This window comes from Enterococcus sp. ARL09-542 (assembly GCF_005234805.1).
GTDB classification, from domain to species: domain Bacteria; phylum Bacillota; class Bacilli; order Lactobacillales; family Enterococcaceae; genus Enterococcus_D; species Enterococcus_D gallinarum.
In genome coordinates this window covers 173,014-288,356 of record NZ_QPQX01000001.1, presented here as the reverse complement: position 1 = coordinate 288,356, position 115,343 = coordinate 173,014, and the positions used below count along the sequence as shown (strand labels likewise).

The 115,343-nt window shown below is 39.8% G+C and carries 105 protein-coding genes and 1 riboswitch (1 of these 106 running past the window's edge); of the genes, 32 read left to right on the top strand and 73 right to left on the bottom strand.

Annotated features, from left to right (window positions below):
• Nucleotides 1-50, bottom strand: the start of a protein-coding gene (locus DVW06_RS01300) for a peptide ABC transporter substrate-binding protein (protein ID WP_137264323.1). Its footprint begins 1,576 nt before the window's first position; 50 of the gene's 1,626 nt are visible here — the first part of the coding sequence; it begins with the start codon at nt 48-50; its stop codon lies beyond the left edge, outside the window.
• A 490-nt stretch (nt 51-540) separates the two neighbouring features.
• Between DVW06_RS01300 and DVW06_RS01295 the strand changes: the two genes are divergently transcribed.
• The gene (locus DVW06_RS01295; RefSeq protein WP_005470685.1) at nt 541-990 is read left to right on the top strand and encodes a DIP1984 family protein; all 450 of its coding nucleotides are present in this window, start codon (nt 541-543) and stop codon (nt 988-990) included.
• Nucleotides 991-1,287: 297 nt separating this feature from the next.
• Here the strand turns inward: DVW06_RS01295 and DVW06_RS01290 are convergent, their stop codons facing one another.
• The 3 genes from DVW06_RS01290 to DVW06_RS17330 form a co-directional block, all read right to left on the bottom strand.
• The gene (locus tag DVW06_RS01290; RefSeq protein WP_081842084.1) at nt 1,288-3,888 is read right to left on the bottom strand and encodes a Spy0128 family protein; all 2,601 of its coding nucleotides are present in this window, start codon (nt 3,886-3,888) and stop codon (nt 1,288-1,290) included.
• 71 nt (nt 3,889-3,959) lie between these two features.
• On the bottom strand, nt 3,960-5,480 hold the full coding sequence (locus DVW06_RS01285; protein WP_137264322.1) for an Ig-like domain-containing protein: 1,521 nt from the start codon (nt 5,478-5,480) through the stop codon (nt 3,960-3,962).
• Between the two features lie 405 nt (nt 5,481-5,885).
• Nucleotides 5,886-6,071: a hypothetical protein gene (locus DVW06_RS17330; protein ID WP_003125778.1), complete on the bottom strand. Its 186-nt coding sequence runs from the start codon at nt 6,069-6,071 to the stop codon at nt 5,886-5,888.
• Here DVW06_RS17330 and DVW06_RS17325 point away from each other — a divergent pair.
• Nucleotides 6,054-6,287, top strand: coding sequence for a helix-turn-helix domain-containing protein (locus tag DVW06_RS17325; protein WP_003125777.1), 234 nt, complete (start codon nt 6,054-6,056; stop codon nt 6,285-6,287). The genes DVW06_RS17330 and DVW06_RS17325 overlap by 18 nt on opposite strands.
• An 11-nt stretch (nt 6,288-6,298) precedes the next feature.
• Nucleotides 6,299-7,288 (top strand): hypothetical protein, encoded by a 990-nt coding sequence (locus tag DVW06_RS01280; RefSeq protein WP_003125776.1) that lies wholly within the window; start codon nt 6,299-6,301, stop codon nt 7,286-7,288.
• A gap of 29 nt (nt 7,289-7,317) precedes the next feature.
• Here the strand turns inward: DVW06_RS01280 and DVW06_RS01275 are convergent, their stop codons facing one another.
• The 4 genes from DVW06_RS01275 to DVW06_RS01260 all read right to left on the bottom strand — a co-directional run bounded on the left by DVW06_RS01275 (nt 7,318) and on the right by DVW06_RS01260 (nt 10,563).
• Nucleotides 7,318-7,995: an NADPH-dependent F420 reductase gene (locus DVW06_RS01275; protein ID WP_081131552.1), complete on the bottom strand. Its 678-nt coding sequence runs from the start codon at nt 7,993-7,995 to the stop codon at nt 7,318-7,320.
• On the bottom strand, nt 7,995-9,047 hold the full coding sequence (locus DVW06_RS01270) for an LLM class flavin-dependent oxidoreductase (protein WP_137264321.1): 1,053 nt from the start codon (nt 9,045-9,047) through the stop codon (nt 7,995-7,997). The genes DVW06_RS01275 and DVW06_RS01270 overlap by 1 nt, the downstream gene beginning before the upstream one ends.
• A 171-nt stretch (nt 9,048-9,218) precedes the next feature.
• On the bottom strand, nt 9,219-9,581 hold the full coding sequence (locus tag DVW06_RS01265; protein WP_003125773.1) for a TIGR02328 family protein: 363 nt from the start codon (nt 9,579-9,581) through the stop codon (nt 9,219-9,221).
• 40 nt (nt 9,582-9,621) lie between these two features.
• Entirely contained in the window at nt 9,622-10,563 is a 942-nt protein-coding gene (locus tag DVW06_RS01260; RefSeq protein WP_003125772.1) for an NADP-dependent oxidoreductase, read from the bottom strand.
• A 228-nt stretch (nt 10,564-10,791) separates the two neighbouring features.
• On the opposite strand from DVW06_RS01260, the gene DVW06_RS01255 reads away from it, so the two are divergent.
• Both DVW06_RS01255 and DVW06_RS01250 read left to right on the top strand, forming a co-directional pair.
• Nucleotides 10,792-11,871: an ABC transporter substrate-binding protein gene (locus DVW06_RS01255; protein WP_005470675.1), complete on the top strand. Its 1,080-nt coding sequence runs from the start codon at nt 10,792-10,794 to the stop codon at nt 11,869-11,871.
• Nucleotide 11,872: 1 nt separating this feature from the next.
• A complete protein-coding gene (locus tag DVW06_RS01250; RefSeq protein WP_029486511.1) occupies nt 11,873-13,495 on the top strand; it encodes an amidohydrolase in 1,623 nt (540 codons plus the stop codon).
• A gap of 287 nt (nt 13,496-13,782) precedes the next feature.
• On the opposite strand, the gene DVW06_RS17795 is transcribed toward DVW06_RS01250, so the two are convergent.
• Together DVW06_RS17795 and DVW06_RS01240 are read right to left on the bottom strand one after the other, a co-directional pair.
• Nucleotides 13,783-14,079 (bottom strand): prepilin peptidase, encoded by a 297-nt coding sequence (locus DVW06_RS17795; protein WP_003125769.1) that lies wholly within the window; start codon nt 14,077-14,079, stop codon nt 13,783-13,785.
• 223 nt (nt 14,080-14,302) lie between these two features.
• A complete protein-coding gene (locus DVW06_RS01240; RefSeq protein WP_003125768.1) occupies nt 14,303-15,784 on the bottom strand; it encodes a helix-turn-helix domain-containing protein in 1,482 nt (493 codons plus the stop codon).
• Nucleotides 15,785-16,055: 271 nt separating this feature from the next.
• On the opposite strand from DVW06_RS01240, the gene DVW06_RS17150 reads away from it, so the two are divergent.
• Nucleotides 16,056-16,202: a hypothetical protein gene (locus DVW06_RS17150; RefSeq protein ID WP_086269049.1), complete on the top strand. Its 147-nt coding sequence runs from the start codon at nt 16,056-16,058 to the stop codon at nt 16,200-16,202.
• Between the two features lie 260 nt (nt 16,203-16,462).
• Here DVW06_RS17150 and DVW06_RS01235 read toward each other — a convergent pair whose 3' ends face one another.
• Genes DVW06_RS01235 through DVW06_RS01195 form a run of 10 tightly spaced genes read right to left on the bottom strand, consistent with a single transcriptional unit; the run spans nt 16,463 to nt 24,171 of the window.
• Nucleotides 16,463-17,857 (bottom strand): oxaloacetate decarboxylase subunit alpha, encoded by a 1,395-nt coding sequence (locus tag DVW06_RS01235; RefSeq protein WP_003125766.1) that lies wholly within the window; start codon nt 17,855-17,857, stop codon nt 16,463-16,465.
• Nucleotides 17,850-18,401, bottom strand: coding sequence for a citrate lyase holo-[acyl-carrier protein] synthase (gene citX / locus DVW06_RS01230; RefSeq protein ID WP_003125765.1), 552 nt, complete (start codon nt 18,399-18,401; stop codon nt 17,850-17,852). Before citX ends, DVW06_RS01235 begins: the two co-directional genes overlap by 8 nt.
• Entirely contained in the window at nt 18,394-19,926 is a 1,533-nt protein-coding gene (citF, locus tag DVW06_RS01225; RefSeq protein ID WP_003125763.1) for a citrate lyase subunit alpha, read from the bottom strand. The genes citX and citF overlap by 8 nt, the downstream gene beginning before the upstream one ends.
• A gap of 2 nt (nt 19,927-19,928) precedes the next feature.
• Complete coding sequence (gene citE, locus DVW06_RS01220) at nt 19,929-20,816, bottom strand: citrate (pro-3S)-lyase subunit beta (protein WP_003125762.1); 888 nt, start codon at nt 20,814-20,816, stop codon at nt 19,929-19,931.
• The gene (citD, locus tag DVW06_RS01215; protein ID WP_003125761.1) at nt 20,804-21,112 is read right to left on the bottom strand and encodes a citrate lyase acyl carrier protein; all 309 of its coding nucleotides are present in this window, start codon (nt 21,110-21,112) and stop codon (nt 20,804-20,806) included. The genes citE and citD overlap by 13 nt, the downstream gene beginning before the upstream one ends.
• A 6-nt stretch (nt 21,113-21,118) precedes the next feature.
• Complete coding sequence (citC, locus tag DVW06_RS01210) at nt 21,119-22,105, bottom strand: [citrate (pro-3S)-lyase] ligase (RefSeq protein WP_003125759.1); 987 nt, start codon at nt 22,103-22,105, stop codon at nt 21,119-21,121.
• Nucleotides 22,106-22,126: 21 nt separating this feature from the next.
• On the bottom strand, nt 22,127-22,252 hold the full coding sequence (locus DVW06_RS17630; RefSeq protein ID WP_005470670.1) for an OadG-related small transporter subunit: 126 nt from the start codon (nt 22,250-22,252) through the stop codon (nt 22,127-22,129).
• Nucleotides 22,253-22,267: 15 nt separating this feature from the next.
• Nucleotides 22,268-23,383 (bottom strand): sodium ion-translocating decarboxylase subunit beta, encoded by a 1,116-nt coding sequence (locus tag DVW06_RS01205; protein WP_005470669.1) that lies wholly within the window; start codon nt 23,381-23,383, stop codon nt 22,268-22,270.
• Nucleotides 23,384-23,430: 47 nt separating this feature from the next.
• A complete protein-coding gene (locus DVW06_RS01200; protein ID WP_003125756.1) occupies nt 23,431-23,826 on the bottom strand; it encodes an acetyl-CoA carboxylase biotin carboxyl carrier protein subunit in 396 nt (131 codons plus the stop codon).
• An 18-nt stretch (nt 23,827-23,844) separates the two neighbouring features.
• Nucleotides 23,845-24,171, bottom strand: coding sequence for a hypothetical protein (locus DVW06_RS01195; RefSeq protein WP_005470668.1), 327 nt, complete (start codon nt 24,169-24,171; stop codon nt 23,845-23,847).
• A 421-nt stretch (nt 24,172-24,592) separates the two neighbouring features.
• On the opposite strand from DVW06_RS01195, the gene DVW06_RS01190 reads away from it, so the two are divergent.
• The 3 genes from DVW06_RS01190 to citG all read left to right on the top strand — a co-directional run bounded on the left by DVW06_RS01190 (nt 24,593) and on the right by citG (nt 27,632).
• A complete protein-coding gene (locus DVW06_RS01190; RefSeq protein ID WP_005470665.1) occupies nt 24,593-25,939 on the top strand; it encodes a CitMHS family transporter in 1,347 nt (448 codons plus the stop codon).
• A gap of 144 nt (nt 25,940-26,083) precedes the next feature.
• Nucleotides 26,084-26,779 carry a GntR family transcriptional regulator gene (locus DVW06_RS01185; RefSeq protein ID WP_003125752.1) on the top strand — a complete coding sequence of 232 codons (696 nt, stop codon included), beginning with the start codon at nt 26,084-26,086 and terminating at the stop codon, nt 26,777-26,779.
• A complete protein-coding gene (citG, locus tag DVW06_RS01180; protein ID WP_005470664.1) occupies nt 26,772-27,632 on the top strand; it encodes a triphosphoribosyl-dephospho-CoA synthase CitG in 861 nt (286 codons plus the stop codon). Before DVW06_RS01185 ends, citG begins: the two co-directional genes overlap by 8 nt.
• On the opposite strand, the gene DVW06_RS01175 is transcribed toward citG, so the two are convergent.
• Nucleotides 27,629-28,339: a response regulator transcription factor gene (locus DVW06_RS01175; protein ID WP_003125750.1), complete on the bottom strand. Its 711-nt coding sequence runs from the start codon at nt 28,337-28,339 to the stop codon at nt 27,629-27,631. The two genes, citG and DVW06_RS01175, sit on opposite strands and share 4 nt — an antisense overlap.
• A 50-nt stretch (nt 28,340-28,389) precedes the next feature.
• Between DVW06_RS01175 and DVW06_RS01170 the strand changes: the two genes are divergently transcribed.
• The 3 genes from DVW06_RS01170 to DVW06_RS01160 all read left to right on the top strand — a co-directional run bounded on the left by DVW06_RS01170 (nt 28,390) and on the right by DVW06_RS01160 (nt 32,624).
• Entirely contained in the window at nt 28,390-30,201 is a 1,812-nt protein-coding gene (locus tag DVW06_RS01170; protein WP_021150234.1) for a sensor histidine kinase, read from the top strand.
• A gap of 380 nt (nt 30,202-30,581) precedes the next feature.
• Entirely contained in the window at nt 30,582-31,940 is a 1,359-nt protein-coding gene (locus DVW06_RS01165) for a Y-family DNA polymerase (RefSeq protein ID WP_003125747.1), read from the top strand.
• A gap of 102 nt (nt 31,941-32,042) precedes the next feature.
• Complete coding sequence (locus DVW06_RS01160; RefSeq protein ID WP_003125746.1) at nt 32,043-32,624, top strand: SOS response-associated peptidase; 582 nt, start codon at nt 32,043-32,045, stop codon at nt 32,622-32,624.
• A 60-nt stretch (nt 32,625-32,684) separates the two neighbouring features.
• Here DVW06_RS01160 and DVW06_RS01155 read toward each other — a convergent pair whose 3' ends face one another.
• Nucleotides 32,685-33,287: a short chain dehydrogenase gene (locus tag DVW06_RS01155; RefSeq protein ID WP_003125744.1), complete on the bottom strand. Its 603-nt coding sequence runs from the start codon at nt 33,285-33,287 to the stop codon at nt 32,685-32,687.
• 232 nt (nt 33,288-33,519) lie between these two features.
• Between DVW06_RS01155 and DVW06_RS17005 the strand changes: the two genes are divergently transcribed.
• Complete coding sequence (locus DVW06_RS17005; RefSeq protein ID WP_005470657.1) at nt 33,520-33,696, top strand: hypothetical protein; 177 nt, start codon at nt 33,520-33,522, stop codon at nt 33,694-33,696.
• 104 nt (nt 33,697-33,800) lie between these two features.
• On the opposite strand, the gene DVW06_RS01150 is transcribed toward DVW06_RS17005, so the two are convergent.
• The 14 genes from DVW06_RS01150 to ftcD form a co-directional block, all read right to left on the bottom strand.
• The gene (locus DVW06_RS01150; RefSeq protein WP_003125741.1) at nt 33,801-35,549 is read right to left on the bottom strand and encodes an ABC transporter ATP-binding protein; all 1,749 of its coding nucleotides are present in this window, start codon (nt 35,547-35,549) and stop codon (nt 33,801-33,803) included.
• Complete coding sequence (locus DVW06_RS01145) at nt 35,533-37,287, bottom strand: ABC transporter ATP-binding protein (protein ID WP_005470656.1); 1,755 nt, start codon at nt 37,285-37,287, stop codon at nt 35,533-35,535. The genes DVW06_RS01150 and DVW06_RS01145 overlap by 17 nt, the downstream gene beginning before the upstream one ends.
• Before the next feature lie 248 nt (nt 37,288-37,535).
• Nucleotides 37,536-37,766, bottom strand: a complete 231-nt coding sequence (locus DVW06_RS01140; RefSeq protein ID WP_029486506.1) for a hypothetical protein — start codon at nt 37,764-37,766, stop codon at nt 37,536-37,538.
• Between the two features lie 192 nt (nt 37,767-37,958).
• Entirely contained in the window at nt 37,959-38,420 is a 462-nt protein-coding gene (locus tag DVW06_RS01135) for a single-stranded DNA-binding protein (RefSeq protein ID WP_003125737.1), read from the bottom strand.
• A 154-nt stretch (nt 38,421-38,574) separates the two neighbouring features.
• Complete coding sequence (locus tag DVW06_RS01130) at nt 38,575-39,936, bottom strand: WD40/YVTN/BNR-like repeat-containing protein (RefSeq protein WP_005470649.1); 1,362 nt, start codon at nt 39,934-39,936, stop codon at nt 38,575-38,577.
• Between the two features lie 285 nt (nt 39,937-40,221).
• Nucleotides 40,222-41,571, bottom strand: a complete 1,350-nt coding sequence (locus tag DVW06_RS01125; protein ID WP_371271402.1) for a bifunctional folylpolyglutamate synthase/dihydrofolate synthase — start codon at nt 41,569-41,571, stop codon at nt 40,222-40,224.
• A gap of 23 nt (nt 41,572-41,594) precedes the next feature.
• Nucleotides 41,595-42,116 carry a folate family ECF transporter S component gene (locus DVW06_RS01120; RefSeq protein ID WP_005470644.1) on the bottom strand — a complete coding sequence of 174 codons (522 nt, stop codon included), beginning with the start codon at nt 42,114-42,116 and terminating at the stop codon, nt 41,595-41,597.
• Nucleotides 42,117-42,158: 42 nt separating this feature from the next.
• Nucleotides 42,159-42,256: riboswitch (THF riboswitch) on the bottom strand.
• Nucleotides 42,240-42,842, bottom strand: a complete 603-nt coding sequence (locus tag DVW06_RS01115) for a HutD family protein (protein ID WP_003125731.1) — start codon at nt 42,840-42,842, stop codon at nt 42,240-42,242. (Overlaps the previous riboswitch by 17 nt.)
• A gap of 9 nt (nt 42,843-42,851) precedes the next feature.
• Nucleotides 42,852-43,727 (bottom strand): YitT family protein, encoded by an 876-nt coding sequence (locus DVW06_RS01110; protein ID WP_003125730.1) that lies wholly within the window; start codon nt 43,725-43,727, stop codon nt 42,852-42,854.
• An 82-nt stretch (nt 43,728-43,809) separates the two neighbouring features.
• A complete protein-coding gene (gene hutH / locus DVW06_RS01105; protein WP_003125729.1) occupies nt 43,810-45,342 on the bottom strand; it encodes a histidine ammonia-lyase in 1,533 nt (510 codons plus the stop codon).
• Between the two features lie 109 nt (nt 45,343-45,451).
• Nucleotides 45,452-46,819, bottom strand: a complete 1,368-nt coding sequence (locus tag DVW06_RS01100) for an APC family permease (RefSeq protein WP_003125727.1) — start codon at nt 46,817-46,819, stop codon at nt 45,452-45,454.
• A gap of 128 nt (nt 46,820-46,947) precedes the next feature.
• Nucleotides 46,948-48,615 carry a formate--tetrahydrofolate ligase gene (locus DVW06_RS01095; protein ID WP_034704066.1) on the bottom strand — a complete coding sequence of 556 codons (1,668 nt, stop codon included), beginning with the start codon at nt 48,613-48,615 and terminating at the stop codon, nt 46,948-46,950.
• 37 nt (nt 48,616-48,652) lie between these two features.
• The gene (locus DVW06_RS01090) at nt 48,653-49,279 is read right to left on the bottom strand and encodes a cyclodeaminase/cyclohydrolase family protein (protein ID WP_003125724.1); all 627 of its coding nucleotides are present in this window, start codon (nt 49,277-49,279) and stop codon (nt 48,653-48,655) included.
• Between the two features lie 13 nt (nt 49,280-49,292).
• Nucleotides 49,293-50,192, bottom strand: coding sequence for a glutamate formimidoyltransferase (gene ftcD / locus DVW06_RS01085; RefSeq protein WP_003125723.1), 900 nt, complete (start codon nt 50,190-50,192; stop codon nt 49,293-49,295).
• A gap of 588 nt (nt 50,193-50,780) precedes the next feature.
• Between ftcD and glmL the strand changes: the two genes are divergently transcribed.
• Complete coding sequence (gene glmL, locus DVW06_RS01080; protein ID WP_003125722.1) at nt 50,781-52,175, top strand: methylaspartate mutase accessory protein GlmL; 1,395 nt, start codon at nt 50,781-50,783, stop codon at nt 52,173-52,175.
• 130 nt (nt 52,176-52,305) lie between these two features.
• Here the strand turns inward: glmL and DVW06_RS01075 are convergent, their stop codons facing one another.
• Together DVW06_RS01075 and hutI are read right to left on the bottom strand one after the other, a co-directional pair.
• Nucleotides 52,306-55,356 carry an AAA family ATPase gene (locus tag DVW06_RS01075; protein ID WP_003125721.1) on the bottom strand — a complete coding sequence of 1,017 codons (3,051 nt, stop codon included), beginning with the start codon at nt 55,354-55,356 and terminating at the stop codon, nt 52,306-52,308.
• Between the two features lie 168 nt (nt 55,357-55,524).
• Nucleotides 55,525-56,790 carry an imidazolonepropionase gene (gene hutI, locus DVW06_RS01070; protein ID WP_003125720.1) on the bottom strand — a complete coding sequence of 422 codons (1,266 nt, stop codon included), beginning with the start codon at nt 56,788-56,790 and terminating at the stop codon, nt 55,525-55,527.
• Between the two features lie 217 nt (nt 56,791-57,007).
• On the opposite strand from hutI, the gene DVW06_RS01065 reads away from it, so the two are divergent.
• On the top strand, nt 57,008-59,032 hold the full coding sequence (locus DVW06_RS01065) for a urocanate hydratase (protein WP_003125719.1): 2,025 nt from the start codon (nt 57,008-57,010) through the stop codon (nt 59,030-59,032).
• Nucleotides 59,033-59,248: 216 nt separating this feature from the next.
• Nucleotides 59,249-60,031: a formate/nitrite transporter family protein gene (locus DVW06_RS01060; RefSeq protein ID WP_003125717.1), complete on the top strand. Its 783-nt coding sequence runs from the start codon at nt 59,249-59,251 to the stop codon at nt 60,029-60,031.
• Between the two features lie 105 nt (nt 60,032-60,136).
• On the opposite strand, the gene allD is transcribed toward DVW06_RS01060, so the two are convergent.
• From allD to fdrA, 6 genes are all read right to left on the bottom strand, one after another.
• Nucleotides 60,137-61,198 carry an ureidoglycolate dehydrogenase gene (gene allD, locus DVW06_RS01055; RefSeq protein ID WP_086269041.1) on the bottom strand — a complete coding sequence of 354 codons (1,062 nt, stop codon included), beginning with the start codon at nt 61,196-61,198 and terminating at the stop codon, nt 60,137-60,139.
• Between the two features lie 66 nt (nt 61,199-61,264).
• On the bottom strand, nt 61,265-62,482 hold the full coding sequence (locus DVW06_RS01050; protein ID WP_003125715.1) for a dicarboxylate/amino acid:cation symporter: 1,218 nt from the start codon (nt 62,480-62,482) through the stop codon (nt 61,265-61,267).
• A 13-nt stretch (nt 62,483-62,495) separates the two neighbouring features.
• Complete coding sequence (arcC, locus tag DVW06_RS01045; RefSeq protein ID WP_003125714.1) at nt 62,496-63,428, bottom strand: carbamate kinase; 933 nt, start codon at nt 63,426-63,428, stop codon at nt 62,496-62,498.
• Entirely contained in the window at nt 63,425-64,675 is a 1,251-nt protein-coding gene (locus DVW06_RS01040; RefSeq protein WP_003125713.1) for an MFS transporter, read from the bottom strand. The genes arcC and DVW06_RS01040 overlap by 4 nt, the downstream gene beginning before the upstream one ends.
• Nucleotides 64,676-64,690: 15 nt before the next feature.
• Nucleotides 64,691-65,497, bottom strand: a complete 807-nt coding sequence (locus tag DVW06_RS01035; protein WP_003125712.1) for a DUF2877 domain-containing protein — start codon at nt 65,495-65,497, stop codon at nt 64,691-64,693.
• Nucleotides 65,490-68,498 carry a DUF1116 domain-containing protein gene (gene fdrA, locus DVW06_RS01030; RefSeq protein ID WP_034706799.1) on the bottom strand — a complete coding sequence of 1,003 codons (3,009 nt, stop codon included), beginning with the start codon at nt 68,496-68,498 and terminating at the stop codon, nt 65,490-65,492. The genes DVW06_RS01035 and fdrA overlap by 8 nt, the downstream gene beginning before the upstream one ends.
• A 116-nt stretch (nt 68,499-68,614) precedes the next feature.
• Here fdrA and DVW06_RS01025 point away from each other — a divergent pair, with 116 nt between their 5' ends.
• The 4 genes from DVW06_RS01025 (at nt 68,615) to DVW06_RS01010 (ending at nt 72,744) form a co-directional block, all read left to right on the top strand.
• Complete coding sequence (locus tag DVW06_RS01025; RefSeq protein ID WP_003125710.1) at nt 68,615-70,189, top strand: PucR family transcriptional regulator; 1,575 nt, start codon at nt 68,615-68,617, stop codon at nt 70,187-70,189.
• On the top strand, nt 70,190-71,002 hold the full coding sequence (locus DVW06_RS01020) for an alpha/beta hydrolase fold domain-containing protein (RefSeq protein ID WP_003125709.1): 813 nt from the start codon (nt 70,190-70,192) through the stop codon (nt 71,000-71,002).
• Between the two features lie 187 nt (nt 71,003-71,189).
• On the top strand, nt 71,190-72,335 hold the full coding sequence (locus tag DVW06_RS01015) for a cation:proton antiporter (protein WP_005470619.1): 1,146 nt from the start codon (nt 71,190-71,192) through the stop codon (nt 72,333-72,335).
• A 133-nt stretch (nt 72,336-72,468) separates the two neighbouring features.
• A complete protein-coding gene (locus DVW06_RS01010; protein WP_005470617.1) occupies nt 72,469-72,744 on the top strand; it encodes a hypothetical protein in 276 nt (91 codons plus the stop codon).
• Nucleotides 72,745-72,821: 77 nt separating this feature from the next.
• Here the strand turns inward: DVW06_RS01010 and DVW06_RS01005 are convergent, their stop codons facing one another.
• From DVW06_RS01005 to DVW06_RS00955, 11 genes are all read right to left on the bottom strand, one after another.
• Complete coding sequence (locus DVW06_RS01005; protein WP_005470615.1) at nt 72,822-73,223, bottom strand: NusG domain II-containing protein; 402 nt, start codon at nt 73,221-73,223, stop codon at nt 72,822-72,824.
• Nucleotides 73,224-73,449: 226 nt separating this feature from the next.
• On the bottom strand, nt 73,450-73,677 hold the full coding sequence (locus tag DVW06_RS01000; RefSeq protein WP_003125702.1) for a hypothetical protein: 228 nt from the start codon (nt 73,675-73,677) through the stop codon (nt 73,450-73,452).
• A gap of 199 nt (nt 73,678-73,876) precedes the next feature.
• Nucleotides 73,877-74,275, bottom strand: coding sequence for a hypothetical protein (locus tag DVW06_RS00995; protein WP_005470614.1), 399 nt, complete (start codon nt 74,273-74,275; stop codon nt 73,877-73,879).
• Between the two features lie 16 nt (nt 74,276-74,291).
• Nucleotides 74,292-74,471 carry a 50S ribosomal protein L32 gene (gene rpmF / locus DVW06_RS00990; RefSeq protein WP_003125700.1) on the bottom strand — a complete coding sequence of 60 codons (180 nt, stop codon included), beginning with the start codon at nt 74,469-74,471 and terminating at the stop codon, nt 74,292-74,294.
• 31 nt (nt 74,472-74,502) lie between these two features.
• The gene (locus tag DVW06_RS00985) at nt 74,503-74,622 is read right to left on the bottom strand and encodes a putative metal homeostasis protein (RefSeq protein ID WP_137264320.1); all 120 of its coding nucleotides are present in this window, start codon (nt 74,620-74,622) and stop codon (nt 74,503-74,505) included.
• 58 nt (nt 74,623-74,680) lie between these two features.
• Nucleotides 74,681-74,833, bottom strand: a complete 153-nt coding sequence (rpmG, locus tag DVW06_RS00980; RefSeq protein ID WP_003125699.1) for a 50S ribosomal protein L33 — start codon at nt 74,831-74,833, stop codon at nt 74,681-74,683.
• Nucleotides 74,834-75,151: 318 nt separating this feature from the next.
• A complete protein-coding gene (locus tag DVW06_RS00975; RefSeq protein ID WP_137264319.1) occupies nt 75,152-77,131 on the bottom strand; it encodes a S9 family peptidase in 1,980 nt (659 codons plus the stop codon).
• A 78-nt stretch (nt 77,132-77,209) separates the two neighbouring features.
• Nucleotides 77,210-78,157, bottom strand: a complete 948-nt coding sequence (locus tag DVW06_RS00970; RefSeq protein ID WP_137264318.1) for a tocopherol cyclase family protein — start codon at nt 78,155-78,157, stop codon at nt 77,210-77,212.
• A gap of 122 nt (nt 78,158-78,279) precedes the next feature.
• Nucleotides 78,280-79,119, bottom strand: coding sequence for a hypothetical protein (locus DVW06_RS00965; RefSeq protein ID WP_137264317.1), 840 nt, complete (start codon nt 79,117-79,119; stop codon nt 78,280-78,282).
• A gap of 4 nt (nt 79,120-79,123) precedes the next feature.
• A complete protein-coding gene (locus DVW06_RS00960) occupies nt 79,124-79,441 on the bottom strand; it encodes a PadR family transcriptional regulator (protein ID WP_005470611.1) in 318 nt (105 codons plus the stop codon).
• Nucleotides 79,442-79,582: 141 nt separating this feature from the next.
• The gene (locus DVW06_RS00955; protein ID WP_003125693.1) at nt 79,583-80,620 is read right to left on the bottom strand and encodes an oxidoreductase; all 1,038 of its coding nucleotides are present in this window, start codon (nt 80,618-80,620) and stop codon (nt 79,583-79,585) included.
• A 354-nt stretch (nt 80,621-80,974) separates the two neighbouring features.
• Here DVW06_RS00955 and DVW06_RS00950 point away from each other — a divergent pair, with 354 nt between their 5' ends.
• Nucleotides 80,975-83,119 (top strand): HelD family protein, encoded by a 2,145-nt coding sequence (locus DVW06_RS00950; RefSeq protein ID WP_137264316.1) that lies wholly within the window; start codon nt 80,975-80,977, stop codon nt 83,117-83,119.
• A 536-nt stretch (nt 83,120-83,655) separates the two neighbouring features.
• Here DVW06_RS00950 and DVW06_RS00945 read toward each other — a convergent pair.
• On the bottom strand, nt 83,656-84,993 hold the full coding sequence (locus DVW06_RS00945) for a CHAP domain-containing protein (RefSeq protein WP_227760635.1): 1,338 nt from the start codon (nt 84,991-84,993) through the stop codon (nt 83,656-83,658).
• Between the two features lie 136 nt (nt 84,994-85,129).
• Here DVW06_RS00945 and DVW06_RS00940 point away from each other — a divergent pair, with 136 nt between their 5' ends.
• Entirely contained in the window at nt 85,130-85,387 is a 258-nt protein-coding gene (locus DVW06_RS00940; RefSeq protein ID WP_003125689.1) for a hypothetical protein, read from the top strand.
• Nucleotides 85,388-85,510: 123 nt separating this feature from the next.
• Complete coding sequence (locus DVW06_RS00935; RefSeq protein WP_042620360.1) at nt 85,511-86,797, top strand: metallophosphoesterase; 1,287 nt, start codon at nt 85,511-85,513, stop codon at nt 86,795-86,797.
• Nucleotides 86,798-87,079: 282 nt separating this feature from the next.
• Here the strand turns inward: DVW06_RS00935 and DVW06_RS00930 are convergent, their stop codons facing one another.
• Nucleotides 87,080-87,919: a MerR family transcriptional regulator gene (locus tag DVW06_RS00930; RefSeq protein WP_137264315.1), complete on the bottom strand. Its 840-nt coding sequence runs from the start codon at nt 87,917-87,919 to the stop codon at nt 87,080-87,082.
• Between the two features lie 144 nt (nt 87,920-88,063).
• Between DVW06_RS00930 and DVW06_RS00925 the strand changes: the two genes are divergently transcribed.
• Both DVW06_RS00925 and DVW06_RS00920 read left to right on the top strand, forming a co-directional pair.
• On the top strand, nt 88,064-89,743 hold the full coding sequence (locus DVW06_RS00925) for an ABC transporter ATP-binding protein (RefSeq protein WP_202617022.1): 1,680 nt from the start codon (nt 88,064-88,066) through the stop codon (nt 89,741-89,743).
• Nucleotides 89,724-91,508, top strand: coding sequence for an ABC transporter ATP-binding protein (locus tag DVW06_RS00920; RefSeq protein WP_137264314.1), 1,785 nt, complete (start codon nt 89,724-89,726; stop codon nt 91,506-91,508). The genes DVW06_RS00925 and DVW06_RS00920 overlap by 20 nt, the downstream gene beginning before the upstream one ends.
• Before the next feature lie 225 nt (nt 91,509-91,733).
• Here DVW06_RS00920 and DVW06_RS00915 read toward each other — a convergent pair whose 3' ends face one another.
• Nucleotides 91,734-91,934 (bottom strand): cold-shock protein, encoded by a 201-nt coding sequence (locus DVW06_RS00915; protein WP_003125681.1) that lies wholly within the window; start codon nt 91,932-91,934, stop codon nt 91,734-91,736.
• 792 nt (nt 91,935-92,726) lie between these two features.
• Here DVW06_RS00915 and DVW06_RS00910 point away from each other — a divergent pair.
• Nucleotides 92,727-93,302, top strand: a complete 576-nt coding sequence (locus DVW06_RS00910) for a polymer-forming cytoskeletal protein (RefSeq protein ID WP_005470607.1) — start codon at nt 92,727-92,729, stop codon at nt 93,300-93,302.
• Nucleotides 93,303-93,566: 264 nt separating this feature from the next.
• On the opposite strand, the gene DVW06_RS00905 is transcribed toward DVW06_RS00910, so the two are convergent.
• The 6 genes from DVW06_RS00905 to DVW06_RS00880 all read right to left on the bottom strand — a co-directional run bounded on the left by DVW06_RS00905 (nt 93,567) and on the right by DVW06_RS00880 (nt 101,401).
• Nucleotides 93,567-95,228: a peptide ABC transporter substrate-binding protein gene (locus DVW06_RS00905; RefSeq protein WP_137264313.1), complete on the bottom strand. Its 1,662-nt coding sequence runs from the start codon at nt 95,226-95,228 to the stop codon at nt 93,567-93,569.
• Between the two features lie 238 nt (nt 95,229-95,466).
• Nucleotides 95,467-96,417: a hypothetical protein gene (locus DVW06_RS00900; RefSeq protein WP_137264312.1), complete on the bottom strand. Its 951-nt coding sequence runs from the start codon at nt 96,415-96,417 to the stop codon at nt 95,467-95,469.
• 149 nt (nt 96,418-96,566) lie between these two features.
• On the bottom strand, nt 96,567-97,403 hold the full coding sequence (locus tag DVW06_RS00895; protein WP_137264311.1) for a Cof-type HAD-IIB family hydrolase: 837 nt from the start codon (nt 97,401-97,403) through the stop codon (nt 96,567-96,569).
• Between the two features lie 74 nt (nt 97,404-97,477).
• The gene (locus DVW06_RS00890) at nt 97,478-98,872 is read right to left on the bottom strand and encodes a M24 family metallopeptidase (protein ID WP_117474447.1); all 1,395 of its coding nucleotides are present in this window, start codon (nt 98,870-98,872) and stop codon (nt 97,478-97,480) included.
• A 19-nt stretch (nt 98,873-98,891) separates the two neighbouring features.
• A complete protein-coding gene (locus tag DVW06_RS00885; RefSeq protein ID WP_003125675.1) occupies nt 98,892-99,650 on the bottom strand; it encodes a DeoR/GlpR family DNA-binding transcription regulator in 759 nt (252 codons plus the stop codon).
• Nucleotides 99,651-99,781: 131 nt separating this feature from the next.
• The gene (locus tag DVW06_RS00880) at nt 99,782-101,401 is read right to left on the bottom strand and encodes a C40 family peptidase (RefSeq protein WP_137264310.1); all 1,620 of its coding nucleotides are present in this window, start codon (nt 101,399-101,401) and stop codon (nt 99,782-99,784) included.
• A 425-nt stretch (nt 101,402-101,826) separates the two neighbouring features.
• On the opposite strand from DVW06_RS00880, the gene DVW06_RS17145 reads away from it, so the two are divergent.
• A complete protein-coding gene (locus DVW06_RS17145; RefSeq protein WP_005470606.1) occupies nt 101,827-101,964 on the top strand; it encodes a hypothetical protein in 138 nt (45 codons plus the stop codon).
• Between the two features lie 120 nt (nt 101,965-102,084).
• Here the strand turns inward: DVW06_RS17145 and DVW06_RS00875 are convergent, their stop codons facing one another.
• Genes DVW06_RS00875 through DVW06_RS00865 form a run of 3 tightly spaced genes read right to left on the bottom strand, consistent with a single transcriptional unit; the run spans nt 102,085 to nt 105,132 of the window.
• Entirely contained in the window at nt 102,085-102,900 is an 816-nt protein-coding gene (locus DVW06_RS00875) for a carbohydrate ABC transporter permease (RefSeq protein ID WP_003125672.1), read from the bottom strand.
• A gap of 16 nt (nt 102,901-102,916) precedes the next feature.
• Entirely contained in the window at nt 102,917-103,789 is an 873-nt protein-coding gene (locus DVW06_RS00870; RefSeq protein WP_137264309.1) for a carbohydrate ABC transporter permease, read from the bottom strand.
• 29 nt (nt 103,790-103,818) lie between these two features.
• On the bottom strand, nt 103,819-105,132 hold the full coding sequence (locus tag DVW06_RS00865) for an ABC transporter substrate-binding protein (protein WP_005470601.1): 1,314 nt from the start codon (nt 105,130-105,132) through the stop codon (nt 103,819-103,821).
• 236 nt (nt 105,133-105,368) lie between these two features.
• Between DVW06_RS00865 and DVW06_RS00860 the strand changes: the two genes are divergently transcribed.
• Together DVW06_RS00860 and DVW06_RS00855 are read left to right on the top strand one after the other, a co-directional pair.
• Nucleotides 105,369-106,037 carry a DUF421 domain-containing protein gene (locus tag DVW06_RS00860; protein ID WP_003125669.1) on the top strand — a complete coding sequence of 223 codons (669 nt, stop codon included), beginning with the start codon at nt 105,369-105,371 and terminating at the stop codon, nt 106,035-106,037.
• 220 nt (nt 106,038-106,257) lie between these two features.
• A complete protein-coding gene (locus tag DVW06_RS00855; RefSeq protein ID WP_238696154.1) occupies nt 106,258-106,527 on the top strand; it encodes a hypothetical protein in 270 nt (89 codons plus the stop codon).
• Between the two features lie 328 nt (nt 106,528-106,855).
• Here DVW06_RS00855 and DVW06_RS00850 read toward each other — a convergent pair whose 3' ends face one another.
• Both DVW06_RS00850 and DVW06_RS00845 read right to left on the bottom strand, forming a co-directional pair.
• On the bottom strand, nt 106,856-107,374 hold the full coding sequence (locus tag DVW06_RS00850) for a helix-turn-helix domain-containing protein (RefSeq protein ID WP_003125666.1): 519 nt from the start codon (nt 107,372-107,374) through the stop codon (nt 106,856-106,858).
• A gap of 21 nt (nt 107,375-107,395) precedes the next feature.
• On the bottom strand, nt 107,396-107,854 hold the full coding sequence (locus tag DVW06_RS00845; protein ID WP_003125665.1) for a DUF5626 family protein: 459 nt from the start codon (nt 107,852-107,854) through the stop codon (nt 107,396-107,398).
• 190 nt (nt 107,855-108,044) lie between these two features.
• On the opposite strand from DVW06_RS00845, the gene DVW06_RS00840 reads away from it, so the two are divergent.
• Nucleotides 108,045-108,365 (top strand): hypothetical protein, encoded by a 321-nt coding sequence (locus tag DVW06_RS00840; RefSeq protein ID WP_003125664.1) that lies wholly within the window; start codon nt 108,045-108,047, stop codon nt 108,363-108,365.
• Nucleotides 108,366-108,661: 296 nt separating this feature from the next.
• Here DVW06_RS00840 and DVW06_RS00835 read toward each other — a convergent pair whose 3' ends face one another.
• Nucleotides 108,662-108,973: a YxeA family protein gene (locus DVW06_RS00835; protein ID WP_369914311.1), complete on the bottom strand. Its 312-nt coding sequence runs from the start codon at nt 108,971-108,973 to the stop codon at nt 108,662-108,664.
• A gap of 267 nt (nt 108,974-109,240) precedes the next feature.
• Here DVW06_RS00835 and DVW06_RS00830 point away from each other — a divergent pair, with 267 nt between their 5' ends.
• Both DVW06_RS00830 and DVW06_RS00825 read left to right on the top strand, forming a co-directional pair.
• Nucleotides 109,241-109,681, top strand: coding sequence for a DUF1761 domain-containing protein (locus tag DVW06_RS00830; RefSeq protein WP_003125662.1), 441 nt, complete (start codon nt 109,241-109,243; stop codon nt 109,679-109,681).
• 131 nt (nt 109,682-109,812) lie between these two features.
• Nucleotides 109,813-110,388 carry a CDP-alcohol phosphatidyltransferase family protein gene (locus tag DVW06_RS00825; RefSeq protein ID WP_050762646.1) on the top strand — a complete coding sequence of 192 codons (576 nt, stop codon included), beginning with the start codon at nt 109,813-109,815 and terminating at the stop codon, nt 110,386-110,388.
• 91 nt (nt 110,389-110,479) lie between these two features.
• On the opposite strand, the gene DVW06_RS00820 is transcribed toward DVW06_RS00825, so the two are convergent.
• The 3 genes from DVW06_RS00820 to DVW06_RS00810 form a co-directional block, all read right to left on the bottom strand.
• The gene (locus tag DVW06_RS00820) at nt 110,480-112,000 is read right to left on the bottom strand and encodes a flavocytochrome c (protein WP_005470590.1); all 1,521 of its coding nucleotides are present in this window, start codon (nt 111,998-112,000) and stop codon (nt 110,480-110,482) included.
• A 449-nt stretch (nt 112,001-112,449) separates the two neighbouring features.
• Nucleotides 112,450-113,973 (bottom strand): helix-turn-helix domain-containing protein, encoded by a 1,524-nt coding sequence (locus tag DVW06_RS00815; protein WP_238696153.1) that lies wholly within the window; start codon nt 113,971-113,973, stop codon nt 112,450-112,452.
• Nucleotides 113,974-114,620: 647 nt separating this feature from the next.
• Nucleotides 114,621-115,322 (bottom strand): YcjF family protein, encoded by a 702-nt coding sequence (locus DVW06_RS00810; RefSeq protein ID WP_034704047.1) that lies wholly within the window; start codon nt 115,320-115,322, stop codon nt 114,621-114,623.
• Nucleotides 115,323-115,343: the final 21 nt, after the last annotated feature.

Genomic DNA, 115,343 nt, shown 5'->3' with positions numbered 1-115,343 from the left:
CCTGCTAACAAAAAACTTAAAATCCCTACAACAACCAAACCCTTTTTCATTTACTCTCCTCTTTCCTTTTCACTTGCGAGTTGCAAGCTTGATTAAATAAAAAAATCCTCGTCCCTTTGCTGATCATCATTGATCAACAAAGGGACGAAGACTTCGTGTTACCACCCTTTTTCGTGTCATTTTTACAAATAACACCTCATCAGTACGTATGCATACTCGGCAGGATAACGGCTGCGTTCCGTCTAACCAGCGTAAACCAGTTAAAAGACTCTGAGCTCATCTTCACTTAGCGTTCTGTCCCCTTTCTCACCAACCCGGGTTCTCTTTAAACAGTCATCAAAGCTACTCTTCTCATCGATGTCCTATATTCTACTGAATTGATAAAAGTATACTATTCCTCGTTTTTCAAGTCAAACAGTTTTTAGAATTTTCAATCTTTTCAATAATGGCTTCAAGACTTTTTGGAGGGCAAATACTTGCCAGCTTAGTGTTTTTTTTCTAGGATAAAGAAAAGAAACCTTGCTCGAAAGGATGAAATCAATGAAACTTGCTGAAGCATTATTACTACGAAGAGATCTTGAATCCAAACTCACTCTGTTACGAGAAGAGATTGCCAGTAGTGCCGTGATCCAAGAAGGCGATACGTTAGACCGCAGCATCGACGACTTACTGCTGGATTATGAAACAACAAACCAAGAATTTGCCCAGTTGGTCATTGCAATCAATCAGCGAAATGCGGTCGCCAAAATCGGTGGACAAGAAACGATTGCTGCTGCATTAGAGAAACGGGAAGCTTTAAGGCGTTCGCATGCGATGCTAACGGCAACATTGGAAGCAGCCAAGGTTGCTCCACGGATGGGACGTAATGAGATTCGTATGATCCGAACGATCGATACCAAGCAAATCACCGACCGTTTGAATCAAACCGCAAAAGCCTTACGTGAATTAGACGGGCAGATTCAACAAACAAATTGGCTTGTTGATTTATAAAACAGCTGGGTGGGAGTCAAAAGCGAGCACAAAGCAGGTACAGGCTTATATGTACACCAATGGGGTCTGGCAGGGACCAGTTTAATGACTGCTGTTCAGTTACAAGCGTACAACTTATATTTTTCAATTAACGACCACGTGCTGGTTTGACAAGGTGGGTGCCTCTGTTTATCTTTTGTTACGCAAAAGGTAAACAGAGGTTTTTTGTTCAGCAAGACCTCTTTCAAAAGAAAAAGACCCCCTGATCCGTTTCCAACATAGGAAACCAGATCAAGGAATCTTTGATCGTTTAGCTAGTTACTTTCTTTTCTGTCTGCGATATACCACTACTACAATGCCTACTAGTAACAAGCCTACTAACATCCAGCTGACTTGATACGTTTCACCGGTTTTTGGCAGTTCGTTTTTCTTCGTCGGTGTTTTTGTATTCTGATTTTTTGCTGGATCAGGAGCTTTTTCTGGCGTGTAGCGGTTAGTAAAGGTTGGCTCGCTACCATAATCTGCTTTCGCTTCCAATGTTCCGTTTTGATCTTTGACATTTACGGTCACTGGAATCTCTGCGTCATCATAAGTGATTGTACTGTCTTGTCCGGCTTTTTCCCGGATCGTATAGTTGTACTCACCGGCTTTGTCGTACGGAATCGCATCGAAGTAAACTTTCCCTGTGCCGTCGTTGGTTTGGCTTTGAATCACTTGTCCCTCTTGATCGACTAATTCAAAGGTGAACTCCCCTGCGACTAGTGAACGGCCAGTCAAAACTTTCTCAGCTTCCAACACTACACTGCCGGCTTTTGGTGTGTAAGTGTTCGTGAAGACGGCGTTGCCTTCATAAGTCGCTGTTGCTTCTAACTGTCCGTCGTTATTTTTCACCTCTACTGTAACATTGGTGATTGAATCATCATAGCTAATCGTAGCGTCATGTCCTTGTACTTCATAAATTTTATATCGATAGGTTCCTTCTTTTTGATAAGTAATCTCATCAAAAAGAATATTATTTGCCTTGTTCGTCTTTTCTTGAAGGATTTTATTTTCTTCATCTGCCAAAACAAAAGTGAATTCCCCGTCTTCGATCTGTCGGCCTTCCAAAGCTTTCGTAGCCGTTAAAGCTAGGCTAGTTTCGATAATTTCCCTTGTATTAGCTAGTTCAAAGACATAATCGACTTCCTCGTTCGAGATCGTAAACGTATATTCTTTTTCATCCCGCTCATATCCATCTGGTGCTTTCGTTTCTTGGATTTTATAATCTCCATATCGTAGCCCATCTAAGTGGTCAAATTCGCTAGTTCCTTGAATCAACTTATTATTTCTGACAACAAGTTCGGAGAAAACAACTTCGTAGTTTCCTTCGGCATTTTTACGACTGAGTTGGAAATGTGCCTCTTTGTTGATCCCAGCTTCCTTATCCCCTTCTCTGTCATATTTATTGATTGTCAACGAGCCATTTGTTCCCGTTGAAGTACCGCTACCGTTGGTAGATTTGACGATTACGTCTTTTGTTACTTGATGGATTTCCGTCTGACTTCCGTAAAGAGACACATCATTTGAAACAACTTCATTATTTCGAATGCCAGGATCAAGTTTCGTTTGATAAACGATGAAGTATGGACTGTCAATGACATCCTCAAAAGCAATACGTAATGTGAATGTTCCATCAATACCATTCGTTGTTACATTTGGATTGTCTTGATTATTGAAAATAACTTTCTCACCTTTTATCCATTGATCTCCGTCTTTGACGGCTTTATACACATCAACAAGGACTTTTCCTGTCTCATCGTACAAGAAAGTCTGTTGATTATAATTGATCGTATCTTCAATCACAGCATTCTTGATCGTTCGACTATCTTGGTTAACCAGCACTTCCCAATCCAACAGTCGATTATTGTCAACATTTTGAGTGCCATTTTTTGTTAACCAGTTTCCTTTTGCGGATTTCTCAACTTGCGCTTCAGCAGTTAAATCCGTTGTACCATCTGTCAAAGAGATCATATTATTGTACTTGTAAACATCTGTAGCTGCTTCGACAGCAATGAAGACAGCAATCGTTTCTGAAGTGTCTTTCAACAGTTCTACTGTCACTTGTTTTGTCACTGGATCATACGTCAAGCGATAATCAGCTGAGCTCAATTCTTCCTTCAGAGATCTTACTTGGTTTCCTGTTCCGGATACGTCAACTGTATAAACTACTGCTTCTTTAAACGTTTGACCATCTTGTAATTGATCGACAATCTTGGTTCCTTCATGAAGTGTCGCTTTATACGTATTAAATAATCCCATCCAATAGATTTGATCACTTGTAGCAACATCTTCTGAAAAGATATTTGGGAAATTACGGTTAAAAGCTGCTTGCAAGTATGCTTTTACATCTCCTCCTTTTGGAATGAAAAGCCCTGCTTTTAGCGCGTTTAAGGTCCAAGTAGTGTCCATCCATGAATTTGCTTGAGCGGCTTCCCTATAAGAGTTACCGTCAATTTCATAATCGACAAAAGCAGAATTACTAAAACGTGTTTTGGCACTTCCTAAAGCGATCTGTGTCGTCATATCAAAAGTCGTTTTGAATCTGACCGTAATTTTGTCTGCTGTCTTTGCATAGTTTCCTTTTAGTTTAATTTGAAAACCAGATTCGTACTCAATTGGATTTTCTCCAGAAGTGGTTTCACGCTGCTTCGATAAATCAAAGTCGCTTGAAGTCAATTCTTTAACTTCTCCTGACTGGCTAGTTGCAGTTAAAACAAGAGAGTCTTCAATCAATTCTAATCCACTAATATTTGTCCCGCTAATTTCTCGATAGCGATCTGTGATGACCATATTTTCCACTTCTACATATTGCTGATTTATCTCAATCTGCCATTGAATCGTTTGATCCTGATAACTTTTTGATGGTGCTGTTTTTGTCACACCAATTTTGCTTGTTGGGTCACTGTTCCCGACCCATTATGAGAAGTTGTCGTATCATCTTTGATAGTTATTTAGTTAGTAATTCTAGTATTCACCAGTACTGGATCAAAGAGTTGTGTCTCATAACGAATCACATATTGTCCAGCATGAGCAAACACAAGTTGAAATTGAACAAGCTGATTATCTTTTTTTATTTCTCCTGCTTCATCAAAGTGCCAATCTGTCACAATACTGTTATCATTTTTGTTTCTGACCACTACAGAATCGGCTACTAAATAATGCAATGCAATTTCTGAAAGTGATCCAGAATACGTTTTATCAGTGAGAATTGAACCGTCTTTGCTAAGATCTAAAGAAACCTCCCAAGAAGCACGACCAGTTGACTGATCATAACCTAAAAATCGCTTATATTCCGCAGATTCATCATAGCTGACTGTTGCTTCAACTGATTTTTCATGGAAATTATCTCCAGTGATTTGAGCAACATTTTTGAAGGAGTTAATCGTTGGATCATTGACAACACTATAAATTTCAATTTTGACTGGCTTATCGATTTTTTGATTGAATGTAAAAGTTCCAGTCGTTGAGTTATAAGTATACAAGTCGCTAGTTCTAACCCAAGCGTCTCCATCATAAAGGTAACCATAAGAATGAGAATATGCCAATCCGCTTGGTAGTTTATCTGTCACAACGACGTTTTCTAGTTCCTTGCTTTCCGTATTATATACGATCTCCCAAACAATTGAGCCACTAGTACTTACTTTCCCACTCTTCGTAATATCGATTTGATAGATTGGTAAAGTAATCAGGATCTCATTGCCATCACGGTCATAAATACCAGTTTCGATGACAACATCTTCTGTGATTGTTGACACTTTCAATTCGGTTTCAAGATTGATTGTCCCACTTCTACCTGATAGATTCTCTGCGTTTTCATTGAAAACAATCTTTAATTCTCCATTTGCATTTAGATAAAAGTCTCCTAATGATCCTCCACCTGAACGCTGTAATGTGCCTGACACCTCATTGTGAACAGCAAAATAGCTTGGTAGCTGATAAATATAATAATCACCGTTTTTGATTTCCTCCTGATCAGATAATGACCAGTCAAAGTGAATCTTAATATTGTCGTTATAATAAGGAGGATTGTTTTGATCAAAAGGTTGATCATTCATATCTGTAATTCGTACATTATCAAATAGTTGAATTCCTCGAGCATTTAAATCTGGATTAACAGCATTTGGAGTGACTGCTTGTTCGGTAGATTCAGTCTCTGAATCCTCCGTGGGTGCACTTGGCTGTATTGTATTTTGATTCAACTCTGAAGTGGACGTTTCAGTCGTAGTAGTAGTGGTCGCTTTTTCCGGTTGACTGTTTGAGGTATCTTCGACTGTTTGACTAGTACTCTCCGCGTTTTCTGAAGTTGTTGTTGATTCTTCCGTTTTTGTGTCTGTCGCAGGTGAATTCGATTGACTCGTTTGACTTTCAACTTCTATATTTGAAACCATTTCAGCTACTGCAATTGCCGGTGTACAAAAAGTCGCACCTAGCAAAACCAACAAGCTCAAATATGCACATAGTTTTTTATTCATAGTGATTCATCCTTTCTAAAAAAACAACTGTTACTTTTTAGAAAAACTTAATTTTTTTACTTTTCTAAAATATAAGTTTTTCTAAAAGAACCAACCAATATAATTATTTATGATGGCACCGTACTGTACGTTCTTCCCTCATTCTTCCGAAGACAGCATAACGATTGATATAGCTAGACCAGAACCTATTTTTCATTCAATAACATACCTTTTTTATAGAAAATCAGAGACAAGTATCAATAAAAAAGCATGTGTTATCTCACCTTTATTTTCCCAAATTTGGCATAAACTAAGTGTTCAAAAAAATCATTTTTCAAATATTTTTGACTATTTGGAAAAACGTGCTACCATCAATACATAACTGATTGGAGGAAAGCTATGTTCAGAGGTTTATTGTCAACTGCTTCACAAATAAAATTGTAGTTGATTGAAAGTTTGTTGCATGACCGTCACTGTTTTATTGCTGATTTGCTGGATGAATTTGACCTGTCTTTGTCGTTGTTCAGAAAGTATGTGACAGAGATCAATCACGATCTGTCCTTTCTTCAAATAAATATAGACAATCATTCCTAAGTGAGTCTGGAATTCCATTCTTTCGCTTCACGATCGGATGTCTATAGTTTTTTCTTGGCTGACTCTTCTGCTTTCAAACTCTTGGAACTTCTGTTTTCATCCCACTTTTCCAGTTATGAGACACTAGCGATTGAATTGAATCTAAGCAAATCCTCAATTATTCGTTTAATTAAAAAAATCAACACGGTCATACGTCCTTTTGATTTTCATATAGAAAAAAACCTATCCGCATAGCTGGGAATGAAATGACTATTCGCCAGTTTTACATGGTTTTCTTTTTGGAGAAATACCAACATGAGTTTAGAGATGCCAGTAAAAATCAGGAACAAGAATTTTTAAAAGTTGCACAACTTTTGGCTGAAGTTACTCCATTAAAGCTGTATTTTTCTGACATACGAAAAATAGCGTTTATCATTTATGTACATAGTAAACGAGAGAGGCTTTTTGCCACGGAAGTGCAATCGAATAAAATTGAATATTTTCTAGAAAAAATCGATCTCGCTGAATTCTCTCGCTACAAACGATCTTATTTAGAAAAAGTTATGGGTTATCTGACTTCTCATATCACAGCCGACCCAGCTATCTATAAACAAGTAAAAAAAATCTTCTATCGATTGACTAAACAAATTTTTCTTAAATACCATTACACCGAAACAGACTTTCAAGAAAAATTGGATGCTGTTAGTTTCAAATATTTGCTGGAAACGAATTTGAATGTTCCGTATTGTATTTTGAATGATCGCCTGGCCCGTTTTGTTGATAACTGCGATCCTGTCCAGCAAGCAATCAACAAGGATATTGTTCAGCTAGTGACTCATTCTGAATTACCGGCGATTCGCCCTGCTACGATCAACCATTTGATTTATATTTTCCATACTTCTTTTCCACTATTTACAAAACAAATCATTGATCAACATGCAGATTATCATCTCGCCTTGTTCTACGATACCAATAGCGACCATACGGAAATGATCCGAACACAAATCAAACAGTTCGTCCCCTACGACCTGAAAATCACGATTCTCAATCCGTTAGACTCTTTTTCAATCCCTGCCGTCAAAGCAACCTATGATTTGATTATCGGAAATATCGTCCCTCCTTTTCAGAAAGTTCCTTTCAAAGCAACAGACATCTTTATTACACGAAATGAGATTGGCTATATCGCAAACAGTATTCAAGAAAAAGCGATCCAGCAGATTGAGAAACAAAAAGAACCTCTTAGCCCTACTCACTGAAAAAGTGAGTTTCGCTAAAGAGGTTCTTTTTAATTTTGTCGTTCGAGTAATTGTTTGCCTTGAGCACTCTGATAAAACGTTTCAATTAAATGATTTAAATTTGTTTTTGTCTCACTGGCGCCAAAAAGTTCACCGCCAGGTTCTAGCATAAGACCATTGGCTAGACGACCGATCACTACCGGATCAAAGCCAAAGTCGTCAACGATTTTGGCCGTTTGAGACATAGATTCCGGATCATTACCAGCGATTGCCATGGCTTTTCTGGCTGGTGAACCAGCCGGCCGAGCTTCGTCTTGAACATCATGATAACCCATATGGTTGAATGCCTTGATAACTCTGCTTTGGTCAAAATATTTTTGGACCCTTTCTGAAGATGTTTCTTCAACAGTCGAATACGTTTTGCTGGTTCCATCAACTTCCCACCAATAGTTCATTGCATCGATCACAAGTTTACCAGCCAGCTGCTCCTTGGGAAGTGACGGATAGTTGCTTAAAGGGATTGCTAATAAAATGACTGGCATTTCCGTCAGGATGTCTGAGACATTCTTCACCTTTGCACCTGGAGCAAGGATTTCAACAGCTAGAGCATTCTTTTCCGCTGGCTTTCTGCTAGCGATCCAGACCTCATACCCAGCTTCTGCTCCTAATTTTGCTAATGCTAACCCCAACTTGCCGGCTCCTAAGATGCCAATTCTAGATTTTCCCATTATTTCCCACCTGATCTCAATAGTTCTTTGACCCTAGGGATTACTTTTGTACCATAAAGTTCGATAGTCCGCAGACGGTCTTTTTGTAATTGTCCACCGGTTCCATAAACAAGATCAAACCGTTCGACGCCGACTTGCGGCATCGTTCGCGCAATTTTTTGTGCCACAGTCTCAGGACTACCTACATAGTAAGAGCCATGTTCTACTTCAAAATCGAAACGTTCTTTCGACATCTCGGGCCAACCACGGTCTTCTCCGATTTTATCCATACTTTTCTTGATATAGTGCCAACCGATTTCGTACGCTTCCTCATCCGTCTCCGCAATCACCCCATGGGAATGCATCCCTACCGGAAGAATCGGTCTGCCCATTTGCTGCGTTGCTTTTTGATAAAGTTGTACATAGGGGGCAAATCGCGCAGGCTCCCCGCCAATGATGGCTAGCATAACTGGAAAGCCGTAGCGAACAGCACGAATAATCGACTCCGGTGTTCCTCCCACGCCAATATACGTATCCAGTGTTCCTTCGAGTTTTGGATAAACTTCGGCATTCTCCAAAGATTGAGTAAATTTGCCTTTCCAGGTCAGTGGCTCCCCTTTAAGGAGTTCGTAAAACATTGCTACTTTTTCTTCAAATAATTCTTCATAATCTTGCAGATCATAGCCAAACAGTGGAAAAGATTCAGTGAATGACCCTCTTCCTAACATGATCTGCGCACGACCATTTGAAAGGGCATCAACTGTCGCAAATCGTTCATAGACCCGAACTGGATCATCAGAACTTAATACAGTTACTCCCGTTCCTAATTTGATTCTTTTAGTGACCATTGCCAGCGCAGCTAATACTGTATCTGGGCTTGAGATTGCATACTCTTCGCGATGGTGTTCGCCTAATGCGAGGATATCGACACCGACTTCATCGGCCAACTTTCCTTCTGCAATAATATTTCTTAATGATTGGCTGTAACTGATTCGTTGATGGGTCTGGTCATCAAAGGCAAGATCGCCAAAGGTATCTAACCCAAATTCTATTTGTTTATTATTGATTGTCATATCATTTCCCTCTTTTCAAATACTTCCTGCATTCACTATAACAACTTCTTTTTATTAACGCGAAAGATATGCTTACTTTTTGTAAGTCAACTGTTTATGAATTGCTTCAAAAAGAAAAGCGCGTCCTTGCTTCAAACAAGGACGCGCACTTTTTTGTTTTTTTATTAGCCATCAGAGATAGATTCCTTTGCTTCTTAAATTAGCTAAACACTCCTCTAAATACATTGCAGTATGTTCAGGATAAATAGGGACTGATTGCTCAATCGGCTCTAACACCTGATAAGGAGCTGTCTTTTGCCCCCGATAAGTAGGCTCTAACCACGCTGCTGCTGGACGATAGCCGCGACGCTGCATCTCTGCCATGACAAGGAGATGGTATTGGTACAGCTTATATGGAGAATGAGCAAAAACGTAATCGACTGTCGCATGTTTCTTTCCCCAGCCAGCGCCTCTCAGCGCAGCTACTTCCCGATGCTGTCCCAGTAATTGTTGTCTTGGTAATTTAGGCAAAAGTGCTTCATGCCACAATCTCATATCCTCAGTTCCTCTGCTTCGCTTGATTTATGTCTGTAATTTATTGGTTGTCGAGCACGATTTTCCCTACCGCATGGTGTGTTTCACTTAATGCATGGGCATCATAGACACCTTGACGAGTCAATGGGAAAGTTTCGCCAATCACACTTACTAATTTGCCATCAGCCATTAGTTTAGCTAATTCGCTTAACTGTTCTCCATTTGTACGTAACCAAATTGCTTTTGCTTCAATTTGTTTCGTTGCGGCTAATGTTTCATCTTCAATACTCAGTACAGAAATCAAGCGGCCATGCTCTTTTAGAACGGAGAAGCTTTTCTTTTGGATCTCGCCACCCATTGTATCAAAAACTAAATCAATGTCAGTAAGAACTTCTTCGAAATCCGTTGTATGGTAGTCGATCACTTCATCTGCACCTAATTTTTTAACAAGTTCATGATTACGGGGACTTGCCGTCGTGATGACATAGGCGCCGGCATTTTTCGCAAGTTGAATGGCGTAGGTCCCAACTCCGCCAGCTCCGGCATGAATCAACACTTTTTCGCCAGCTTTTAACGAACCATGATCAAATAGAGCTTGTAATGCAGTCAATCCTGCTAGAGGCACAGCTGCAGCTTCCGTGAAGGCAATAGATTCTGGCACAGGCGCCAGTAAGTTGCTGTCCACAATCGTATAATCCGCATAGGTCCCAAATCGTGTCGTCTCTGGACGAGCGAAAATCCGATCGCCTACGTGATAGTCTTTAACCTTCTGACCAACTTCAACGATTTCTCCAGCAACATCCCATCCTAGAATAATCGGAAATGACCAAGGAAACATTTGCTTCAAGTATCCTTCGCGTAATTTCCAGTCAATTGGGTTGATCGAAGTTGCTGCAACTTTCACCAACACTTGATCCGCACCGAGTTCAGGTAGTGAAACTTTCGCTTCTGCTAGTTTTTCTTTACCACCATATTCATTAATAACAACTGCTCGTGTTTCCATGTAAATCACTCCTTGAGATTATGTAAATGAGCTTCCGTCATTTTTCTAAAGAAACGAAAGGTCTCTTTCATAGCTTAGGCAATGATCCCTGATTTTACAACTGATTCGACTTTCCCTTTTCTATCAGAAAAAGCAGTTTTTTCACTGACTAACTTTTTATTGCCTTTTTAAAAGGTTTCATTTATTCTACAGGAATAAGAATGTGATAAGAAAGAAGGAATTGATGAATTGAAAAGATTGCACGTATTTTTTGGCGGGATCATTGCGATCCTAGGTATTCTTTTTGTTGGCAAAGCTGTACTGTCCAATGAAACAGGAAGTGCATCAGCAAATGATGCTAACACGGTTATTATTTATAATTGGGGAGAATATATTGACCCCGATCTGATAAAAAAATTCGAAACTGAAAGTGGCTATTCAGTGATTTATAATACATTTGATTCGAATGAAGCAATGGAAACAAAGGTCAAACAAGGCGGTACCAGGTACGATTTGATTTTCCCCAGTGAATCGATGATTCCTAAAATGATTGAGGAGCAGCTGCTGATTCCTTTAGAACATGATAAACTCGTCGGCAGTGAAGATCTTTCTGATTTTCTGATGGATCAGCGCTTTGACAAAAACAATCATTACTCCATTCCTTATTTTTGGGGAACTATTGGAATCATGGTTAATAGTGACCAAATCGATCCTACCACCATTCATGGCTGGGCAGATTTATGGCGCCCGGAATTTGCCAACGATATTCTAGTTGTTGATGGCGCAAGAGAAACGTTAGGAATGGCTTTGCAGACTTTAGATCTTTCTCAAAATGAGCTAGATACAGCAAACCTTCAACAAGCCATCGAGAAATTGGAAGCATTACGCCCCAATGTCAAAGCAGTCCTCACTGATGAGATCAAGACTTTGATGGTCAACAACGATGCACCGATCGGCATTGGCTATTCAGGAGATGCAGCGTATGTCATGTCTGAGAATCCTGCTATAACCTATGTCGTCCCTAATGATGGCGGTGCTATCTGGACAGATAACTTTGCGATTCCAAAAACCGTCGGCAATCTTGAAGGAGCTTATGCGTTTATCAATTTCATGCTGCGTCCTGAAAATGCCGCTCAAAACGCTGAGTATGTCGGTTATGCGACACCGAGTGAGACCGCGAAGCAACTGCTACCGACTGAATTGACCTCCAATAAAGCTTTCTATCCAGAGCCGGAAGCAATGCAACAGATGGAACACTACGAATACTTAGGAAAAAATGCCGTTGAACAGTACAACGATCTTTTTCTCGAATGGAAGTTGGGATTATAAAATGAATATACTATTGAAGTCTTCCTACATTTTTGATACAGAAAGAAAAACGACCTTTGCTGGTTTTATTTTGATTGAAGGAACTAGGATCAAGGATGTGGGTCCTTTGGATGCCACACCTACCAACTTACCAGCTGAAACAACGATCATTGATTGTCATGACCAAATGATCATTCCTGGCTTTATCGATGCCCATATTCACTTTTATCTTTCCGCTTTGCTCCATGCAGGGCAGTTAACTCATGTCACTGGAACAACTGAAGAAGCAGTTGCCCAGCAAGTACCGCAAATTCCTGTGACCCATGGCTGGAAAATTGGGATTGGTTGGTTCAGCAGTGACTTTGGACAACAAGTCTATCCCACAAAAGCAACGATTGATCACTACTGTGACGAAGTGCCAGTCATGCTGATTTCAGGAGACGCCCACAGCATTTGGTTAAACAGTAAAGGAATGGAAACCTTAGAAATCACAACCGATTCAGTTCCTACCGGAATCAGTGGAGAAGCATTGATGAAAGATGGCGAATTGACGGGTTGTTTTCTTGAGGCAGTTGCTATTAATTACTTGGCGGAGGTGCTGCAATCTTTTCAAGCCAACAGTTACTCAACGTACCTTTCTTACATGAAGCAGCTCAATCGTTATGGCATTACTACAATCGGCGATGTTGCCCTGACTGGCGAAAGCTGGGACGACTTGATTTATCCAGAGCTTTACCAAAAAGTTGCCGAAAAAGCGACTTTACGGGCGGTTTTTTACCCTGCGATGCGAATGGAAATAGAGCATTTAACTGATATCTATCAAAACTATCGATCTGAGAAAGTCCAAATGGGTGGTGTGAAACAGTTCTTTGATGGTGTAACAAGTACCCATACTGCTTTGTTGAAATCGGAGTACGAAACGCCTTATTTTACTGGTGATATTGGTATGCCGCTGATTGCAATTGAAAAAATGCGCCAGTTGATTTTCTTAGCAAACCAGCAAAATTGGCCGATGCGCATCCATACGATCGGTGACCAAGCGATCCATCAAGCGTTGTCTTTTTTTAATGAAAGTCATGCGCGCTTCCCTCTCTCTGCCGGTAAAAATAATACACTGGAGCATTTGGAAGTCATGGATCCTGCAGATCTTTCTTTAGTGGCACAAGACAATTTAGTTCTTTCTGTTCAACCTAGTCATTTATTAGTCGGCTATGAAACGTTAGATGAAGAAGTAGGTCCGCAACGCGCTAGTCAAATGTTTCCTTTTCAATCCTTTTTGGCCCACGATGCTGTAGTAGCATTTGGAACCGACAGCCCAGTAGTGATCGATGTGTCTCCATTGGATTCGATCTATTATGCAGTGGCTAGAAAAGAAAAAAACGGCTCTCCAGTAGAAGGATTGATGCCCTCTGAAGTGATGAATGTGGCAGATGCTCTGGTTGCTCATACCGCTGATGCAGCTCGGGCACTCAGTCGACAAGACATTGGTTCGATCAAAGTCGGGCAGTTGGCTGATCTTTGTATTCTTTCGAAAAATATTCTTTCCCTTTCAGAAAAAGAGCTGCTTGAGGTAGAAGTCACTGCAACCATTTTTAACGGTGCATTTGTCTATCAAAAAGACGAAGCTTCGCAGCAAAATTCCTAATTGGATCTTTGACCATATCCCTCGAATACCCGAATAATGGCTGACTTGCTTCTCTCGTCCGAGGGCTCTCATTCATGGAAGACCCTTGACTGTGTTCACGTTCACGCTAATCAACCGTATTATTCGGGATTTTTTGTCAACACCACCCTAATCCCCCATCCTTTTTTCGTTCTGGATACTGCCAGGCTATAATTTGGTTCCTCTTGATTGTTCCCTCTGATCATTTCTCGCTTTGTTTCGTCTTGATTCCTGCTCAATCATTGCCCTCTTGATTTCCCTCCAATTCCTTAAAATATATACAATATGACCAACAGGATCCCACCAACGATTTCACTTATTGGATACTTGCGATTAATCGGTACCAAACAATTCCTGCACTTGCCTTTTAAGAATAAAAATGACCAAATAGGGATCAGCTGCCACGGGGTTAGTACCTTTCCACAGTGCTCACAATGAGAGCGGCCTCCCAATGATTCCTGACGGGGCAAACGATAAACAACAACCATCAAAAAAGAACTAAGACAGCTACCAAGACTAAATACTGATAAAATGGGTAATAGCAACGCTCTTCCCAAACCACACACTCCTCTCGTCTAATCGACACCTCAAATAAAGAGCCTATTCATAAGCAAATACGCTCTTTTAAACACGAAGTTTTTTTATTCTTCAGCGACGTACTGCTGACAGCGGATACCTAGCAGTACGTGATCGTCTGATTTATGTCATCAAATTGATTGGATGTGACTCTAGCCTCTTGCTCTTATTTGCTACTGCTGACACCTCCTTTGTTGCGAAACAAACTGAGTGTTACTGACCATTTCTTAAAGAAAATTCATTGATGATTCGAGGATTGATTTCCCACAATAGTCGATTCCAATCCTCTGCGTCTGGAATTGACTTAAAAAGCAAATGCCAGTTTCCAATCAATTGATCACTGACATATTCACTATAATTTGTCACTACTAGATCAATATGATTCTGCTCTAAATAATCTAAGTTCATCTCTAATGCATTCGGGAAAAACAGGTGCTGGAACCGGCCAAGATATTTGATAGCCATTGCTTGGATATTCTGACAAACAAGGTAGTTTCCCTCTAATAAAAATGCAATATTTTTAGGTGCTCCCCAATGGATTTCCTTTAGTGAGTCCATGAATAGGACGGCCATCACGGTGATTTCTGTTACTGCTGTCTTTCCCCCTGAGATTGTCTGATGGTGTTCGGTAAAGAATGCTAATAACTCAAGATACAAATCTGGGTATTTCTCTTGGACGACTTCATGAATATCAAGAATATTTTGATTTGTGACTGGTGATAGCTGTTCTTTTAAATACAGCATAGTAAAAAAAGAACGCACAAGGATCATGTCTCTCTGAAGGTCATTACTCTGCTGGCCAAAAGCGGATAAAAATAGTTGGGCACAGTCTGTAATCCCAACATTCGGCTGGAGTTCCTGAATAAACTGCTGCTCTCCAGCCAGATCCGTCAATGAACGCCGACACAAAATCATCACATACAAATACAATAATTCCTCCACTGGCAAACGTTTCCCGATTGACGCATCAATCACATCATTGATAGTTGAAAAACGCTGGAATGCCTCTCGTTCTTTCAGCGCTTGAATCATTTCTGACTCGATAAGCAAGTCTCCCTCACGTTCTAAAGTAATCATTAGAGTATAACTAAAATCTCCCAAAGAAACATTGGGATAGCTACTGAAGAAGTGCTTTTTTTGTAAGGCAAAGGCAATCGACTGGATGGCAATTGATGGCAAGACCGTGTGTGGAGTTATTTCTGATTCATAATAAAAATCATGAAAGAAACTGCGAATATCGATTTCTTTTCCAATGAAATCCACTTTCTTCAGGGACAGTGTCAGTCGATAGCGCGCCAATTCATTTTCTACCATTTTGAAATAGCGCAGCAAACTACTTTCTGAGAAGTGGAGTTGATCGGCCCATTCTCCGATCTCTTTGATCTGCCTTTGAAAAATCCCTTCAATAATGTGAAAGAGTGGTTCATTTTCAAGCAATGACCGCTTTTTAGTTTGGTACGCTTCTCGATTGGTTTCTTTGAACAAATAGCCTGAACTCGTGTTTTCAATCAGAATCGACTGCTGAAAATATTGCCGAATTCCGGTAATATCGGCAATGATCGTTCGTGAAGTGCTTTTTGTGAATTGGGCTAGTTCTTTGACTGATCGCGTTGGTATTCGCTCGAAGGTATGCAAGATTTTCAGCCATCTTACAGTTTCCTTATTGGTAATAAAATTAAGTTGAAAATTTTTCATCTCTTTTCTCCTTACTGGTTTTCATTGCCGTTATTGACTGAATCGTTTTCCTTATTATACGCCCTGCGGAGGAATTATACTCAGTTGCAAGCTTCTGGCAGCACCAGTTATCGTGATTTATACGAGATAAAGGAACCCAGTTATGAAAAAAACGGTCATCTTGACAAAAACAGGTATCGAATTGTATAAAATTGTTATTTTTTGTTAAAGCCCTCTTGATTGTAAGCGGTATTTTTGTTATTCTTTAAAGGTAGAGGAGGTGGATAGTGCAGTGTATGCTATCAAGATATTTCATGGTTATCTGACAGCACAAGGAAAAAGAACTCGAGATAAATCAATTGCTTTGACTTATACATGCAAAGAAGATGCCGAACGCTTCGCAAATAAAATTGGCGGGAGAGTTAAAAAAATTGGATAACCTAAACTATTGAAAAAGAGTCGTCGACCATTGATTGTTGACCACTCTTTTTGTTTTGTTAAAAAATATTCTCTAACAAATCCTTTTTTCTATTTGTTTTTATTTCTCGCTTGTCAAAAATAAAAATACACTGCTGCGATCAATTGTTGAATGGCCATTTCTTCCCCTTTTCACTTCTATTAGCCAAAAAAAAAATGACTGAAACGTCTGAGTTGAAACAAAGTGTTTTCTCGCTCAGAAACGGTTCAGTCATTTTCTTTTTATGGAATCGCGATAGTCACATCGACTGTCTGGATCGCCACGTCATAAAACGGATCTTCTCGTCTTCCCAAGAAATCTTTTGCTTGAGCTGGGAAAAGTGCATACATCAGTACATCTTCTTCCGTTTTGGCATATTCTTTGATTTCTTGCTCGAATTCCGGGAGCTGCGGTGGAATCAAATCTGCTGGTCGTTCGGTGATCACTGCTTCCGTCCCAATGATTTTTTCTTGGATCTTCGTTTTGATTGGTGCCGGAGGACGACCGTAAAGACCACGAACGTAATCTTTGATCTCAGTTGGGACTAGTTTGTAGCGTTCCCCAGAAATCACATTCATCAAAGCCTGTGTGCCAACCATTTGAGACAAAGGGGTAACTAAAGGAGGAAATCCAAGGTCGGCACGCACTTTCGGCACTTCTGCCAATACTTCTTCGTACTTGTCCTGCAGACCTTGTTCTGTCAACTGACTCAATAAGTTGGATAACATCCCACCAGGCACTTGATAGATCAGTGTTTTTGGTTCTGTATCTTTGACTTTAGGATTCAAGATCCCTTCCTCTCGGAACCGATCGCGGATTGGATTGAAATAATCAGCAACTTCAGCCAATTTCTTTTTGTCCAGGTTTATATCAAATCCCAGTTCTTCTAATGCGATCGCCACAGATTCTGTCGCTGGCTGACTCGTTCCCCCTGCAAATGAAGAAATTGCTGTATCGATAATATCTGCCCCAGCTTCTGCAACTTTCAAATAAGTCATTTCTGAAATACCACTAGTAGCGTGGGTGTGGACCTCTAATGGCAGATCCACAGCATCTTTGATTCGGCTGACCAATTCAAATCCGATTTGAGGTGTCAGCACACCAGCCATATCTTTGATACAAATCGAATCTGCTCCAATATGGGCCATTTCTTTTGCTAATTGCACAAAGTATTCAACGGTATGAACTTCGCTTGTTGTATAAGAGATCGCTGTTTGGCAATGACCACCAGCTTCTTTTGCTGTTGTGATAGAAGTCGCCAAATTTCTGGTATCGTTCAATGCATCAAATACGCGAATAATATCGATTCCGTTCTTGATCGATGTCTCTACAAATTTTCGCACCACATCATCCGCATAATTTTTGTATCCTAGTAGATTCTGTCCGCGAAGAAGCATCTGTAATTTCGTGTTCTTCACTTCACGGCGAATCTGTCGAAGACGTTCCCAAGGATCTTCATTTAAGAAGCGGATACAAGAATCAAAGGTTGCTCCACCCCACATTTCTAATGAATGGTAGCCTACTTCATCCAATGTTTTGATGATGGGCAACATATCTGACGTCGGCATTCTGGTAGCGATCAAGCTTTGTTGGCCATCACGTAAGACTGTTTCCATGAATTGAATTTTCTTAGTCATCTGCTTGCATCCTTCCTTTTGAAACTAATTCATTTATTTTTTGCTGTATTGCTTCGACTGAATGCGTTCTCGATCGTCCGCATAGTTTTGCTTCCTTGTCACAAAGAAAGCAGCGCCGTCTTGGATAGCCTAACGCTTCGCGACTGATGGACTGCACTTCACCCGCTTCTAGCCAAAGCACGTCAAGATCTGCTAATCGCCCATAAGGATGTCTTTCTTCAAGTGCCACCATCCTTTTCTTTAGTTCTTCTTTTTTTAAAGGAAGTAAAAGAAAATATTCATAGCCAGTTTTTTCATTTCGATAAAGATGAAGGAATGAAAAGGCATCCGCCACTGCTCGCTCGACTTCATCCGTCAAGCTTTTAAACACAGCTTCTAACTCATCTGATGTTTTGACAGGTCCGGGAATATTCATGGTGGCAGATAGCAGTGTGTATTGGGGCGCCGACTCCAGTAACTCCTTTTGCCGTTTTGCACGCTGTTCTCTAGCCGCCAATACTTCTGCTAATGAAACTTCCGGTCCCTCAAATAACAAGCTACACATTTCTCACAACATCAATGAGCGTGCCGTCTCGATATTCAATCAATGCCACTACTTTATCGCCATAATGAATGGCTTCAGGCGTTCCAACAATCTGGTAAGCTTTCTCTTTTAACTCTTCGATCGTATACTGAGGCACATCTAGTGTTTTAAAATGTTCAATCAAATCTTGACGATCTGGATTGATGGCAATCCCTACTTCTGTCACGATCACATCGATACTTGTTCCTGGAGTGACCACTGTATTTACTTTGTCAACGATCGTTGGAATTCTGCCTCGCACTAAGGGTGAAATAACGAGACTCATTTTGCATGCCATACTCGTATCAGAGTGCCCGCCTGACGCTCCCCGAATCACACCATCGGATCCTGTCATCACGTTCACATTGTAGTCTGTATCGATTTCCAATGCGGACAAAATAGCGGTATCTAATTGGTTGATCACTGATCCTTTACTTAACGGCGAAGCATACATCTCAGCATCGATTTCATAGTGTCCTGCATTGCTTCCTAATGAAACGGCTGAAGAATGATCGAAATCTTGTACATCAATGATTTTTTCAACCAATCCTTCCTCCAATAGTTCCACCATTGCATTGGTAATACCGCCTAATGCAAAGCTCGCTTTTATTCCATCTTTAAGCATCGCTTCGCGCAAAAAGCGGGAAACAGCTAATGCAGCACCACCGGTACCTGTTTGAAAGGAGAATCCCTCTTTATAGTAAGGAGAATTTGTGATCACTTTTGCTGCGTATTCTGCGATCAATAGTTCTTTCGGATTTTTGGTAAAGCGGGTGGCTCCTTTGGCAATCCCTTGTGGGTCACCGATTGCTTCCACTTCAACCACATAATCCACGTCGGTTTGCGGAATACTGATTGGTGTATTCGGAAATGGCACGAGCGTATCTGTGATGATCACGACTTTGTCTGCATATTTTGCATCGATCATTGCGTAACCTAATGAACCACAGGTTGCTTTTCCCACCGTACCATTGGCATTGCCATAGGCATCTGCACTTGGTGCGCCTAAAAAAGCCACATCGATATGCACATCTCCAGCTGCAATGGCCCGAGCCCGACCGCCATGTGAACGGATCACAACAGGATTTTCCATGATTCCTGCTGAAATAGCAGCACCCACATTGTCTCTCAATCCGCTGGAAGTAATATTGGTTACAACGCCATTTTTGATATGGTCAATCAACGGTGCATGGACATTTGCGATGGAGCTAGGGGCAATAGAAATATTTTTGATACCCAGACCAGCAATTTCTTCCAAGACCATATTCATGACATAATCGCCTTCACGAAAATGATGGTGGAAGGAAATCGTCATGCCATCTTTCAGCCCTGTCTTTTCGATCGCCTCGCGAATACTGCTAAGAAGTTTGGTATCTCTTGGACGAACGGGGGTAACGGTACGACTTGCTTCTTGATACGTATCGATATGCGCCAATTCCCCTTCAAAAACACCGTATTGGTCAGCATATACTTGTGGAATATCTTTTCCTACTTTATTCATGACCATGCCTAAATATCCTCCTCCGTAATCAACTTCGCTGCCTTAGCCAATGCAATCACTCGCTGTGCACGTTCAACGATTGGCTTGTCTACCATTTTCCCATTGACTGAAATAACTCCAGAGCCTTTCGCTTCGGCCTCGCGAATTCCCCAGATAACTTCTTTGGCATTCTGGATTTCTTTGTCTGTCGGTGTATAAATAGCATTTACCAACGGAATTTGTCGTGGATTGATCACTGACTTTCCATCAAATCCTAGCTGCTTGATTTGTTGCACTTCATTTTGGAATCCTTCTACATTGTCCACATCGGAATAGACAGTATCGATAGCCGCAATTCCTGCAGCTCTGGCTGCATGCAGAATCATGTTGCGGGCAAAGGATAATTCCTGTCCATCCGGATAGCGCTTGGTTTTCATATTTGTGACGTAATCTTCTGCTCCTAAAGCAATTCCGATCAGTCGCTCTGACGCTTTGGCAATCTCCCGTGCGTTCAATACCCCTTCTGCAGATTCGATGGCTGCCATCATTTTCGTTGTGCCCACTGGAATCTGATTGTCTTTTTCAACAGATGTAATGACCGCATCCACATCTAAAATATCTTGTGCCGTCTCTGTTTTTGGTAAGCGAATAACCTCAACGCCAGCCAAAACCATTGCTTCGACATCTTGGGCGCCACCTGCCTCCAAACTATTAATCCGTACGACTGTTTCTACATTGCTGTAATCAAATGTTTTCAATGCAAAGTGAACCAATGTACGCGCGGAGTCTTTTTCTTTAAGAGAAACTGCATCTTCTAAATCAAACATAATTGAGTCTGCACCATATAAGGGTGCGTCCCTTAGCATTGCTGCATTTGCACCTGGAACAAACATCATGGTTCTTCTTAAGCGTTCCATGAATCAATCTCCTTCCAATCATATGCGTCTTTTTTTGCTGCCCGATGAATCGCGGTAATGGTTCGAGCTTGAATCGTACAATCCAAAGCGCCTTTATCAACGGCAGCTACTCGAACAGACTTGATCCCTAAATTTTTGATGGTCTCTTCGATCACCTTTTTGATTTGTTGACCAAATTGTTTCTCTACACTGCTTTCCAAAGAAATTTGGATTTCGTCTGCTTCAGTCGGCTCGACAGTAATCAAAATGTCGCTTGACTCTACTGTACCGGCTACTGCGATTTGTGTAATTTCCATATGGTTTCACCTCTCGTTTTTTAAATAATGATATGTCGTTGATGGCAAAAATTGTCTCAAACGGCGGTCATCCTGATTTTTCAAAGCTTCTCTAACTTTGGTAGCACTGATGATCTCACCATCAATACTCAATCTAGGTAAAATAACCAATTCTAATGAGTCGCCAAACATTTCCTGCATCGCATGATTATACGTATCGGTCACCTTTGAATAGGGTTCTTCTCCGACAAACCGTGTCCGAATGTCTAATACAGGTGCTATCTTCTCTTTAAACAGTTGCGCATCAACCTTTGCCTGGATCTTCGCTACTGTTTCTATGGCACTGTCTTTCAGAAAGTAGGAAGGAAACGTTGCGGAAGATACAAGGTAATCATTGGTGGGAAAAACTGTTACATTGGACAAGTGTGCGACTCCACGTTTTACCATTTCCATCCGATCTGCAGTCGAAAACTTTGAACGATCTTCGGATAACACAAAGACATAAACTTGCTGACTCTGCTGCGCAGCTGTCTCGACAAGATACTGATGTCCTTTGGTAAAGGGATTGGCATTCATCACTATCCCGCTTCCGATCCCCATTTTTTTCCCTTTAGCCAGCGTAGAAAGATAGCTCGCAAAATTTGGCAATCCTCGTTCCATAAAAAGAATTTCTGAGGTTGCGATGATTTTCTGAAACCCTAGTGAGCGAAAGATCAATTCATTGCTGGGTTTTGAATACAAGAAATAATGTTGTTCCCCTTCTTCTGCCAAGCGATCAACCAGATGTTGAATGATGTCCGTCAGTAGATTTTCTGATTGAAAGGCTTTGCAAACAACCAAGCATTTCAATATGTTGTGATAATAGGATCCAGTAGCAACCAGTAAATCGTTATCGTAGATTCCCACTGTGTAGTCAAGTTCTTCCTCTTTATTCAGACCGGCTCGATCCATCAAGGAAGCCCACTGTTTATAGACTCCTTGATCTCTTAGCCATAGCCGTTTTAATGAATACATAAACGTCTCTTCTTTATCTTTTTATTTTTTTATTGGAAAAAGTTTGCTAAGCAGCATCGAAGCAAGATAGATAATCAAGATAACCACGAAGACGCCGCCCCATCCCAGCACTAATAATTCCAGTGATTTCATTAAATCTGCTGACATCGAATCTCTCCTTTCTTAGGTTAGTAAGGCAAGCAATAAACCACCTGCAATAACTGAAGCAATCTGACCAGAAACATTGGCACCGGCTGCATGCATCAAAATAAAGTTTTGTGGGTCTTCATCCGTTGCCATTTTTTGGATCACTCGACTTGACATAGGAAATGCAGAAATCCCCGCGGCTCCAATCATTGGATTGATTTTTTCTTTTCTGAACAGGTTCAGCACTTTTGCAAACAAGACACCACCTACAGAGTCCATGATGAAGGCAACCAGGCCTAAAGCGATCACCATCAATGTATCGACTTGCAAAAATTCTTCATACTGCATTTTTACTGAGATAGAGAGCCCCAACAAAATACTAATGATATTTACCAGCTCATTTTGAGCTGTGATAGAAAGTCGGTCTAATACGCCGCATTCTCTCAAGAGATTTCCGAACATCAAGAAACCAACTAATGGCAGAGATACAGGGGCAATGAGCCCGGCAACGACAGAGATAACGATCGGAAAAAGAATTTTTGCTGTTTGCGAGACTTCGCCAGCGCGATAATTCATATGAATCGAACGCTCTTTTTTCGTTGTGACCGCCTTGATCGCAACCGGCTGAATGATCGGCACCAAAGCCATATAAGAATAAGCTGCAACCATGATTGCTCCCATATATTTGGAATTCAAAGTGTTGGCTACAAAGATGGATGTTGGACCATCGGCGGCTCCAATGATTCCAATGGAAGCTGCATCATTTAAATCAAATCCAAATAAAACAGCGACGATAATCGTAAAGAAAATACCAAATTGGGCTGCAGCCCCAAATAAAAGCAGAAAAGGATTTTGGAGCAGCGGACCGAAGTCGATCATGGCACCAATTCCGATAAACAAAAGCAATGGAAATAACTCGGTTGAGATCCCCATATCAAACAATACTTGAAAAGGACCAGGTTCCCCGCCAGCACTCAAAACACCAGAGTTCGGGAAATTTACTAAAATCGTTCCTAGTCCCATCGGAACTAGTAGTGTTGGTTCATATTCTTTTTTGATTCCTAAATACATCAGGATGCCACCGACTACCATCATGACAATCCGTCCGGGTTCTTGTCCCATCCCTAAAAAGCCTTCAATCAGAGTTTCCACTAACGTCACTTCCTCTATTCATTAAATTTTTTATTGATTCATCCCTATTAATGAATCGTAATCAATGGGTCACCAGGATTGACCATCTCTCCTTGATTGACATGAATACCAGCTACCGTTCCCGCTTTTCCGGCAACAATCTCATTTTCCATTTTCATGGCTTCTAATATCATCAATGGTTGATTTTCCGCCACAGTATCTCCAACATTCACTAAGATTCTCAAAATCGTTCCCGGCATTGGAGAAGGCATGGCATCTGCGCCTGCGGCAATGGGTGCCTCAGAAACAGATGGTGCCTCGGATGCGGCTGGTGTTGCGGTTTGCGGAGCTGGTGTTTCAACTACAGGTTGAACGGGTAGTACAGGTTGTGGTGTACCACCGATTTCTTCCATCTCTACTAGATATTCTTTGCCATCAATCGAAATTTTAAATTTACGTAACATTGTTTTTCCTCCAAAATGCTAATTTTTGTTGATTCTTCGAATAACAAACTGACTCTTTTCATTTAATCCAGCAGCTAGACTTGACGCGATGATGGAAACAAGTTTCGCCTCCGGATTGCGCTGCATTACTTTCTTGACCACAAATTGGCTCTTAGGTTGATCACCTGCCGCAATGGCTGTCGCGATCAAACTAACAAGTTGATATTCTTCTTCACTAGCTTCGATATATGCAGGAACCGCTTTCCATTTCATTTCAGATTCATTATCATCGAGCGTTTCAGAAGATGTTTTTGTTATTTCTTGATGTGGTTCACTTTTTTTGAACAGTCGGGCGAATAATCCCATGAAGTTACTCCTTTCATTTTTTTCGTTCTCAACCACATTATATTGATAATGGACCAATCCGGTAGTTCTAAATCAAAGATTATTGTTTTTTTTCTGTTCCTATTTCTTCGCCTTACAACAAAAAGGCTTATAAACATTGTTAAATCAACGTTTATCAACCGTTAAGATTTTATTAATATCTTGTTAAGCCTCTTTTAAGAACACCTATACCAAATTGTTTTTTTCCTGTTCTTTTTCAGAATTCAATCTATCTTATCAAATGAATATTGCTTATTCTATAGTCGTCAAACGGAAAAGCTAATTGTTTCCAATACGTGTCTTTCTCCCCCAAAAGGCATGAAGCTTTGTTTTTTATTGGAATGAATTGGCACCGTTTACAAAAACAGAAATTATTAAATCAGTTGTAGAAAGGAAGAAAAATATGTTATTGACGGTTTTATCTTATGCCATGATTATTGTCTTTATGTTTGTAATCATGAAAAAGAAAATGTCTCCATTCACTTCTTTGGTGGTCATTCCTTTGATTTTCACCTTAGTTGCAATGGTGTCAGGAGTATCCAAAGAAGGAAACATCGGGGATTTTGTTCTAGAAGGAATCAAAACAACTTCTAATACGGGGATTATGTTGCTGTTTGCGATACTATACTTCTCGATCATGCTGGACGCTGGATTATTTGATCCGATTACAAAAAAAATGATCTATTTCGCAAAAGGCGATCCGATGAAAGTTTTGATGGCAACTGCTGTCGTTGCGGCCACCGTTTCTTTAAATGGGGATGGAACGACTACTACCCTGATCTGCTGTTCAGCCTTTATTCCGATTTATAAAAAATTAAACATGAAAATGATGAACCTTGGGGTACTGGTGATCTTGCAAAATACCATTATGAACTTGCTCCCTTGGGGAGGACCTACTGCTCGAGCTATGGCCGTTTTAGAAGTTGATGCCGATATCCTTACTTATCTGGCACCAGGAATGATCATCTCAGTTCTTTATGTCATCTTCTTTGTTGCTCGCAGAATGGGGAAACAGGAACGGGCACGCTTAGGAATCACTGAATTGACTGCAGATGAAATCGAAGAAATGACAACGGTAACAGACCCTGAAACACTACAGATTCGCCGGCCAAAAAACTTTCTTTTCAATGGTATCTTGACGATTGGATTGATTGCATGGCTCGTAGCTAGCTCATTCATTGATTCGATTGCACTGCCACCACTTTTGTTGTTCTTAGTTGGAACGTGTATTGCTTTAATGGTCAACTACCCTGTTTTAAAAGACCAATCTTCACGAATTGGAGCCAATGGCGGAGATGCTGTTCAAGTCGTTATCTTAGTCTTTGCAGCGGGCGTATTTATGGGATTGTTCCAAGGTTCAGGTATGGCAGAAGCATTGGCTAACAGCTTTACTCACATTATTCCGAAAGAATTAGCCGGCTTCTGGGGGCTAGTTATCGCCCTTATTTCTGCGCCAGGTACCTTCTTCATCTCAAATGATGGTTTCTATTTTGGTGTGCTACCTGTATTAGCAGAAGCAGGGCGTGCTTATGGCTTTACCAATATGCAAATGGCTCTTGCTTCATTGATGGGACAGGCGTTCCACTTATTAAGCCCATTGGTTGCCTTTATCTACTTGCTGTTACGTTTGACTGGATTGGATATGGGTCAATGGCAAAAAGAATCAGCAAAATATGCATTGGGAATCTTTGTCATCTTTATCGTTACCATTGTGTTATTAGGTCATATGCCGCTTTACATTCCACAATAATATTCAGGATTGATAGGGACGGGTCGTCATTGCGGTCTCGTCCCTATTTTTATTAGTAATACATGAGGAAATCAAAGAAAATCTTGAAAAAAATTTACTAGCATGTTTTATTTTCAGAGGTATCATGAGAAATGAGGAAAATAAATGAGTAATATAGTTGAAGCCGTTAAAAAAAATCTTGATTTAACACAAAACAAAACATTAAACGTTCTGATTTATGAAGCGTTTCGAAAAACCATCATCCTTGGTGATATTCCAGCAGGTACTCGAATCAACGAGAAAGTCTTTGCTGAAGAATTGAACATTAGTCGAACTCCTATTCGCCTGGCTATGAAGCAATTAGTGAATGAAAAACTTGTCGAACATATTCCTAAAGCTGGAATCGTCGTCAAAGGTATTCGTATCAAAGATGCCTACGAAATTTATGATATCCGTAAATCATTAGATACCCTAGCAACGATCAAAGCCATGAATCAAATGACTGAAGCAGATTTCCAAGAACTGCAAACATTATTAGAACAAGGGGAACAATATAATGAGGCCGATGAAATAGAGCTGGTTTTAAAAAATTTCTCTGATTTCAACGCATTTATCTATGAAAAAAGTCAAATGCCTCGCTTAAAATCAATTGTCCTAGAACTACAAGCCTATCTCGTTTATTTTCGCGACATCGCTATCCGTTCGACGAAACGAAGAGATAAAGCATTGGAAGAACACTGGCTGATTTTTCGCGGGATGAAAACAAAAAATGTCGAACAAATCACGCTGATCACGCATGAACACCTTGATCGATCCTTGCAGTTTATTTTGGCGGAAATGGAGCGTAGACAAATTGACTGAGTCCCTTTCGAACCAGATTACCGACTATGCCTTCAAAGCATTGTTCTATGAAGTCAGTCTCAGTCCTAAACCTGGACTTGTGGATCCCTTGACAACCGGTGCGCACCAAGACATGAACTTATTCACATTTATCGATAGCACGATCAGCTTACGTCCTTATTTTCAACAGTACCTACATGCAGGGCTGACACACAAAGGAACCCCTAGGGAGTTGTTTGATAAGCTTAGAAAAATCGGAGTAGCTGCAGAAAAAGCCATGCTGCGTGCAACACATGCCATCAATACGCATAAAGGAGCCAATTTTTCTTTTGCAGTCATTTTAGGGGCGACTGGCTGGTACTTGCAAGAAAAGGCATTGCCTTTAATAAAAGAAGATAGTGAGAGGATTTTGACTTACACGCAGCAAATGACAAACCACCTACTCGCAGAAGATTTCAAAGACTTAGAGATAAAGACCCAGCTCACTTATGGCGAAAAGCTTTATCTGGAATACGGAATAACCGGAATTCGAGGAGAAGCCGCAGCAGGCTACCCTAGTTTGTCGCATAAACTACTCCCCTTTCTACGGACAACTGTTGATTTCCCAATGGAGGAACGTTTATTGCGGGGACTGATTTTCTTGATGAGTGAAATCGAAGATGGGAATTTATTGCATCGCGGTGGTTTATCCGCTTGGCAAACAGTGAAAGAAGAAAGCAAAAAAATTCACCAAGCCACCTTCTCAAAAGAAGAATTGCTTGATGAATTACAAAGCTATGATAGGATTTTGACTCAACGCCACTTAAGTCCTGGAGGTTCTGCAGATCTATTGGCATTAGGTATTTATTTTGCTCAACTAGAAGAGATCCTTTAAACACCATCGGGCAAAAAGGTATAGCCTAATCCCCATACTGTCTTGATATAGCGAGCTTGCTTTGGATCATCTTCAATCTTATTTCTTAAATGATTGATAAAAACCATGACCGTATTTGCGTCTAGCTCACTGCCGTTCCATACGCTTTGATAGATTTGTTCTTTCGAAAAAACTTGATCCGGGTTTTCTATAAAAAATTGCATCAATTTTGTTTCCTTGGATGAGAGCTTGATTGGTTCTTCCTTTTTGTAGAGTTGGTAGCGAGACTTGTCAAAGCAGAAATCTCCAATCATGATTTTGCTCTCTTTTGAAAGGGCACGATGCTCTTTGATAACTTGCCCTCTATCAAGGGTCACTGTTACTTGTGCTCTTAATAAGTTAGGCAAAAATGGCTTGGTAATATAATAATCTCCACCCATTTCCAATCCAGTAATGATGTCTTCTTCATTTTTCTTGCCACTGAGAAAAATGATCGGGACAAGTGGATCTTCTTCACGTATAATCTGAGCAAGATAGTACCCATCGTTTTCATGTTCTAAACTAATGTCCAATAAAAATAAATCAAATTTTACCCGTGTCATGATATCGACTGTCTTTTCAACCGAATCACTTTGATAAATCAAGATTCCGGTCGATTGGAGTGATTTCCATATCAATCGTCGTATTGCTGGATCATCATCAACGACAAGAATTTTTTCGTTTCTCACTTTTTTTCCTCCTAGTTCTTTGGATCAAATTATTAAAGGGAGCGTTTTTTATGAAAAAGCCTTCAAGCAGATTGCTTGTTCTAGGAATGATGACCGTCCTCTTTTTGACTGTATTAGGAATGGTCATCACAGCAAACAGCTATCAGCAGACACAAAAACATGCGTTAAAAATGGGGGAGAATCAACTAGCCAAAATCAATGACTCTGTAATCAAAATATTGCGATTGGAAATCAAATCTTACACTTTAGCACTGGAAGATTATGCTTCGAATATTTTTAATGAAAAAAATTACCATGAACTGATCGAAGACACTCAGTTGGACAACAGTCTCCTATTCAAGACCTCGGCTGCCGCCGGATTATATCTTGTTTCACCAACGGGCACTCTCCTTTCTGGCAAAGACATCCATGCTGACCAATTTGTTAAAGAACCTGTCAAAGTCACGGCTTTTGATCAAGATCCCCTTTATCTCAAAGCTTTAAAGGGTTCGGTTCTTCAAAACGGCGAAGCTTACTTTGCTGATGATACGTCTTATGTCAATTTATATCGACCGGTCTATGACAAGCATCATGTGCTTCAATCTATCTTGGTTCTGCCAATCAATCTTGAAGAGCTATATCAGCAAGAGATTGACACAACAGAAAACCAAAATGGCTATACGATGGTCAAAAATGAAGAAATGAAAGTGCTCATGCACCCTTCCACCGAACAAATCGGATTAGACATCATCAATGGGCGAAAGCTGAAATATCCTGACCTCGACTACAGCGATTTGGCTCATTTAGAAGATGTCCAAAAGACCAATGAAAAAGGAACATTAAGCTACAATTCTTACTGGTGGACAGAAGAAGACCCCAAAAAAGTTTTAAAAATCTCAGCCTATGAATGGATTACGGTTGGGGATGCACGCTGGATCGTTGCCAGTTCATCGGACTTTTATGAACGAAATGGACTCGCACTGCAAAAAAATCTGATCATACTTGGCTTACTGACCATTCTCTTAGCAATCATCATTCTTTTAGCAGTCAGTTTTAGTCATTACAATCGCCAAAACCGGACCTATATCGAAAATCTGCGTTTAGTTGAACGGCAAAATTTTTTGAAGGAAAAGCATGCCCTTGAAAAATCAATGATGCAAAAATCGCAATTGGAAACAGTAGGTCTGCTAACCACTACCATTGTTCATGACATGAATAATTTTCTTACTCCGATGATCGGAAATCTGCAACTGTTGATTGAAGAATACCAGTCAAACGAAGCGCTCGTTGCTGATCTAAATGAAGTCTACCAAGCAGCGCAAAAAGGCCAAAACCTGTCTACGAATGTATTGCGCTTTACTAAGACTGGAATCAAAACGAAAGAATCCCTCTCGATCGAAGAAGTGGTATCAGGAGCCATTGACACCATGCGCGTACTCGTACCAAAGAAAGTCACATTGTCCTATCAAGCTTCTTTTGTGGGCACTGCACTCATTGAAGCCAGTGACTTACAAGTTATTTTATACAATTTGATCACCAATGCTTATCAGGCTCAGCCAGAAAACCCGCACATCCAAGTCAGACTTAGTGCAGCAGCAGATAAGCAGTTGACAGCATTCCAAAACCATTCACTTGCTTATTGCGACAAACATTTTGCGCAACTTACCGTGACAGATAATGGTCCAGGGATCCCGAAAGAAATAGAAAGTAAAATGTTCACGCCTTTTTTCACAACGAAGACAGAGTCCAATGGAACTGGTCTCGGCTTATTCATCGTCTCATCGATTGCTAAGAAAAACGATTGGATCTTACAAGTAAAAAGCACCGTCTATGGAACGACCTTTACACTAGGGATTCCAGTAGATAGCGGCAACGTTCAGTAATCGCTTGCATTACTTATCTAAGCCTTTTGTTCGTTCATTCACTATACCTTTATTATAACGAAAAAGAATGAAGGTTTGACGAAAAGTACAATAAAAAACCAGCTATTGTTTGTCGTCATCAGCCGAAACTCATTTTAGTTTGTCACGGAAATTCCCTCTTGTTTTTCTGCAATGAAAAAATTACAGGATAGCTCATCGCGTGATTATTAGCGCCAGCTTCTGTTCTGCTTTTATGTCATTAAAGCCCTTCTCAAGGGCTTTTTTTGTTGCAGCTGTTTTTAATTGCCGCGATGATTTTACAAAAATCAAAAGTTTTAAGGTGTGTTCGCTTTACAAAAGAGAACGTATGTTTGTATTATACAACTAGGGAGGCGTTTTTGATGGGGAGATTTAATTATGAAGAAGAACCGTTACGGGATATTTTGTTCATTGATGTAAAATCTTTCTATGCATCTGTCGAATGTGTCCAGAGAGGGCTAGATCCTTTGACCGCCTTGCTAGTAGTCATGTCTCATTCAGATAACACAGGAAACGGATTAGTCTTGGCAGCTTCGCCAATGGCGAAAACTGTTCTGGGGATCACCAATGTCACTCGTGCTGACAACTTGCCCAACCACCCGGATCTATATAAAGTTTCACCTCGCATGAATCTATATATCAAAGAAAATTTGAAAGTCAACAACGTTTATCGGAACTATGTGGCGGATGAAGATCTCTTACTCTATTCAATTGATGAGTCGCTGATGGATGTGACGCAAACGTTACATTTATTTTTTCCTGATCCTTCTCTTTCTAGAAGCGAGAAGCGGCACAAAATGGCAGAAAAAATCAAAGCCCATGTCTTCAAAGCGACCGGACTGCGGGTAACTGTCGGGATCGGTGATAATCCTCTTCTTGCAAAATTGGCCCTCGATACCGAAGCAAAGAAAAATCCCACCTTCATTGCCGAATGGACATATCAAGATGTGGAAAGCAAAGTATGGGGAATTTCGCAGATGACTGATTTTTGGGGGATTGGTTCTCGAACCCAAAAACGATTGACTCAGTTGGGGATCGAATCGATCAAAGCATTGGCTCATGCTGATCCAGATTTTTTGCGCAGCCGTATGGGCATCATTGGGGAACAATTATACCACCATGCCAACGGGATCGATCGAACGATTTTAGCAGAACCAGCCCCAAAGACAATGGAAAAAAGTTATGGCAATAATCAAGTCTTAAATCGAAATTATTACTTGCAGAGCGAGATCGAATTAGTTATCAAAGAAATGGCAGAACAAGTCGCCGCCCGAATCCGCCGTGAAGGCTGCCAAACACAATGTATCCATCTCTATATTGGAACAGCTTTTGGAGAGACACAGAAGGGCTTTGCCCACCAAATGAAAATCCCTGCGACAGATAACACCAAACTATTGATTGCTCACGCACTGTTCTTATTTCGCAAATACTACACAGGACAAGTGGTTCGTCATGTGGGGATCACTTATTCGAGACTGGTTTTTACCCAAAGCGTTCAGCTCGATTTGTTCCAAGATCCGGAAGAACAACTAAAACAGCGAAAGCTTGATTTACTGATCGATAAAATTCGCGCCAAATATGGATTTACTTCAATCGTTCATGCTGCCAGCAAATTAGAAGGCGGACGAGCGATTGCACGGGCGAATCTCGTTGGTGGTCATGCCGGTGGAATGGATGGTATCTCAAACGAACCTCAAGGCAAAGCAGTTCGTCCAAAATAGGATGGCTGCTAAGCATTTTGCTATACGCCTATCTCTTTTGCTGATAAATTGAATCTGTGGACCAGCCGGAATTCACAGCATTGCTAAAAAGGAGGAAACACCATGTGTGGGAGATATTTATTTGATCCAAGGACGGGTGAGCTGTCTGATTATTATCAAGAACTAGTCACGATAGCTAAAGAACAAAACAAAAAAATCGCTGTTGATGAAGTTTTCCCTTCCAACCAGGTCGTCACGCTGATTGCCGATGACACGCAGCAAATCGTACCGATCCTAACCCATTGGGGCTTTACTGGTTTCAAAAAAGGCCAACTTTTAATCAATGCCCGAGCAGAAACCGTAGAAGAAAAACGTACTTTCAAGAAGCCATTTCTGGAAAAACGCTGTGCCTTTCCAATGTCTGGCTTTTATGAGTGGGATAGCGATAAGCACAAGTTTCTCTTTGACTCCTCGGAGCCCCTCTACCTTGCTGGTTTCTATCGGAACCATTCTACTGCCAGCGGTTCGGAAGATGAATCCATTATTTTGACGACCAAGCCCAATGCAACGATTGCACCAATCCATGATCGGATGCCTGTTTTGTTGTCGAAGGCAGATGTTTTGCCTTGGATCACGGATGTGACTTTCGCAAGAAACTATCTACTCCAAACGATGCCTGATATTCACCCACAACCTGTTTCGTAAACCAAAACGCCGCCAGAAGAATTTGCTTCTTCTGACGGCTTTTTTTAGCGAGTGACGGCTTTAATAAACAGTAAAGGTCCGTCCTGTCATGATACCAAAAACTGATTTTTCATAGGCAGCAAAAACTTTTTCATCCGCGACAGGCAGAAAGCCTTGGAATGAGGGAGCATAGGTCTCCCAAGAGCCTGCCAGCGCATTCGGACTGACCGCATTGATACGAATGCCACGACCAATTTCTAACGCCGCTGAAGCAACAAAAGCACCGATTGCGCCATTCACCAATGCCGAAGAAGTACCCATCGGAATAAACTCGTCTTGAATGATGCCTGAGGTCAACGTGATACTGCCGCCCTCCGTTAAATAATGCTGTCCGATCAACACTAGATTGACTTGGCCTTGCAGCTTGCTGTCAATGGAGCGCTGATTTTCTTCCGGTGTCAACTCCGCAAAAGGTTTGAAGACGGTACTACCCGCTGCGGAAATAATAGCATCTACAGTACCGATCTCTGAAAACAGCGTCCGAATACTTTCTGGATCAGCAATCTCCACCCGGTAGTCCCCTGCACTTCGACTCGCCCTGATAACCTCAACAGATTTGTCTTGTAAACCAGCCAGCAAAATTTTCCCTAACGTTCCGGTATGTCCCACTAAAAGAACTTTCATCCAATCATCTCATTTCGCTTATTTTTTCTCATTCTACGGCAGATTTTTTCTTTTTACAAACGTTAGCTGTCCTTTTCCTCTTTCTCCTCTTTCTGTGCAGGTAAGTCTTGATTTAAGAGGATTGGATAAAGACAGCTATTGTCAAATTACGAAAAAAGTTTGAATGTTTTGTGAAACGCCTTCCTTGTAAAAGGACTTCTATGGTATAACTCTAAAAAAGAAGGTGAAGCTTATGAAAAAAGAAGAACTTTGTACAAGTAAATCCTATTTAGCGAAAGTAATCGGACAACCTACCTTACAAAAGATCAAGATCGTTCGCTTACTGAGCAATACAGCGACTGTCGAACTTTTAGAAGGGGGCAACTACGGCGTAGCCAAACTCAGTGACATCCAGCCATTGACCGATTAGCGGTTAGTAAAGACTGCTCTAAAAAAGCGTCAAGCAAACAAGGAAATTCCTAGGCTTGACGCTTCTTCTATCTTATTAAAAAAGTGAGTCTTATCCTTGATGAATCAGAGTTGCTCTGACTGCATTTGGTACATTTGCTGATAGATTCCCCCAGCTTGTATCAGACTGGCATGATTGCCCCGTTCAACGATTCTACCTTGATCTAAAACTAGGATTTGCTCAGCTTGCTTAATCGTTGATAAGCGGTGAGCGATCATAAAAGTGGTCCGTCCTTTTTGCAAGACTGTCATTGCTTTTTGAATGATTGACTCCGTTTCGGTATCAACGTGACTCGTTGCTTCATCTAGAATCAAGATTTTTGGATCAAATACCAAAGCACGGGCAAAGCTGATCAATTGACGTTCGCCACTGGAAAACTCATTGCCCTTTTCTACGACGGGATGATGGATACCTTTCGGGTAACGCGTCAGCAGGTAACCGGCACCAACTTTTTCTAATGCGGATAGGATCATCTCTTCTGTGATTGACGGATCATTCATACCGATATTGCTGGCAATCGTTCCTGTAAACAGATAGGGATCTTGCATCACGATCGCCATCGAACGACGAACGCTGTGACGGTCGAATGCTTCGATCACTTGATCATCGATCGTGATAGTCCCTGCTTGAGGGTCATAAAAACGGAACAGTAAGTTCAAGATACTGGATTTCCCAGATCCTGTATGCCCTACTAATGCGACTGTTTCACCTGCAGATACTTGAAAATCAATCTCGTGTAAAACAGCTTGCTCTGGGTCATATCCAAAGGTTACTTGATTGAAAGAAACATTTCCTTCTTTGATCGCAATAACTGCTTCTTGCTGTTTTTCAATTGGCTGATCAGCAAACTCGAAGACTCGTTTGCCAGCAGCTAGCGATTGCTGAACATTGGTGATCGTTTGGACCAGACCTTCGATTGGGTCATAGAGTCGATTGATATAATCAATAAAGGCATAAAGCAAACCTGCGGAGATAGCGAGCCGACCATCCAAGAAGAATGCCGATAATGTCGTGATCAGAATCAGGATCGTTGAATTCCGCAAAAGATTGCCCAATCCCCAGGCAATACTCGAATCCAATAACAGATACTTTCGACCTGTCTGAAACCATTTCTCGACGGTTTCATTGAATTCTTTCTGCAGTTGGCCTTCTCTCTGAAAGGCCTGAATAACTGCCATTCCTTGAACAAATTCATTTAACTGACCACTGATTTGAGAAATATATTCCCGCATGGCAATATTATAACGGGAAGCATACTTCGTATAGACATGTTGCCAAATACCCAGAATCGGAATCAGAATAAGCATAGCCAATCCTAGAGTATGATTCAGGAAAAAGAGTGCCAAGAAAGCCCCAATGATTTGAATGATATTGCTCATCAAATTACTGATGACGATCACATAGAAATTGGAGCGCAAAACTTCCGTGTCATTCGTGATTCGCGCGACTACTTTCCCAGCAGGAATCTGATCAAAATAAGAAACGGGCAATTGGTGCATATGGTCAAAAAGCTGGTCCCGCATTTTCTTCACAATGCGATTTGACATTTTACGCAGCTGCAGCAAGCTGATATAACGAAAGAGCGAGCCAATCAAATTGATCAGCAAGTAACCCGCTAATAATTGGATCAAGAAAAGGATATTCAAATTCCCTGTCTCAACCGATGGAGTCATGACGCCGTCAATCAATCGTTTGGCAATCAGCGGTGATGTCAATTCCAGTGCAGCACCTAGCAGTAGCAATACTGCACCGATCGAAAATTGTTTTTTGTAATAGCCTACATAAGACAGCAGGCGCTTAATCGTTGAGAACATCTTGATCGTCCTCCTTTAACTGTTGATGATAATATTGCTCTTGGTACCATCCAGGAACTGCGATCAGCTCCTGATGGGTCCCTCTTTGGATAACATGCCCCTCTTCCAAAACAATCACTTGATCGGCGTCCGTGATGGCGGATAAGCGGTGGGTCACGATGATCGAAGTCGGTGCATCTGTCATTGCTTTAAGGTTTGCGATGATCGTTTGCTCTGTTTTTGCATCGACAGCTGACAAAGCATCATCCAGCAACAGTACATCACTCCTTCGCAGAAAGGCCCGTGCTAGCGACAAACGTTGCTTTTGCCCCCCTGATAAAGAAACTCCCTTTTCACCGACTAATGTTTCAAGGCCTTCTGGCATCCGTTTGATGTCTTCAGCGAAACATGCGAGTGATAACGCTTGCCATAAGCGTTCTTCGGATGCGTCTGGGTCCCCGAACAATAGGTTTTCGCGAATCGTTCGTGAAAACAACGTATGCTCTTGCGGAACTTCCGCAAAGTGACGACGAATCTCTTCTGTCTGAAAAGCAGTCAAAGGCTGCCCATTGATCATTGGCATTTGATTTGAATACGGGTACCGATGTCCGAACTGACGTAGCAAGGAAGTCTTACCACTACCTGTTTTGCCGACGATCCCCAACACTTCTCCTTTGGTAATAGTCAGATCAACGTCTTGTAAGACAAATCGTTCCGTATTCGGATATTTGAAACTGTACTCAGAGAATTCAATTGTTTGGATCATCGGTACAAGTTGTTGTCCTGTAGATTCTAGCTGATCGCCAGTCTGCAATACTTCATTGATCCGACGCCAAGAAGCAGCCCCTTGCTGCATCACATTTACCAGATCTCCTGCTGAAATCATCGGCCAAACCACCATCGTTAGATAGACTTGGAAAGATACCATCGCACCAATAGTGATTTGTTGATTGGCTACTAGGAAAGCCCCGATCCCGAAACTCATCACAAAACTAATCGCCAAAATAATTGTAATCAGCGGCCCAAAACGGGAATCAATCTCGGAAACGATGTCGTTTTTTTCACGAGTTTCTGTTGTTTTTTGCTGAAATTGCTGCGTCGTTGCTGCTTCTAAGCCGAATGCCCGTACCACTCGGATACCATCGATGATCTCCAACACTTCACTATTCATCTCTGAAACAGAGTTTTGTGCTTCTGTAAAAGCTTTATCTACTTGCGAACCCCATTTGAAAATGTAGTACGCCAAGAGGGGCATAGGAATCAGTGCAATGATTGTCAATACCCAAGAGACTGTAATCGCCATCATGGCAACGATGAAACTCAAATAGAGACTCGTATTCAAGAAAACCATCAACCCATAGCCTACGGTCATTCCCATGACTTGAACATCGTCACTAGAACGAGTCATTAAGTCTCCCGTTCGAAACCGATGATAAAAGGGAGCCCCCATGTTTAAGAAATGCTTCATCAATTGCTGACGCAATTGCTTTTGCAAATCGTATGATCCGATAAATAAATTAAATGTCCAAATAAATTCTGCAATATAGCCTAAAAGTATCGCACCGGCAAACAAGCTGACATAGCGAATCAAAATTGCCATCGTAAAGTCATCTTGAATCAGTGCATCAATGAATAAGCGCAAAATATAGATCGGTGCTACATACATCGCACTGGCAATAACCATAAAAATAAATACGATTGCATAACGCAATTTATGCGCTTTAAAATACGTCGTTAATTGTTGTAAAATATATTTCATTTTCTTCCCTCTCAATCTAAAAAAGTACACAAAAAAGCTCTGCCCTTTCGGAAAAAGGACAGAGCATAACGTCAAAAAATATCGACACTATCTGTGTACTAACGGATTACCGAATAAGGGATTAACTACTATTTTGTTGTTTGCGAATTTTGCTGTAACGTTTTGCATCGTAATCCCTCCTTCTTTTTTTATTTGCTGACTACAAGTAACACTTTACAGATAACTATGAGAATTTGCAAGAATTTTTATTAATTTTTTTTAAAACGATTGACTTTCTTATAGTCCTTTTCATCACTTAATGATAAAAAAAGACCCTTTATTCTTTTCCCATTCTGAAAGAATTCTTCTTGTTCTTTTTTCTCTTTTGTCTTGATAATCCTTAGTCTGTCAAGACAAAGGACGCCATTATTTGGCACAAAAAAAAGTTTTTTATAATCCGCCCACAAAGAAATCTGCTTCCAAAAAAAGACTTCCTGCATGGGAAGTCTTTTCTTAAAAAAGTTTCGTTTTTCAACACTTTGTTCTTTACTATTTTAATAATCGACAAACTATTACTCGTTTGAACAGGCTTATGAAGGTCATTTTCGTCTCTTTTTTGCCGCGCTTTTTTTGAAATAGGATGTCCGATACCAGTTCAGAAGATGAAGAAATGGGGAACATCCTTTTAGGTCTTAAATAAAATGTTCATCCTTCAAAAATTCCAATACTTGATTTTTCAATGTATCCGTATCAGAAGCTTCCTGACGACGGTTAGGTGAGACCGCAGGCTGAGCGATCGATTCGACGGTTTCTTGTAGAGATTCTGGCGGCAATTCCAGCAATTGGAAACTATCTACTACAACTTCGGCACCATAGACAGATTGTCCTTCCTTGGTTTCAAAAGGACACATATGCAAATGTCCATTGATTTTAACACTTGCACCTTTCTGGGTATACCGCAAAAAAGTTTCTGCTTGCTTGCCGTTGATAACACAAGCAAACCATTCTGTTTGCAACTGTTCGCTTGTTTGCCACTGTGCAGCGACTGCTAAATTAAACCGTACACACGTATTATTTGCTGCTGCAGAAGCCAGTTGTTCTCGACTGGGCATCTCATTAATTTTCCCAGTAAGGATCACCTTGTTCGTTGCCACGTTACTCCCTCACTCTACATTTTATTTAGACTCGCACTAATGCAAGATTAGCCATAGTCTATCACAAAAAAAATTTCTTGCAATTCTTTTGAGAACATCTATAGTGATCTTCTACAGTTTTTGTCGCTGACTTTTAAACAAAATTTAACCGAGCTTAGCCTTCATCAGTCGTTGAATCTATTTCAGAGACATACGTCCACGTCATGCCATTGTCTTCTGAGGTAAATACGCCTTTGACTGTTCCACCTTTGTAATCCCCCATGGGACCTTGATTGACCATAACTTTCAACTTTCCATCTTCTAGATAAGGTGCTTCAGCAACCACGAAAACCTTCTTCCATTCATCAGGCATTTCAAAAGCAGCTTCCAGCCACGTGTTTCCTCCGTCTGTCGTCACATAGAGACTTGGTTCTGTTGGCGTTACTCCGCCGAAACTCATAAAGCCAACATTCTCGTTGAGGTAGCACGCGTCCGTCAAGAGTCGGCTGATTCCCTTAGCCACTTGCTTTTCCTGCCAAGTCTTGCCACCATCTTGGGTCACATATGAGAGATAGCCTTCCTGCCCCATTACGCGGCCACCCGATAAGAAAATGTAACCAAAACCGTCTTGGCCAAATGTCAATTTGCGAAAACGTACAGCTGCTGTCTGCTCTGCCAGAGCAACATTCTTCCACGTATTTCCTTGATTTTCCGTATAAGTATAATAGACATTTTGAGTTGGACTGCCCTCACTAGCATATTCCGTTCGGATAAATCCAGTCCGTTCAGGAGTCAAAATATAGCTGCCAGCGATCAGCGCTTGTTTGTCGCCACTATACTCGCCGCCAAAAAAATCATCTAACGGATAGGGCAGAATGATTTGATGTTTCCAGCTATCATAAGTTAATTTCAATTGACTCTTACCAATTTCTGTTTTATACGCAATCGTCTGATTCGTTTCCTTTGAGGTGGTCATTTGATTGTTCTTATCGGTGATCGCACTTAGATCTCCCGCATCTACATTCGTGATCGCTTTGTCCCCTTGAGCAGTCGTAGCAACCTTAACTTGCCAACAAATGTCCCGCACAGAACCGTCATCGGAAACTTTCCCCCAATAAGATGTCATCGTCTCACGATTGATCGACTTGGGCCACACAGTAAATTTTACCGTCAGCAGCCCATCTTGATAGGTTGCACCACTCACACTGTAAGAATCGATCCGTACATCTTCTTGCACCTTCACAGAAGAAAAATAGCGCATCAAATCATAAAATAAATTAAATCCTTGTGTATTCGGATCATAGTTAAATTCGCTTTCAAAGGGCAGAAATTGATTAAAATAAGTAACGGGCTGTTCTTTGATAGCGGATTGGTTTACTTGAGAAGTCTCTACAGTTGATGATTTTGAACCACTCGAACTGACCGCTCGTCCTACAGAAAAGCCAATGATGAACCAGATGACTAGCCCAATCACAATCAGTGTCAAACCGACAGCTAACGCTACCCGAATTGCTGCTATTTTTTTATGCTCTTTCACGGGAAAAACCCACCTTTTGTTTTCAATTACTTGAAGTATAATGAAAAGTTTCTTTTCTCACAAGATGCTTTTTCACTTCTTAAGAAATTAAGAAAAGGGTTCCTCATTAAATAGTTTTTAGAAAAAATAAAAGCATTCGCAAAAAAGTGACATACTTCAGGCTTTCCAAAGATGGAAAAACTGAAGTATGTCATTTCTAACCATTCTACTGTTTCTTTCATATTTATTCTTATATTGCTTCTCTGGTTTCTTCACACACGTTGATTAATGGATCAGATTATTCCTTCAGATACCTTCTAAACATCTCCTATCATCTAATAAATATGTGCGAACTTGCGATACAAAATATAATGAACCAGTAATAAAAAGAGTATCTTTCGATCCCATTTTAGCAACAATCTCCTTAATACCTTGTTGCCACTCTTGATAATATTTAAATTGGCTATTTTCTCGAACAAGATCTTCTTTTTTCAACGCTTTCGGGTAATCGAATGTGGTTATTATAAGGCAATTATTAGGGATTTGCTGCATCTGTCGGATCATTTTCCTACTATTTTTGGTTGTTAGCGCTGAAAACAAAATATATTTCTTTCCTTGTTGAAATTTTTCTGTAACTGTATCAACAAATTCTTTTATGGCATGTGGATTGTGTGCCCCATCGATAATGATCGTCGGTTGTGAACTGATTTTCTCCATACGACCTGGCCATCGCGCTTTTTCTAAAGCTTTCTGTATGCTCTCTTTTTGTATCGCTTTGTTTTGCTGCTGACAATAAAGCAAAAAAAGTTGAAGGGCAGTTGCTGCATTTTCCACTTGGTATTTTCCACATAAAGGAATTCTAAGATTTAAAAATTGAAAGTCTTCATTTTCGAAGTGAAACATTTCTCCACTTATAGAATCCTTAGGACTATGACTTTCAGGGCTTTGCTTCACATAGTGAACTTGGTAAGAGGTATTTTTCTTAGAGAGTGGCGCATTTTTTTTAGAAGCGACTTCTTCAATTATTTTCACTGCATTTTGCGAAATGTTTCCTGTAACAATAGGTATGTTTTTTTTGATAATGCCAGCTTTTTGCAAGGCAATTTCTTCCTCAGTTTCGCCTAATATATCTGTATGATCTAATCCAATCGTAGTAATAGCAGTTAAAATTGGTATAAAAACATTCGTACTGTCCCATTTTCCCCCGATACCTGCCTCGAAAATTGCGATGTCTGCGTGCTTTTGAAAATAAGAAAAGGCCATTGCAGTCAATATCTCAAATTCTGTTATTCCCTGATAGCGTGTATCCTCATCCATACTATCTACCAGAGGGCGAAATTCATTTGCTAGCTGGACAAATTCTTCTGCGGAGATTGCTTTCCCATTAATCGAAATACGTTCATAAAAACTTTCAATGTACGGCGAAGTAAATGTACCCACTGCTAGCTTCTGCATTTCTAATAAACAACGCAAGTAAGTTACCGTCGAACCTTTTCCATTTGTTCCTGCAATGTGAATCCCGATACTATTCTTTTCGGGATGACCGCACAGCTTCAGTAGCTCGTTGACTCGTATCAAACCAGGCCGCGATCCAAATTTTTTGCGCGAATGAATCCAGCGTACTGCTTCATCTCCTGTTTTAAACATTCTTATCATCCCCAATAGAATTGTTAGTTCGTTTAGAAAATATTACGAGCGAAGCGTTTCAAAGGAATCGCATGACCAAAGAATACGATCATGGCTGTTTGTACAGGTAGCATGATCACCGCTTTGACAATACGTATTCCCCAAAGTTTCGTATCGGTCAAAGGAATTGCATACATCATTGACAACCAAATTGGTGTCAGACACAAACTGATAATTAATGTATTGCAAAGAACACATAGAAAAGAATTTTTTATTGTAATGGGCTTTTTATAAAAAAAGTAGCCATAAAGCAAACCTGCAATGAATGAATTCAGTGTAAAGCCAATGAAAAAAGGAGCTTTCCCTAAAAGAGTATTCCCGATAATATCAGCAATTGAAGCACCAATTGCTGTCCACCAAGGGCCAAATAAACTAGCCATAACCACTTCTGGAACAAAATCAAAGGTAATTTTCAACAGCTGGGTTTCAAACCCTAATACTTGAGACAAAACGACCATTAATCCAATCAGTAATCCCATTGTTGCGATAATATGTGCGTCTATTTTTTTCTTCATTCTTAGCATCTCCTTTAATAGAGCTGCTACACAATTAATTTATGCAGCGAATGCAAAGATAGAATCGTGAAATTTGTTTCTTCGTCTAAAAGGCAACATCCCATCCTTATAGCACTTAACGCTCTATCTTCTACTCTGTTTTTTTATTTTTGTCAAAACAGCAATCCTGTTGTTTGCAAGATTCTGTTTCTCTGATGAACTAGATTCCACTTGTATAAATGTTTCATCTTTTATAACCAGCATTTCATTTTTTTGCAACATTTGTCGCTGTGTCCTATCGCCCAGAAGCACTATTGAAAGATTCTCCAATGCATAAATGACAGCAATAGTCTGCGGTTTAATAAAATGCATCTCATTTCCTTTAAGCGCCTGAACAAAGACGTCGTAATCGTCTTTAAAAATAACATTAAAATCTTGACACTCACCCTGACACGTTGTTTTTAATTTACCATCGAAATGGTGGGGCTCAAAAGCATTTAGGCTAATCCAAGAACCTAATTGCCCTAATCTAACTGGATTATCCAAAGACATAAGGATTCGTTGATAACCAGTAAAGTCAGAAAATTCCACGGTATTCATAATCACTGTCGCAGTTGAGAGACGGAAATCAAAATCTCGTTTAGCTAAGCTACTTGAATCAGGTTCCACTAAAAGTTCTGTAGTCTGGCCTCCAGACCACTTTGTGGACAAGTAATCTTCACATGTTTTCTTCTCGATTGTTCCCACACTTCTTCCTTAAACAATATCTAATTCTTCAAATTGACTCAAAATTTTAATATCTTGTGCCACACTGACAAAAGCCTTTTGATCAACATCTTTCATGATTTGATCCAAAATTTCCATTTCGTAAGTAGTAATAACCAAAATCAGAATCGTTTGAGTTTCTTGATTATATGCGCCTAGTGCATATGGAATGATCGTGATTCCACGACTTAATTTTTCTTGCAGAGCTGGGATAACTTCATTCGGCTTTTGCGTAATAATCGTCACCTGAACTTTTTTATGTTTGACATACACTAGATCTGTAACTTTTCCACTTATAAAAATGGATAAAACACTATAAAAAGCATAGGGCCAGCCAAATAAATAACCGGCTACCAATACAATGACTCCATTCAAAACAATCGAAATCACGCCAATGCTTCGACCGGTGATTTGTCTGATTGTAAGAATGAGCGCATCCATACCACCAGTTGAAAGTCCATATTTTAATGCCAGCCCCAAAGAAAAGCCATTGATTGTTCCCCCAAAAATGGCGCAAATAATCGGATCTGTAGTTAGCTCAGTACTTGGGACGATGTGGATGGCAAATGATGCAACCGTTACACAAATAACCGTATAGATGACAAACTTGCGATTAATTTTGAACCATGCAAGCATAAACATTGGAACATTCAGGAGATAATATATAACTGAAATAGGGACTTCAATATGGCTTTTAGCAAGACCAGTCGCAATGATTTGTGCGATCCCAGTTAAGCCGCCGGCATAAATATTCCCTGGCTGCCAAAAAAGATTCAGCGCCAAGGAATATAAAAAGGCATAAATAAGAATCACTGTTAATTTTGTAACCACCTCTTGCCAGATATCTATTCTTTTAAAACGTGACATAATCCTCTTTCCTTTTCTTTAAATAAAAGGAAGACATCTCTTCCTCTGATATCGGTCAATCGGCACAAATCAGGTCATACCTTTAAAACTGCAGATCCAATGTCACTTGTTTCTCAATTTCTTTTAAGAAATCTCTATCTTCTAAAACGGTAGTTGCTTTGTTTAATTCATCATACATTTCGATGTCTTTATCATGCTCAATAAAGTTTACTTGTCGACGAAATGCAAGATAAGCTGCTTTTGTGCCTTTGCCAAGTCCTGACTGATATCCTTTGATGTCTAGTGCTTGGCAAGCCGCCATGATTTCAGTTGCAACGACCCGCCGAGAATTTTTGACGATTTCTAGAGCTGTTCGGGCAGCAGTTGTACCCATGCTAACAAAGTCTTCTTGATTTTCACAGGATGGTATTGAATCTACACTAGCTGGGTGTGCCAAGATTTTATTTTCTGAAACCAGAGATGCACATGCATATTGTGTGATCATAAAACCAGAGTTCAACCCCGGATGTTTCACCAAGAACGAAGGCAGATTACTTAATTGGTGATTCACCAATCGTTCTACTCTTCGTTCAGATACATTGCCAATCTCAGCGGCAGCAATACCCAAAAAATCAAATGGTTGCGCCAAAGGTTCTCCATGAAAATTCCCTCCGGAAATCACTTCACCATTTCTAGAAATGATTGGATTATCAGTAACTGAATTAATCTCAATTTCTACTTTTTCTTTTACATATGCAATCGAATCTTTACTAGCACCATGAATTTGCGGCATACAACGTAATGTGTAAGGATCTTGAACATGATCTGGTGTCGCTTCCGTAATATATTTACTATCTTCAATTAAACGACGAATATTACGAGCGGTTGCTAATTGCCCACTTTGCGGGCGAATCGTATGAAGGTCTTCTTTAAAAGGACTAGAAATTCCGTCATGAACTTCCAATGAGAGTGCTCCTGCAACATCTGAAAGTTTTAATAACTGAATAGCATCATACGTTGCCAATGCCCCAACCGCGTTCAAAACTGTTGTCCCATTGATAAAAGCTAATCCTTCTTTGGCACTTAATTGAATCATTTTCAATCCTGCTTTTTCCATTGCTTCTTTCCCAGAATACAACGTGCCCTTATAATAAGCCTTACCTAAACCTAGTAATGGTAAAACCATATGAGCTAATGGGGCTAGATCACCGGATGCTCCTAATGAGCCTTTCTCTGGAATGTAGGGATGGACACCTACGTTCAACATCGCTAACAATGCTTCTACAGTGCTTAAACGAATACCAGAATAGCCTTTAATCAACGAATTAATTCGAATCAGCATAATAGCTCGTACAATATCTTCCGAAAATGGCTCGCCGTAACCAGCAGAATGAGTACGAATCAAATTTTCTTGTAATTGCACAGTGTCTTCTTTTGAAATACTGACATTACAAAGAGAACCAAATCCCGTATTGACTCCATAAACAACACGACGTTCCTCTACAATTTTATCAACAATCCTGCGCGACTCTTTCACTGCTTCTTTGGCACTTTCGGCTATTACACATTGACGATGGTTGCGTGCTACAGCCACTACGTCTTCTAAAGTTAGGCTAGCACCATCCAAAATAATCATTTCTTGACTAGGAATGGTATTCTGAGCTTCTTCTTTTATCAACATTTTCATCGTTTTATTCCCCACTTTTCTAATAAATTCCTTCCAAGTATCAGTTTCCACAAGTTTTCTAATTTACTTGCTTCGATTTATTATTGTTTAAGAGTAGATACAAGATGCTTGCTACTATAACTCCAATAACTCCAGCTATTAAATTGATCGGATTGGCCGCAGCGACCATCCAAATACTAACAACTATGGAGATAATTGGAATGACTGGACCAAACGGCAGCCGGAAAGCAGGCACATTTTCCATGTCTTTTTTTCTCAACCAAATAACTGCCAATGCAGTCGGAATGTACTGGAAGAAACGAAAGACTACGGACAGTTCCGCTAATTGTTCAAATGATCCGCTTAGTAGAAAAGCTATGGTTAGTAAACCAGAAAAAATAATAGCAACGATAGGTGCATTTTTATTATTTTTTTTAGCAATCACCTTAGGTAACAATCCTTCATCCGCGATTGAAGCTCCATATCGCGGAATCATCAGAGAATCTCCCATATTCAAGCCAGCAATTGAAATCAAGGCCCCGATTGAAATAATCCATTTCCCAGCTGGTCCAATCATTTCAACAAAAGCATCTTGAACTGGCGCATTGCTTTGTAAAATTCCCGTTCCAAGCATGGCAATCGTTCCCGCAATAATCATAAAATAAAGCAGCGAAACAATACTTATGGATCCAATAATCGCTTTTGGCACATTTTTTTTGGCATTCCGCATTTCTCCAGCTACTACAGGTAAAGCTTCAAAACCAATAAAAGCATAAAAGACAGTGAGTGACGTTGAGGCCATGGCTTTAGATAAAGTCATGTCAGGATTCAATTGTAGAAACGGTGTAAAGTTTCCTTGATTGATTCCATTTTTGATGAAAAAAACTGCAATCAGTGTGAAGGCAATAATTGGAATCAATTTAGCTATTGTAATAACAATCGTAAAAATTTTTGAAGTCTTAATCCCCATACTATTAATCACAGATAAGAAAATAACCAAACAAATGCTAATCAATGTATTCTGTCCTTCTAACGCTGGAAAAGTTTGGATCAGAAGTTTCGCAAAACCTGCAGCCATTGCAGCCCACGCAATAATCGTCACAAACCACCCCAGAACACCAACATTAAATCCAATAAAATCGCCAAATGCTGTTTTCGAATATTGGAAAGCTCCGCCATTCTTATTGAAGTAACCCGCAACTTCGGCGAAGCAAACGGCCAACATCAAAACCAAAACCGCATCTAAAACCATTGCAACAAGAGAAGCAGGACCTAAATCTTGGTAAATGGTTCGGGGCAAAAGAAAAATTCCTGAACCAATTACTGCATTGATTCCGTATAGCGTCGCACCACCAAAGCTAAATTTTGCATTCTCATTTTTCGCTAGCTCTGCGGAGTCAATGTCTTTAATATCCGTTATCTCTGAAACCTCGACATCTTTTTGCATACTATTTCACCTCTTCTTTTTTTATTGTAAAACGTTTTCAATTACACGTTTTATTCTAGTAAGCAGTTCATGTTAGCTATTTTACAAAGAGAGTTCCCTCCACCTCCTTGTAAAATAGCTCTAAACTGCTAGAATAATCCGGTTATATTTCCTTTTTCATCAATATCAATTCTTTCAGCTGCTGGAGATTTTGGTAATCCCGGCATCGTCATAACAGCTCCTGTCAACGCAACAATAAATCCTGCCCCGGCAGATACTTTGAGATTACGGATCATCACAGTAAAATCTTTTGGCGCTCCAAGTAGTGACGCATCATCTGAAAATGAGTATTGGGTTTTTGCCATACAAATTGGATAATTACCAAATCCAAGACGTTCCAATTCCTTTAATTCTTTTTTCGCACTTGGTGCCAATTCTACGCCTGCCCCACCGTATACTTTTTGGACGATTTTATTTAGTTTTTCTTCAATTGAATCATCCAAATCATAGACATAGCTAAAATGATTTGGCTCTTCTGCTAGTGCAACTACTTTTTCCGCCAGCTCTTTACCGCCAGCACTTCCTTTCCCCCAAACATCAGATAGAACAACTGCAACGTCCATTTCTTTACAAGCTTTCTCTACCGCAGCTAATTCTGCATCTGTATCTGTTGGAAATTTGTTAATAGCTACAACAACTGGCATCCCGTATACTTCTTTAATATTCTCTAAGTGTTTAGACAAGTTAGGTATTCCAGCAAATACTGCATCGACATTTTCTATTCCTAAATCGCTTTTCTTCACGCCACCGTGCATTTTTAACGCACGAATCGTTGCTACCAAAACAACCGCATCTGGTCGTAGATTAGCTAAACGACATTTGATATCTATAAATTTCTCAGCTCCCAAGTCAGCGCCAAAGCCGGCCTCTGTCACTGCATAATCGGCATACTTTAGCGCAAGTTTCGTTGCCAATACGCTGTTGCATCCATGTGCGATATTTGCAAATGGACCTCCGTGAATAAAAGCAGGGGCATGCTCCAATGTCTGTACAATATTTGGCTGAATTGCCTCTTTTAATAGGGCGGCCATTGCCCCTTCTGCTTTCAAATCCCCAGCAGTTACCGGCTCCCCATCGTAATTATATGCAACGATGATTTTTCTCAGCTTATTTTTTAAGTCAGCAATATCGTTAGCTAAGCATAGAATGGCCATAATTTCTGATGCAACTGTAATGTCATACCCATCCTCACGTGGCACGCCATTTACTCGTCCTTGAAGACCATTTACAATGTGACGCAATTGGCGATCATTCATATCTACCACACGTTTCCAAGTAATTCTGCGAGAATCAATTTGGAGAAGGTTCCCCTGATGAATATGATTATCTAATAGTGCCGCTAATAAATTATTGGCGGCACTAATTGCATGAAAATCACCGGTAAAATGTAAGTTGATGTCCTCCATTGGGACTACTTGAGCATGTCCACCACCAGCAGCACCACCTTTCACACCAAATACAGGACCTAATGAAGGCTCGCGTAATGCAATCACTGCTTTTTTCCCAATGGCTGTCAATGCATCGACGAGACCTACTGAAGTAGTGGTTTTTCCTTCTCCAGCAGGTGTAGGCGTAATTGCGGTCACTAGAATGAGCTTGCCATCCTCGTTGTCATCCAATGACTCAATATTATTGATCTTTGCTTTATATTTTCCATAAAGAGACAGATTTTCTTTAGCAATACCAATTGATTCAGCAATTTCTTCAATCGGCTTCATCACAACAGAATTTGCAATTTCAATATCTGATAAGACCATGTCCATAAACTTCCTTTCTATCTACCAATCTAAATGATTACAGCGATTCAAGTATTTGTTGATAGGTTGCATCAGCAATTTTGCTGCCTTCCTCAACTAGCGATTCCCCGGCTTTGCGGTATTGGCGAACAAACATTTCGTCTTTGATGCTTGCAAGGTTAATCAATACATTCAACCACGCACCTTGTAAAGCTGCCTTTAAATTCAAAGCAGCTACTCCCAAATCACTAGCAGCATTGGTATTTGATTTGCCAACCGCAGCCTGTGTGACTTTTAACGCATCCACAATTTTTTCCATCATAGAAAAAGGTGTAACAGCTGCTCCTTTTAAAGCACTCTGCATTGCTTCTCGGCGGGCTTTTTTTTCTTCTTCGGTTGTTTTTGGGAGTCCAAAAACAGCTGACACTTGATTAAAAGCTTCTGTATCTTCATCAATTGCCCTGAGTAAACCCTCTTGCAAAGATTTAGCTTTTTTTTGCAGTAATTCAATTTCGTCTTCGAACTCTGCATATTTTTTTTTGCCAATCGTGAGTTCTGTCACCATCTTTGTCAAAGCAATTCCTTGTGCGGCAGCTAATGCTGAAGCAGATCCCCCACCTGGTGCCGGTGTATCCGAACCTAAAACAGCAATGAAATCGTTTATTTGCATCTCAACGAGTTTCATGACAATCCCCCTATCAATTCAATAAATGATTTTCGAAAACTTGCTTATTATAATTGAACTCTTCAATCTGTAAATAATATTCAGCACAATCAATCAAGGCTTTTGCTGGCGTTAATCCGATTACTTCACTGCCAATAACCGACACACCATAACGTTTTGCTTCAAAGCGAATCGTTTCAAACACACGATACAGCGGTGTTTTCTCGAAGTTCACCATATTCATAGATACTTGAGCAATATTACGATCTTCAAGCATGACACCAATACCCTTGCAGTATTTCCATCCTCCAGAGGATCCGCGAACAATTTTAGCGATTTTATTGGCAATCTCAATATTATCTGTATCCAAATTCACATTGAATGCAACTAAAGGCATTCTGGCACCCACTGCTGTGACACCAGCGGTTGGATGAATTTTGCGTTCGCCATAATCTGGTTGCCATTCTTCTTCCAAAAGTTTTTCTGGCATTTTCTCAAATTGTCCTTTGCGGATCTTCGCTAAATTTTTACGTACGGGTGTAGTGGCTGAATCTTCATATAGAAAAATGGGAATCTGTAATTCTTCATTGATTCGTTGAGCTACTTTCTTAGAAATAGCAATGCACTCTTCCATGGTGACATCTTTGATCGGCACAAAAGGAACCACATCTGTTGCCCCCATACGAGGATGTTCTCCTTGATGCTTCGTCATATCAATATTCTCACTTGCAAACTTCACTAATTGAAATACTACTTCTTGGATTCCTTCTTCATCACCAACGAGTGTAAAAACACTACGATTATGAGATGTGTCAGAAGAATGATCCAACAATGTGACACCTTTAACATTCTTAGCGATCTCCACCAACCCATCAATAACCTTTTGATTTCTTCCATCACTGAAGTTCGGAATACATTCAATTAATTTTGTCATGGTCTATTGCTCCTTGTTTTTATTTTGAACTTTAGGTACGGCATAAATTTGTTCTTACTACATTAAAAAAAATCTATGAATAGCGTTATTTTTATTTCAACACCTCCTAATATCCCAATTTATTTGTTACCGCTTTCATTCACCGAAATCAGCTTATCACTCTTTCAAATCGGTTGCAAACTCCGTAAAAAAAAGCTTTTCATAATTTTTTCATAATTAAAATTCTGTTTTTTTTTGGAAAATTCTCCTAATTGTCTTCCGCATTTTTTTGTCTTTTATTTTATTTGACCTTTTTTTGACTTTCTTTTTTAAACTGAAGGTAACCTATCGTTGCGCATTGAATAAAAAACAAGACAGACTTTATTTAATCTTTTTGATTTCTTTTACAAAGTACTTTTTTTGCTTGAATAGGTACACTCATAAACAAAAATTTGTAATCAACACATAAAAAATCTTCAAGTTTTATTTTTGACGTTTAATAGTCGGTGCCCTTCGTTTTTTATACATAAACATTAGAAAAAAATAATTATTATGCCGATAATTCTTTTGAACTTTTGGAAAATTATCAGCAAATAAAGAGGTGGAAACATGAAGAAAATTGTTTTGTTGATTGATTTTGGCAGCACATATACAAAATTAACTCTGGTCGATCCTAGCGCCATGGAAGTCCTTCATACAGCTCAGATTCCCACAAGTAGTCAAGACGGGTTACAGTTGTGCTATACAGAAGGGAAAAAAGCATTACTTCAAACGTTAAAATTTTCTGATCAAGTAAAGATAGAAGAATATTTCTGTTCTTCCGCATGGGGAGGCTTTAAAATGATTGCCATTGGTTTAACTGAGAGTTTGACATTAGAAGCGGCGAAAAGAGCGGCTCTGGGGGCAGGCAGTCGTATTCTTCAAACTTTTTGTTATCGTTTGACACTGGACCAGCTTGAGGAAATAGAACAACAAAAGCCAGATGTTGTTTTGTTGACAGGAGGGTGTAATGGTGGAAATCAAGAAATCATCCGTCACAATGCCCGTCTTCTTACTCAGCTTTCTACAGAGATTGCATTGATTGTAGCTGGCAACGAAGACAGCTATGGAGAATTATCTAAGCTCTTGCAAGATCGAAATAATACTTACTTTACCGAAAACGTGATGCCTGATGTTAATAAGCTGAATCCTATTCCGGTTAGAAAAATTGCCCAAAAAGTTTTCTTAGAAAAAATTGTTCATTCAAAAGGGATTCATCAAGTTGCAGCTCACGCAAGTGCCCCCATCATCCCCACCCCTAAAGCTGTATTAGCTGCAGCCAAGCTATTAAAAGAAGGGACACAAGCTTCGAAAGGTTTTGGGAATTTAGTCGTTGTTGACATTGGGGGAGCGACAACAGATATTCATTCTGTTGGAGATGGTTTACCCCAAGCAGAAAATGTTTACTTTGAAGGATTGGAAGAACCCTATTTGAAACGTACCGTAGAAGGTGATCTCGGTATGCGTTCTTCTGCAGTAAGCTTGCTAAGGTGCATTGTAGAAGATTCCAATCGAATCAGGGCATTGTCTTCTTGGAAATTTACGACTCTTCAAGCTGCTTGCTATTATAGATGTAGTCATCCAACATATGTACCAAAGACACGAGAAGAATGCCTAATTGATCAATTTTTAGCTCAATCGGCAACGGCTATCGCTTTAGAGAGACATGCTGGAAAGATAAGAAAAGAATATACGCCAAATCGTACAATCTACTACCAGCATGGAAAAGATCTTCGAAATTTCCAAACAATCATTGGTACTGGTGGCGTTATCATTCATAGTCAATCTCCTAAAAAAATAGTTAAACCTGACATCAAGGGCATGTCTAATACTTTGCTACCAGTAGATCCGCAAATTCTTATTGACCAAGACTACCTTTTATCTGCAATGGGACTTTTAAGTCAAAACTATCCCGAAGCAGCATTGAACATTCTAAAGAAGAAACTTTATCGACTCAACCCTTAGTTGTGAAAAGAAGCTGTGACAAAAGTTTTGTCACAGCTTCTTCTGAATAAGCGGTTAGTAATAGCTTTTTCGGAATTTTCTTCTCATTTCTTGAAACTGATCACATCTGTCACAGCCTCAGATATCAATCTTATAGATTTACATGAAAGAATTCTTTTAAAACTTGCAACTCATAGCGGTCTCGATATTGACTAAGGTTGTCCATTGCTTTTGTCAAATAGTACGATAAATCTTCTTTAACCAAATGATTTAATTGTAGATTTGCATGCCTCTCATTTAGACACTTTTCTTTTACCAGTGCTTTGATAAAATAAACGAGACCACTATCACGCGGATTAGCTAGTTGATTTTGGTAACAGCTTGTCTTTTCAATAAACTCTATCACTTTTCCATAATCTTTTTTGTGAAGGTAAATTAATGTTAAATAAGCATTTAACTGAACCCTTTTCCATAATGAAGTAGTAACTTCAAAATATTCATTTGCCTTGAGAAAATAGGTTTCCGCTTGATCATAATCTTTTTTTGCATACAGTGTAATTCCCATATCAACATAAAAAATAGCCAAGCTCGTCACCAAATTATTTCCTTCACACAAATTGATGGCTTTTTGTTGCAGTTTGATAGACTGCTCATAGTTAGACCGCAAACGCTGGATTTCTGCTAGATAATCATACGCGGCAGCAATATTGCTGTTATACTTTTCGTCAAAACGGTTGGCAATATTAAAAATTGTAATCGATTCTTGGATGTACGATTCTGCTTGATCCAAATCACCGATCATCAGATGATACAAACCTTTCAATCGCAATAAAATACCGATAGATTCGTTGTTATTGGCAGTAATTGCTACATCCATTGCCAAATCGATATAATGTGCCATGTCCGTCGCATTATCAGTTTGAATATAGTAATAAATCATTTGACGATACCCGCGCAATAAATAGGTTGTTAGATGAAAGTCTTTCGCTTTTACGATTACTCGCTGAATGTTTTCAATTCCTCGATTATAGTCCCCGGAATTGATGAAAAAGCGACCTTCTAGATAAAGAAATCTGACGAGCAACAACTGATAAGTACTATCTTCTGCATACTGTCCTTCAATTTCTTTAAGTCTTGCACCTATCTCTTTGAATTTTTCTAATTCATTTGGGGCTTCTCTTCTGACCAATTCACGTGATGCCAAATGTTCTTGATGATAGATTGGAAAGAGTTCATGTTGAATACGTAAAAATAATTGATGATGAGAAAGTTCATAATCTAAGGACTTAAGTTCTTGATGCGCCTGACGATAGTGATACCCGATTGCTGCCAATAATTCGCTATCGTTTTTTGCTTCATTTAACTTTTGCTCTAATAAAACAGCAATTTTTTCATGTATCACACGTAATTTCATATCTGATTGTTGTGCATAAATAAATTGTTTCATCTTATTATGTTTAAAACTAAAGCATACTTCATCGAGATAAATATTCTCATTGATCAATCCTTGCTTGATTAAATTATCGAGCGCTTTATAAACCTCTGCTTTTTGACCATCGACTAACTCAATTAGTACACTCATAAATGCTAATTTCTGAAAGAAAGAAATCAAGTCAATCAATTCCACTTCTACAGGCAATAAGTTTACAAACTGTAGACTAAGCTTATCCTTTATGTTTTGCGTTAATCTTTCCAATGTGTTGCTCTCTTCCAATTGATTTAAGTACTCACTAATGTACAGAGGAACACCTTCTGATTCTCTCATAATAAAATCTATTGTAGATGTTTGGAACGTATGATTAGGCAATTGTTTCTCACAAAAAGCCCTGACCTCAAAATCTTGAAATGGAAGTAATTTCAATGTGATAATTTTTTCATAGCGGCGAACGCTTACGATAAAGTCTTGTATTTCCTTGCGAAAGCTTGATTGCAATGTCATGATAAAAATGATATCCCGATGGGGGTTATGCAGAATTAAACTCGTTAATAGCCTAATACTGGTTCGATCCATCCATTGTAAGTTTTCAATAAAAATGACAACAGGAGTTATTTTCCCCAACTGTTGCAAAGCTTCCGATATGCATTGTGCTAAAAAATTTAACTCAACAGAATCAATGGACCGAAGTACGCGTTGTGCTATTAAATCATTAAAAAATGGAAATTGTTGACTAAATGTTTGTTGCCATTGACTAACTTCAGCTAGCTTTTCTCTTTGCAATAAATGGATGATCTGTTGCAGTAGTTCACGCCATGGACGCAAGCAATGCTCTTGTTCCGTTTTATAACAAGTCACTTTGAATAGCTCATAAGGATATTGAATATTTTCTATGACTAATTGACACAATGAAGACTTTCCCACACCTAAATCTCCAGTAACTAAGACCGATTGAAATGGCTTTTTTTGTTTTAAATTCGCCAAATTCAACTCCAAGCGCTCCACTTCATTGGATCGACCATAAAAGTGATTCGCGCGTTTTTTTTGACTTACTCGCTGTTTTTGATTGGCAATCTGTAATGTTCTTTGATAGAGCTGTTTTGTTTCTTCACTTGGTTCAATTCCTAATTCATCTCTAAGTGTCTCTACCAATTCATAATAGGTTTCAATTGCTTTCCCATTGCGATGATTTTCAATATAAAATTGCATCAATAATTGATAATTGCGCTCATCAAATTCATCAATTGCAATTAATTTTCTGATATTTTTTTCTACATCGGCTACGGCATGAAATGAAATGTCTTCTGCAACCTTTTGATAGCAGCATTCAATAAATTGATGTTCATAGAGATTACGCATCTTAGTCAACCATGCATCAAACAGATCGGAATCTTTCAAATAAAATCCTTTTAAAAATTCATCCCGATAGTCTTCCAGATGAGCATAAGCATCCTTTTCAAAACGATACGTATCACTCTCAATGATTAAATCAGAATTAAACGTCAAAATAGATTTATTCGGTGAAACAATAAATTCCCCTCCCAACGAGCGATTTGCTTGATAAATTGTATTTCGCAAATTCTTCTTGGCACTTTTTTCATCTTTACTAGGCCATAAAATACCTGCTATTTCATCCCGACTAATTTGTTTGTTGATCACCATGTAATACAGCAAAGCATTGATTTTTGAAAAAGAAAAAATTTTTATGTTCCCATCCACTTTTATTGTTGGTGTTCCTAATAATTTAAACGACAATGTATGCTCCATCACTGCTCCTTCTTTCAGTTTTACTAATCTTTATTTTAAAACAACCAACCTAATAAAGATACCGCTTACAACACTGTCCATTATAACCTTCTAAACCTTCTAAACCTTTTATAAGAAAAACTCTCTAACTCTATCACTAGAATTGGAGAGTTCTCTGCAAAAAGATTTCTAACTATGCTGACGTTGCGAGACGACAAGATCTCCAGCCTTATATACATGTGTAACCAAATTAGTCGCAAAAAAATACAATGGAAAATCGATATTCGGTGCATCAAAAATAGTAATATCTGCCGATTTTCCTTTGTCTAGGCTTCCTACGCTCTTTGATCGACAAATAGAATACGCAGCATTAATCGTAACCGCATTAAAGACTTGAATTGGAGTAAGCTTTTGCATAAAGCAACCTAACTGCATAATAAACTGTAAATTTGCTGTTGGACAACTTCCAGGGTTACTATCTGTCGTTAATGTAATTGCCATACCCTTGTCGATCATTTTTCTTGCTGGTGCATACGTGTCTTCCATTAAGCTAAAGGTGGTTCCAGGCAGCAAATTCCCGATAACTTTGGCTTCGCTCAACTTTCTGATTCCTTCGTCAGTTATCATCATTAAGTGTTCAGCACTAACTGCACCTAACTGTGCAGCAATATCTACTCCCCCAATCGATGCAATCTCGTCCGCGTGTATACGTAATTTAAATCCCATTTCTTTTGCGGCTTTTAACAATCGATAAGATTCTTCGGCAGAGAAAACCCCTTCTTCACAAAACACATCACAAAATTCTGCTAGTTTTTCTGCTTTTACTTTTGGGAGCATTTCATCAATGATTAAATCAATAAACTCATTAGAACGTCCCTGATACTCTGCTGGAATCGCATGAGCTCCCATAAAAGTAGAAACAATATCGATTGCATGTTCGTTATTCAATTTTTTTGCAACTTCCAATTGTTTTTTTTCTGTTTCCCAATTCAATCCATAGCCGCTTTTAGCCTCTACTGTTGTCACACCATGCATCAGCATTTTATCCAGCAGATCTGCAGATTTATTATACAGCGTGTCAAATGAAGCTTGTCTAGTCGCATTCATTGTACTTAAAATCCCACCACCATCAGCTAAAATCTCTAAGTAAGGCACACCATTTAATTTCTTGGCAAACTCATGCTCTCGGCTACCACCATATACGAGGTGTGTGTGACAATCAATTAATCCAGGTGTCGCTAGTTTCCCTGTGTAATCAATAATTTCCGTATGTTTATCAACCAAATCATTGTTTGGCTGTCCTTCCCCTACGTGCAAAATCTTTCCATCCTTGATAGCGATATAGCCTCCGTTGATGATTATCGCTTCACTCATCTGCTTTCCTCTCAATGGTGCACCCTGATCAATCGGACAAAAAATTTGACTAAAATTGTTTAAAATTTTTTCTGCTTTCATTATTCTTACTCCTCTACAAATTATTCATATTCTGAGTATAAAAAATCATAGTCTAACAGAAGTCAAACGATGCGTCTCAACCATTTATAAAATTGGAATAAAATTATTTGTGCGGATAGACGTTTCGTTGACACCGCTTATATATACTGAGAATCGTAAGCCGATTAAGAATATTTTATTCATTCACCATTATTATACACTTGAGGAGGAAATATTAATGATTCAATTACAAGACATCGAACAAGCGATGACAGTTAAGTTAGATGACTTTTTACCTGAAAAAACTATTTTTCAAGAAGGCATTCGCCGCGCACCTGATCGCGGATTCCGTTTAACAAAAGACCAGACAGAACTCGCATTAAAAAATGCATTGCGTTACATTCATCCAAAATATCATGAAATCGTGATTCCAGAATTTATAGAAGAGTTAAAGACACGTGGGCGTATTTACGGTTATCGGTGGTATCCTAAGGAAAGAATCTATGGCAAACCAATTGATGCATATAAAGGTAAATGTACTGCCGCAAAAGCAATGCAGGTAATGATTGATAATAACCTTGATTTTGCTGTGGCGCTTTATCCCTACGAACTTGTAACTTATGGAGAAACTGGTCAGGTTTGTTCCAACTGGATGCAGTATCACTTGATTAAAAAATATCTCGAAATCATGACAGAGGAACAAACATTGGTGATTGAATCAGGTCACCCTTTGGGCCTTTTCAAATCAAAAAAAGACGCTCCCCGTGTGATTATCACGAATGGATTATTAGTTGGGGAATACGATAATATTGATGACTGGGAAATTGCCGAAGAAATGGGAGTAACCAATTATGGACAAATGACCGCTGGCGGCTGGATGTACATTGGTCCTCAAGGAATCGTTCATGGCACGTTCAATACCCTTTTGAATGCTGGTCGTTTGAAACTTGGAATTAAAGATGATGGCGATTTAGCTGGAAAACTGTTTGTTTCCTCTGGACTTGGTGGGATGTCTGGCGCTCAGGGTAAGGCTGGAGAAATCGCCAATGCAGTGGCAATTATTGCTGAAGTGGATAAGTCACGAATCGATACAAGATTAGAACAAGGATGGATTTCTAATCTTGCGGAAACTCCAGAAGAAGCAATAAACATTGCTACAAGCTATCTAAATAAAAATGAAAAGACTTCAATTGCCTATCACGGCAATATTGTCGATTTATTGGAATACATTGACCAAAATGATGTACCAGTTGATTTACTATCTGATCAAACCTCTTGTCATAATGTGTACAATGGAGGATACTGCCCTGCTGGCATTACGTTTGAAGAAAGAACAAAACTATTAGCCACAAATAGTGAAAAATTCCATCAGCTAGTGGATGAAACATTGAAACGCCATTACCATGTAATCAAGTCGCTTGTTGCAAAAGGCACCTATTTCTTTGACTATGGTAACTCTTTCATGAAAGCAATCTATGATTCTGGCATTAAAGAAATCTCAAAAAATGGGATTGATGATAAGGATGGCTTCATTTGGCCATCTTATGTTGAAGATATCATGGGACCAATGCTTTTCGATTATGGCTACGGTCCATTTCGTTGGGTGTGCTTAAGCGGTAAACACGAAGACTTGGTCGCAACAGATCATGCTGCAATGGAAGTGATTGATCCGACTCGCCGTTATCAAGACCGAGACAATTACAACTGGATTCGTGATGCAGAAAAAAATCAATTAGTCGTTGGTACACAAGCTCGAATCTTATACCAAGACTGTATGGGGCGAGTGAATATTGCACTTAAATTTAATGAATTGGTTCGAGAAGGTAAAATTGGTCCTGTTATGCTAGGACGTGATCACCATGATGTTTCTGGAACAGATTCTCCATTCCGTGAAACATCAAATATTAAAGATGGAAGTAATGTTTGTGCCGATATGGCTACACAATGCTACGCCGGAAATGCAGCTAGGGGGATGTCTTTGATTGCACTGCATAACGGTGGTGGTGTCGGAATTGGCAAATCAATCAATGGCGGTTTTGGACTTGTACTAGATGGTTCAGAACAAGTGGACGAGATCATCAAGTCAGCGATTGCCTGGGATACGATGGGCGGAGTGGCACGTAGAAGCTGGGCTCGAAATGATCACGCAATTGAAACGTCCATTGAATATAACAAAATGAATCAAGGGACTGATCATATCACTATCCCTTATCTTGCAGAACAAAGCAGCATCGATGCCGCAATCAATGCGCTTTTTGATTAAATCAAACACGGATTATTTTTTCCCAGGAACTGTGATATAAGTACTTTTTAATAAACTAAACATCTGAACTGCATGATACCATTTACGGTGAAGTCGGTCTTCAGCACAATCATAAGAGAAAGACAATTCATCATTATAGAGAACGGATACCTTTTGGCTAGTTTATACTTCTGTCACACTTCCTTTTTTAAGTGATCTACTGAAAGGAAGCGAACCATGTACGCACCAGAAGAAATTGTTGAAATAGCAATCAAAAACGGGGCAAACAAAACAAAAAAAACACTAATAGCAAAATGTTTGTTAGGCTTTATTGGCGGTGCTATGATTTCTTTGGGATATTTAGCTTATATCCGAGTATCCGCCCCCATACCATCAAACTTTTCCGGATTAGGGACATTGTTAGGATCAGCAATTTTTCCTATTGGATTAATCGTCATTTTACTAGCTGGCGGGGAATTAATCACTGGAAACATGATGGCTGTAACAATTGCCTTTTACGATCACCGGATTTCTTATCAGAAGCTTGTAGGCAACTGGGTATTGATTACAATCACAAACATGATTGGAGCAATTTTTGTTGCCTATTTTTTTGGTTACTTTGTTGGACTGACGCATACTGATGTCTTTAGAGAACAGGTCATAAAAATAGCGCAGCACAAGCTAAACACTTCTTTTTCACAAGCCTTCATTTCCGGTATTGGCTGTAACTGGTTTGTTGGACTCGCATTATGGTTATGCTACGGTGCAAAAGATGCGGCAGGAAAGATTCTATCTATCTGGTTTCCAGTCATGATTTTCGTGGCAATTGGATTCCAGCATAGTGTCGCTAACTGCTTTGTTATTCCCGCAGCAATCTTTGAAGGAGAAGCTACTTGGAAAGCGTTTGTTTTAAATTTTATCCCTGTCTATCTAGGAAATATAGTAGGTGGTGCAGTTCTCGTATCTGGATTTTATTATCTTAGTTATTCAGCAAAAAATGCTACTACCAAAGATAACTAGCACAGAATAAAAGAAGATGAACATATGTATCCTCAATACGTATGTTTATCTTCTTTTTAAGACGTATACCTATTCGTTATTTTCCACTATAAAATAGTTCAGCACCTACTTCGCAAATGCATCTTGCCCTCCATACTTATTCTGGTGGATGATCTCACTGATCAAGTACTCGTAGATGGAACGCGGAATCTGTACACCATCTTGCTTTGCTTTCTCAAACTGTAGTTGACTGATCTCGCCTGGATAATAGACCGTTGATTGTCCTTCTACAGGCGGAATTTCATGTAATTCATTTACCATTTGATCCATCTGTTCTTTAAATGCCGAAAGATCCGTAAAGCGTTTGGGATCAATGACTAGAAACATTTGTCCTAGGCGTCTTTTTTCAGTGAGATCGGCATACATAGAAGATACATGTTTCCCGAAAGGCAGTCCTAACAGTGAACCGGCTAAAATATCCACCATCATCATCAAGCCATAGCCCTTGGCGCCAGCGATCGGTAATAATCCTTTAACGTCCGTAGGATCTGTGGTTGGTTGTCCTGTATCGTCCACTGCCCAATTTTCTGGGATCGGCTGATTTTTGGCTCGGGCATCGAGTATTTTGCCCCACGCTTGAACGGTGGTAGCCATATCAAAAACAATGGGTTCATGTCCCGCTCGTGGCGCAGCAAATGCAATTGGGTTCGTGCCAAAGTAATTGCGGGTACCGCCAAAGGGAACTGCCATTGGATCTGATTGACACATCGCTAATGCGATCAACTCTTCTTCTGCCGCTTTTTTGACATAATAAGCCATGGTACCACTATGACTGGTTTGTTCGACACCGACATAGGCAATTCCAGCTTCTTTGGCAAGATGGATCGCAATCTTCATCGCTTCATTACAGACGTATTGTCCCATGCCATTGTCGCCATGAAAAATCCCTGTAGCAGGGCCGGTTTTCTCAAAAGATAATTTAGGCGCCAATGTGATTCCGCCTTTAGCGATCCGTTCGGCATAATAGTCCATGCGTACAGCACCGTGGGAATGGACACCTGTTGCATCTGCAATAGCTAAATGTTTCGCCGTTTCGCTGGCAGCTTCTTGCGGCAACCCAGCAGCAATCAGTTTTTTCTTCATCAATTCTTCCAATTGAGTAATAGAAAGAGTGACTAGTTCTTCCATCGTGAATCCTCCTTTAACAATAAAGGAGAAGTACCTGATAGTGACAACAGCGACTTCTCCTTTCTCTTATTGATTAAATATCTGATAGTCCAATTCATCCGCAGATTTCGCAATGATCATCGCAGAATAAACATCTGAATTGACATTCAAAATCGTTCGCAGCATACCGACAAACCATTCTACACCAGCAAAAATCGCGATACTCTCGATTGGGAGTCCTAATTGAGGGACGACAATCGCCAGTGAAACGAGGCCAGCTCCCGGAACAACTGCATTCGCCAAGGACACGAATGTTGCAGTGACAGCCACTGTAATCATTTGGATCAAATCAAAAGGCATTTGATACATCTGGGCAATCGTCATCACTGTGATCGCCATATGCATCGCAGAACCATTACTATTTAAAGACATTCCTAGTGGTAAGACTAGATTTGTGATACGGCTGCTTAATCCCAGCTTATGTTGGGCTTCTTCCATAGCGACCGGTAATGTGATGGCGGACGAGGTAGTCGCTAATGCCATAATGGTCATATTTTTCATATTTTGGATCAAGCGCCATGGATTCACGCGGCAATAGATCATCAAAGCAACAATCCATAAGGCAAGAAACGTCAGTGTGGCTAACCCATAGATTAGAAGATACTTTCCTAGAGGTAAAATGATCTGTAACCCCAAAGAACTGATCGTTGAAGCAATCAGCGCAAAGATCCCGATGGGCGCTAAAATCATGACATAGCGGATGATCGTCAGCACGACTTCATTCAAGTCAACAATGATTGTTAATAATTGCGACTGCGGATTCTTTTGCAAAAAACGATTTAAAGCAATCCCAAAAAACAGGGCAAAAACGATGATCTGAATAATCGATCCTTTTGACAAGGCATCGAAAATATTGGTAGGAATAAAATTGATCAGCGTCTCCGATGGTGAGATTTCTTGCGCTTGGACAGTGTCAGCAGCCGTTTGTGAAAAATCGATCCCTTTACCAGGGGTAAAGAAAACTGCCATTGCGACACCCCAAGCCGCAGCAAGTAAGGAGGAAATCCCGAAGACCGCGATTGTTTTCCCACCTAACCGTGTCAATTCTTTGGGGGCAATGCCCCCAACAGCCTGAATGATTTGCCCTAAGATCAATACCGGTATTGCCATTTGCATGAGCCGTAGAAAAATATCGCCAACGATTTTTAAGTGAACGCCCGCTTGTGAAAACAGCAATCCAAAAACGATCCCCAACAAAACAGCAATAACGATTTGTGTGACCATTGGTATTTTTTTTATTTTCACCTTGATCCCCTCTTTATTTGCGGAGTATAGTCCCTACCTGTTGATCAAGTACAGCTAAATTTTCAATTGAAGTAATGATCGCTGTCCTTGACGCATCCTCGTTTACAAAGCCGATGGCTGCCTGGATCTTCGGTAACATACTGCCAGCAGCAAAGTGTCCTTCTTCAATATACTGTTCTGCTTGCTCGACAGTGATTTCTTTGAGAGCTTGTTGGTCTGGTTGATTGTAGTTAATGTAGATATTATCAACACCCGTTAAAATAATCAGACGATCTGCTTGGACATTGTCTGCCAAAACCTTGGCTGCAAAATCTTTGTCATTGACTGCTTCCACGCCAACATAGTGCTGATTTTCTTGATAAACAGGTACCCCACCACCTCCAGCACAAATCGTGATTACCCCGGCATCGACTAGGGTCTTGATCACGTCTTTTTCGACGATTTCTTGTGGCATCGGAGAAGGAACCACTTTTCGGTAGCCCCGTCCGGCATCTTCTTGATAGACACCCCCGGTTTTAGCCATCGCTGCTTCCGCTTCTTCTTTATCATAAAAAGGACCAATCGGTTTCGATGGTTTCTGGAAAGAAGGATCGTTTTTATCCACTCTGACTTGTGTGATTAAAGAAATCACGGATTGCGGCACATCCCGTTGGGCAAATTCATTGGTTAGTGCATGTTGCAACCAATAGCCGATACTTCCTTGTGTCATCGCAACACAGGTATCCAATTTCAGCTGTGGATTTTTTTCGCTTTCAGCAGCTTTTTGCTGAAGCAGCAAATTACCGACTTGTGGGCCATTTCCATGACACAAAATCACTTGTTCGCCTTTTTCAACAAAATCAGCAATATATTTGGCTGCTTGAGCAACTACCGCTTTTTGTCCACTATCACTAGGGTCTTTATCCAAAATGGCATTTCCGCCTAGTGCGATCACATTTAAACTCATTTTACTGTCTCCTTCTCATTTTCCTTCGCTAATACGGCAAATATTCCTAATCCGATCAGCAGCAACACACACGATAAGTAAAAACCGACTTGCATTGATCCTAATGAATCTGCTAAAAATCCTGTGACATATGGCGCGAGGATCGAACCAGACATTCCGATGAAGTTGTAGGCACTAAGCGTCGTGCCTAACGCTCCGGCTGGTGCATTTTTCGTTACAAATGTCACCACGATTGGATCAAGAGCAAGCTTGCCCGTCAATCCATACAAAATCAACACGGCGATCAATATCGTGCGGTCTGTAACAAAGGCAATCGCAAAAACTGAAAGTGTCGCAAGGGGTACCAAGAAATACACCAGTTTTTTCGTTGCTCCTGTTTTGTCGTTCAACCGAGCAAAAATCAAGGCACCAGGAATCGAAGCCCATGGGACGAGAGAAGCAATAAATCCAACACTTGCTCCTTCAAATCCACGTTCTGCGATCAAAAATTGTGGTAACCATGTAATGATAACAAAATTTGCATAAATGCTAGTAAAACATAAGATAAAGGCAGCCACTAAATTACGATTAGAAAAAATTTGTTTAAGAGAGATTTTTTCTTTTGGTCCTTCTTCTTTAACCACTTTTTCTTCATCTTCAGGACGGATGACTTTCTCTTTCAATACCGTGTAAAACAAGATACCGAGAATCAATGTTGGGATCGCCATGATAAAGAATGGTTTGCTCCAATGATCGCCATTATCCAAAACAAGTTTACTTGACAATAGATACCCGCCAGAAGTCCCAAAAGCCATTCCGCTGTTGATAATCGCATTCCCAACGGTTCGTTTGTTATCTGGAATCGCTTCTGTTGATAACGCGTATTGAGGCCCATAATACGCACCTTGACCGATACCGGCAACTGCGCGAATGACTAAGAACAAGACAAAACTCGTAGCTAATCCACTGAAATACGTGGTCACGGCCAGCAGTACAAAACCAATGGCAATGACTAGCTTTCGACCGATTTTGTCCCCAACGATCCCAAAAGGAATTTGGGCGATGGCATAGGTCAAGAAGAAGATACTATTTGCTAGACCTAGTTGCGTATTGCTTAAATTGAATTGTTCTCCGATCACACCCATGATTGGATTAAAGATCGTCCTTGTGGCATACATTAAGATCCAACCCACAAAGAAAATGGCAACAACTTTTTTCCAATAATTGTTACTTACTTTTTCAGCTGGTCGCTGGTTGATAGATTCCATGATTTCTCCTCTTTTCTATTCTAAAGTGATTGATTCCAATGCTAGCAGCATGCCAAAACACAAATCAATGCCCGATGAATGGCCGATTTTCATGACATCCTTTACATCTTTTTCGATCAGCTGCTGATCTTGGCTTTTCAAATCAGTCAATAATCGATAGATCAATGAATTGACATAACCTTTGATAGAGGCGGAAATATAGGCTTTACTGACATCAGTAGTAGACAAAGGAACCGCTAGAGCAGTTGCTAACTTCTCCGCTGGTTGGTCAAAGGCATAAAACATTGCTTGGTAAGCAACCAATAGATCATCTCCGCTAGGTGTCAATCCCTTCCCTCGGCCAATTAGATAAGCAGTCACTTGCTGCCAATCTGGCTCGGGATGCCGCAACACTTCAAAAATTTCTAAGGCTCGTTTTTCTAAAGGAAGTCCAATTTTTTCTACTAAATTTTGCTGGGTCAGTATTTCTTTTAAGCTGTTTCGCTCCGCTGCAGTGAAGGTAAGGTCCTTCACTTGCAGCGAAACAAAAGCAACATCTGTCAAAGGCAAAACAATCGTTCCTTTGGTACTATAAAATGTCAAACTATGACTACGTATCTTGACTAAATTTCCCGGCTCCACATAAGGCATGATTGCCCGAAACTGTTCTTCAGGTAAATACATCCCAAATCCTGCCAGATAGCTGCGGTAATTATTGATGTTGATCAACTGTTCATTGACTTGAATATTAAATGAACGATCAAATACACTATGGATTTTCCCCATTCCTCCAAATTGCTGGATCGGAGACAGGTAATCACTCGCAATGATTTTTTCAGTCAACGTCGATCCCTAGTTTCTTCGCATAAGCTGTTAGAGCATTTTCAAAACAGCCTAGAGGTGCTCTAACCGTTCCCGCACCAACTTGTCCTACTCCAGCTTCTTTGTGGGCGATTCCAGTATTGATCACTGGTGTGATCCCTGTTTCGACTACTTTTCGAATGTCAATTCCTAAACATGTTCCTTGGAAGTCCCATGTTGGGATCGAAAATGTCGAATTGTGTCCCAGACAAATTTTTGCCATTTCATTCGATGTTTCCAAGGCATCTTCAAAACCGCCGGCACCGACAAAACGCGTCACGCCTGGTGCAGCAACCATGGCCATTGCCCCAACACCGACGGTTTCCGTAATGGCGCTGTCTCCGATATCAGGATTACCGTCTGCTTCAGTAAAGCCGGTAAAGTACAGACCTTTTGGCGTATTGACCGGGGCAATGTGCCATTCGTCCTCTGTTTCTGCGATACGAATCCCAAAATTGACACCGTTACGGGTCATCGTTGTCACCACTGTCCCTTTTGTTTCTGAACGAGCACCGTCAACGATGGCCTTACCGGTAGCCATCATGATATTCAAGAAGAATTGATCAGTATCTGCTAAGAACTTGATAACTTCGTACTTTTGATCTTCCGGAATATCTGTTTGAATGATTAGTGGCGAAATTTCTTTCAAGAAGTTCAATGAGGCCGCAATGTTTCGTTGGTGGAATTCATCCCCCATCGTGATCGAACGCGCGATCAAGACATTCAAATTGATGCCTTCTTCTGTCAACTGCAATGCTTTAGCGATCGTCGGTCCTAAAACATCTTTGATCCAATCCAAGCGATCAATGACTTCTTGGGAATAAGCACCAAAACGTAACACTTTACCGATACCCTCGTTCAAAATACAGTAAGCACGATTTCCTGTCAGACGATTTTCAACCACAAAGACAGGCATGTTTGCAGAAGTGATCCCTCCCATCGGGCCAACAGCTTGTACATGATGACAAGGCATGAAACGAACTTCTCCGCTTTCCAACAATCGGCGTGCTTCTTCTTCATTCGTTGCCCACCGTTCAAATAACGCCGCGCCAATACAAGAACCTTGCATCGGTCCAGTCATTTCTGACCACTCAATTGGAGGTCCAGCATGTAATAACGTTTTTTGCTGCTCATTTAGTTCAGCAATGACTGTTTTAGCAGGTACCACATCGATCAAGAAAGGTTGCGCATTCTTGATTTTGTCTGTCACTTCTTGGTTGTCCGCTGTAATTTGATCCTCAAAATCTTCCAGTGCATCCAGAATGCGAATCATTTTTTTATTGCCGCTCGCTCTAGGACGCCAGTTAAATTGCTCCGTTTGTCCACCATATTGCAAGATTGATTCATTAAAACTTTGTAAGCCGACATTGATGATTCGCGGTTTTGTTGTCAATAATTCCATCACTTGCTCACTAACCGTTGGTACATCAATCGTTGTCCCCGTGTAGTCTTCCACCGCTTTATCTGCTTCTGACATTTCGACACCTTTTAACAAGAGTGCTAATTGAACAGCTTTCGCGTTGCTTTCTGCTACATAAACCCCCGCTGCTTTCAAGCGATCGACTGCATCTTGATAATTTTGCGGATCTTTCGTGGTTCCGCAGACTGTAGCCACGAAGTAAAGATCACCTCCAGCTGTTTTAGCTTTTGTTTGTGCTGCTTCGATGGCAGGTAGCAATGCTCCGACCATATCTTCATGTGCACCGTAACCTAAAACCACATCGAACAAAATAATTCCTGTTTGTTCATCCTCTGCATACTCTTCGATTTTTTGAATCCGTACCTCTGGATCGATCATTGGATGAGGTTTTCCTTGCGTATAAATATCATCGCCTAAATCGATCACATCGTAGCCGTGAGAATGCAAAATATATCCTTCTTGCTTGACTAAACCTTCTAAGTTCAACGCTTCCGAAATCAACATGCCCGCTTCAGCAGCTAGTGTGCCGCCAGAATAAAGGCCTTTAACAACTTTGTCTTTGTCTAAAGTGGATACGTTTGGTTTGTCCAATTTTGTAAAATAATTCCGTTTGACAGCTTCTTCATTTGCTAAATCAACAGCGATTTGTGCAGTTTCTTCCAATGTGTGTGCCAAGTAAACTTTTCCTTCATGGGCTTCAGGTTTTTCTCCTAAGAAAATAGCAACGACTGGCTTGCTGATGCTTTGCAGCAATTGAACGACTTCATCCCGCACTTCTTTTGCAGGTGGCTTCGAGATGACACAAATCACATCGGTTGGTTCATGATTTTCCAGAGCGACGATCGCATCTTTCACAGTGATGGCTCCCACCTTATCACTGAGATCACGTCCACCAGTTCCGATTGCATGTACTACCCCGCCACCTAGACGATCGATGATCGTTGTGACTTCTTGGATCCCTGTCCCTGATGCACCAACTACACCAATATTTCCAGGTGAAACCACATTGGTGAAGGCAATCGGGATACTAGAGATGATCCCTGTTCCGCAATCTGGTCCCATCATTAATAGTCCTTTTTCATGTGCTAATTTCTTTAAGCGAACTTCATCTTCAATAGCTACATTGTCCGTAAAAGAAAAAACATGCAGACCATTCTTCAAAGCCTTTTCCATCTCGGCTGCGCCATATTCTCCCGGAATACTGAACAACGCCACATTGGCATCCGGCAAAGCAGTCAGTGCTTCTTGCCAAGAAGCTGCAGCAGGTTTCTCTTTGTCGTCACCTTTAGCGGAAAGATCAGCTAGAAAGGTATCGATCGCCGGTAAAACTTCCTCCATGATTTGCTCGTCTTCACTGTCGACAACGATCATCATGTCATTCGGGGAAGCAGCTTCTGCTTCAGGCGTCAGCAAGCCAGTGTTATTTAAAATATCTTTGTTTGCATCTGTCCCCATCATGATCTGACTCATTGTCACGCCATCAAGATCATTGATCGTATTCGTCAACAACATGAGATTGATCGAATCTTGATAGTTGTTCTTTAAGATCACTGTGTTTAACATTTGTTCTCCTCCTTTTCTTATATTTTTATTCTAACGCGACTTGTTTGCGTTTTCATTGGATAAAAGTCTAAAAAAATGCTATACTTTTTATCCAAAAGGGGAAAAAGGAGAATCTTATGCAATTAAAAGAATTGATTGAGCTGCCGCTTTTCAAAAATAGCAAGACACTGACTGGCACGATTGGTTTAACAAATCCAGTGGCCTCTGTCATGGTGCTTGAAGCCATCGATATTGAAAAATGGAGTAAGAAAGATCAGTTGATCTTGACTTCATTCTATGCCTTCACGGATCTTTCTATGGATCAGTTGCGTGTTTTTTTTGAAAAGATGCAGCAGATTGGGGTCAGTGGGTTAGTCGTCAAAGTCGATCGCCTGATTCCAATGATTCCTGAATGGATCATTGGTCTTAGTTTTGATTATCAGATCCCATTGATCAAAGTACAGCAAGATGTTAGTTACGAAGCAATCATGTTGGCGGTTTATGAACCGCTTTTGAATCACCAAACACATCTCTTGCGAACCTACTATGAGGTCCGTCAGCGTTTCATGAAGGTTGAACGCAACCATTCGTCCTTTGAGCAGATCATGCAAGAGTTTTATCAGTTGATCGAAAAACCTTGTTCATTACGGATCCCCCATTTGGATGTTCAAGTTGCGATCGGTCAATCCTTTAAGAATTATGTAGTCACAAAGAGTGAACCAATGAAAACCATCGAATTCACAAAAAATCATTATGAATATCTAGAGCTTTTTTCTCATGAGAACAATCAGTATGTCACTGCAATCAAAGTGGATATCATCAACCCATTCAATGACTTATGTACATTGATCGTTTATCAAAAAGATTCTCAGATCCCCGAAGCAAAGGTCATGATTATCGAGAATGTCGTAGACGTTATTTACGAACGGCTGCAAATGGAATATCTTCTAAAAAAAGAGCGCTATAATCGGATGAACAATCTGGCCGAAGCCATTTTGCAAAGTACACCGAATAATTCCGAAGAATTAGCTGCATTGCTGCAAGAGGCACAATTAGATCGTTATGATTACTACCAAGGAATTGCTTTTGCCTCCAATACCTTTAAAGATAAGCAAAGAAAAATAGCTGTCCTGCACAAATTACGGGCATTGAAAACTGCCCATGTGTTTTTTGAGCATCATAATTATTTAGTCGTCCTGTATAATTTTCAGCAGCTAGCCCAAGAAATCAGTAAAAAGAACTTGGAAAAACAATTTGAAGTCTCTCTCTTATCAGAAGAATCTGCTTGCTTAGCAGTCAGCGAAGTCTTCACTAAAGAACATATCAAGGAAATCTTGCCCCAATGTCTCGATGCCATTCGCTTCAACCGCCAGTTCTATCTAGGACCGATCTTAACTTACAGTGATTTAGGAATCTTTAGCTCCTTTATCAAAGAAAATCAGCTGGAACGACTGCAGCAAAGCATTCCCCCAAAGTTGTACCAAATGTCAGAAGAAGACGAGGAATTATTCACTACTTTCTATACTTTTTTTATCAGCAACCGCAATTACAAGAAAACTGCCGAGGCTCTTTTTCTGCATTCGAAAACGATTCGCTATCGTCTCAACAAAATCGAGCAGTTGCTGGAGATTGATTTGACAAATCCTATCCAATTGGTCAATTATGAAATCGGTACGTATTTATTAGAATTGAAGAAAAGGAGTCGTTTATAAATGAAAACAGACTTTTTATTATCTACCGGTGCCTCAGTTAGTCTTTATCCTGCTGATTCCATTGAGCAAGAGAGCTATCTGATTTACTTGCATGGCGGTGGATTCGTTTACGGCAGTCGGCAGGATATTCCCAAACCATTGATCGAATTGTTTCATGAACACAACTATACGATCCTATCTATGGACTATTTGTTGGCACCAAACAGTTCACTTTCTGAAATTATTGCCGCTACCTGGGAGAATTTCTTGGAATTAAAAGCGAAAGTAATCAAGGAGCACCCTTATCGAATCTGCGGTCGTTCAGCGGGAGGGTATTTGATGATGGCATTGACGAAAAAAATTTTTGCTGAAAAACTGCCAATGCCCGAAAGCCTAATTAACTTTTATGGCTATACAGACTTAGCTTTCATTGAAACTTCTCGTCAGACGACTCAACCACCATTGTCTGAGTCCCTTCTGCCAAAAATCGAGTTAACAGAGAAAGTATGGGATGATCCCCAGTTTCAGCGTTATCTCTTTTATATTTATGCACTTCAGCAACAAAAATTGACTGAGGTATATGGCATTTCCTCCAATCAGTTGACGGATTATGCGCTCCCAGCGGAAGAGCTACAACTCTTTCCTCCTGTTTTTAGTACAGCCAGCAGTACCGATGAAGAAGTCCCATTTCGCTATAGTAAGGCATTAAAGAAAATTCCAGATAGTAAATTTATAGCTGTTTATGACCTGCCGCATGACTTCCTGAAAGAAACAGATGATGACCAAGTCCAAATGGTTTTTTCCCGTTTAAATACCTGGTTAAATGACCACTGACAAAAAAACTAAAACAAAATCATTTTTGACAGGCAGCAGAGTGTTATAAAAAGAACCCTCTGCTGCCTTTGATCAATTTTTCTTCTCTTTCAACTTGAAAATCAGCAAATAATGCTTACTTACACCAAGATTGCTGGTTACATGCTATACTAAAAATGATTATTTGAAAGAAAGAAGGATGAATTTAATGGAATTTGTGGGTATCTTATGCCTAATCCTCCTCACAACAACTCTTTTCTCTCATATAGCAAGACGGATTGGCGTCCCTGCTGTAATTGGGCAATTGTTGGCTGGTGTTTTATTAGGAGGTGCAGGACTTAATTGGGTACATCCAGACATTTTAGTACACGATTTTTCTGAGATCGGTGTTATTTTGCTAATGTTTTTAGCTGGTTTAGAAAGTGATATTTCTTTACTGAAACGCTATTTTCGCCCTGGAATGTTTGTAGCGATCTTGGGGATCCTCTTCCCGATGTTATTCGGCTATCTCACAGGTATCGGATTTCAAAGCAGCGGAACGGAAGCCTTCTTTTTTGGTATTGTTCTAGCAGCAACTTCTGTCAGTATCTCTGTCGAGGTACTCAAAGAACTAAATGTTGTTAATACCAAAGAGGGTTCGACGATTCTAGGCGCCTCAGTTGTCGACGATATTTTGGTCGTTTTGGTATTGAGCCTCAGCCTTTCCTTTTTGGGAGGTTCTGGTACGCAAAGCACCCCTTTGCCTGTCACACTATTTGTAGAACTTATTTATTTTGTTTTGATCTTCTTACTTGTTAAATGGATTGCGCCGTTCTTACTTTCTTTAGCAGAAAAGCTCTTTGCCAATGCCTCAGTCATCATCATGTCTCTGATCATCTGTTTAGGTATGGCTTATCTTGCTGACTTAGTCGGTTTGAGCTCTGTGATTGGTGCTTTCTTTGCCGGGATCGCTGTTAGCCAAACAAAAGTCAAAGAAGAAGTGGAACACAGTGTAGAAGCATTGGGATATGCCGTGTTTATTCCAGTATTCTTTGTTAGTGTCGGCTTAGAAGTAGACTTTTCTTTGTTGAATGAGCAATTACTCTTTATCTTAGCCTTTACGGTAGTAGCTATTTTGACTAAACTTGTCGGAGGTTTTGCTGGCGGAAAAATCGCTCAGTTCTCCAACAATAGTGCTTGGATGGTTGGTGCAGGGATGATATCTCGCGGCGAAATGGCTCTGATCATTTTACAAATCGGACAACAAAATAACTTGATCACACCTGCTCTTTATTCACCCTTAGTAATTGTGGTTTTATTGAGCACACTGATCTCCCCACTGATTTTGAAATATTTTACAAAAAAAATCTATTGATGCATCGTAAAAGGCAAAACACCTTCTCAATTCAGTTGAGAAGGTGTTTTATTGTATTTAAAGCAAAAAAACATTACAATAAAGCTATATAGGATCAAAAGGCCGACAACACACCGTGAAAGGGCGTATTCTCATGAAAATCATCAAGAACTCCATTGAAAATCACCAAAAGAAAAAAGAGCAAAAAAAACTGATTTTAAGAAAAAAGAACTTTGAATTACGTGAAAGAGGAAAAGATCCTCATAAAGGGTGGCACCCCATGGTCGATACCGGATCCGGCGGTGCAAATGGTGCACTCGTTAAAATCAATAGAGGCACCATCGATATTACCGGAAACAATGACGAAACATTCAACTATTTTTTAGAAGAACAAAGACGAGTTGTTGATCATTCAAAAAGGCAGAACTAACTCTTGTTTAGAATGACTGGCAAGAGCACTTTTCAACTGCTTCTACGATAAATACTATTCAATCCAGACGGTCTCAATCAGTAAATATAATAGTCATCGCTTCCTGCTTGATAGATCTCGATCACTAATTTATGAGGCAAACAGATACTGGTTTGTCCATTTTGAGAGATCCAGCCCGTTTTAACAGCAATCTGATCTGGACTATTGTCTTCTTTCACGCGAATGTTCCCGTTATTTATTTCGATAATATTATATTGTTTTCTAGACGGAACATACGTTTTTGTCAATGATTCTATTTTTTCGAGGTTGAATCGATCAACCTCCTGCCCGTTGATTCGAACAATGGCGTAACGATCACCTGTATGTTCCGTAGCTTGGGCAGAGAAAAAGACTGGCAGAAAAGATCCTACAATCAATGCAGCAAAGAGGAGGTAATCAAAGGGTTTTAATAAACGAATAAAAGAATCTAGCAGCCTCATTCGTATCACCTCTTTCTTTTTTTACTGTTTTTTCTTTAAAACAGCTAGTCGTCTAGTTATGTCCTTTGCTGATTTCAATAATTGAATAAAAAGGCATTGGCAAAAATCACCTGATTTTGCCAATGCCTTTTTATTGAATACAATTAAAATCATAAATGATTGGTTGTGCTCATTATGCGTTTCAATGGATGCTTCCTGTTTTTGCATCATTGTCAGCTGTGGCTACTTAAATCGTTTCTTTTTTAATGGTTTCAATCATTTGATCGATTGCTTGTTTGATTTCATCTTCTGTATCGGGTAATTTGCTTGGTACCCCATCATGCTTACCACTGTCGACTTCTCCGGAAAAACTTACTTCATCCCCTGAAACATTGATTTGGTCTTGATACCCTTTTACAGCGATATAGGCTTTGGCAAGCACCTCAGTTTCTTTCACATCTTCAATTTTTTTCATTGTACTTCCCCTCCTGAATCTTATTGTAGCAACTTCTATTTAAAAACCAAATTGATTTGCTTTGTTTTTCCCAGTTTTAATATCTCCAAAAGAAAAACGAAAGTAGGAAGGGCTATTTTTCGGATGGAAAACAACACCGTTTTTTTGTTAAAGTATTTGCATATCTTCTATTGAAAAAAGCTTTTTTCAATTGATCTTTCTATTCGATAGTTGGTTCTGATAATCTACGGTCTTCAAAATAAGCCGATAAATCAATCAATTCATCCTCTGTAAACTGATTCATTTCTACTTCACCTAAAATCCTTTCTTGCAGTGTTCGATCCATTTCCCAGAAATGGTCGATCTTTTTGAAATGGTCAGCCGAAAACCTGGCAAATACTGGATAAAGAATCAAGAAGTCAGTGTATGTCAGGTCCATGGACTCTGTATAATCCTTTACGTAACCTGAATCTAATGCTTCTTTGGTTGGTTCACCCTTTGGCCCAATCAATCCTTTGTGATATAACAGCTGAAAAATTTCTGCTTTAGTGACTGTCGGATCAACTTTCTTTTTGTAGCAATAAGCCTCTTCAACCAATGATGGATATTGGATCATCATTATTCTCTACTTCCTTTCAGTCATTTGCTTTCGTTATGATCGGTTTCTTCAAAAGATATTCCTTTAATGACACATGGTGACTTCGTGTATAATTCCCACTGGTACTGTCAAAATGGATGGCTGGCTTCTTCAATTGTTGATTTCTCCGCCGCCGGTTTTTCTTTGCCTTTGAAGTTTTTCTAGCTGGTACTGCCATTTTTTAATCCTTTCTTGGAAAAATAGTTTCGTTAGCTAATTTTTTTCTTGTTCCGCTTGTATTCATGGATAATTTTTAGCGCACGCTTGCGAGTCTTGATATTTGGATTTTTCAAGCGGCGATAAGCACTTGCCAGATCTGTTTTTTCCAATCATTTTTCCTCCGTTATCGTCCTACTTCTCTCTTTAAGATTCATCTGTATTCTTTACTCACTTCTTTATTTCACGAAAAATTGCTTTTCGCCGTAGTTTTGGTGAATATTTTTTTAATTCCAATCGATAGGGTGTGTTGCGCTGATTTTTGCTAGTCAGATAGAGTCGTTCTCCGGTTTCTACACATTCCAATATAATATTATTTTGCATCCTCAAACTCCTTCCAAAAATCTCTTCAAAAACAAAACGTAACGATTACGTTTTAAACCTTATCATAGAAGAGTAGAAGATTCAAGAAGTTTTTTATATTTTTGTTATTTTATAAATGAAAGATGTTTCATATGAGTCGTTGATCGTTTCTGAAAAAAATTCTATTTAATAAAATACCAGAAATAAAAATAGCTGTTTCTCTCTTTAAAAACTTTGATTTAACAAAAAAATAAGATACCCGCAAGCTGGTATTTTAGAACAACTTCTTAAAAATTGTTCTAGTAATTATCCAATACTTTACTGGTATCTTGTTTTTTATTATTCGTGTGTCTTCATCCATTCCGTGATAGCCGATAAGCGTTCAAGACGTAGATTGGGCAACCCGCTGCGAGAAAGGCCATGACTAGAATGCGGAAAGAGGATCAATTTCGTGTCAATGTCATTCCGTTTTAATGCCGTATAAAATTGTTGCCCTTGTTCTTGCGGACAACGCAGATCATTTTCGCCATGTAAAACAAGCGTTGGTGTGCTGACATGATCTGCATACGCTAATGGTGACATTTCCCAGAGTGTCTTAGACTCATCTAGGTCATGCAGCAACTGATATTTTACGAAAAATGGTCCAATGTCGCTGGTTCCATAGAAACTGATCCAATTGGAGATCGACCGCTGTGTGACGGCAGAGCAGAAACGATCCGTGTGCCCTACGATCCAATTGGTCATAAAGCCCCCATAACTACCGCCAACGACATGAATTTTTTGGGGATCGATCTCTGGATGATGATTAAGCACGTCATCCACACCTAAGAGCAAGTCTTGGTAATCTTTATTGCCATAATCTCCTAGGATCGAGCGAACAAACTCCTGACCATAGCCTTGCCCACCGCGAGGATTCAGCAATATCACTCCGTAACCATTGGCTGCATGAACTTGCATTTCGTGAAAGAAAGTCTCCCCGTAGCAAACTTGCGGTCCACCGTGAATATATAAAATCGCAGGGTGCTCTTGACTAGTCTCGATCGGTGGTAGATACCATCCTTGGATTTGCCAACCATCTGCTCCCTCATACCAAAAACGCTGCGGTTCACTGATCGACAGGTCATTCATCAGAGCTTCATTCGGATCAGCTACTAGTTCTAGCTCGCCACTAGTTAAGTCAAGCACCGCTAGTCGACTTGGGATCGTTAGTGTCGAATAAGTGATTGCTAAGTGGGTTTCATCAATCTTTGCTGCATCAGTGATATCCATTAATTGGTCAAATAGTAATGTCCATTGTCCTTTCGTATCGACACGGTACAATTGCAATTTTCCATGAGTAGTCACTGGTACAATAAACTGTTGTTTGTTGATCCAGGTTACTGAAACACCACGATTTTTTTGTTGAAAATCACCGATGATCGTATTGCCGATGGCAAGGTCTTGTTCATTTGAGAGGTTGACTACTTCCTTTGTTTCAAGGTCCATGAGATAAAGATCTTCCTGGGTAACAAATCCATAGGTTAGGTCATTCCCCAAAAGCAGCAATTGGTTGCCAGATAAAGCAGCAAAAGAATAAGTCCCTTCAGGCAGATCAGATTCAAATGAGTGATGCTGATTCGTTGTCAGATCATACGCATACAGCATACTTCCATAATGCCATTCTCGTTCGGGTTTCGTCTCTGCGGTATAGAGTAGACCTTGCTCTTTTTCCATGATTGCTTCAAGATGGATTTCCAGATCTGTTTCAAAAATAGTTGCTGATTCTTTCGTCGTTAATAAGACTTTCTTTACGCGCGTGATTTTCTCAGATAAAAAGCCCGCACCATCTGCTTGATAGCCTAATTTGGTCGTCATTTTTATTTTAGGAAAATCGTTTTCAGCAGCTTTTTCTTTTGACGTATCGTATTTTTTCTCAGAGTCATCCACTCGTTCTTTTGATTTATCTGCTGAGACTTGATAATAGACCGCTGTAGCATCGTCTGTCCAAAAATAATTGCTGATTCCCTGCTCTGCTACTAAGACAGAAGCTCGTCCACCGTTTAACGGCATAATCATTAGTTGATTTTTTTCTGTTTCTTTCTCTGTCGACAGAAAGCTCAGCCATTTTTCATCGGGAGAAACTTTTAGCTCGGTACTATTTTTTAATTGGTTGCCCCATACCTGCCTTTCTTTTGTCTCTCGATCAACACTGAAAATTTCTGATTGATAGCAGTTCTTTTCTTCGTTAACCGTATTCTCAAGATAAAAGATACGGTTCCCAGCCGCTACTGGCTGTGCCACACTCTTCAACTCAAACAACGACTCTTTTTTTATTTTCATTTACCCGCCTCCAAAATTAGGATAATTCCATTATAGCAAAATCCGCTGACGTGAAGTCAGCGGATTTACTCTTTATTCTTAATAGGTATATCCACGAACGATGCCGGATTCTTCAAAACCGGCAGAGAAACCCGTTTGTCGGAAAATCGTCTGACCATTTTCTATCAACGTCAGCAAAATCTCCGTACTGGCACTTTCCCGAATAATTCGATTCATCACACCATCCGTTGGTGCCATCAAGGAATGGCCCTCTTTTTCTGCAACTTCAATCGTTAGTTCAAGCCCTTTTTGCCTAACAATAATCACTAATCGACCTTGTTTGCGAGTCACAGAATCTAAGCGGGCACCATAATACGTTGCCAAGCGATATTCTTTATCCCCTATTTGTAAGACTGAAATAATCCCTAAAAAAGCCGTTCCTAAAAAAGGAATGTCTGCTGCTGAGAAAAAGAAACGGACATCAGGTGCCTCAAATCGATTGCATTGTACCCATAGATAGGCAGCAGGAAACGAGGTTCCCCAGTCTTTTTCGAGATACCCGATTCCTTCAGAGAAATCAAGTGACTGCTCATTCCATAGCAAAGTTCCCGAGAGGCTATGAGCCATACTTAAAATACCATGGTAGCATTCCATAAATGAAAGGTAGGAAAAAGGCCCCATAATACTTGGGGCATAGCGACTCCGAGATATTGGATGAAAGGCACCGTAGGTCAATGTGCCTTTAACTGATAATTCAGTACTCTCTAATGATAGCGAAATTCCTTGTTCACTAAAGTAATTCTCCCCGATCTTAATTAATAACTGGTCTTCAGCAGCTGAAAATTCCGCTTCACTAAAGGGGAAATAATGGGATCCTTCATGGCTGATCACTTGAATAAATGGCTGTTTTCTTCCATCCGATTCAATCGATAGCCCTGGAATAAATGCATACACCTCATCCCCAATTTGATGTTTGAAATACCATCCTTCAAAAAATGCAGCTTTCTTCGTATTGCCATGAAAAAAAAGATCTGTTGTAATCGCCATACGTTCCCTCCATTCAGCTACAACTAGTGTAGCATGAATGGCACAAAAGATGGGTTATGACGTTTTCACCAATCCAGGATTGTAAGATCTACGATTTTTCTGTTCGTATTCTCGATCACGGCTTACTTATCTTTTGCAGAACGTCTGGTCCAAAGGATATAAACAGCAAAAGCTGCCACAAGCAATGCAATCAACAGCCCTTTAAACCGATTATCATTTGTCAAATTCTCTTTGGAGGCCCATCGTTGAAGGATTCCAAGTATAACGAAAATCGTTAGCATAAAGGCGACGGGATAAAAGTCTTTTTCCTTGCGCAAGAAAATCAAGGCGCAGGCAGCGACTAATAGCACCAACATTAGCACCATATCCATTGGATAAGATAACGTCACCACAAAAAGGTTAGGGGTATATAGATTCAGTAAAACCAAACCACCAATCCAGACCATCGCTATCACCCACAAAACCAAAAATTTCTTTAACTTACTCTGAAAAAAACCTTGCTTTAAATAAATCGTTTTTTGCACCCCAAAGAAAAAAAGGATGACCAAAACGACTGAAAAAACAGCAGTTGTCACATAAGAATAAAGATTTAACTGCAAGACACTATCAGAAGAAAAGTCATTAAACAGTTTGACCAGCCATGAGACGCCAACCATAATATAAATCAAATTCAACTGATCGATCAAACGGCTTTTAGGTGTGTTACGCAACAGCTCATCTACCATTTCTTTAGGATTTTTCCCAAAATATTCTTCTGCTGTTTCACCATGATTTTGGGCTTCAAGTAAATCATTGGCTATCTCATAGACTTGAGCAACCACAGCATATTCATCTTGAAACAGGCTAGAAAAAAATAAGTACTCCCTCAAATCTTCAAAATATTTCTGATTGCTTGCTGACAGTTGTTTTGAAATCTCATTTGTTTTGTCTCGGTAATAAGCTAGTTGTTTTTTCTTATTCATGTTCTCACTCCTCAATAATTCGTTCTACTTTACTCACTAGGTTTTCCCACTGTTGTTTAAAGCTGTTTAGGTACTCTTCTCCAGCTTCTGTCAATGAAAAATATTTCCTGTCTGGTCCATCTGGTGATTTTTTCAGTTCAGCTTTGATCAAACGTTGTTTCTCCAGTTTCTGAAGTAAGGGGTAAATCGTACCGCCAACGATCGTTTCAAAACCATATCCTCTCAATTCTTGTACAAGCTCGTACCCATAAATTTCTTTTTTTGAAATAATCTGCAAGACACATCCATCTAAGACGCCCTTTAACAGTTGCGTTTCTCTCACGACATTCACCTCCACGAATCATCTCCTACTAGTATGTTTTACCTATTAGTTGATTTGAGTATATCAAAAAGCATCTAGTATGTAAAGCATACTAGCTAAAAAAATAAAAACACAGTACGTGTAAACATACTGTGTTTTCGGTTATCTTTTGATTCCTCGCCCATAGGAATCATTATAAGGTTGAAATGAGCGATCGTGGAGCTGGGTAGCGGCATCTGCCAACCAGTGAATATTTCTAATCAACGCTCGTCCTTGTAAAATTAAATCCGCTTGCTTGGTTTGCAGAATGTGTTCACATAAATTAGGGTTATCCAGCATCCCAACGGTAGCCACTGGGATCTTAACAGCTGCTTTCATAGCTGTTGCAAAAGGTGTTTGATACCCTTCATAAACCGGGATCGTTGGCTTTCTATCTAACAAACCGCCCGTAGAGATATCTAAACAATCAATCCCATCTGCTTCAAGCCACTGTCCAATTTGTTGCCATTCTGTGATTGAATTTTGTTTATCCTCTGTTTCATAATCGGTTAACGACAACCGCATCCAAAGTGACCCATCAAAGACAGCTCGAACCGCTTGAACAATTTCTTTGACGAAACGATAGCGGCTTGCTAATGATCCGCCATATTCATCTGTCCGCTGATTCACGATTGGTGAGAGAAATTGATCAATCAAATATCCGTGAGCTCCGTGCAATTCAATCATGTCTACGCCAGCAGCTTGCGCACGTTTGGCTGCTGCCACAAAGGATTCTTGGACACGATTGATTTCAGCAAGCGTCATTTCGTGAGGAACAGCATAGCTTTCGTTAAAGCGAACGGCGCTAGGTGCTATTGGGTAACCTGCATCCGCTGCTTTGCGCCCAGCATGGTTCAACTGAAGCCCCACTTTGCTACCGAAACCATGAAGCAATGCAACGAGTTTTGATAACTCAACTTGTTGCGCTTCATTCCATAAACCAAGATCATTCTTGGTGATTCGTCCATCTGCTTCCACAGCAGTTGACTCAATGATCAGCAAGCCAACTTTACTTAATGCACGAGCACCATAGTGAACAAAGTGAAATGGCGTGGCAATCCCATCCTCTTTTTTCACTTCATACATGCACATTGGTGAAAGGACAACACGATTCTCTAACGATAACCCCGCCAGTTCAACTGGCGATAATAGTAATGACATACTGACATTCCTCCGCTACTCATTAAATTGCATTTTCTGCTTGTTATCAGTATAGTTGTTACACATAGAAATACAAGCAGAAAGAGTTTGTTTTTTTGAACATGAATCAAAGAACAGTAGGCGAATAGACCAAAAGTCAATTTACTTTGCTGAAAACTACAGTCTCCCGTTAGCTAAGTATGGAGTTAGCCTTTATTATTTTTAAAAACAAAAAAGAATTGCTGATTAATAATTCTATCAGCAATTCTTTTCCCTATAGTTATTATACAGGAAAAAACGAGTAAAAAACAGACTAGTATTTTTGCCGCCACCTCGTATAATGAAACATACTCTGGGAAATGGATGTGAAAACAGATGGAAAAGCAACGCATATTAGAGAAACGTCATTTATCTTTTGTTTATCAAAAATTGGTCACTCGAAAAAAAGCCCTACGCTCTTTTCTGGATAAAGGCTACGCAAGCCATTTGCAAGACCTCCAAACAATTGGCACGGATATTCGACTCAATTTTGATAACTTGTCAGACAGTCTGGAAACTTATGCTGCCATTGAGAGCAAAAATCGTGAAATTGACCAAATGAATCTGAGTTTGCAAACAGCCGAAAAAGAACTGGCAGCCGTAGAACGTTTGCTCCAGTCACCCTATTTCGGGAAAATAGTCGTTGACTTTCTTGATGGTGAATCCGCTGAATCCTTTTATATTGGCATCAACGGCTTTGCAGATGAAGATAGTCATAACTTAGTCTATGATTGGCGCTCTCCAATCGCTGAGCTTTTTTATAACAATACGTTAGGGGATTCTTCTTACCAAGTCAATGAACATGAAATTGCTGTATCTATTAAAAATAGACGGCAATTAATTGTCGCTCATGATAAACTGATCCGCTTTTTCGATACTTCTGTCGCGATCCAAGATGATGTCTTATTGACCGCACTAGAAAAGAACGACGGCAAAAAAATGCGCGACATCACAGCATCCATCCAAAGAGAGCAGAATGCAGTCATTCGTGACCAATCAAGTCAAACCTTATTGGTCAATGGAGTAGCCGGTAGTGGAAAAACCTCAGTTATTATGCAACGGGTCGCTTATTTATTGTATCAATACCGTAGTCAGATCACATCTGACAATGTACTGATCCTTTCACCCAATCAAGATTTTATCCACTATATCTCAGATGTCTTGCCTTCATTAGGTGAAAAGAATCCTTTAAATCAGACGATTCGTCAATTTTGCTCGTATTTGCTGCAAGAAGCAAATACAGTTCCTTTAGAAAATGAGGAAGCCTATTTTTTCCGTTTACAAGAACCTACTTCTTTTCAAACAGAAACGCTCCGCAGCAATGAGTTTGTGGCCTTTCTGCAAGAATCAGCCAGCAAGACAGCCCTGATCGAACCTTCGTTTCACTCAATCCTTCGAAAGGGTAAAGTCGTTATAGCCAAAGAAAAGATTCAGTCAATCTATCAATCTACACCACAACTCCCTATGATCGAGCGATTGCAAGCAACCAAGAAACGATTAATAAGTGAGTGGGAGTCACAATTGATCAGAAATGCCAAAAAGAACCACTTGCAAGATCAAGTATTAGCACTTTCTGAACAGCAGCAGCAACGATACTTTGGTCATTTGATCGAAGACGACTCTCCCTCCAGTATTAAAAAGTATACTGAACAATTATTGCGAACGAGGTATCAAGTCGTTGATGAACAATTGAAACAGAATAGCTGGATCGATGAGGATCAATTTTTAGAACACTATTATACGGCGTTCACCCAACAGCCTTATCTGAAACATTCTACTATCACGTTAGATGAAGCAGTAATTCGTTTATTCAACCGACACCTATTTATCGAGAAACTTCCTGTAGCCTCGCTGGCTTTTTTGCTGATCGATGAAATCCAAGATTATACACCCGCTCAGTGTACGCTGTTATTGACACTATTTCCCCGAGCAGCCTTCACCATGGTTGGGGATGAAAATCAAGCAATTTTTAATTCTGCGATTGATTTTAGAGAGATTCAAGAAATCTTTGAGGCTAACAATCGATCAGTCACACGCTATGACTTACGAACTAGCTACCGTTCCAGTGGTGAAATTACTAAATTGTTTGCAAAGCTTGCCAACCATACAACTATGTCGATCATGCCTGTTCGCCCGGCCGGAGAGCCTCCCCGATTTATTCGTTTTGAAAACGAGTTGGAATGGCTGGCAACTATCACACCTTTCATAAAAAAGGGAAGGCAATATACGATACTGACAAAGAGCCATAAGGAGGCTGCTTTTTTGGAAGAATATCTCAAAGGACAGACAAATCAACTCCCCTTTCCTGTTTATTCGATTGACATCGCTAAAGGAAGAGAATTTGATCATGTCATTCTTTATGACGTTTCAAACGAACAATTCTATACAACACAAGACAAGCGAATATTGTATACACTGCTGTCCCGTGGCATGGAAAGTATGCTGGTTACTTATAAAAAAGAACTTAGTGCCTTTTTCTAATCCGAAAACCATTGATTTTCAATAAAGCCCAGAATCAAACTACTGCCAGATCCAGCACTTAACAACTAAGTTTTTTTAGAAAAAAATACCTTTTTGTCTATTTGAGCAAATGCATCTGTCCAGCCTTAGGATAAATGAAGTTTCACTTTATTTACCCTAAGGCTTTTTGACTTGTCCCTTCAACCTCCGACTCTTCTTCGTTGATCCGCATCCCTTTGTGACAATCTTACTTGTCTTCTTCTATGATCTTAAAAACGTAGATGCAAAGATTTCCCATGGGATGAGAACTAGACGGAATAATTTCGTCACAACATTTGTCCAATAATTGAAATTGCAGCGATCGTCAACCCTAGAAGCTCGTGTCAGTTGCTCCAATTCAATTGTTTTATTCAAGCGCGGAAGGCTTTTTTACATAAATTTTCACAACAGTAGAGCATTGAAGCCCAACTGTCAGTTGGAATAGTTGGAGCAGCGTCCGCTATTTGCAGATACAAAAAAACCACTAATGACGAATCATTAGTGGTTAAATCTATTGATTAACGATGAATGTAAGTATAACCAGATGCATTCATTGTTGCTGTGTTTGGTCCTGTAGGTGAAGGGAAGCCCATTCCACCTTGAGAGATCGTAATGGTGTTGCTTGCAGGATCATAAGATTCTACATAGGCTACGTGTCCATACGTACCATCTGCTGTCCACTCTCCGCCAACGGATTGGCCTGCGGCAAAGACAACAACTGCTCCAGCGGCTGGTGTTCCATTCACTGTGTATCCATCAGCTGCTGCTGAGGCACCCCATTGGGCACCATTTCCCCAGTAAGTACCAACCCATGGTGCGCGATTTTTAACATACCATGTACATTGTCCTACTGCATACATGTTACCTGATGATGAGTGGTCTTTACCACTACCACCGGTATTGACTGTAGAATTATTGCTGTTATTTGTATTTGATGAAGAACTGTTTGATGAATTTGAACTATTACTTGATGAACTTGAGCTGCTTGATGATCCAGCAGTTGCTGTTTCAACAACAAAAGTATCTGAAGAACTTTCTGTCTTAGTTGTACTTGTTTGAACATCTTCTGTAACAGCTGCTTTTTCTTGCGCTTCTTTCAATGCTGCTGCCTGTTTTGCTTCTTCTGCTTTTTTAGCAGCCGCTGCTTCTTGTTGAGCTTTCAAGACACGTGCTTTTTCAGCTTCCGCTTCTTGTTTTTTCTTGTTCAACGCATCTTTGTCTTTTTCAGCTGTTGCTTGTTCAGCAGCTAAATTAGCTTTCAACACATTCAAGTCTGCTTGTTTTGTAGCCAATGCATCTTTTTGATTTTGCAGCTCAGCTTGAGTTGCTGCTACTTCTTGAATTTTGCTTTCATTTTCTTTTACTTTTTGTTCAACATCTTCTTTGTCGCGTTTTTGCTGCTCAACTAGATCATTGTTGGCATTTACGATTGTTGTCATGGCTTGTACTCGACCAATAACATCCGTCAAAGAATCTGCTTCTAGAACTGCATCGATAAAGTTTGTGCTTTGACCATTTACTTGCACATCGCGTGCTTGTTTTTTGATGGCTTCTTCACGTTTTGCGATACGTAATTTTAAAGTGGCAATTTTATCTTGTAATTTTTCTGCTTCTTTACCTAGTGCAACTTGTTTAGCTTCTAAGTCACTGACTTTTGCACTCACTGAATCAATTTCTGCTTCTAGAGAATCGATTTGTGATTGAGCATCTGCTTGTTGTCCTTTTAGGGAATCGATTTTTTGATTTTGTTGTTCGATTTGATCATCAATGGAATCTGCTGATACTAATCCTGGTCCTGCAACTGCTGTTAATGTTAGAGAACACACCATTAATGCTGATAACAAACTTTTCTTCACTCGTTTTTCCTCCGACTAGCGCTTTTTGTGTAAATTAGTTGTCTTAATAAAAAATTTACTTAATATAAGAAAATTTAAAGTTCGATTTAACGACAAATGAATTCTAACATAAGCATATGACATACAGATAAAAGAAATGTTACAAAAATGTTTCAAAGACAATTCTCATCAGAAATATTCTTCTATGCTAGCTATAAAGCTTGATAAAACAGCATTTTTAAAATGTTTTTCAAAAAAAGAAATCGATAAAAAAGCGCTTTTTTATTTTTCAGGTAGTCCAAAAACTCCTGAAAAAACCAAAAAATTTGCTTTTTTACAGTGTGAATCCCCTTTTTTCTCTCTTTTGGCCCTCTCTTTATCCGTTTCTTTTTTCATTAAAGAAGATACCGTGTAAGCAAAATACTTGATCCTTTCTAAGTGACAAGCAAGTTTTCTCTTCCTATAATAGGAAGAATACCGCTCGAAAGGAGGAAGCATCATTTCCAAAAGAAAAATAATTATCTGGATCAGTAGCATTTTGGTTTGCGGCTTACTTTTGCTTGCTCTTTGGACGACCAAAAAAGCGAACAGTGTGTTGCAGCAAGATTCAGAAAGCGAATTTTGGCTGCTAAGCGATGTTCATTTCCTGTCGTCAGCACTTCACGATAATAGTATAGCCTTCAACCAGTTTGCTGAAGGTGCCGCTGGTAAAGAAATGCGCTATCAGGCAGAAAGTTTGGAAGCTTTTGTTGCTGAAGCCCTAGAAAAACGACCAACAGGAGTGATCTTGACAGGGGACATGACATTGAATGGAGAGAAAGCAAGTGCAGAATCTCTTGCCGAGTTATTGGCACCATTACAAGAAGCTTCGATCATGGTACTGAGTTTGCCCGGCAATCATGAGATTTACAATGGTTGGGCCAGAATTTTTGATGGGGATAAGGAATTTTATGCCGATCAAATCAGCCCGCAAGATTTCAAAGATATTTTTTCCGAAGGCTACGAGAAAGCTGACAGTGTTGATCGGACCTCATTAAGCTATAGCATCAATCTCAATGATCAGTATCGCTTAGTATTACTTGATTCATGTATTTATGAAGAACAAGTGAATTGGAACCAGCCAACTACGAATGGCCGCTTGAAAGAAAGCACCTTAGAATGGCTGAAGGATCAACTAGAAGCAGCTAAACAACAGCAGCAGACACCGCTTCTCTTCATGCACCATAATCTTCTGGAACATAATTCATTGTTGAAAGAAGGTTATATTTTAGATAACTCGGCGCAATTGCAGCAATTACTAACTGCTTATCAGGTACCAGCGATTTTTTCTGGACACATCCATATCCAAGATATTACAGAAGGACCCTCTGGTATTCAGGAAATTGTCACCGGCTCTTATTCCACACAAGAACTTGGCTATGGGGTCGTAACACTTACTGATAAAACGATCAACTACGAAAAAAAGGTGATTGATTTGGACCAATGGGCTGCTAAGAACAAGCGGAAAGATCCTCACCTTTTGCAGTATAGCAACTATCAAGCAACCATCTTTCAACAAGATACAACTAAAATGGTGCGCCAACAGCTCGCATCTGTTACTGAATTGACAGAAGAACAAATCAACACATTATATACATTTATTGCAAAGATGAATGCAGCGTTATTTACTGGTGACGACGTTTATTCGCAAGAAGAAAAAGAAACGATTCGACATTCTGAAGAATACCAGCTGCTGGCAACATATTCTTATTTTCTAAAACAATATGTTGACTCGCTATTGGAAGATAAGAGTCCAGATAATGCGCTGACACTTCCCATAAAATGAACGATAGCCTTCCTGTCATAAGACGGGAAGGCTATCTAACGATGCAATATTTATTCTTTGAAAGTTGAAGCAGACTATTACTACTATTATTTATTTCTCATTTAAACGATGCAATCCCTAACCTCTACTGCATCCTTGTAACTCTGAAGTTACGCCAGTTTTGAATAAATTTCCTAAAAACAAGATAACGTTGGTACAAAAATATTTCTCGTATTCAATCAGTATAACACATTTTGGCAAAAATGTCGTCAACAGACTTCCTCTCTCCATTCTTGTGTAGATTTAGCTTGGTATTCTTTCCTTAACAGGCAACATCACTTCAAAAATCTGCTGTTCTTTTTGATCCGTGGATACATCATCTTGCCACATCAGTTCCCAGATATCTCCATCTATCTGTAAATTAGCTGATTCCAGATAGGCTTTGAATCGTTTTGTAAAATCTTTTAAATGATGGATCTCCCCTCTGACGAATCCCGACACATAATTTCCTGCTGGTCTACAAATAATTGCTTGATCCGAGTAAAGAGGCAGTCGTTCTTTGGGAATCATCACTAATGCACGGTAAGGCGCTTCATGGATCGACTCTTGATCGAATGAAGATCCTTCTACTAAATAACCGATGGGGTAGCCACTAAATAAATCCTTGTAATCTAAATAAGGATAAAAACGTGAAAAAGCCTGAAAGACCGAAGTCTCATCATACTCATTGATTTCTTCAGAAACAGCAAAATATACTTCTGACCGATAACTATAAGTCATATTGGTAAAATCGGCTGTCTGTACTTTTTCAAATCGCGAAATGAACCGATCCAAAACGGCTTTATGTTCCTCTAGTTCCGTTATTTTCTGATCTACTTCTTTACGACGGATGATCAACTCTTTTTGCATCGTCTCAGGATTGCGGTTTCTTAGAAATGTTTGGATTTCCTCTAAGGACATATCCAATGCTCGCAAGACCAAAATCACATCTAATTCCGCACACTGTTCAAATCCGTAATAACGATACCCGTTTTCACCGATCTGTTTAGGTTTGAACAGCCCGATTTGATCATAATAAAGCAGTGTACGACGACTAACACCGCCATAAGCCGCAAGTTCACTGATGGTCAAAAATTTTTTCAAAAAAAATGCCTCCCTCCTATTGACTGTTACGTTACGTTACAGTTTATTCTAGCACAGAACGACGTAATTGGAGGGAATTTTTATGAAACAATTAAAACAATTTTTTTCACCGAAAAACGCCTATTTCTAGGTACTTTTTTATTTATGCTGATCCATTCTTTCGGGACACTTTTTCTTCCCTATTTTGTAGCCAAGATCATTGATGATGGCATTTTAAAACAAGATCAATCAGCTATCATCCGCTATGGGGGCTGGATGCTGGCTGTTGCACTAGGAACTGGTGTGATTGCTGTCAGTGCTAGTTATTTTTCTGCCCATCTATCAGGGAAATTCGGACATCATCTTCGGATCAAACTATTCAACAAAATACAGGAGCTTGCGATCTCTAGTTTTGAAAAATATGGTACACCAACCTTGCTTGCAAGAACAACGAATGACATCAATAACATTCAACAAATCTTGATGATGGCTTTACAAATGATTCTTCCCGCTCCACTGATCATTTTGGCTTCGATTATTTTAACAGGTAGTGTATCTTGGCGAATGGTGTGGATCCCTATTGCAGCGATTGCTTGTTTCTCGATCGTCGCACTTTTCGTCATTTATCAAGCAATCCCTTTGGCAAAGAAAACGCAGAAAAAAGTAGATACTATGATGCGGATTTTGCGTGAAACCTATACAGGCGTACGGGTGATTCGCGCCTTTGACAAAGCTAGTTTCGAAAAAAAGCGGACAGACCAAACCTTTGAAGGGTACGCAAAAGTGATGATCCAAGTCAATCGTTTATTCGCTGTTTTGAATCCAGCCGTACACTTTTTCATGGGGCTGTCCATTCTAAGCATTTTGGGATTCGGCGGTTTCCAAAGTCTCTCAGGAAACCTGCCCATCGGCAGTATCACTGCGATCATCGAATATACCGTTTTGAGCCTTTGGTTTTTGACCATGGCAGCAATGGTGATCGTCATGATCCCAAAAGGATTGACATCCTTGCAGCGGATTGAAGAAGTTTTGTCTGAAGAAGAAACGATGACAGACGGTCCACAGCCAATCTTGTCAAAAGAAAGCTCATTAGTAGCTGCCTTTCATCATGTCTCCTTCACCTATGCTGGGGCAGAGGAACCCGTACTGGAAGATATTGATTTTGAGATCCATCGCGGACAGACCACTGCGATTGTTGGCGGCACCGGATCAGGAAAAAGTACGATCGCCAAAGCACTTTTGCGGTTAAAAGACGTTTCTAACGGCTCAATCACATTATATGATCGTGATATTCGAGAAGTCTCACAGGTCGCACTACGATCATTTATCAGCTATATTCCTCAAAAAGCATTGTTGATCAGTGGATCGATCTGGGACACATTGACTTTCGGGATTGTCAATCCCGATCCGCAACAAGTAGCACAGGCCGTCAAAATCGCGCAAGCAGAGTCGTTTATCAAAAGTCTACCCGATGGGATCGACAGTCACGTTGCTCAAAAGGGCAGCAATTTTTCTGGCGGCCAAAAACAACGCTTGAGTATAGCGCGCGCATTAGTGAAGCCCGCTCACATTTACTTTTTTGATGACAGTTTTTCGGCGCTTGACTATCAAACAGATGCAAATTTACGGCGAGCATTAAAATCTTATGTCCGTGATTCAGCCGTAGTAATCGTGGCTCAGCGTGTTGCAACTGTCATGGATGCTGATCAAATCATCGTTCTTGATGAAGGAAAAATCGTCGGAAAAGGGACCCATTCAGAACTGATGGAAACCTGTAGCACCTATCAAGAATTTGCGGCTTCGCAAGGAATAGGAGGAGAAAAAAATGAGCAAAAAAATAACTGATGCACCAAAAAATTTAAAACATACGAGCATGCGGCTCTTACAATTATTATTCCAGCAAAAAAGCCGCTTCGGACTGATTTTGATTTCTGCTCTCTGCTACGCGACACTTATGACAATCGCACCATTACTGTTGGGTCAAGGATTGGATAATCTCATCACTTTGCTTCAGCAAGGAGGCTGGCAACCAAGTGAATTCTTGCAAGTCATCAAATGGCCACTGCTCCTTCTAGGGATCTCCTGGCTGATGATTAGTCTATTTTCATTTTTACAAGAATACACAATGGCAAGTGTCAGCGAAACATTGACCTTAACCCTCAGAAAAGAATTGACGCACAAGTTTAATCGGTTGCCGGTACGATTTTACGATACGCATCAGACAGGCGATATTTTAAGCCGAGCAATTCTAGACCTGGATAAAGTCTCTGAAGTCCTTCAAGTCGGATTGATGCAACTCATTACAGCCACTCTCAGTATCTTATTTGGTCTTGGTGTGATGTTTTGGCTCAGTCCATTATTAACTGTAGGGATTATCATTATCCTACTGATAAGTGCTTTCGCTACCCATCGACTGGCTCAGCGAAATTTGGTTTACTTTTCAGAAAATCAGACAACATTGGGAGCAGTCGGTAGCCGGGCAGAAGAGTTTTATACTGCCCATTTATTGATCAAATCCTACAATCAGCAATCTGCTGTCGCTTCAGAAATGCACGAATTAAGTGAAAAGCAATTTCATGCTTTTCGTAAAGCACAATTTGTTAGCTATGCGATCAATCCGTTCATTCGCTTTATCAACCAAATCGGGTTTGTCGTAAGTGCTGTGATTGGTGGAATGATGGTAATCAATGGACAGTTATCCATCGGGTTGATCCAAGCCTACTTGCAATATACCAATCAAGTTTCCGAACCGATCACACAAGCTTCTTATATTATTAATACGTTACAAAGTGCATTAGCGTCATTGGAACGGATCTTTGAGATTTTGGATTATCCAGAAGAAAAAGAAACCCAACACCCTCTTGCAGTCCCAGAAGAATTGTCGGGGAGAATCGATTTTGAAGATGTTTCTTTCGGTTATTCTCCAGATAAATTATTGATGCAACATGTGAACCTACAAGTTGCACCTAGACAGACAGTAGCCATCGTGGGGCCTACTGGGGCCGGCAAGACAACTTTGATCAACTTGCTGATGCGCTTCTATCCACTGAATGGAGGCAAGATCCGGATCGATCGCTACAATATGACGGATTTTTCAGCCACAGACATTCGCAAAAAATTTGGGATGGTTTTACAAGACACATGGTTGTTTGAAGGAACGATTGCAGAGAATATTGCTTACGGCAAAAAAGATGCAACGAAAGAGGCAATCATTGCCGCCGCAAAAGCAGCACAATGCGATCATTTTATTCGGACACTGCCGAAGGGCTACGAGACGATCATAGGATCCGAAACCGAACTATCACAAGGTCAGCAACAACTTTTGACGATTGCTCGTGCAATTTTGGCAGATCCAGCTATTTTGATTCTGGACGAAGCGACTTCCAGTGTTGATACCCGAACCGAACAAATGATCCAAACAGCAATGGACACATTGACGAAAAATCGAACAAGCTTTGTCATTGCCCATCGCCTCTCCACGATCAAGAATGCTGATTTGATCCTTGTGATGGAAGCAGGACAAATCATTGAGCAAGGCAAACATGAGGAACTGTTAGCAAAACCTTCATTATACGCCCAACTCTACAATAGTCAGTTTGCCAGAAATTGATTAGAATTTTTGTCACGTTTCATCTAGAGATCAAAAAGCAAAGGCCATCGCCAACAAAAAAGACTGCGTCTAGTATACAGACGCAGTCTTTTTTTGAGATTCATTGACTCATTCCTTCATTTTTCCTTGGAGATCACCAGGTCAAGAAAGTAATTTCCGGAAATGAATTTTTTACTTTAAAGCAAAAAAAGAAGACCATTGCCGGTCTTCTTTTAAAAGTTGTTATTATGCTTTAACGATGTTTGTTGCTTGTAAGCCACGTTGGCCTTCTTCAACGTCGAAAGTCACTGCTTGACCTTCATCTAAAGTTTTGAAGCCGTCGCCTTGGATAGCTGAAAAGTGTGCAAATACATCATTGCCATCTTCACCTGTAATAAATCCAAAACCTTTATCTGCATTAAACCATTTTACTGTACCGTTATTCATAAACGTATACCTCCATATTACACATCGTGTGTGTTTATTTTTGTAATAGAAAATGATGTGTAATTGAAGTGTGTATCAAAAGATAAACAAGTATTAACATATCAGAACTTTACTTTTATAGAATACCATGCCAGAAGAAAAATAGCAATGATAATGCCGCTTTTCTTTTTCGATACTCGTAAAACCTTAAGTTTTCCTTGGCAACAACTTTTCTAATCCTGTCTCTAGCTCTTTTACCACCTTATTCCTTTCACATATCCTTTGCGCTTTGTAGAATATTTGTAGAACACGCGACGCTTTTGCGTACATAAGAACATGTAAAATAGCGAATTCTAAGACAGTGCTATCTAGGCTATTGTTTCAAGTACAAGATTCAACGCCAATCGATACTTGCCTCTTGCAGAAACATGCACCGAACAATTCTTTTATTTTATCAAACTTGTCTCTGGAAACTTTAAGGAAATTTTTAGCCTTCTTTTTATTCTAGTTCTATTTAAAATTATTTAAAAGTAAAATTATTTAAAAGTTAGTAGAGAAAATCCCCAATGACTCGCTGAAACGTAAATTGATTCATAGATGTCCTTCTCATTCCTGTAAAGATAATTTCCATTAAAGCTGCCTTTCTCATAAATTTTTCTTTCTTGAAACTGGATTATGATATTTTCAGTAAGAATTGCTTGATATTTATTAAATTTCTCCTCATTTATGTTTTTTGTTTCACAAACTAAACCCCTCTATGGTATAATCATTTTGTTTTTAAGAAAACTATGGGCATACAAAGGAGAAGGTAACATGAAAAAAACAAAAATCACTTTAATCGCTGCTTCATTGCTAATGGGAGGAACTCTTCTAGCTGCATGTAGTTCTGATAACAATACAACTGCAAGTTCATCAACTGCTGCTTCAACTGCAACAACTGCATCAACAGATGATGTTGTTTCAACAGCTTCAGTAAGTGACCAAACTTCAGTCATTGAAAAAGCATTGAGCGCAGACGGTAACTGGATCGTTGCTGTTACAGACAACATGACTTTCGACAAAGATTTGACAGTTGACGGCGAATTCCATGACAAAGGGGACGCTGCAAATGATATCTACCGTAAATTTGCATTGTACTCTCAAGATGAAAACCGTACAGTAACTGCTGAATACACTGTAACTGTTCCTAAATTAGTTGTTAACTCAGAAAACTTCAACATCGTTAACGGTGTAGTGAAAGGCGACATCGAAGTAAATGCAAAAGGCTTCGTATTGAACGGCACTAAAGTTGAAGGAAACATCACGTTCGCTTCTAAAGAAATTCAAGATTCAGCAACACTTGATAAAGAAGGCGCATCTGTTACAGGTGACGTGAAAGTCAGCGAATAATTTTTTACTGTTTTCTTTGTGAAAAACACTTTCGAAAAAGGAACCTTGGATTTGATTTTATTCATCTCCAAGGTTTTTTCTGTGTTTTTTTATTCTCTGTTTTATCGTTGTTCCCACTAACTTTGTGTAAGTAGCTACAAAGATTTTCTGATAATCTAAAAAATTCCTCCCATCGTTTTTCACTCTGACGCACACTTGCCAAAAATGTTTGACGATAAGAGGATTTTTTACTTCTTGCCGATTAACTGCTTAATTCAATGCTACTCACTCTTCAATAGAAGCCCATTTGTAATCATATTGCGCACCTGCACCATGAGAAACGACTCCTTTGACTTTTGGCGCCCGCAAATGGGCTTCCACGTTTTGGTAAACAGGAATGACACCTTGTTCTGCCATAATGATTTTTTCTGCTTCTAGTAGATCTTGCCAACGAGCTTCAGGATCTCCCGCATGGGTTGAAGCAGCGGCATTCACTGCTGCATCATAATCTGGATTACTCCAACGACCACGGTTATAGGAATTTCCAGTAACAAACAGATCTGTAAAGCTGCTGGCATCTGCATAGTCGGCCCCCCATCCGCCCATTACAACATCAAAGTCTCCGTTGTTGGAACGATCTAGCCGAACAGAAAAAGGTACCGGACTCAAGCTGACTTTCACACCATCCAATGTACTTTCGATTGCACTTTGGACATACTCGATCGCTTTTTTAGTCGAGTCGGTATCAGAAGCCAAGATTTCAAAATCTAATGAATCGATTCCTAAAGCTGCTTTGGCTTTTTCCCAGTGTTCTTTCGCTTTGTCTTCATTGTATTCGATCACACTGCCAGCATCTTCAACAAAATCTTTGTTATCCGTCGGGCTGAAAGTCATACCTTCTGGAATCAATCCTGTCGAAGCTAGAGATCCGTCCCCCAGAATGGAGGATACAAGTGCATCACGATCGATTGCATAAGAAATTGCTTTTCGCAAATCTTCATTACGGAATGGAGAATTTTCTTCTCGCTGATTCAATTCGATATAAGAGGTCCGGGCCAAAGGCTCTGAAACAAAAGCTTCATCATTTGCCATTTGCTGCGCCAATTCTCCTGTTAAGATCACATCGTCTGCTTGACCATCTTGGAATAGATTCAACGATGTCGCAGATTCTTTGACAACACTGACATTGATGGTTTGTAATTTAACATTTTCTTGGTCCCAATACTGATCATTCTTTTCGTAGGACCATTCCGTATCTGTACCCGGTCCATCAAATCCTGTCAAAACAAATGGGCCATTGTACACAGAATTATCACTGGTCGTTGCATATTGATCGCTTTTTTCTTCCACAATTCCTTGATTTTGCGGGAAGAAAGATGGGAAAGCGAGTAAATAATCAAAATAGGGGGTTGCTTTTTCTAAAGTAATCTCTAATTCGTACTCACTGACTGCTTTGATCCCTAACTCGCTAGGATCTGTTTTTCCTGCAGTGATCGATTCAGCATTCTTGACTGGGGCAAACAAATAAGCGTATTCTGAACCTGTTTCGGCTTTTACTGTCCGTTGCCAGCCGTAAACATAATCCGCAGCTGTTACAGGATCACCATTCGACCACTTAGCATCTTCTCGCAATTTCAATCGGTAGATCAATCCATCTTCACTCACTTCTGCGAGTTCAGCAGCTCCAGCAGGTTGCGGCTTACTGTCAGCATCCAAACGATACAATCCTTCATAGACATTATTCAATGCACTGAAGCTGATCGTATCAGTTGCAAGAGAAAGATCTGCACTAGGCATTTCTTGCTGGACGACAACATTGAAGATCTGTTCCGCTGCTGCTGTTCCATTCGAGGAAGTACTTTCTCCTGTGTTACTCGTGCCTCCTGTCGTACATCCGGCTAATAAGACACCACACACTGCTACCAATCCAAAGGCCCACTTTTTCATTTTCCTCTTCCCCTTAAGTTCATAATTTTCAGAATTTTCTGAAGTTGAATTTGATTTTAATCAATAATTATGATAATTGCAAGAGTTTTTCGCTCGTTTTTTTCAAAAAAGATTAAAAAAAAATTTTTTTTTTCATAAATAATTAATCTACAACCTTTATGTTCTCTTTCAAACAAGAAAAAACTGTGATACGCAAGAGCATCCTATCAGCTCCTTACGTATCACAGTCAAACAATTATCAAGCTTCCATTTTGTAGCTTTCTCTACTATTCTTACGATCTCTTATCACACTAAGAATCGTAGGGATCGCACCAATTGCAGTAAACAGATAGACAAGAGCTAGGTTCCCATAGTATTGACTAGCTTCCAAATAACCTTCTCTTAGCAAGTCAGGCAATATCCGAAATGCATAGAAATAATCAACATCGGTATAATAATTGGCTACACTGATAGACCAATCAATCCGATTGCCTAGATAAACCATGATGACCATAATCAAAACACTACCGATGATGCCTTTGTTGCTCAGCTTTCCGCCAAGAAGTTCATACCCTTTTAAAGCACAGACAGCCATTGCAATACCTGATAATGCCGCTACATAACCTAATTGGCCAAGTAAAATAATGACACCGACCCCAATCAGTGAACCTATAAATGCACCAACTATCCCAGCCAGCCAGTTTTCTTTCTTCTGATTCTGCTCATGCAGGCTAGCAAGCATCGCTTCATTTTGCTTTTTGAAACAAGCACTGCAAGCGATCACTGGCAGCCCACCTATGCTGTAGGTATCTATCGGCGCTTCCGATGTTCCGCAAAACTGACAGACTGTTTGATAGTGATTTTCTTTAAGAAAATCAGTGACTGTATCTAGACCAGCAACCAATTTTTCTTTGGTTTTGGCAACAGTCGTTGCCCCTCGGAATGTATAAGTGACTTGGTAACCTTGTACAGAGCAGTCCAATATGTCTTTGGAATCAGTCACTACTTGTCTCACTTGCTCTGAGCTAGGTAGTTCTTGGTTTTTGCTGATCGAAAAAGTTGCTGCGAAAGAATAACTATTATTATTCAATTGTGTCAATATAACTTTATACGAACGATACGTACCGTAAATCACACCCATTTTTGGATCTACCGACAACCCCAACGTCTCCGCAAAACTAGATAATGTTTTTACGAGCTTCTTATTCATTTGTCCTCCTTATAAACGATAGATTATAACAAACGTTATAACTTTGAGTGTAAAATAGAGGCCAAAATCGTGTCAAAAGATACGTTTGTGTATTTTGTAACACGATTTGTTTTCTTTAAGCGATTCCCGATATTACCATCTGCTGGCCTTCAGGAAGTGATCGATAAGACAAATTTCTGAAGAGCAGCTGCAACTCCACTGTCTTTATTTGAAAGTGTAACGGCATCCGCCTGTTCCCTGACTCTTCGTGGTGCATTGGCCATTGCGACCCCTACTCCAGCTTTTAGTATCATAGGTAAATCATTGAAGTTATCTCCTATTGCCAACGTTTGCGCTAGAGGCACGTTGTAATAAGAAGCCAGTTCCATCAATGCTTTTTCTTTTGAAACTTCTCGATGCGTGACTTCTAGGTAATTATCTTTTGAAAGGTAAAGAGCGCTCGTCTTCAAAGATTGCTTTTCCCAGTAACCTTTTACTTTTTGGATCTCAGCAGACGTACCGATCAAAAGTAATTTATGAACGGGTATTTGCAAGGACTGTACTAAGGCCAATAAATCTGCCTCCTGCGGTACCTCCTGCGTGATTGCGGCTTCTTTTTTTACCCATTCATCAAGACGATCCACATACCAAACTGTATCTGAATAAAGATTGATAGAAACTTGTGAGAAGTGTGTTCTTGTCTCGCTGATGATTCGCACAACTTCTTTGATGGCAACTTCATGACTTGAGATAGGCGGAGCAGAAAGATTTCTGTTTGCCAGAACTAACGCGCCATTGTAACAAGCCAAAGGATACTCGCTGATTCCTAACGCTTCAGCTAAGTGCTGCATCCCTTTTGGTGATCGTGCAGACGCTAAGACAAAAGGAATTTTACTTTCTTTTAATCGTTGCAGCACCTGTTGTAAGTTTGGGTCAATCTGATGGGTATCATCTAAAATCGTTCCATCAATGTCGCTTACGATTAATTTGATTTCTCTCGTATTCATTTGTGCCTCCTAACTTTAGCTATGACTTTCATTCGACTATCTTCATCCTCAAATTCGCCTAAGGATGAATCCAATTAGCGTGATTTTTTGATTCGTAATGCTTGATTCTTCGCTAAATAAAATGGACGCAAATAAGCGACTGTGTTTGATAAAAGTAGAACATCGGGAGATAGTTGGATGTTCAAGCAGTTTTCGAGATATTCTTTGCGTTTCGTGATACGTTCCCACAGTTCTGGATAATCGGCTTTTAATTCTTGTCGCAGTTCTTGATCAGCTAATGCAATACATTCTTCCGCACTGACACCAGTATACTCAGGAACAGATGGAATGATATCTACTTGGAACATCATGCCGCTTTCTAAAGGTGTAAGAGAGTCCGCGTAGATTGGTGAAGACATCCACTCATCATCCGAAACCAGATGTCCAGGATTCAAGTGCCAGTGATAACTCTTTTTTGGCAGAACTTCTTCAATCAATCGATACATCTCGCCACCCGTTTGGTTGATTCGAATTGCTTCCAACCAAGTGGTGATCGCCTGGTAATACGGTTTCACGACACGTTCAAGGTAATCTTGTTGTTCAGCCGGCAATTGACTTGCTTCTGAGACGACAAATCCCGTGCGACTGGAGAGTCCTCCTTTATAACCAATCGTCATTGAGAAAGGATCACCCAAAGCAATTCGTTTGTGCGTTGGATAAAGATTGGCAAATTCAAATCGTTTACCGCTAGCAGCGATTGGCACCACAGAAGGCATTTGTCCCTCTGCCAACAAATATGCCCCAATTTCGGCTTCTTTTTTGCCAACTTCAATCGCATTCATCGCACTCAAAATACAACGAGAAGAAAGGTTAGCCCCATATTCATAATGAGCGATCTCATTGGCATTGTTGTGACTACGGCTTCCTTTTTCACCAATCAGCAAATAAGCAGCATTTACCACATGACATGTCCTTGTGACTGCCCGTTTGACTGCATCTACGATAAAATAAGGAACATCAAAGAGTGTGGCTGGATCTTCGTGATGCGTCGTGAACATCTTCCACCCAATGATGCCAATTTTTTTCTTCTCTTTAAACCTTAAAGAAGAAAAAACAGAGGATAGTGATTTTTCTCCTGTCATAGGCTGATTCGGCAGCGAAAACTGCGGGTAATGGACTAGCTCTGCCGCTATGCGGGAATGAGCCTGCAGCTTTAAATTTTCATTTCCCAAAATGAGTGTTGCGGCGCCAGTTTTATCTAGAACCAATAGTCCTTCCTCGAATCTTGGCAGGAATCCTGACAGATATTCAAAGTTGCTGCCATGTTCTTTGTCTGCATAGATCACCAACGTGTCAAACTCTTCAGCAGCCATTCGCTCTAAGACACTTAGTTTGCGCTGACTCATGGTCGCATCACTTAAAAAAACTGGAGCGACCTCTTCAAAAATAGGTGGTTCTGGTAAAATGGCTAATTCAATCGCTTTTTTCATGATTAAGACTCCTTCTGATTTACTCTGTTACATAAATGGTCACATTCGCTGCGGCAAGTGCTGCTTGTAACTCGATGTCTGGTTGTTGATCGGTGATTAAAAGATCGATCTCCGGCAGATCACAGACTTTAAAAAAACCAGTCGTTGCTAACTTTGTATGGTCAGCTACTGCAATGACATACTCTCCTTGTTTCACCATCTGACGCTTGACCATGCCTTCTTCTTCCGTATGGATAAATACGCCTTCTGTAGAAAGGGCAAATACTCCTAACAGTGTGTAATCTGCCTGAAATTGGGCAAGTTTGGCAACAGTATCCGCACCATATAAAAATAATTGTTCTTTGTCTAATCTTCCAGGCAAAACCGTAATCGTACTCTGTTTTAGCGCTGCCAATCGTTGGGCATGAGTCAATGAATTAGTAATCGCTTGAAGAGGATAATCTGACAGTTCATTGATCACCGCTTCTACAGTTGTCGATGCATCAAAAATAATCGCAGCTGGCTGTTTGATCCAATGAATAGCTGCTTTAGCAATTTTTGCTTTTATGTCATAAAATTGCCCGGCGCGAGTTTGATAATCATAAATCACGGCTGCAGGGTTCGTCGAAACCGCCCCTCCGTGGGTTCGTTTAAGTACTTGCCGTTTTTCTAATTGAATCAGATCACGACGAATCGTATCTTTTGATACGGATAACAACTTGGACAATCGTTCAATCGAAGCACTTTGCTCAACTGCTAGCACTTCTTGGATTTTAGCTAGGCGCTGTTCCACAAACATCTCTCTGTCATTCCTTTCCACTAAAAAATACAATGCAAAAAATTGCTAAACAATGCAAAAAGATGCAAACGATCTTAAAAAAACTACCTCCAACAAACATGTTGCAGGTAGTTTTGTCGTCATTGTTCTTCTTATTTTACACGAAGCGCAAAGCTGGCTGTTGAAAAACCTGAACTTGCTTCGGTAACCGTGTACCCAGTGCTTGGTGCATGAATGAAGCTGCCGTTACCAGTTGCAATTGCAACATGATACGTATTGCCTTTTTCACCCCAGAATAGAAGATCTCCTGCTTGGGCTTGAGATACAGGGATGATCGTACCGGCACTTTCTTGCGGAACGGTCCAATCGCCAATATTTTTCCCTGTTACTTGTAAAAAGACATAACGAGTGAAACCGGAACAGTCAAAGACATCTGGCCCTTTCCCTCCCCATTGGTAGGGTGTCCCGATATATTTACGGGCTTCAGCTACAATAGCAGCACCGTTAATATTCGTACCGATAGTATTGTTGCCAGAATTGCCAGGATTTGTTGTGGTATTTCCACTGACTTCTTTTACGTAAGCTGCGGTGATCCAGCCACCGCTAGATAACTTATACCACGTCGTATTACCATTGACAGAAGTCCCTTTTTTCTGCGCCACTGCTTTCACTACAGCGTTGCTGCTCAAACTGCTGACAATACTGGCAGTAGTTGAAGCGTTCGAACGAACATTCATCCCAGTCGTAGTCTGTAGATTTTTACTGATTGCTTGTTCGGCAGAATTATTTGATGAATTAGAATTATTGCTGCTTGATCCACCGGTTGATGGACTGCTCGTATTGCTCGCATCTTTGACATAAGCTGCCGTGATCCAACCACCTGTAGATAATTTGTACCATGTCTTATTGCCGTTGACGGATGAACCTGATTTTTGAGCGACAACTTTAACGGTCGTGCTATTGCTCAGACTTCCCACAACACTACCACTTGTTGATGCACTGGAACGTACATTCAATGAAGCGGTGGTCTTGACATTTTTGCTGATTGCTTGTTCTGTAGTTGATGTGTTTCCAGGATTGCTTGTCGTTGAACCGCTAGACACAGCCTGAACATAAGCTGCGGTAATCCAGCCACCATTAGACAATTTGTACCATGTTGTTGTACCATTCACGGAAGTTCCTGATTTTTGAGCAACCACAATGACCGTGGCATTGCTGCTCAATCCCCGAACGACACTCGCACTGGTTGATGCACTAGACCGTACATTCAGTGCTGCTGTTGTTTTGACGGTCTTATTGACAGCTGTTTCTCCGCTAATACTGTTGTTGGAAGAGTTGCTGTTGCTGGCGGTTGTTACATAAGCGCCAGAGATCCAGCCCCCAGATGACAACTTGTACCACGTTGTGTTCCCATTGACGGAAGTTCCTGATTTTTGAGCAACAGCTTTGATCGTGGTATTGTTCCCCACACCGTTGATAATTCTCGCACTGGTTGAAGCGTCTGAACGCACATTCAGTGAAGCGGTCGTTTTAAATTGTCGATTGATCGTTGTTTCTGACGATCGAGCAAGAGTTGTCGTTGCAGTTGATTTAGTTGACTTTGCTACTTCTGTTTCATTTACTCCTGTAGCGTTGGCCTCTGGTGCGTTGACCAAAGTTGTGAATACACCTGATGTAGAAGCTAACACCGTTGTAACCCCTATACTTTTTTGAATAAAAAGTGATCGTTTTTGTTTCACTAAACGCTTACGGATTGCTTTTCGAGATTCCAATGAAACACCCCCTCCTTTTCATTCTATCAAAATCGATTGATTTTTAACATCTTTTTTCTGTCTGTAACATTTATTTAATGTAGGTTTATTCCTTGGCACCGAAAAATTTTCTTTCTAAACCCACGTTTTACCTATACAAACGATACAAATACAATTCTATTTTAAATGAAAAAAATATAGAACGCTATCAAAACGAATGAACCCGACTGTTTTTTTGGAAACTAGAGTAGCTCCTATCAAATAAACAAGGTAGGCCAATTTTCTTCAATAATCCTGCCATCTACTCGACATTTATTTGCAATCTAGTCCTTTTTTCTTCACAAATACTATTTTAAAAAGCGTTAAAGCTTTAAAAACAAAAGAGAAACCGTTTTAATTCTTTGTGAAATTATGCTATAGTAAAAAAAAGGAAGAGGTGACTTAAAATGAAAACGAAATCGAAAGAAAAAGTTTATGCCGAGCGTCAGCATAGTTATAAGCAAGAAAAAGAGGAAATTTTCAAAAAAGCCCTTGCTTCTGTATCAAAAAAAGACAAAAAATCCGCCGCTAAAGACAAACGATGACCCTTATCTGCCTGCGACATTTACTTTAGGCTGCTTTGTAGCTTGAAAAACATGCCTGACTATTCAACCGATCCGAGTAGACTCTCGGTTCGGCTAAATAATCAGGTATTTTTTGTGTCGTTAAAGCTTTAAAGATCCCGTCATTCCTTTGACAAACCCTCGTTGCATAAAGAGAAAAAGGACTAATGTAGGGATCGTTGCAATGACAATTGCTGTCATCTGCACGCCATAGTTCGCAACATAAGAAGCCGATGATAAGTTCGATATCAGCAACGTCATCGTTTGACGATCTTCTGTCTGCAAAAAGATCAGCGGGAGCAAATAGCTATTCCATGAGTTCATAAAAGCATAGATAGCCGCTGCTGCATAAGTTGAGCGCATCATTGGAAAAACGATCCGAAAGAAAATCGTATACTCACTTGCTCCTTCGATCCTGCTGGCATCTAAAATGCCATCGGGAAAGGACTTGAAATTTTGACGAAAGAAAAAAATCAGGAAGAGATTATTGACTAGCGGCAAAATAACGGCGATATGCTGATTTACAAGATGCAGGCCTGACATCATCTTAAACAATGGGATGACTAATGCAGCCAGTGGAATCATCATGCACAGTAAAAAAAGCGAGTAAATCATTTCACTGCTGCGGGTTCGAAATTTCTCAAAACCAAATGCCGCCAATGATGTGATCAGTAAACTAAATAGAACAGTAATTACAGAAATCTTGATCGAATTCCACATGATCAAGGAAACATTATAGTTAGAAAATAGTTGCTGAAGGTTCGTGATCAGCTGATTTCCTAGTGTGAGTTTTCCAGCAGCAATCTGATTCGATGTATTCGTCGCTCCCGCGATCATCCAATAGAAAGGAAAGATAGAGACGAATGCCGCTACGATCAAAAAAAGATATTTTATCAGTGTATTCACATTTCGCTTCATCGCTGCTCCTTTCTGCTTATTGTCGGTCGTCTTTTGCTAATTTGAACTGCGCATAGGATAAGACCGCAATGAGCACTACCAACGCCCACGACAATGTTGCTGAATAACCAAAATTTGAGGTATAGACAAATGAATGATTGTAGATCAGTTGTGCTGCAGTCAATGTCGCATTTGAAGGGCCACCGCCTGTTAAATTCACCACTTCATCAAAGAGCTGAATCGTTCCGATCGTCGATGTGATTGTGGTAAAAACAATCACTGGCTTCAATTGAGGAATAATGATCCTAAAGAACTTCTGAAAGCTGTTTGCGCCATCTATATCCGCAGCCTCCAACGTATCATCTGAAATATTTTGTAATCCTGCTAAATAAAAAATCATGTTATACCCTGTCCAGCGCCAGCATAAGGCAATGATCACCGTCACTTTCGCCCAAAAAGGGCTATTTAACCAGTCTAACGGTTGTTGGATAATTCCAATTGCCAGCAAGCCCCGATTAATGATCCCATCGATCTGGAACATCATCTTAAACAAAACCGCATAAGAAACCAGAGAGGTGACACTTGGCAGAAATAAGGCAAGCTTAAAAAAAGTTCGTCCAACTAGTTTTGGTGTATTCAACACAAAAGCTAGTAAAAGTCCTAAAAACACCATGATTGGCACTTGAAAAATCAAGAAAACAAAATTGTTGAATAATGCTTTGTGGAAAATGGTATCTTGAAACATCCGAACGTAATTGCCTAAACCAACAAAAACGGATTGCAATCCTTGCATCGTATGAAGAGATAAATAAATTGAATAAAGAATTGGATAGATCATGAAAATACTGCTTAAGATCATTGCAAAACTAATAAATTTCCATACTTCTCGCCTTTTTCTCGAAGGATCCATCTTATTCACTCCCTGCTAATGCAAATCGGCTACTCGCCGACTTGCATTGTATAATTATTTTCGGCTTCTTCTAGCATTTCGTCCAAACTCAATGCATCATCAAAATAACTCTGCATAACTCCTCGAAGAGCATCAACCGCTGCTTGCGTATTGTTGCCATAGTCGACACCAGGGATTTCAGCCATCCAACTCGAAAAATCTTTATAGATGGGCGCATCATTGAAAAATGGGTCTTTGTATTGATACGCATCCCCTTTTTGAGATGGTAAATACGTTCCCACTGCCCCATTCTCGACCAATATCTCTTGATAAAATTCATCATTGCCTGCAAATTCTGTCTTCAAGAAATCCATTGCCAGTTCTTTATTTGGCGAATCGTTCAAAACTAACCAGCTTGATCCGCCTAGGTTTGAATAGGGGGTCGCCCCATCAACTGTCTCTAATTGTGGCAGATGTGTATAAGCCCACTTGCCTTTTTGATCCTCCGCGGAACGAATCGTTGCTGAAAACCAAATGGCAGAATTAACCGCCGCGACTTCACCACTCGTAACTGCTCCGATTCCCTCAGGAGCAAAATAATCTACCGGTTTTGCTAACTCTTTCTGGTCAATCTCTTTTAGGATCGGCATCATTTCGCGGATCGCTGGATTGTCTTTCAAGAAAATTTTGCCCTCTTCATCGAAATACCACAGTCCGGCAGACTGCATCGCCATCTGCAGATAATGGGTCCCACGGTTGGGAATGAATGCGACAAACCATTTACCGGTCTTTTCTTTCACATCTTCACCGATAGTGACAAATTGGGACCAAGTCAAATCTTTCATATCTTCTTCACTGTAGCCTGCCTCACTTAAATAATCGGTGCGATAATATAATCCGGCAGAACCAGAATCAAATGGGACTGCATAGATTCCCTCCTTATAGGTAGCATTCTCTACTTTGTATTCGGCAAAATCAGCAAAGTCGATGGTATCAGATAACTCCGCAAATTTCCCTTCATAATTCGTAAGATAACTTTGTACATCATAATCATCCATCAAAACGATATCAGGCAATCCTTCTGATACCCCCGACGTGAATCCAGAAACCATTTTTTGCTTTGTGTCCTCATTCGACATTTCGATGACATTCACTTTAATCTCATCATGCCCATCCTTACGGTAGTACTCCCCTGCTTTTTCCATAATTGGAATATTGAAATTCGTATCCCAAGCCCAGACAGTCAATGTCTGCTCATCTGAACTAGCAAAATCTCCTGATTCACTACTCTCATTATTACTGGAACAACCAACAAGCAACGCAAAGCTCAATATACTATATAGAAAAATCAACCTTTTTTTCATTTTTCTCTCCTCCTATTTGCTTTTCCTAAAATCCCAGCAAAGGTGCAATAGAAAGCGATTGCACCTTGCTTTTATTATAGATATCAGATGAAAAAAACCAAATAATTGAATTTCTGTTGATAAAAATGAATAAATTTGAGCCATGATGAATGGAAACAAAATATGAAAGAAGTGCAGAACAATGAGATTAAAATGAGAAAATGATATAGTAGTGCTAACATACAGGAGGTGAGCAGATGGTTTTTACGATTATTCTAAAATTATTCTTTGGGTTATTTGGCTTATTGTTGGTGGCAAGACTGTTAGGGAAAAAGACACTGTCGGAAATCACACCTTTCGACTTGATTTATACTCTCGTTTTAGGCGGAATTTTAGAAGAGTCGATCTACGATGACAACGTTTCGGTCTTCCATGTCCTTTTCGCTATCGCTTTGTGGGCACTGTTGATTTACTTTATTGAAGAATTTGTTAAAAAAAATGAGACAATCAATCGCTGGTTGAAAGGCGAACCGGCAGTCTTGATTCACAATGGTCAGCTCAATATACAAGAGATTACCCGCAATCATATCGAAATGGAGCAGTTGCGAACCATGTTACGGCAACAACAATGTTTCTCCCTTGCAAATGCCAAGTATGTTGTACTGGAAAACGCGGGGCAAATCAGTGTTTTAACACATTCAGAGGATGAGCAAACATTGGCAATCATGCTGGTTGACCAAGGAAATATTCAATATCCTGTACTGCAATCCCATCATTTGAGCGAAACTTGGCTACGAGAAGAATTACAGAAACAAGGCTATTCTTCTTTCAAAAATCTTATTTATGTAGAGTGGTCCCAAGACAATGGGTTTTATATCATCACCAAGGCAGAGACGATCCAGGCTCGCTACCGAATCGATGGCTAAAACAATCATTCGATTTTAAGATACTTTTCCTCTTTAGGAAGATGCCATCAGGAAGATACCATCCATCAAACAACTATTTTCGACGAGTAATCACTTAGCAATCAGCATGAGCAAAAAAGACTTACTTTAAAAACGTTATTTTTTCCTCACTGCCTCTTCATAGAGATTTCTTTGTTTTCTTGGAATTTTTTCAGATGAAAGAAGTATTCTACTGAATTAGATGGAGGTGAAGGGATATAGAGGTAATTGGTGGATTGATTTTTTGGATTCCTGTTTTATTGTTTCTTATTATCGGATCGATATTTATTACATGGCGAAAGAATGTCGTTGTACTACTCTTTCTTTTGATACCATTTTTGTTTTTTTACTAAATGTTTTTGATCATCATCATTATGAACCCATGTCTGATTTGATGTACAATCTTTTAGGACTAGCTCTTTCAATGATTGCTATCATCTTTTATTTGCTTTTTCAAAGCAAAAAGAAATAGAGTCTATGCCATAAGATCTTCGACAAACGGATATCCCATCGGTGACGATGTCCCGTTGTACTCCAGTCGAATCTTGTAACAAAAGAGCGATGATTCAACGATCAATCAGATGTTTTTTATTTTTACTAAGATTAAATAAGTGAACGAATACTCACTCAAATAAAAGATATCCCAACAATGAGAAATAGTTAGCCCGTCTTCACGATTTTATCGCGAGTATTGGCTAGCTACTCTTAGGCGGGATATCTTTTTTCGCTTGAATCTTCTTATACAAAGCAGAACTCAATTTTTTCACTAGGGCCTTAGCTATTGCTATAATTGCAGGCAACTAGTCCACTTGTTCGATAGTCGTTGTCCCCCAGTTCATGACATTTGCAACATGGACATACCCATCATAAAGATTTAACAGCAAAGCGATTGCACAGACAATATAAACAAGTCGATAAAAAGAATTTGTCTTCTTGTTGCGCCAAATGGCAAAACCGCTTAGGAGGATGCCTAAAGGAAAGATGAATGAGGATACGCCGGCTAAAAGCAGCAAAATCAATCCTTCATCTTTATCAGAAGACATTTGTTGGGTGATAAAACTCAACTTCTTCTTTTTATCTTCAATTTCCACATTATTCTTTTGAATTTGTTCTTTCAATTGTTCATTTTCCTGCAGCAATTCATCAATCGATACTTGATAAAGTTTGCTTAGTAAAACTAAATTATCAATATCTGGATAGCCACGCCCATTCTCCCACTTAGAGATCGACTGACGAGAAATCTTTAATTCTTCTGCTACGGAAGCTTGCGACAATCCGCTTTTCTCACGATATAATTTTAGTTGTTCCGCTAAGGCCACTAATTTCATCTCCTACACCTATTACTTTACAACTAGTTTACCATTAGAAATGGTTGCGGTCACGCTTGCATTTGTTGTAATCGTTCCAGCTTTTTGTTTAAAGCTGCAAGTAGCCTTAGTAGTCGTATGGGTTAATGAACTCGAAAGAATACTTCCTTTCAATGCTTTGATGCTCAAATTTGTCGCCGCTGTGATCTGTTCTTTTGAGTTGATCTTTACATTATAAGAAGCAGTCCAACTTCCTTTGACTGTCTTAGACACTTTATAAGTTCCTTGAGCAATTCGTGCAAAGGGTTGAATATATTCAACAGATAGTACGACTTCATCACCCGCTTCATCAATATAAGATATCTCTTGAGAACCGACGCCAGCGGTCATTTCATAAACAAGCTCATCTGTATTCTTTTCATCCGCTGCAGCTGTGACAGACACCCCCAAAAAACCTAAAAAACAGGCTACTAAAATAACTAATTTCTTCATAAAAACACTCCTCTCTTATTTGTTTTCACTTTATCGCTTTTCTTGAAATATAAGGAGAAACTATAGGTTTACAGGGGGAAACCATTGGTTTACATCCTTCATTTCCCTTTCATTGTAAACAAAAGGTTGCTTCTTTTCTATAACAATTACTGTAATAATGGAAAAGTACGATCTGTGGGGAGGTGTCAGAATGAAAAGGCAAAATAAAATCCTATTATTCAGTTTTAGTCTGCCGCTTTTTAGTGTTTTTTTCGGTCCAGTATCTAGCCAACAATTTGGTCCCTTGTACGAATATGCTTTTGGCTTCCCGCTAAGATTCATCTGGTATAGGAGTATCAATGAACCTCTTGAAAGTCATTGGGCACTCTTTTCCTTTGAAAAGATCGCTCACTTGCAAGTTGATTTACTTGGCTACTTTCTTGCAGTGCTGCTGACTTATCTCGTTTCCCGATTTTTGTTCGAGCAACTCTCACAATGGCTGCATAAGCATGTGCAAAGCGGACTATTATAAATAAAAGGAATGTTTTCGTTAAGAGGATAAACCCTTTCTCAATCCACAAAGACAATACGACCTCAAGATGTCGTAGGCGAAAACAAGTTCCCCCTATATATTGTGGATAAAACTGTTAATATGTGCATAACTCGGTCTTTGACACGCTGTTTTACGAATAAAATGGCCCAACAAGTATCCTTTTCACAGATAAATGTTGGGCTGGTATCTTAACTCATCCTCATTTTCCAGCAGACCTTCGCAAAAAATTTTTTGCCTTGCTGCTAAACTTATTTTTGTTATTCGTCATTCTCGTGCTATCCATCGATCTCTTTCAGTGCTGCTGACGGCACGTCTTCTTTGGCAATTTCTTCATACGTCTCAACATGTGCCCCTTTATTCGTCAATTTCAAAAAGCGCTCTGTCTTCAACACTTGTAAGCCTTCAAATTCTATCATTCGAGTCTGGCCATCTGCCGTGGCAGCTACTTGTTTGTAATGAGCAGTGCCATAGCCGTTGACCGATTCAGGCGCTTGCGTTTTTACATACATTTCGCTTTTTGGAACAAGTGGATTCAATTGATCTAAAATTCCTGCCACCTCTCCCGATGCTCGGTTAGTGTACAACATGATTCCCCCGCACAGAAGTAAGAAAAACAAACCAATGGATAAGATTGCTCGTACGATTTTTTTCATCATATTCTCCTTTCGTCTCTCTTTCTATCTTAGCAAAATAAAAACAGGGGAAATCGGCCTTAGGTCCCAATCCAAAATAACAAAATTGAAAGGTTGCCGTAAGAAAACTTCTACAACTTATTGATATTTGCTTAATACTGCTTATCCAGCTAGGCAACAAAGGCAAAAAAGATTACAATAATTAAAAAAAGGAGTACCTATATGCTTACACATTTCAATCTTATTGCTATTCTTTTGGCAACACTTGCTTTTATGATCAGCGGGAGCTTACTTTATAATCCAATCCATGCTTGGGGGCGCTTTTGGGCAAAAGAATCTGGCATGCTAAATAAAGAAAGTCATCATATGTCTGCCGGCGATGTCGTTTTTACTTTTGGCGGGACAGCTGTTGGCGGACTATTATTGGCATTTACACTAGGACAAGTCACCTATTGGTTCAATAAGTTTGACCATGACGGTTGGATGATGACGAGCTTGCAAGTGGCCTTTTTGCTATGGCTGGGCGTATTTGCTGTGGCAACTTTCGTAAATGCAGCCTATGCTGGACAAAGCAAAAAACTGATTGGTCTGCATTTATTGAATGGTGCAATCGAGTTAGTCATTATGGGAATCATCATTGGCTTGTTTCCAGTGGTAGGTTAACAAGCTGATACGCAATCATAAGCAAGTGTTTCTCAAGCTATCGGGGGCAGAAAAAAACAGGTAATGTAAACCAATCAGTGAAAACCTGTCGTAAGGTATGAGTGGGCTAGCTTGTCGTTTTTTGATTATTCTTGGGCCAAAAAAAGAAAGAAGGGATCACCATCAACTACCTGCCCAATCTCTTGTCCATTGCACGGATCGCGTTAGCTGGTCTTCTATTGATCAATCAGCAGCCTTTGTTTTCAGTCTGCTACCTCATTTGCGGATTGACGGATGTTTTAGACGGATTTATTGCACGAAACTATCGATTGCAAACGACCTTGGGCTCAAAACTAGATAGTTTAGGTGATTTTGTTTTTTGGTCCATTGTCCTATTTCTTTACATTAAAACTAAGATCTATCCAGATTGGATCATTTATGGCATTGTCTTAGTCGCTAGCATTCGATTTCTTAATTTGATTTTGACTAAAGTTAAGTTTGCTCAGTGGGGGATGCTGCACACATTGAGCAACAAGATAACAGGTCTTGCCTTGTTTCTCCTGTGTTTCGTGGCATTTACTTTTGGTGACGTATCAGGATATATTTGGGTCGTGACATTCCTGCTCGCTTTGTTTTCATCTATAGAGGAAACACTGATTGTCTGGCGCAGCACTTATTACGAACCGAATCCAAAAGGCTTTTTCACTGTTTCTCATCAATCCAGCTAAATTTTAGCAACAAGAGTATCAAAAAAACGTCCAGCTGTAATAAGAGCTGGACGTTTTTTGCGTACTATCTATTATGAATAGTAATGTTTATTTATTTTTTAGCGTATTCTGAAGCTTGGACCCCTGCTTGACGACCAAAGACCATGATATCAGCAACTGCATTTCCGCCGATACGGTTTTGTCCGTGAATACCACCAGTTACTTCTCCAGCAGCGTATAAACCATCAATAACAGAACCGTCTTTTTTCAAGACTTGTGTATTGGTATTGATTTTTACACCACCCATTGTGTGGTGGATTCCTGGTGCGATTTTGATTGCATAGTAAGGACCAGTTGTTAAGTCATAATCCATTGCTGTTTCTCGACCAAATGCTTCGTCTTTTTTATCTTTAACAGATTGATTCCATGTATCTAGTGTTTTTGCCAATGTATCAGCGTCCATGTCGATTTTCTTCGCTAAGGCTTCGATCGTATCTGCTTCAACGACTACACCTTGTTCTTTGTAGAAATCAACTTGTTTTGCTCGACCTGCTAATGCATCGTCAAAGATCAAGTAAGCATAGCTTTCTGGAAGAGCGGTAATCGCCGCAGAAACATTGTCGCGGGTTTCTAATTCGTTGTAGAAACGTTCACCTTGTTGGTTGACTAAAATCGCACCTTCTCCACGGACTGTTTCACTGACTAACATCCCTGTATCTTGAACAACTGTTGGGTGAACTTGAATTTGATCCATATCGACTGTTGCACCGCCAAGAGATTCAATCATCTTGATGCCGTCACCTGTACTGCCTTCAGATGTTGTGCTGACATAGCCTTTTAAATCCGGACGATATTTTTCAATCATTTCTTTGTTTGAGCCAAAGCCACCAGTGGTAACGACAACTGCATTCCCATTGATCGTTTTTTCTTCATCACCGATTTTTACAGAAACGCCAGTGACTTTTCCGTCTTTTTCGTTGATTTTCTTCACATCAGCATTCACAAACAAAGGAATTTCCTTTTCATGGATATTTCTCAATAGTCCATCTACCAAGTAGGTTCCGACAGCAGAGCCGTCATGTGGACGGTGGATACGTTTGACACTTGCACCACCACTGTAGCTGATGTTGTCTAATGTGATTCCCATGCCGTCTAACCAGTCAATGGCTGAAGCTGAGTTATCGACTAAGTAGTGTAAAAGTTCTTGGTCATTCGTACCTTTACCACCTTTTAGTGTGTCATCAAAGAACTGTTGGTTGCTGTCTTCGATTCCTTGTTCTTTTTGGAATTTTGTTTCAGAAGCATTCATCCCACCAGAAGATTTCAATGTGTTTCCGCCTGCGATCGGCATTTTTTCCAAGATGACTGGATTCATCCCAGCTTCTTTGGCAGATAAAGCAGCTGCCATTCCGGCACCACCAGCACCAACAATGACAATGTCATATTGATCTTTTAGTTCAGAAGGATCGGTATATTCTTGTTCAGATGCACCTGAAGCCACTTCTGTTTCGCTTGATGATGCTGAACTTTTTGCTGTTTCACTATCTTTTGTCGCCCCGTTACTACCACAAGCACTGAGCAATAATAAACTTGCAGCGCCAATGACCAATTTCTTTAATCCACTTGTTTTCACTTTTTTCCCCCAACTTTCTTTCTTTTGTTTGATTGTTCTTTGATTCTTCCACTGAAAAAGCAGCGCTCTAGCACTATTGATTGTTACTTTATTAACAAACAAGAATAAAAAAATATTTTGACTATTAACAATTTCAATTGCTTTAAAATCAGCGTTATCATCTAAAAAACAAACCCAACATATTTATATAAACATAATAAAAATAGAAAATAATAAAATCACGCTTATATTTTGTGTAATTTTTCATTAGTTGTTCTAATCGAAATTTCATTTACTGTGTATATGTCCCCATTGATCAGCGGTGCATACATAGAAATATATACACACCGCAGGCAAAACCTTAGGAATTTTTCTTTGATTGCTTCTGGTCAAAATTTATTTGATTGCTTCTATTCTTTACTTGCCAACTGCTAGTTGCTTTTTTGGAACGATAATTTTCTACATCTTTATTACACAGAAATATCCTTAGCGCTTTCATGATTTTCGAAAACGGCACTGACTACTTGTTGCGAAAAAACAATCACATTCTCCTGCAAGATGTGTTCTCCTCTGATGGATTCGATTTTCTTTGTCAGACGTTCAATCTCTAAACTGTCGATCGCTCCACTCATGTAGATTGCCGAACGATTCTGGTAGGTGTTTGAGATAATGATGTCTGGCTCTTCAACTAGTGATTCCGCAGCAATAAAATCAATATTATAAAGAGCGGAGAAGATCTTTTTCAGCTGCATAATGAAGAACTGTTCAAATGAGAAAGGAAAATCTGTTTCTACAGAAACAATGATCTTTTTCTCAAATAAAGTAGGTGTGATCAGAGCCGTGTAGGCAAGAACATATCGTAAGAGCAGAAACTCCTGTTTTTCTGTAAGTTGCCCTGTTGTGCTGCCAAAACAAATGGTACGTATTTTATTCACAAGCACTGGGTAGTAGTGTCTGTAATAGCGGATGATATCTGAATCGGAACCTACTTCCAGGAATCCTTCAAAAGCGTCATAAAAAGAATGCACCGCCAATAAAATGCCGAAGACATTTTTCTCATTTCCGCCATTTAACGGCAATGTCAATTTTTCTGAGAGACTGACTGCTTCTAAATACACCTCTGCTTTTTCTCTTTCCCAAAAATCGATGATTTGCTTATAGGTCGCCTTTTTAGCGTAAAACTGCGTGGAAGTTTGCATCATCAAAAATAGAAAATAAATGCTTTCATCTCTAAAAAAGCTATACTGAAAGAAAGAATCTTTGATATTTTGAAACTCTTTTTCAAATAGATCTTGAGTCATATTGATCGACCATTGAGGCATTTCCTCCATTTTCAAGCGGTTGCCTTTTTTATCTCTGAGGATGTTGATCGCAATCAAGTAGCACCATTTATCCACGATCGATTGCTTCAGTTGAAAATCAAAATTAGGTAAGATTCGCTGAACGAATAATTCTCTGATATGAGCATAATTCAATTCGGGGTAGGGCCACTGACCGCCTTTACAAATCGTCCAAAAAAAGGAATGACCAAAGTAACGAATTTGGCTTTCGGACCCTTCAATCACGATTCGTCTATTTTTGGTGCCTATCTTTAATTCAAAGCGTTGCAGACTACGGTTGATGCAAAGAAATTTTTTTCTTAGGTTTGAAAGGCTTATGTAATTCAATTCACAAAACTCTTCAATCTTAATTCTTTTTGACAATAGACAGTTCTCGATCACTTGATATATGACTGACTGATTATAAATTTCATGTTGTATATCAAAATAAATGTTTTTATTGCCACTAAAAGAGCACCCTAATGCTTTTTTGATTTTGATTGCTTGCGGATTGATTTTTTGCAATTCATTAAGAATACTATCCGTTGTTTTTCGATTCACATTCAGTCTTTCTGATAAATTAACGATTGTTACAAAACTATTTGACTGATAAATATAACGCAAGCAATTGACCATTAATTGGGTTCGCTTTTCAAAAAGATCCTGAATAATCATGTCTTCCTCCTGCATTAAATAGAAGTTCGTTCATAAGTTGCTTTCTTTCATACTCATATAAACTGACAAAACGATTAAATATATATATTAATTTTTAATCTAATTTTAAACATTTGTCGAATAAGTCGCTCATTCTTCATCTGTTCTATGTAGTGCGACTCAACAAAGGAAGAACGCTCAACTTTTTACTGTTATAAAAAAAGGCATCTGACTGCCTTCTCTGACCTTAATTCTGTAATTGATCCTCCCTACTACTTAAGTGCTTCCTTTCAGCCATCAATTTTTAATGAGAATTTAACTCCACTAACTAAAAATTATAAAGTTAATCTGTATCTTGAGAAACCCAATTCGGGAAAATGAACTCACTTTTTTTTACATTGTCACTAGAAATGTTTTGGCAGGAACTCCTATAAATGCAGGAAAATTATTGTTAATAAAGACCTTTTTATCGCTGCTTTCGGTTAGCCATTTACTGACGATAATTATCCATGTGATGCTTTTATACTTTTTCAGGAAAAACAAATCCCCCTATTTTATCTTACACAAGCAAAAGAGACCTTCGAGAATAGCCAAAGGTCTCTTGAAAAAATTATTGTTGATGTTTCTGGACTCATCCTATACGAACGTTCTTGCGAGCGGTATATATTTTAAGATGATTTGCTTCGTGTTTTTTTTAATGCTTTAAATAAGGTGTGATATTGGCCTTTAAAGGACATGGCTTGTTCAAAAATATCTTCGCCGTCATTCAGCATCTTAACAGTAACCCAACCTAAAGATTCAGTAATAGCACTGGCTACCCCCGCGTTAATGGACGCGCCGGCGATCGTACCGACCCCCGGTACGAACTTGATAATATTCCCCACAGCGCTTCTACCTAAACTAACAACAACTAATTCTTTAGAAATGCTTTTTGCGATTCCCTCGACCCACGATTGACCAAACAACTTGTGTAGTCTAGCCATCATCGTCATTTGAACAGGTACAAGGAGTATCGCATCTGAAAACGGAATAGGTGAACAACCAATGATGGCCGCCGTCAGAGAAGCGGCATGGATGATTCGATGCGCTTTCTTCTTCGTAGCATCATCCACACCCATTAAAAATTCAGAGAAGACGGCATCAAATTGGGTACGGCTTTTTGCTTGGATCTTTTCTGCCGTATGTTTTGACTTCTCAAAAGATCGACGAATGATCCCTGCCGTTTTGTTTGGTAGTTTGGTTAAAACTTCTGCAAAGAATGACTGAAACTCTTCTTGTTCTGCCGATTCTTTCACTGGTTCATCCACTTGTTGCAGCAAAATCTCTTTTTGAGATTTTTTATTTTTGGGAGTGTTTCTCTTTAATTTCATAAAAACCACCTTTAATGATTA

Excerpts from the sequence above, each read along its gene's own strand:
- citX (WP_003125765.1), bottom strand. The coding sequence starts at position 18,401 with ATGTGTAGCTTGTTATTTGAGGGACCGGAAGTTTCATTAGCAGAAGTA.
- rpmF (WP_003125700.1), bottom strand. The coding sequence starts at position 74,471 with ATGGCAGTACCAGCTAGAAAAACTTCAAAGGCAAAGAAAAACCGGCGG.
- allD (WP_086269041.1), bottom strand. The coding sequence starts at position 61,198 with ATGGAAGAACTAGTCACTCTTTCTATTACTCAATTGGAAGAATTGATG.
- DVW06_RS00815 (WP_238696153.1), bottom strand. The coding sequence starts at position 113,973 with ATGATTATTCAGGATCTTTTTGAAAAGCGAACCCAATTAATGGTCAAT.
- DVW06_RS01295 (WP_005470685.1), top strand. The coding sequence starts at position 541 with ATGAAACTTGCTGAAGCATTATTACTACGAAGAGATCTTGAATCCAAA.
- DVW06_RS00855 (WP_238696154.1), top strand. The coding sequence starts at position 106,258 with ATGGAGGTGAAGGGATATAGAGGTAATTGGTGGATTGATTTTTTGGAT.
- DVW06_RS00875 (WP_003125672.1), bottom strand. The coding sequence starts at position 102,900 with ATGAAGCGAAATGTGAATACACTGATAAAATATCTTTTTTTGATCGTA.
- citF (WP_003125763.1), bottom strand. The coding sequence starts at position 19,926 with ATGGTCATGAATAAAGTAGGAAAAGATATTCCACAAGTATATGCTGAC.
- DVW06_RS01145 (WP_005470656.1), bottom strand. The coding sequence starts at position 37,287 with ATGAAATATATTTTACAACAATTAACGACGTATTTTAAAGCGCATAAA.
- DVW06_RS01195 (WP_005470668.1), bottom strand. The coding sequence starts at position 24,171 with ATGGGATTATTCGCCCGACTGTTCAAAAAAAGTGAACCACATCAAGAA.
- DVW06_RS01150 (WP_003125741.1), bottom strand. The coding sequence starts at position 35,549 with ATGTTCTCAACGATTAAGCGCCTGCTGTCTTATGTAGGCTATTACAAA.
- DVW06_RS01275 (WP_081131552.1), bottom strand. The coding sequence starts at position 7,995 with ATGGGAAAATCTAGAATTGGCATCTTAGGAGCCGGCAAGTTGGGGTTA.
- DVW06_RS00925 (WP_202617022.1), top strand. The coding sequence starts at position 88,064 with ATGCTGATCCATTCTTTCGGGACACTTTTTCTTCCCTATTTTGTAGCC.
- DVW06_RS01270 (WP_137264321.1), bottom strand. The coding sequence starts at position 9,047 with ATGACAATCAATAATAAACAAATAGAATTTGGGTTAGATACCTTTGGC.
- DVW06_RS01065 (WP_003125719.1), top strand. The coding sequence starts at position 57,008 with ATGATTCAATTACAAGACATCGAACAAGCGATGACAGTTAAGTTAGAT.
- DVW06_RS01010 (WP_005470617.1), top strand. The coding sequence starts at position 72,469 with ATGAAAATCATCAAGAACTCCATTGAAAATCACCAAAAGAAAAAAGAG.
- DVW06_RS01235 (WP_003125766.1), bottom strand. The coding sequence starts at position 17,857 with ATGACTAAGAAAATTCAATTCATGGAAACAGTCTTACGTGATGGCCAA.
- DVW06_RS00900 (WP_137264312.1), bottom strand. The coding sequence starts at position 96,417 with ATGAATAAGAAGCTCGTAAAAACATTATCTAGTTTTGCGGAGACGTTG.
- DVW06_RS00965 (WP_137264317.1), bottom strand. The coding sequence starts at position 79,119 with ATGAATAAGAAAAAACAACTAGCTTATTACCGAGACAAAACAAATGAG.
- DVW06_RS00995 (WP_005470614.1), bottom strand. The coding sequence starts at position 74,275 with ATGATGATCCAATATCCATCATTGGTTGAAGAGGCTTATTGCTACAAA.
- hutH (WP_003125729.1), bottom strand. The coding sequence starts at position 45,342 with ATGATTATTTTGGATGGTGCTAGCCTAACTTTAGAAGACGTAGTGGCT.
- citC (WP_003125759.1), bottom strand. The coding sequence starts at position 22,105 with ATGTATTCATTAAAACGGCTATGGCTAAGAGATCAAGGAGTCTATAAA.
- DVW06_RS01060 (WP_003125717.1), top strand. The coding sequence starts at position 59,249 with ATGTACGCACCAGAAGAAATTGTTGAAATAGCAATCAAAAACGGGGCA.
- DVW06_RS01200 (WP_003125756.1), bottom strand. The coding sequence starts at position 23,826 with ATGTTACGTAAATTTAAAATTTCGATTGATGGCAAAGAATATCTAGTA.
- DVW06_RS17630 (WP_005470670.1), bottom strand. The coding sequence starts at position 22,252 with ATGTCAGCAGATTTAATGAAATCACTGGAATTATTAGTGCTGGGATGG.
- DVW06_RS00835 (WP_369914311.1), bottom strand. The coding sequence starts at position 108,973 with ATGTTGTACACTAACCGAGCATCGGGAGAGGTGGCAGGAATTTTAGAT.
- DVW06_RS01025 (WP_003125710.1), top strand. The coding sequence starts at position 68,615 with ATGCAATTAAAAGAATTGATTGAGCTGCCGCTTTTCAAAAATAGCAAG.
- DVW06_RS00950 (WP_137264316.1), top strand. The coding sequence starts at position 80,975 with ATGGAAAAGCAACGCATATTAGAGAAACGTCATTTATCTTTTGTTTAT.
- citE (WP_003125762.1), bottom strand. The coding sequence starts at position 20,816 with ATGGAACGCTTAAGAAGAACCATGATGTTTGTTCCAGGTGCAAATGCA.
- DVW06_RS00955 (WP_003125693.1), bottom strand. The coding sequence starts at position 80,620 with ATGTCATTACTATTATCGCCAGTTGAACTGGCGGGGTTATCGTTAGAG.
- DVW06_RS00885 (WP_003125675.1), bottom strand. The coding sequence starts at position 99,650 with ATGTTTGTGGAACAGCGCCTAGCTAAAATCCAAGAAGTGCTAGCAGTT.
- DVW06_RS01250 (WP_029486511.1), top strand. The coding sequence starts at position 11,873 with ATGAATATACTATTGAAGTCTTCCTACATTTTTGATACAGAAAGAAAA.
- DVW06_RS17330 (WP_003125778.1), bottom strand. The coding sequence starts at position 6,071 with ATGGAATTCCAGACTCACTTAGGAATGATTGTCTATATTTATTTGAAG.
- DVW06_RS00920 (WP_137264314.1), top strand. The coding sequence starts at position 89,724 with ATGAGCAAAAAAATAACTGATGCACCAAAAAATTTAAAACATACGAGC.
- DVW06_RS01260 (WP_003125772.1), bottom strand. The coding sequence starts at position 10,563 with ATGGAAACACGAGCAGTTGTTATTAATGAATATGGTGGTAAAGAAAAA.
- DVW06_RS01000 (WP_003125702.1), bottom strand. The coding sequence starts at position 73,677 with ATGAAAAAAATTGAAGATGTGAAAGAAACTGAGGTGCTTGCCAAAGCC.
- DVW06_RS01140 (WP_029486506.1), bottom strand. The coding sequence starts at position 37,766 with ATGCAGGAAGTCTTTTTTTGGAAGCAGATTTCTTTGTGGGCGGATTAT.
- DVW06_RS17145 (WP_005470606.1), top strand. The coding sequence starts at position 101,827 with ATGAAAACGAAATCGAAAGAAAAAGTTTATGCCGAGCGTCAGCATAGT.
- DVW06_RS00890 (WP_117474447.1), bottom strand. The coding sequence starts at position 98,872 with ATGAAAAAAGCGATTGAATTAGCCATTTTACCAGAACCACCTATTTTT.
- arcC (WP_003125714.1), bottom strand. The coding sequence starts at position 63,428 with ATGAGTTTAAATGTGATCGCACTAGGCGGAAATGCCATTTTGGATAAA.
- DVW06_RS01185 (WP_003125752.1), top strand. The coding sequence starts at position 26,084 with ATGAGTAATATAGTTGAAGCCGTTAAAAAAAATCTTGATTTAACACAA.
- DVW06_RS01110 (WP_003125730.1), bottom strand. The coding sequence starts at position 43,727 with ATGTCACGTTTTAAAAGAATAGATATCTGGCAAGAGGTGGTTACAAAA.
- DVW06_RS00830 (WP_003125662.1), top strand. The coding sequence starts at position 109,241 with ATGCTTACACATTTCAATCTTATTGCTATTCTTTTGGCAACACTTGCT.
- DVW06_RS00905 (WP_137264313.1), bottom strand. The coding sequence starts at position 95,228 with ATGAAAAAGTGGGCCTTTGGATTGGTAGCAGTGTGTGGTGTCTTATTA.
- DVW06_RS00970 (WP_137264318.1), bottom strand. The coding sequence starts at position 78,157 with ATGGCGATTACAACAGATCTTTTTTTTCATGGCAATACGAAGAAAGCT.
- DVW06_RS00870 (WP_137264309.1), bottom strand. The coding sequence starts at position 103,789 with ATGGATCCTTCGAGAAAAAGGCGAGAAGTATGGAAATTTATTAGTTTT.
- DVW06_RS01040 (WP_003125713.1), bottom strand. The coding sequence starts at position 64,675 with ATGGAATCTATCAACCAGCGACCAGCTGAAAAAGTAAGTAACAATTAT.
- DVW06_RS01285 (WP_137264322.1), bottom strand. The coding sequence starts at position 5,480 with ATGAATAAAAAACTATGTGCATATTTGAGCTTGTTGGTTTTGCTAGGT.
- citD (WP_003125761.1), bottom strand. The coding sequence starts at position 21,112 with ATGGAAATTACACAAATCGCAGTAGCCGGTACAGTAGAGTCAAGCGAC.
- DVW06_RS01100 (WP_003125727.1), bottom strand. The coding sequence starts at position 46,819 with ATGCAAAAAGATGTCGAGGTTTCAGAGATAACGGATATTAAAGACATT.
- DVW06_RS01120 (WP_005470644.1), bottom strand. The coding sequence starts at position 42,116 with ATGAAGAAAAAAATAGACGCACATATTATCGCAACAATGGGATTACTG.
- DVW06_RS00975 (WP_137264319.1), bottom strand. The coding sequence starts at position 77,131 with ATGAAAATAAAAAAAGAGTCGTTGTTTGAGTTGAAGAGTGTGGCACAG.
- DVW06_RS00895 (WP_137264311.1), bottom strand. The coding sequence starts at position 97,403 with ATGAATACGAGAGAAATCAAATTAATCGTAAGCGACATTGATGGAACG.
- DVW06_RS01075 (WP_003125721.1), bottom strand. The coding sequence starts at position 55,356 with ATGGAGCATACATTGTCGTTTAAATTATTAGGAACACCAACAATAAAA.
- DVW06_RS01240 (WP_003125768.1), bottom strand. The coding sequence starts at position 15,784 with ATGAAAAATTTTCAACTTAATTTTATTACCAATAAGGAAACTGTAAGA.
- fdrA (WP_034706799.1), bottom strand. The coding sequence starts at position 68,498 with ATGTTAAACACAGTGATCTTAAAGAACAACTATCAAGATTCGATCAAT.
- DVW06_RS01005 (WP_005470615.1), bottom strand. The coding sequence starts at position 73,223 with ATGAGGCTGCTAGATTCTTTTATTCGTTTATTAAAACCCTTTGATTAC.
- DVW06_RS17005 (WP_005470657.1), top strand. The coding sequence starts at position 33,520 with ATGAAAAAAGAAGAACTTTGTACAAGTAAATCCTATTTAGCGAAAGTA.
- DVW06_RS01095 (WP_034704066.1), bottom strand. The coding sequence starts at position 48,615 with ATGGTCTTATCAGATATTGAAATTGCAAATTCTGTTGTGATGAAGCCG.
- DVW06_RS01090 (WP_003125724.1), bottom strand. The coding sequence starts at position 49,279 with ATGAAACTCGTTGAGATGCAAATAAACGATTTCATTGCTGTTTTAGGT.
- DVW06_RS00865 (WP_005470601.1), bottom strand. The coding sequence starts at position 105,132 with ATGAAAAAAAGGTTGATTTTTCTATATAGTATATTGAGCTTTGCGTTG.
- DVW06_RS01170 (WP_021150234.1), top strand. The coding sequence starts at position 28,390 with ATGAAAAAGCCTTCAAGCAGATTGCTTGTTCTAGGAATGATGACCGTC.
- DVW06_RS01165 (WP_003125747.1), top strand. The coding sequence starts at position 30,582 with ATGGGGAGATTTAATTATGAAGAAGAACCGTTACGGGATATTTTGTTC.
- hutI (WP_003125720.1), bottom strand. The coding sequence starts at position 56,790 with ATGAAAGCAGAAAAAATTTTAAACAATTTTAGTCAAATTTTTTGTCCG.
- DVW06_RS01280 (WP_003125776.1), top strand. The coding sequence starts at position 6,299 with ATGACTATTCGCCAGTTTTACATGGTTTTCTTTTTGGAGAAATACCAA.
- DVW06_RS00915 (WP_003125681.1), bottom strand. The coding sequence starts at position 91,934 with ATGAATAACGGTACAGTAAAATGGTTTAATGCAGATAAAGGTTTTGGA.
- DVW06_RS00810 (WP_034704047.1), bottom strand. The coding sequence starts at position 115,322 with ATGAAATTAAAGAGAAACACTCCCAAAAATAAAAAATCTCAAAAAGAG.
- rpmG (WP_003125699.1), bottom strand. The coding sequence starts at position 74,833 with ATGCAAAATAATATTATATTGGAATGTGTAGAAACCGGAGAACGACTC.
- DVW06_RS01125 (WP_371271402.1), bottom strand. The coding sequence starts at position 41,571 with ATGATAAGAATGTTTAAAACAGGAGATGAAGCAGTACGCTGGATTCAT.
- DVW06_RS01265 (WP_003125773.1), bottom strand. The coding sequence starts at position 9,581 with ATGAGATTGTGGCATGAAGCACTTTTGCCTAAATTACCAAGACAACAA.
- DVW06_RS01015 (WP_005470619.1), top strand. The coding sequence starts at position 71,190 with ATGGAATTTGTGGGTATCTTATGCCTAATCCTCCTCACAACAACTCTT.
- DVW06_RS01160 (WP_003125746.1), top strand. The coding sequence starts at position 32,043 with ATGTGTGGGAGATATTTATTTGATCCAAGGACGGGTGAGCTGTCTGAT.
- DVW06_RS01155 (WP_003125744.1), bottom strand. The coding sequence starts at position 33,287 with ATGAAAGTTCTTTTAGTGGGACATACCGGAACGTTAGGGAAAATTTTG.
- DVW06_RS01190 (WP_005470665.1), top strand. The coding sequence starts at position 24,593 with ATGTTATTGACGGTTTTATCTTATGCCATGATTATTGTCTTTATGTTT.
- DVW06_RS00910 (WP_005470607.1), top strand. The coding sequence starts at position 92,727 with ATGAAAAAAACAAAAATCACTTTAATCGCTGCTTCATTGCTAATGGGA.
- DVW06_RS00940 (WP_003125689.1), top strand. The coding sequence starts at position 85,130 with ATGTTACAAAAATGTTTCAAAGACAATTCTCATCAGAAATATTCTTCT.
- ftcD (WP_003125723.1), bottom strand. The coding sequence starts at position 50,192 with ATGACAAAATTAATTGAATGTATTCCGAACTTCAGTGATGGAAGAAAT.
- DVW06_RS01020 (WP_003125709.1), top strand. The coding sequence starts at position 70,190 with ATGAAAACAGACTTTTTATTATCTACCGGTGCCTCAGTTAGTCTTTAT.
- DVW06_RS00845 (WP_003125665.1), bottom strand. The coding sequence starts at position 107,854 with ATGAAGAAATTAGTTATTTTAGTAGCCTGTTTTTTAGGTTTTTTGGGG.
- DVW06_RS00840 (WP_003125664.1), top strand. The coding sequence starts at position 108,045 with ATGAAAAGGCAAAATAAAATCCTATTATTCAGTTTTAGTCTGCCGCTT.
- DVW06_RS00860 (WP_003125669.1), top strand. The coding sequence starts at position 105,369 with ATGGTTTTTACGATTATTCTAAAATTATTCTTTGGGTTATTTGGCTTA.
- glmL (WP_003125722.1), top strand. The coding sequence starts at position 50,781 with ATGAAGAAAATTGTTTTGTTGATTGATTTTGGCAGCACATATACAAAA.